This is a genomic window from Arthrobacter sp. Z5-13 (assembly GCF_056499105.1).
Window position 1 is genome coordinate 627167 of sequence record NZ_CP096460.1, and the last position, 114697, is coordinate 741863.

Here is a 114697-nt window from a genome sequence, read left to right on the forward strand (position 1 = left end):
TGTACCAGGCCTTGGCGAAGGCGAGCTGGAACTCATCCGGGTTCGCCAGGAAGCGCCGCCCGATCTCCTCATAGGCCGGATCGAATCGCAGCGACAGGTCTGTTGTCAGCATGGTGGGCCGGTGCTTCTTCTCCGGGTCATGTGCGTCCGGGATGATCTCCGGGGCATCCTTGGCAACCCACTGGTGCGCGCCCGCCGGGCTCTTGACAAGCTCCCACTCGTTTTCGAACAGGATCTCCAGGAAGCGGCTGCTCCACTGGGTGGGCCGGTCCGTCCAGGTGACTTCGAGGCCGGAGGTGATGGTATCCGGGCCCTTGCCGCTGCCGTGCGTGCTGATCCAGCCGAGGCCCTGCTCCTCCAGGTTCGCGGCCTCCGGCTCGGGGCCAACGTGCGCATCGGCGTCGGCGGCGCCGTGGGTCTTGCCGAAGGTGTGCCCGCCGGCGATCAGCGCGAACGTTTCTTCGTCGTTCATCGCCATGCGCTTGAACGTCTCGCGGATGAATGCTGCCGCGAGTTTGGGATCCGGATTGCCCATCGGCCCCTCCGGGTTGACGTAGATCAGGCCCATCTCCGTGGCACCCACGTCCTCCGCCATCTGGCCTTCACCGATGTAGCGCTCATCGCCGAGCCATGCGTCCTCCGGCCCCCAGAAAATCTCCTCGGGCTCCCACACGTCCTCGCGGCCGAAAGCGAAGCCGAAGGTCTTGAAGCCCATGGACTCGAGTGCCACGTTTCCGGCGAGGACCAGCAGGTCGGCCCAGGAAAGCTTCTGGCCGTACTTCTGCTTCACCGGCCACAGCAGCCGCCGGGCCTTGTCCAGGTTCGCATTGTCCGGCCAGCTGTTGAGCGGCGCGAACCGCTGGCTGCCGTCCCCGGCCCCGCCGCGGCCGTCATGGACACGGTAGGTGCCGGCCGCATGCCAGCTCAGACGGATCATGAGGCCGCCGTAGTGGCCGAAGTCCGCGGGCCACCAGTCCTGGGAGGTGGTCAGGACCTCGGTGATGTCCTGCTTGAGCGCCTCGACGTCGAGCTTCGGGAACTCCTCGCGGTAGCTGTACGTGGAGCCGAGCGGGTTGCCCTTGGGATGGTGGGCGTGAAGCACGGAGAGGTCCAGCTGGTTCGGCCACCAGTCCGCGACGGTCCGCGGCCGGTGCCCCTTGGGCTGCGGCGAGTCGATCGCCGGGTTCTCACTCTCACTGCCGTGCGAGGTCACGCTGCCATGGTCCACCGGGCATCCACCCCCAACCTTGCTGTCGAGGCCTTGGGCGCTTCCGGGAGTGGGGACCGGGGGATGTTCCTGGTGATCGGTCATAGCTTCCTTCCATTCGACCGAGGCCGTGGAGCGGACTCGGCAGCCGGTTCAACCTTCCCATTGGACCATAGACAAGCGAGTGCAGGGGAGCCGGTTCCACGCTGCTCGGCGGCCACGGCCCATCTCCGTCGATTACCGAACGAAGCAGGTCCACATGCTCATGCACGTTCGGCCGAAACCTGTTGACACCCTCAAGAGCCAGTAGCATACTTGAGTCATCATAACTAATATATCAAGAGGATATCAGGCAATAGCTTGGGGGAAATAATGATGGTCGATGTTCTGAGCCGCTCGCTCGCAGAGACCGATCCCGCGATCCACGCCGCGGTTGTCCTTTGGCGCAACCTGGACCGGAAGAAGTCGTAAGGACGGTGTGGTCCGCTTCCGTCAAAGCCATAAACGCCGCCCGCCTTGCCCTGCACGGCGACGGAAGCCACAAGGTATCCCTCGACAAAAGACCGGCCTGTCCTATCGAAGCAAGGAATGACCCTGAAACGACTCCCGTGACGACCACGTGGCCGTCACGGGCTGCAGCCGCAGAAGATCGATCACCATCTCAATGAGGAGAAGCACACCATGCAGGAGCTCGCGAACCGGCTCGAACGCCTGGGCACTGAAACTGCCTTTAGCGTCGCCCAAGCCGCCGCCGCCTGGAAGGCGAAGGGGAACCTCGTGTACCCCTTCCATCTCGGCGACATCAACATCCCGACGGCCCCCCACATTATTGAAGCGATGAACCGGGCCATCGGTGACGGCTACACGGGTTATTGCCCCGGCCCAGGCATCCCGCAGTTGCGCGAGGCCCTGGCCGAAGATATCGGGGCCCGCCGGGGCATCGAGTTCTCCCCTGACAACGTGGTGGTGATGACGGGCGGCAAACCCGTTATCACGAAGTTCCTGCAGGCGGTCATGAACCCCGGCCAGGAAGTGCTCTACCCGAACCCCGGCTTCCCGATCTACGAATCGCAGATCGAGTACCTTGGCGGCACGGCCGTGCCTTACCGTTACCTGCCCACGAGCCAGGGCTTCGCCATCGACCTCGAGCAGATCCGCTCTTCGATCACGCCCAACACGGTCGCAATCATCTACAACGACCTGCAGAACCCCATCTCGGCCGAGTCGACGGCGGCCGAGCGTGAGGCCGTCGCACAGCTCGCAATAGAGCACGACCTCTGGGTGCTCTCCGACGAGGCCTACTTCGAGACGCGCTATGAGGGGGTTTCGAGCTCGATCGCATCGATTCCCGGCATGCTGGAGCGCACCGTCATCCTCTACACATTCAGCAAGAAGTTCGCCATGACCGGCTCCCGCCTGGGCTGCGCCGTCGCCCCTCTCGAGATCGCCAAGGTTCTCAGTACGCTCAACACCAACGATGAGTCGTGCACCACGCACTACGTGCAGTGGGCCGGCATCGAAGCGCTCCGCGGCACACAGGAACCCGTGCAGCAGATGCTGGACGTACTCCAGAAGCGTCGGGATGCTGCATGCGAAATCGTGAACGACATCCCCGGCATGCACGTCGCCGTGCCGAAGTCGACGTTCTACCTTTTCCCCGACGTCACCGAGGTCATGAAACGCATGGGCTACACGGCAGTCGGCGACTTCGCCACTGACGCCCTGTACAAAACCGGCGTCTCCTTCTGCACACGCGAGCACTTCGGCCGACGCCTGCCCGGCGAGGAGCGGCAGTACATCCGGCTCGCCTATTCGGGCATCGAAGTGCCAGATATCCGCGACGGCCTCGGACGCCTGCGCGAGTGGATCGAGACGGCATGAGCCGGGTCGTCGTCACGGGACGTATCCCCGAAACCGCACTCGAGAAGCTGCGCGCCGAACACGAGGTTGATGCCTGGCAAGGGCCGGAGTCGATTGGCCGCGAGGAGCTCCTGCGCAGGGTAGCCGGCGCCGATGCCGTGGTGAGCCTACTCACCGAACGCATCGACGCGGAACTGCTCGACGCCGCGGGCCCGCAGCTCAAAGTGGTGGCGAACGTCGCCGTCGGCTATGACAACATCGACGTGCCGGCGTGCACTCAACGGGGCATCGTGGCCGCCAATACCCCCGGCGTGCTCACGGCGGCCACAGCCGACATCGCATTTGGCCTCATCCTCATGGCAACCCGCCGGCTGGGCGAGGGGGAACGGCTCATCCGCTCCGGCCAGGCCTGGAAGTGGGGCATGTTCTTCCTGCTCGGCAGCAGCCTGCAAGGCAAGACCCTCGGCGTCGTGGGCATGGGGGGCATCGGGCAGGCGACCGCACGCCGGGCCAAGGCCTTCGGGATGGAAATCGTCTACCAGTCACGCAGCGAGATCGACGCCGGGATCGCAGCCGAGCTGGGCGCCCGCCGGGTTGAGCTCGATGAGTTGCTTGCCATCTCCGACGTCGTCTCCTTGCACTGCCCCTACGGGCCGGCCACGCATCATCTGATCGGCGCCGAACAACTCGCGGCCATGAAGGCTTCGGCGTACCTCGTCAACACTGCGCGCGGACCGATCGTCGACGAAGCAGCGCTCGCCTCAGCCCTTCGCGACGGGCAGATCGCAGGCGCAGGGCTCGACGTTTTTGAAAACGAGCCCAGCGTGCACCCGGGGTTGCTCGAGCTCGACAATGTGGTGCCCGTGCCGCACCTCGGCTCCGCCACTGTGGAGACGCGAACCGCAATGGCGATGCTTGCCGCCGACAACGCCCTCGCCGTGCTCAGCGACGAACGACCGCCCGCACCGATCAATTAGAGGCGACTGGCGCCACGAACGGGACGACAATCCGGCGGAATACCAGCCCCGTCCTAAAGGGATGCGACCCGGGACTACTCAGCGTCCGACGTCGTCCGTCTCCGTGTCCCGGCGGCAGCATTGACCGGGCATCACATCTTAGAGAGAAGAAAATAGTGACACGTATTGGCATTGTGGCCGAGTTGGGCAGTGAGACTAGGGTGGCGGCGACGCCTGTCACCGTCAAGCAGTTGCTGGGGTTGGGCTACGAGGTTGTGGTCGAGAAGGGTGCGGGGGAGTCCGCGTCGTTCCGTGATGAGGCTTATGCCGAAGCGGGTGCCCTGATTGTGGGCGCCGATGAGGCGTGGGGCAGCGAGGTGGTGCTGCGGATCAATCCGCCTACTGAGGATGAGATTGCCCGTCTTACCGAGGGTGCCACGTTGATCGGATCGTTGAGCCCTGGTTTGCGGCCTGAGTTGGTGGAGGCTCTGGCTTCGCGTCCCATCACGGCGCTGGCGTTGGATGCGGTGCCGCGGATCTCGCGGGCCCAGTCGATGGATGTGCTCAGTTCGATGGCGAACATTGCCGGGTACCGTGCCGTCATTGAGGCGGCCCACGAGTTCGGTCGGTTTTTCACGGGCCAGGTTACCGCGGCGGGCAAGGTACCGCCCGCGAAGGTCCTGGTCGCAGGCGCCGGCGTCGCCGGGTTGGCGGCAATCGGCGCTGCGAGCAGCCTGGGCGCGATAGTCCGGGCGACTGATCCGCGGCCGGAAGTCGGCGACCAGGTGAAATCCATCGGCGGAACCTACCTCAAGGTCGAGGTCGCCGAAGAGATGAAGTCTTCCGACGGATACGCGAAGGCGACGTCCGAGGCGTACAACGCCCGGGCCGCGGAAATCTACTCCGAGCAGGCAGCGGATGTGGACATCATCATCACCACAGCCCTGATCCCGGGGCGTCCGGCGCCGAAGCTACTCACCGCCGAAGACGTGTCCAGCATGAAGGCTGGCAGCGTGATCGTGGACATGGCAGCGGGCCAGGGCGGGAACGTCGAAGGCTCCGTCGCCGGCGAACGCATCGTGACGGACAACGGGGTGGTGATCCTGGGCTACACGGATCTTCCGGCCCGGCTCCCGGCCCAGGCGTCCCAGCTGTACGGGACGAACATGGTGAACCTGCTCAAGCTCCTGACCCCGGACAAAGACGGTCAGCTTCGGATCGATTTCGACGACGTCGTGCAGCGCTCCGTCACGGTGGTACGCGACGGTGAGAAGACCTGGCCGCCGCCACCGGTCCAGGTCTCGGCCGCCCCGGTTCAGAGCGAAACCAAACGCGCCGATGAGCGGGCTGCGGACAAGGCGGCGAAAAAGACCGGGTTGGGCCCTGCCGGTAAGGCCGGGCTCTTTGCCGCAGGGATCGCGGTGCTGTTCGGAATCAACGCGGTGGCCCCGGCGCCGCTGCCCCAGCACTTTACGGTCCTGATGCTCTCCATCGTGGTCGGCTTCTACGTCATCGGGAAAGTCCACCACGCCCTGCACACCCCGCTGATGTCCGTCACGAACGCGATCTCGGGGATCATCGTCGTCGGTGCCCTCCTGCAGGTCACCTCGGACAACATCGTCATGCAGATCCTCGCCGCCGTCGCGGTCCTGCTGGCCAGCATTAACATTTTTGGCGGCTTCGCCGTCACCCGTCGCATGCTCGCCATGTTCTCGGCCGGGAAGGCACGTTCATGAGCGCGGCCCCCGAAGCAGCAGGAATTCTATCGAGGAGCCTTACCGTGTCTGACACCGTCTCCGGTCCGTTGACCGCCGACTCCATCGCGGGGGCGGCCTACGTCGTCGCTGCCCTGCTGTTCATCCTCAGCCTCGCCGGGCTGAGCAAGCACGAGAAAGCCCGTGCCGGAGTCATCTACGGCATCACCGGGATGATCATCGCACTGGCCGCGACCATCTGGCTGACCCTGCAGAACGCCTGGGGCGCCGGCGCCGGCCTCACGGGCGTGGGCCTGCTCGTCGCCGCGGTGACAGTCGGCGGCGCCATCGGGCTCTGGCGCGCCCGCGTAGTCGAAATGACCGGCATGCCTGAACTGATCGCCCTGCTGCACAGCTTCGTTGGTCTCGCCGCGGTACTGGTCGGCTGGAACGGGCACCTCGAAGCCCCGGAGCTATCCCCGGACCTGACAGCCATCCACCACGCCGAGGTGTTCATCGGCGTGTTCATCGGCGCAGTGACCTTCACTGGCTCGATCGTGGCGTTCCTGAAACTCTCCGCCCGGATGAAATCCTCACCCCTGATGCTGCCGGGTAAGAACGCGATCAACCTCGGTGCCCTCGCCGCCTTCATCGCCCTGACCATCTGGTACGTCAACGACTCCCAGCTCTGGCTCCTCATCGTCGTCACTGTGTTGGCCTTGGGCCTGGGCTGGCACCTGGTGGCCTCCATCGGAGGCGGCGACATGCCCGTGGTCGTGTCCATGCTCAACAGCTACTCCGGCTGGGCCGCCGCTGCGGCAGGCTTCCTGCTGAACAATGACCTGCTCATCATCACCGGTGCCTTGGTGGGATCCTCGGGCGCCTACCTGTCCTACATCATGTGCAAGGCCATGAACCGATCCTTCATCTCAGTGATCGCCGGCGGCTTCGGCATCGCAGCCCCCGCCGCGGCGGACGCAGAGTACGGCGAGCACCGCGAAATCACCGCCCAGGCCACCGCTGAAATGCTGACCAACGCCTCCAGCGTCGTCATCACCCCCGGCTATGGCATGGCCGTGGCCCAGGCCCAATACCCCGTCGCGGAACTCGCACACCAGCTCCGAGAGAGGGGTGTGAATGTCAGGTTCGGCATCCACCCGGTGGCCGGGCGCCTGCCAGGGCACATGAACGTGCTCCTCGCCGAAGCCAAAGTCCCCTACGACATCGTCCTGGAAATGGACGAAATCAACGAAGACCTCGGCGAGACCTCCGTGGTCCTCGTCATCGGCGCTAACGACACTGTCAACCCCTCCGCCGCCGAAGACCCGGGCAGCCCCATCGCCGGGATGCCAGTACTGCGGGTCTGGGAAGCCGAAAACGTCATTGTATTCAAGCGCTCCATGGCCGCAGGCTATGCCGGCGTCCAAAACCCACTGTTCTTCCGCGACAACTCCCAAATGCTCTTCGGCGACGCCAAAACCCGCGTCGAAGACATCCTCAAAGCGTTCTGACACCCGTGCTGCCGGAGGGTTGTCGATGGCCCGTACAGCGCTGAGAGGTCCAGGGCGTGAACGCTTTCGGCAGGCGAGGTGGTTTTGCGGCTGGCTGTTGGACGGGTGGCTAAACGCGGCCCACGGGCAGGCGATCCCTGCTCCCAGGCGTTGTTGTGTGGTTGTCCGGCGAGGGCCCGGACCCCCGGAACTTGTTCGGGAGGACGCTGAGCCCGTCCCGCGACGCGTCGTCGTTGGGCGTGTAGACCTCAAGGCGATGATCGGGCGACTCCGGCTGCAGCCAGACCTGATAGTCGACGTCGAGTGCCCCGACCGTGGGGTGGGACAGGACCATGTTGCCCACGGTGCCATCGGCGACATCGCCCTCGGCCCATAGACTCGCGAACTTGCTGCTCTTCATGGCCAGTTCCCCAATCAGTTCGGCAAGTCTGGCATCCGAGGGGTAACGGCCGGACGTCAACCGGAGGTAGGCAACATGCGTGCCGGCAAGTTCTTCCCAGTTGCTGTAAAGGTCCTGTGTGAGCGGATCAAGAAAGCATGACCTGGGCACTGAGGGGCGCCGATGGATATCCATTGGCGTCTCGAACGGTACATGCTCGAAGAGTAATTCATGGCCGGTGTGATTCCAGGCCAGGATGTCGCCCCGACGTCCCAGGATGACGGCCGGGAGAGTCTCATGCAAAGACTCGAACAGGGCGACACTTCGGCCAGTTTTAACTTCAACGACTTCGTGGCGCCCTTCGGCAAGTCCCTTTTGAGGGCGCGCGTCGTTGCCATGCCGGGAAAAGACGGCGGTGCCGCTCCCATTCAAAAGATCGGCTGGTTCCCTGGCACTAGAAATTGCGTATTTATATCCTACCTTCGATAGGATTATCTTCAATTAGACGATTTTGACCCACGTAATTGCGAGCTTAGCCTGCGCCTCTGCGCTGCCTATCTGCCGGAATTGGTTACTTAGTGAAACGACCTCCATGCGTGCAACGCTCGAATTGAACTTCTTAATCGTGTTTTCTTCAACCTTTATCTTGCTTCCATAGGCCATAACGTATACGCGCGGGTTCTCGAACAGGTTGAGAAATTCCTCTTGGGAAAGCTTAGTTCGATTCCAAGCCACAAGCCGCGCATGATGACTTCTGAGCTTTGCCCTGGTTCCGATGCGTAGGTCATTCTCGATGATCTGCGCGGAGTTGATAACCTGCGAGCGCACATCCCGAACCTTCACATCGAAGTTTCGCTTGACATGCACGAGATACGTCGTCTTGCCGTCCGAGATCAGACCGTCAAAGAGCTCAATGTTGTCGGTGAGTACTCTGTCCCCGTTGATGTAGCCCTTGAACGTTTCCTCGTTGTAGGATCCCTCCGAGCTTGCATGCGGCCAATCTTTCAAGCCCACTGCCGAAGCGTCTAGATCCAGTGATGTCAAAGTGGCGAGAAAGTCCTTTGTGATTTGGTCGATATAAGTAGCATCCACCTCGTACCACTTGCCAGCGAGAAGGAAGTAGGTTTTTCCTTCGTGACGTATTTCTCCATGCAGATGGTTGAGTAATGGCCCGCTAGTCCAGACACCTTTGAAGTAGTCGGAATTTTCCGTTTGTATAACAACTGAAAAAAAGTTGCCGAGTAGATTGGCGGAATCTATCGTCATGCTGTTCACTATGTCGGATAAGTCGGGCGGTGAATCTGCTTCGTAGAGACTGTCATTGCCCTGCGACACGCTGTACAAGGTCGCGTTGTCATAAAGAGAGGCATCAACATGGGCGACGGAGATATTCGTCCAGTTCTTATTTACGAAAATTCGATCTGCGAGGTTCTTTTTGAGCTTTTCAATTAGGTCTTTTCTTTTTCTCGGGTTCAATACCTGGATTGCGTCTAGCCCCGCCCATCCGTCGTCCTCGGGGAGTTTGTCCTCCGCTTTGGCTGCCATCCATCGGATCAGCTTGATGAGCTTCTGAGGCGATTCGATGCGAGGCCCCAACTTGATAGCACTCGTAACTTCCAAACGCATCTTGGACTTTTTCCCGAATATTTCTCTTATCGCCTTTTCGCCGAGTAGCGACTCCTGGATCTGTCCACTAAGGGCTGTCCAAACGTTCTCTAGGGACTCCACGTGAGTGATACGCCGTGGATCGCGGAAGTGAACTTCACTAGCGGGAGTCGTGCCTGTGATTTGACTCGATTTAGCGCCCTTCAGCTCCGCCTTTGCAACCCTGCGCCCAACTTCGATGGGAAAGGAAATATCAACAAAGCGTTCAAAAGAAACAGATGATTGTCCTGCCGTGTAGGCGTAGAGTTCGTCGTCCACCACTACGAAGCAGACCAAGTGCTGCATTTGGTTCTGGATGTCTTCGAGCATGATGCCTGCGCCTTTGAAGAAATTGACCCAGCTACTGGTGTTGGGACGTGTTTTCACGTTTCGATACAATAGAAGGCTGCAGCCATCGATATTAGCGGCGCCCTCCTTTGCATAGATCTCTTCGGCTTTTTGATTGTTGTATAACCCAATGATCTTGGCCGGCAGGTCTTGCACGTCGGAAGTGGGCCCCACGACGTCAATTGCCGCATCTGCATCGATCTTGTAGATCGGTGGAGTTATGCCTGCTTTTGAGCCCATGCCATCGTCCTTTCACATGGCAGTAAGCCATATCGCCAGAGTAGGTGATTTTCCAAGTATGAAGCAATAATTATTCGCTCCAAACCGTAGGTCGACTTCGCTCTCCATTAGTCGCGGAACGTAGCTTCCTGAGATTCGAGGGAAGCAGACTATGACTCTCTACGCTGTGTGGTCAGGCACTACTTATCCGCCTTTTCCATCCAATGGTTGTCTAACAATGCCGCAGTTTTCGGAACATTCGTGCATAAAGCCGGCCGGGGACTTTGTGCTTGCTAGTTTGCTGGTGGCCGTAGTCCGACTCTGGATCAGGCGGGTGTGGCGCTGGCACCTTGGAGTAGAGTTCCGGTTTGCGATTGCCCCCTGGTGGGTCGATATCGCCTCGTTTGAACGTGTCGAGTAGTATTCGTAGGCTTGGCCTTTTGCCCGGATTCCGTCCAACTCAGCGTCCTGGCCCTTGCCCGAACAGTCTCTACCCGAAGCAGGTCAGCAGCCCGCCAAAGCGCCCCCGCTAATGAACGAACGCAGAGTCCGGTCAGCTCACATTGAGGTTTCCAGATCCTGAAACTGGCGCCGAGTCAGAGGACGTCAGCTATCCACAGACGGGGGTTCGACTTCCGGAAGCTCTGCAGGGCCGGAGTACACTTCAAACCCAAGACTACGAACGCGCCCTACAAGCCTTCTACGCTCATTTGCTATTTCCGGGTCACCGTTGAGTGACTCAAAATCCTGAAGGTACTTAATTGCATCATCGTAGGCGGCGAAATCCCCGGCTCTCTCTATCAGAGCCAAACCAATCTCACCAAGCGTCCTGTAGCTGTACAGGTCTTGCTCAAAGTCTCGTATGCAGCGTCGGATGATTCCTTCCGCATCCAGCAGCATTGCCGTTCTGTCGCTATCCGTGATGCCAGGCGTGAGTTCGGCTTTTCGAAGAGTAAGCAAAGCCTTATGGCGGGAAATGACAGGATCCTTGCCCAAAGCGCGTTCCGCCTGAACTATTTCATTCTCGGCGTCTGAAAGCATTTCGTTCCTGAGGAACAAGCGAACTAACCGACGTCTGGGAGTGTGATGCGCAGGGATAGTCTCAATAAGAGATCTATAAAGCCTGACTTGGCTGGCTAAGTTAGTAACCCTGTTTATTCCAGCATCGTTGGAAGCTATTGCGATCGCATTCTCCATCTCTATGCGAATCGACGGATTCAATCCGTCGATAAGAGAAGCGAGGAGTATCTGTAAGTCATTTTGATCCGCAAACTTCCAGCGGGCAATAGTTTCCGCGATAACATCGTGCCGGGTACACCAACCATATACCCCGTTGCGATGATCAATGGTGTATTCCGAAACTATGCCATCCAGCTGGTTAAGCAAATTGCTTAGTCCAGTAGCGCCTATCCCCGTAATGCGCATGATCAGTTGCCGGTGAACAAAACCACCCATCGCCTGAATTGCAGCCACGTACCTATAGATCTCTTGGGCTTCATGTGACAGCTCGGCATACTCCTGTAGCAGGATGTTATCGAGGTTATCATTGGCAAAAATGTTCTTCAGGCAAACAAACATGTCCGAGCTACACTTCTCGCGCAGCCGCCTAACCTTATCCACTCGACTCAATTCAAGAAAGTGCGATTCCACGAGAGCGCGAATTTCTGATTTCTGATCCAGTAGGTTTATCAAGTTGTCGATGTCAGCGCGTTCCAGGACGGATATTCGAATTAGCTCACCCTTGGAGAAGAATCCGCGGGATTTTGGTGAAACTTTCCACTTAGCTGCCTCAGCAGTCACAATGATTCGGAGATGTGACCGTTCCAAGGAGTTGAGATGATCTACAAGCTTGTTGACCGCTCGAAGGTGACGCGTGCAGTCATCAATAAATAGTAGTCCGTCCTTATTTTCCTTACGTAACTTGAGCTCAACGGCAGCCCAGGCCTGCACGTCGAGAGCGTGGTCGGACAAATGCTCCCATGCGGGCATTCCGTTCTGCATGCGCTTCAGCACAAACGTTCTTGCCATGGTTGTCTTGCCGACGCCCCGAGAGCCTGCGATAACTAGGAAAAAACCTCGTGCCCCCGCCTTTGCGTTTTCAATCCGACTTAGGGCCGCCCGGGGAATGGTATGGCCACTAGCGATGTCAGCGTATGTGGCAGGTGTCCCATTGAACAATCGAACGGGATTGCCCGCCAGCTGGGCTGCGTGTTGGACATTGTGGGATGTCAGCAACAGGTCAGGTGTCAAGAAACTGTCCACTTGTGTGGATGTAGAGTGAGCCAAGTTTCCGGATGATTCAGTGACCGCCAGGAGAGCACGGAGCAGATCTTCAAGATCGCCGTGGACTACTTCGACTCCCAGACGTGTGAACAAAGACGCTTTGTCTTCATCAAATGTATGAACCATCAAAAATATTCGTGCTTGAACGCCTTCGTGTTTTAGGCTGCAAACTCTCTTAACAAGCTCTTTTAGATGGCGATCATTCAGGGATTGACCAATAATAATCGTGTCTGCAGTGAACATATCCTGCTGCAGTGTGTTGAACAAAGTCTGACGATATTTATCGTAGTCATCGTAATCGCTCTCGGTAATGAGCATCTTATTCTTGTGACCCGTGTCCGAATCTTGAGTCACGCAGCCGTGAATTTTGTATAGAGTTGTATCCGAACCGCGGGGCTTTGTTACGTCATAGTTCGATCGGCATACTTGCAGATCGCGCCGTGCCTGACTATATGATTGCTCGATGAGGGTGTCGTAGTTTGTCGTGTAAATCGACATCCAGTCGAAAGCGGGAAGTGTAAGCAAGCCAGCAGCGGGTGTCAGGTCTTTAAGTCCTGCTCTTACTACCTTTGTTAGTTCCGGGCGGCCAAATCGGTTTTCAAAGATTTGGGCAACCTCTGAGAGCTCTTCACCGGGGGATCGCCCCAATTTGACAGCAAGGGTTGCTCCCAAGGCAGGACCTGTGGGAGCACCTGAGGGGATTGATGTCCCAGCTCCGAAGAGAAGGGTGGTTCGGGACGGCTGGATAGTAGCCGCAAGGTCCTTTGTCTTCATTTTTCCCCTTGTACGCACGCACGATTCTCATGAGGGTATCCCGGATTGACGTTTGCCTGCCGATCGTCACAGATGAGTGGCCTTGAGCTATGCAGGCCGGGCTTAGTTTTCTCTAATGGGAACCAGCAACGGTTGCTTACTCGCAGGTCTCGGGCCACTCGTGGGCGGGTTTCCGCCAGGAGTCCATCCCTGGGCATTCCCGCGTCCAGGTTCTGGGCTCGATGGGACCGGGCACTAAGCTCCCCAGCCTCGGACACACCAGCTATTACTACCCGTAGCCCGGTTGAGCAACGACATTTGCTTCGTCCGCCGAATCCTTCCTTACAGGCGAAGCTCCATGAACACGCTGTTCGGATCCAGGACGTAGTCCGCAAAGGGCAGGCACTCCGTGAAGCCGTGGCGGGCATACAGGCGTCGCGCCGGAGCGAAGTACTCCTCGCTTCCGGTCTCCAGGAGGACGCGCTCGAGGTTTCGGGTCCGGGCGTCGTCGAGGATGTGCCGGAGCATGCGGGTGGCCACGCCCCGTCCCCGGGCGTTCGCCGTGGTGCGCATGGACTTGATCTCGCCGTGGCTGGCTGACCCAAGTGGGGAATCCAGGAGCTTTAGTGCGCCGCACCCCAGAAGATCGCCGTCCTCGCGGGCTGCCCAGAAAGTAATCTCCCGCCCGGACAACGCGGAGTGGTCCAGGGCGTGAACGCTTTCGGCAGGGGAGGTGGCGAACATGTCGGCCAAGTGCTCGCTCAGGAGCTGGTGGACATCGGCGCGTGCGGGATCGTCCCGGTCAATCTGAATCATCACCTCAAATTTACCGCGCCTCCGCGCTCCCGCGCCGGCCACTCCCCGCGCCCCGACCGCCCAGGCACCCACCCCCCCGTCGTAGTACACAGAAATACGAAGCAACATTTCCGGCCGCACCCGTAATCTGTTTAGATGCCTCGTTTTGCGCTTGATATTGAGTCCGTGCCCCGCCCTGCCCGTTCGCAGGAGCTCCTGGATGCCGTGAACCACCGGGTCGTCATCGCCGACGGCGCCATGGGCACCATGCTGCAGGGCCGGGACCTCTCGCTCGAGGAAGACTTCCTGGGGCTCGAAGGCTGCAACGAGATCCTCAACCACACCCGGCCGGACGTCCTCGCGGACATCCACGACGCCTACTTCGCCACAGGCATCGACGCCGTGGAAACCAACACCTTCGGCGCCAACTGGTCCAACCTCTCCGACTACGGCATCGACGACCGCATCGAAGAGCTCGCCCGTAAAGGCGCGGAAATCGCCCGCGAAAGAGCGGAAGCGGCAGAAAAAACAGACGGCCGCATGCGCTGGGTCCTGGGCTCCATGGGACCGGGCACCAAGCTCCCCAGCCTCGGCCACACCAGCTACGACTACCTCAAACAAACCTTCGCTCTCCAGGCCGAGGGCCTCATCGACGGCGGAGCGGACGCCTTCCTCATCGAAACCAGCCAGGACCTCCTGCAGACCAAAGCCGCCGTCAATGGCTGCAAGCAGGCCATCGTCACCCGCGGCATCAGGCTCCCCATCTTCGTCGAGGTAACCGTCGAAACCACCGGAACCATGCTCATGGGATCCGAGATCGGCGCCGCACTCACCGCCCTCGAACCGCTCGGCGTCGACGCCATCGGCCTGAACTGTGCCACCGGGCCGGACGAGATGAGCGAGCACCTGCGTCACCTCTCCAAGCAGTCCACCGTTGCCATCGCCTGCATGCCCAACGCCGGCCTGCCGGTACTTGGCCCCAACGGCGCGCACTACCCCTTGTCACCCAGCGAACTCGCCACCGCGCACGAGCAGTTCGTCCGGGAATTCGGCATCGGCCTGGTGGGCGGATGCTGCGGTACGACGCCGGAGCACATGGCCGCCGTCGTCGAACGTCTTGCTCCCTTCCGCAACGGCGCCTCGGTCGCCAGCGGTGGACGGGCCGCCGACGGCGCCCGCGTTCCCACCGAGCGGGAAGCCGGCGTCGCGTCCCTCTACCACCACGTGAACTTCGACCAGGAACTGTCCTACCTCGCCATCGGCGAGCGCACCAACGCAAACGGTTCCAGGGCGTTCCGCCAGGCGATGCTCGAAGAGCGCTGGGACGACTGCGTCGATATTGCCCGCGAGCAGGTCCGTGTTGGCGCGCACCTGCTGGACGTGTGCATCGACTATGTGGGGCGCGACGGCGTGGCCGACATGAAGGAGATCGTCTCGCGTTTCGCGTCGGCCTCCACACTCCCGCTGGTCATGGACTCCACCGAACCGGCCGTACTCCAGGCCGGGCTCGAACACATCGGCGGCCGCCCGGTGGTCAACTCCGTCAACTACGAGGACGGCGACGGACCCACCAGCCGCTTCGCGCGCATCATGCCGCTCGTGAAGGAACACGGTACCGCCGTGATCGCCCTGACCATTGACGAGCAGGGCCAGGCACGCACCACCGAGGGCAAGGTGGCGATCGCTTCCCGCCTCGTCGACGCCCTGGTGGGAGAATGGGGGATGCGCGTCGAAGACATCATCGTCGACGCCCTGACCTTCCCCGTTGCCACCGGCCAGGAAGAAACCCGCCGGGACGGAATCGAAACCATCGAGGCCATCCGCCAGATCAGCACGAAGTACCCCGGCATCAACACCACACTCGGCGTCTCCAACGTGTCCTTCGGCCTGAACCCGGCAGCGCGCATGGTCCTGAACTCGGTGTTCCTGCACGAGGCAGTGCAGGCCGGCCTGACCAGCGGCATCATCGACGCCGCCAAGATTGTGCCGCTCGCTTCACTGCCGGAAGAGCAGCGCAAGGTGGCACTGGACCTTGTCTACGACCGCCGCGAATACGACGCCGACGGCAACACCACCTACGACCCCCTGGCCATCATGCTGGACATGTTCGCCGGCGTCGACACCGCAGCACTCAAGGACCAGCGCGCCGCGGAACTTGCGGCGCTGCCCACCGGTGCACGCCTTGAGCGGCGGATCATCGACGGCGAGGGCAAGGGCCTTGAAGCTGACCTCGACCTGGCACGCTCCGAGGGACTGACCCCGCTGGGCATCATCAACGACTACCTGCTCGAGGGTATGAAGGTGGTGGGCGAGCGCTTCGGCGCCGGCGAGATGCAGCTGCCGTTCGTGCTGCAGTCCGCCGAGGTGATGAAGAACGCCGTGGCCCTGCTTGAGCCGCACATGGAGAAGTCGGATTCGTCCGGCAAGGGCACCATGGTGATCGCCACCGTGCGCGGCGACGTGCACGACATCGGCAAGAACCTGGTGGACATCATCCTCACCAACAACGGCTATAAGGTCATCAACATCGGCATCAAGCAGGGGATCGCCGAGATTATGGCCGCCGCGGAGGAGCACAACGCCGACGTGATCGGCATGTCCGGCCTGCTGGTGAAGTCCACGGTGGTGATGAAGGAGAACCTCGCGGAGCTGCAGTCCCGTGGCCTCGCGAAGAAGTGGCCCATCATCCTCGGCGGCGCTGCCCTGACCCGCGCCTACGTGGAGCAGGACCTGGCCGAGCAGTTTGATGGCGTGGTGCGCTACGCCAAGGACGCCTTCGAGGGCCTCTCACTCATGGAACCGCTGGTCCGCGTTGCCCGCGGCGAGTCGCCGGACGACGTCGGCCTTCCCCCGCTGAAGAAGCGGATCCACAAGGGAGGCGCGAAGTTTACGGTGACCGAACCGGAGGCGATGCCCGGCCGGTCCGACGTCGTCGCCGATAACCACGTGCCTTCGCCGCCGTTCTGGGGCACGCGCATCGTCCGCGGCGTGGCGCTGCACGACTACGCCGCTTTGCTCGATGAGCGCGCCACGTTCATGGGGCAGTGGGGGCTCAAGCCCGGCCGCGGCGATGACGGCGCCTCCTACGAGGAACTGGTGGAACTCGAGGGCCGGCCCCGCCTGCGGTACTGGCTGGACCGCATCCTCGCCGAGGGCATGCTCGATGCGTCCGTCGCGTACGGCTATTTCCCGGTGGTTTCCGAAGGGGAACAGGTGGTGGTGCTGCACCACGGAGAGGACCACGACGGCGTCCTCGGCACCGCGGGACTGCTCGCCCCCGATGGCGGTTCTGGCGGTCCGATCGGCACCGAGCGTCTGCGGTTCGACTTCCCGCGCCAGCGCCGGGACCGGCACCTGTGCCTTGCCGACTTCGTCCGGTCACGCGAATCGGGCCAGATTGACGTGCTTCCGGTCCAGCTGGTCACCGCCGGCTCAGCGATTGAGGAGTTCACGTCCAAGATGTTCGCCGCGAACCAGTACCGCGACTACTACGAGCTCAACGGCCTGGTCATGCAGCTCACCGAGGCCCTCGCGGAGTTCTGGCATGCCCGTATCCGCACCGAGCTGGGTTTCGCAGCCGAGGAGCCCAAGGACAAGGCAGGGTACTTCAAGCTCGACTACCGCGGCGCCCGCTTCTCGCTCGGATACCCCGCGTGCCCTGACATGGAGGACCGCCGCAAGGTGACGGAGTTGCTGAAACCCGAGCGGATGGGCGTGATCCTCAGCGACGAGCTGATGCTGCACCCCGAACAGTCCACCGACGCGTTCGTGTTCCACCACCCGGAGGCGAAGTACTTCAAGGTGTGAGTTGAAGCCCGTGCGCAGTTTCAGCAGGGAGAAGGCCTAAGCTTCCCTTATGGGAATTATCATCACACTGCTTATCATTTGGCTCGTCCTTTCGGTCCTCGGCTTCCTCCTGGAGGGCCTGCTGTGGCTGGCATTCATCGGCCTGATCCTGTTCGTGGCCACCGCGGTCTGGGGCTGGTTCAAACGGAGAGCCAACGTCTGACGCTTACCTAAAAGGAAGCGGACGACGGCGGGACTTGCTTCACGGTGTGAGCTGAAGCGGGTCCTTGCCCTGAGTGGATTCAGCCTGGGCGGATTGAGCCTTCGCGGCTTGCCCGCTCCCGCTGGAGACCGGCTTTACCCGCCTGAAGGCGGCGAGAATTGCCCGGCCCACCACGGCGATTCCAACGATGGTGGTGATGGCACGCAGGGTGTCCCAGCCCGCCGTCGACGTCACCAGCGAGTAGAGCAGAAAGCTGCTGAGGTTGGTGGCGAGCGGCGCGCCCGGCAGGTAAGAGATGCCGGTTCCCGCGCCCACCGCGAAGGGCCAGAACCACAGATTGGTCAGCAGGCCGAACAGGTAGGACGCCACGATGCCGTAGCCGCACAGCATCCACAGTTCGGCTTTGCCCCGCACCCGGCGGGGGAGCAGGCCGGCCCCGGCACCCACCCACGCACAGGCGAAGATTTGGAACGGCGTCCAAGGCCCGATCCCACTCCACAAGACACTTGAGACGGCGATGGTGGCCGCACCAAGGAGCAGGCCGAAACGGGGACCGAAAGCCCTGCCGGCCAGGATCAGCAGGATAAAGACTGCCTCCACACCCCCGACGCCGGTACTCGCCACGCGGATTGCCGAGCCGACAGCAGCCAGGACACCGAGCAACGCGACCGTGTGCGCTGAGCGGACCGAGCCGTCGAGGGACACCATGATGGCAACCACGGCGATGGGCGCAATAGCCAGCGCCGCGTAGGGGAGGGCCGCAGCGGCATCCTCCGGCAGGGCCGCAGCGAGCAGCGGCCAACAGAATGCTGCGAGAGCGAGAACGTTTGCAGCTGCGAGAACCGCAAATTCGACGCCCCGCGGCAGCCGGATGTGGCGCCGTCTTTGCGCGCCGCCCTGAGAGTCTGTTGGTTCGTCCGTGAACCGTGGTGCTGCGATGCGCTGGACTGCGGACGCATTGGCCGGGACCGCTTCGGTCACAGAGGACTGCGCCGCCAGGCTGTCAGAAGACGGCGCGCTGTCAGCAGGCGCAATACCGTCACTCATCGGGAGGATCCGGGCGCCGAGGCCGTAGGCAAAGTCGTGGTCGTGTGTGGCGATCAGGACTGCTGTACCCGCATCCGCTGCCGTCCGCAACGCCGCCGACACTGCTGCGCGTGCCGCGGGATCGAGCCCACGGGTTGGCTCATCGATCAGGAGTACCTGGGGATCGTCCATGGTCTGCAGCGCGATGGCGAGGATCCTGCGCTCGCCTGCGGAGAGGTCCCGGGGGTGCTCGTGGCCGATGGGAATGCTGACGTTCCCCCGCAACCGGGCAAGGCGCGACGCAGCCGGCATTGGGGCAAGCCGGTCAGTGCCTGAATGATGCCCGTCCGGGGCATGCCGGTCTGAGCGACCTCGGCCCAGTAGCCGCCCTGCTTGTCGCCCTGCCTTATGCCGGGCACCATGAGCAGCCTTACGTTCAGCCCGCGCCTGGCGCCGGTCGGCCGCGCGAAGCTCGCCTGCGACAGTATCCCTGGTGAAGAGGTCGTCCGAGGCGTCAGGCACGAGGGCGACCCGGCCGCCGTCGAGCGTCCCGCCGTCGACAGTCCCTTCACTGCCCTTGCCTTTACTACCAGTGCCTTCACCCAGCGCGAGTGCCACCAGGAGGGACGACTTCCCGGCACCGTTCGGCCCCACCAGGGCAACTACTTCGCCGCGGTTCAGGGTCAGCGACGCGCTGCGCACCAGCGGGTTGCCCTTGCGGTGCACCGCAAGGTTTGTCGCAGTCAGTACGGGCACGAGCTCGGCCGGCTGTCCCGGCGTCGGGCGCGCATCAAGAGAGTGCGAGGGCGCAACTTCCGGCGCGGCACCCGGTACCAGGGCGCCGTCGTCGATGGTCCACCACGAATCGGCAACGGGTACCAGCGGCTCCGCCCGGTGCTCCGCAACGATGACGCAGACACCGGCATCGCGGGCGAGGGCGTGGAGGACGGCGATGACGTGGCGGCGTGCGGAGGTGTCCAGGTCAGCCAAGGGCTCATCCACCAGGAGCAGGGCCGGCTGGTCCACCACTGCTGCGGCGATGGCAACAAGCGTTGCCTCACCGGCCGAGAGGGTGCTGACATTCCGGTCCAGGAGCGCCGACACCCCGATACTCTCGGCGACCTCCAGCACCCGGGCCTTGACGCTACCGGATCCCATGCCGCGCAGTTCGAGTGCGAGGGCGATTTCGTCCCGGACCCGGGTGCTGGCGAAGGCGGCCCGGGGATTCTGCAGGACGACGCCGATGAGGCGGGCGGTATCGCGCGGCGGCGTGGTGGCACGGTCCGCTCCGGCGACGCTCACGGTGCCAGCGATTTCTCCGCCGTCAACGTGGGAGAGGAGGCCTGCAAGACCCCGCAGAATGGTGGACTTCCCGGAGCCGGTCGGCCCGGTAATGACCGTGATTGACCCGCTCGACGGCGTGAATTCCGCCACCTGTACCTGCGCGTCACCAATGCGGAATTGCGCGTCCCGGACGAGGACCGGCGCTTCGATGCCACGGGTGGGTTGGTGTGTTGCCCGGCTACCGAAGCCGCGCAACTCGAGAGCCGCGGCTACCCGGCTGGCGTGCTCAAGGGTGCGTTCGAGCACTGGAATAAGGGCACGGGCTCCGAAGCGTTCACTCCGCAGCCGAAAGGCCAGGCGCACGGAGGTGACGGCGTCGGCAAGTGCAGGGAGCGCGGCCCACGCAACCACAAGCGTGCGGGCAATGCCCTGCATGGGGCCGCCGCGGGCCAAGCGCACGAAGCCGCGGGCCACGTCCACCCAGGCGTTGAGGATGCCGAAAGAGAGGATCAGCCCGGCAATCGGCAGTGCGGACAGGATTGCCGCCCACAGCCCAGGCGCCGTTACCGGACCAAGGAGGACCACATGCGCGTACGGGGCAGGCAGCGGCACCGGGGCCAGGTTGAGCAGAACCGGCTCGCCGGTGTCCGCTCCGTTGAAAAGGATGCGGTAGATGACCCGCGCCGCGATGAAGACGACGGCGAGAACCGCCGCTGCCCGTAACGGCGCGGGTCGAAAGGTCATGCCGAGGGGGTGGCCGGTGCGCCGTCGACCGTGAACAGCAGTTCCAGGCTCTCGCCGGGGCTCACCTTCAGGGCGCTGAGGCCTTCCTGGGCGTAGGCCCAGTCACCGGTGGCCGGCTTAACCCAGAGAGCCCAGTAAGCAAACATCGGGGGCATCTTGCTGCATTCTTCCTTGTACGTTCCACCCTTGTGGACGATGTCGAAGTCTGCTGCAGGCACACCGTTTACACGGCACGCCAGTTCCTTGGGATATTCGGGGGTGCCCTCGGTTTTCACCTTTGCCTCTGCGAGCACCTCGGAAGCGAGGGTGGGTGCGTCCACGGGGACACAGACGGAGGTATCGGCGGCGGCCTGCTTCAGGGAGCCGGAGTCGACGATGACCTTCACACCGGTGCAGGGCCCGGCGGCGGCGCTGGTTGCAGCTGCCGGGGAAGCCGGTGCGGAGGTAGTTGACTGGGAGGCGGCCGGTGCTGAACAGGCGGCGAGAGCAAGCAGGAGACCTGCGGCGGCGAGGGAGCTCGCGGCGGCGGTACGGATTTTAGTGAAAGACACGTGTTAAGGGTAGGGCTTTGCCTGTCAGGATCCGGATGCGGTCGCGTTGTGTGACGTATTCTAGGCGGGTCGCGGGATGTTTAACGGGGGAAATATGAGCTTGGATACAAACGAAGAATCACAACAACGGCCTGCCTGGGGCATCAGAATTGTTGCCATTGCGGTGATAGCAGCGTTGTGCATCGCCTTGGGTGTTTGGTTTTTCGGTTCGCGAATGGCTGGAACGGAACGGCAGGATTTGGTCCAGCTCGACAATCAGCGTGCCATCGTGGACAACTCGATGAACCTGTACGAGCCCTTGGTGAACAGATTTGCTGCCCGATATACGAATGCCTTTTCAATAGAAGCATCTGACCAGGACAAGCAACGGGTATTCGACCAAGAGACCGGGCGACTGCAACGTGAAGCCAGCATCAACCGTGACCGCCTGCAGCGAATGGAGCAGTCACCTGCGCTGAGTAAGCAGGAAGTCGCGAACGCGTTCAAGGTATTCCAGCAGGAGTACGGCGCCGTGGTGGCCTACAACGAGCAGCGTGTCACGGACCAGGCAGCTATTGCACGGTCAATTGGCGGGGCCTGTGCGTCCATTCATTCAAAGTTCAACGTCAACACCGACAAATATGCCGAGGAGTATGTAAAGGCCGCCGACGGTTGCCTGGCCGCACTCGCATCGGGCAAAGAGGGTAGCGGGCAGGAAACAACCAAGCTCCTATCCGACGTTGAGGCCGTGATCAGCAAACAGCGGGGGAATGCGCAGAAGGTTGTCGAGAGCACAGACCGGTTTGACCGTAGTATCGCCAAGATTGAGTCAGGGCTGGCATTGCTGGACATCAACAAACCGCTCAAGGAAGCGCAGACAAAATACGAAGCTGATGTAAATGCGAAATATTTGGAACTCATTGACAAGGCAAACAAGTCCAATGAGGAGTTCGAACGGATCTTGAAAGAAAGCATTGAGTCGGCCGGCCAAGAAACGAAGAGTGGGGAATAGGCCATGACCACCAATCTGATCCGCAGAAAGAGCAACAAGAGATTTCTGGTAGTGGCCGGCGTTATTGTCCTGCTTCTTTTGACCGCCTCAGCTTTTGTCGCCGTGACGCACGTGGCCAGGCAGCAGGACAGGGACAGCCTCGTGCAGCTCAAGAACGAGCAACTGGTGACCGTCCGTGACGCCCAGAGCAAGCTGCAACCAGCCGTGAACACGTACCTGGCAGCGTACAAAAAAGCACACCTTGCGGCTGGATCACTAGAGAAGGCAGAGCAGGATTCGAAGAAGGAGCTCGACGCCTTCAAGGAAGCAGAAGCTTCCGCTCGGGAAGCGATGGGAACATTGAAGGCTGCCCGCGGCGCTGAGGAGGGTGAGCTCAGGGACGCCATTGCCCAGTTCGAGGACTCATACCTGGGTTTTGTCGACTACATGGCAGGGCTTGTGGACTCATATCCGCAGTTTCAGGCGTTGTTCGGCGAAGAAAACGAGGGTTGCAAGGGCATCTTCATAGGCAGCCGGGGAGCCAATCTCACTGAGCGGGCAACTCTACTCACTGAGGCTGCCGGTGTATGTCGCAGCGCAACTGAGAAGCTGGGGCAGTCAAAGAACCCTACCTACGTTGACTATGCCCGGCGAGTACAGAACCGGGTAAGTCAGCTGGAGGTTGATGGGGCTGCTACAGCCAAAGCGGAACAGAGCCTCGGACCTCTCACCGCGTCAGCGGACCAGTTCAAGAAGAAGGCGGACGACGCCTTCGCGAGAAATGCTTCGGCGCAGGAGCTGCAGGATCTTGCTGATGAACTCAAGGGCATGAATGATCAGATTAAGGCAAACAAATCCGAGTTCGATTTTGCGGCCAAGCGGTATAAGAAGACCGTGGAAGAAATGCCCTCATTGCTCGAGGACGTATTTTCGAAGCACGTTCCGGATGAGATGAAGTACTTCGAGTCCGTGATTCCAATCCGGTTGGCGGTGCTGGAGTCGGTTATTGACAATGCGCTGGTGGAATAGACGTCTTCAATGTTCAGGTAGCAGGGGAGGCCCCGCCGTCGTCCCTGCTGGTAGGGACGCTTCATACGGCCGTCCAGGCTCGCGGTTTAAGATGAGGGCTTCCGCGAGGGGAAGAATACGCAGTAAAGTCCCCAGATAGCCAGTGAAACGGACGTCCACCTTCACCTGAGAGCGAGTCCCCCATGAACCGGCCAGAAACCTGCCATGCCTACCGCAGCACGGCACAAACGCACCAACCTGGGGCGTGACGGAATGAGCAGCATCTCCTCACACGACGCATCGGCACCTGTAAAACGTGAGACGTTCTCCTCGCGCCGACTCTTCATCCTTTCCGCTATCGGCTCGGCCGTTGGCCTGGGCAACATCTGGCGCTTCCCGTACATCGCCTATGACAACGGAGGCGGGGCGTTCCTGATTCCGTACCTTGTGGCGTTGCTGACGGCGGGTATCCCGCTGCTGTTCCTGGACTACGCCGTGGGCCACAAATTCCGTGGCTCAGCGCCGCTCGCCTACCGGCGTCTCCACCGGGGCGCGGAACCACTGGGGTGGTGGCAGGTACTTGTCTGTTTCGTCATCGCTGCCTATTACGCGGTGATCATTGCGTGGTCCCTGATGTACACCATCTTCTCCTTCACCGAGGCTTGGGGCGACGACGCCGAGGGCTACTTCTTCGGCAACTTCCTCCAAGTTGCCGAAGCCCCGGGTATCGGATTCACCTACGTCCCGTCCGTCTTCTTCCCGCTGCTGCTGATCTGGGTGGCGGTCATCATCATCATGGTCGCCGGAATCCGCAAGGGCATCTCGCGCGCGAACTCTATCCTGCTGCCGCTGCTGATCGTGATGTTCCTCCTCCTGGTACTCCAGTCGCTGTTCCTTCCCGGTGCGGCAGAAGGGCTCAACGCCTTTTTTACCCCTGACTGGGCCGCGCTGGCTGACCCCGGCGTCTGGGCTGCGGCCTACGGGCACATCTTCTTTTCGCTATCGGTGGGCTATGGCATCATGGTCACTTATTCCTCGTACCTGAAGCGCAGGACGGATCTCACAGGTTCCGGTATGGTGGTTGCCTTTGCCAATTCCGGGTTTGAGATCCTGGCCGGAATCGGTGTTTTCGCCGCTCTTGGCTTTATGGCATCGGCTGCGGGTGCGGGTGTGAATGACGTGGTGACGCAGGGGATCGGTCTGGCTTTCGTCGCCTTCCCCACCATCGTGTCGCAGGCTCCGTTCGGGGCATTCATGGGCGTACTGTTCTTCGGATCCCTGGTGTTCGCAGGTGTAACATCCCTGATCTCTGTACTGGAAGTCATTGTTGCCGCAGTGCAGGACAAGCTCGGCTGGGGCCGGATCAAGGCCTCGGTAACGGTCAGCGGCCTGGTGGCTGTTGTATCTTTGGCACTCTTCCCGACCGCAACAGGCCTGTACCTGCTGGATACCTCCGATGCGTTCGTTAACAGCTTCGGCATTACACTCGGGGCGCTGGTGACCGTAGTAGTCATCGCGTGGTTCCTGCGAAAGCTTCCCCTGCTGTCCTCCCATCTGAACCGGATTTCCACCATCAAGATGCGCCGGTCCTGGATGGTGCTGGTGGCAGGCATCGTGCCGCTGGCACTGATCTACATGGTGTCCAGTGAATTCATCAGCAAGATCTCCACCACCTATGAGGGCTATCCCGCCTGGTTCGTGGGCCTTTTTGGCTGGGGTATGGCAGCGGCCTTAGTGGTCCTTGCGCTCGCGTTGACATTCATCCCCTGGAGCCCCAGATCCAAGGCTCACCATGATCCGGAATACGACTCCGTGGTGGAAGAAGAAGCAAAGGAGACGGCACAATGACAGCCATCGCGATCACCATGATGATTGTGGCCATACTTACGGTCTGGGGCGGCCTGGCGTTGGCGTTGCTCAACCTTAGGCGGCACCCGGAGGATGAGGGCGCGCTGCCCGAAGAGCCCGCACGGGAGCTCTGACCGTTCGAAGTTCTCCAGACCGACGGCAGATACCGAACCTGCGCAGCCTCGTCTTCTGAGCACACCTTGTCGCACTGATATGGCAAGCACACTTAGCACATGTACGACTAGCGGCAAGGTGAGGATCTGGCCATCGGATGCCCACGGGGCATTCGCGCCGTTTCGACGGTTCCCTGCCCATTAGATGTTCGCGAACGTCGTTTATGCAGGGAACCGTCGAAACGGGCGAACGTTATCCGCCGCTGTGCCGGAAGCTAGACCCCCACCCCAGCAGGCACCACGCTGCAATCCGCCGTGGAGCCGGCGAGCTGTGGTGCCCAGCCGTCCGTGCCCTGCAGATAGGTCCTGACCGTGTAGGCACCCTCCTCAACTGCGGGCAGCTGCGGCCGGTCGGCGGTCACCTGCGCTCCTGGGCCGCGGTTGTTGTACTCGTGGAAGCGTGCATCCCGCCACGAGAAGCCGCTCATGTCCGTCCAGGGCATGCCGGAAATGTGGGCGCCGAGCCAGGAATCCCTCACCAGCACCTGCGCCACTGCTTTCGGGTCACCGCCCGCGTGCCACGGCCTGCCCAGGTGGACGCTGTTGGCGGCAGCGTCCGAAACAAGCCGGCACCGGTCAAAAAGGTAGCCGTACTTGATGGACAGATCCAGGCTCCCTGCCGTCACGTAGCCGTTGTTCGTCGCAGAGCCCCGGTCCAGGGATTTGATCTCGCAGCCGCTGAAAACAGCAGTCCCCCGGCCGAAGATGAAGTCGACGTCGCCCTCTACATAGCAGGAGTCGAAGTAGAAACGGGCCGGGACGCCTGCCCCCGGTGAGTTGACCAGCAGGGTGTCCTGGTTGCCCAGGCACCTTACGTTGGACAGCACCGAACGGTCACCTGTGATGTGCAGCGCGACGGCCTGCCGGTCCTTGATCCCCATATTGGCGGCTTCGTCGAAATCGTTGCTGAACGTCAGGTTCCGGGCCACGAAGTCCGGCCCGTCAATCCGGACTGATGCGCTGCCGGAGGTGCCGAAGTTCCCGGTGCCGTCCGGCTTGGGTGTTCCGGAAGCGTTGTTGTAGACGAGCACCACGTCTTCCGGCCTGTTGCCCTGACCGATGAACGAGATCCTGGGCTTGTTGCTCGGCACCCGCACGGCCTCACGGTAGGTGCCGGGCTGGATCCTGATCACCGTCCGCTGGAGGCTGTTCGAGGGAACGGAGTCGACGGCGGACTGTACCGTGGCGAACGTCCGGCCGGGTCCGACGTCGAGCGTTACCGGGAGATCAATGGGGCGCTCAGCGGGCCAGTACATGCCAAATAGTGGGTCCGTGCCGGCGTCGACCTTCAGGATGTCAATATTCAGGAAGTAGCCCGGCGGCACGATCTCCTTGGATCGCAGCTCGCGTGCCACCAAGCCAGCTACGGCGAGGGCGCCGGCGGCCTGGAAATGCGTGTTGTCCTCGGAGCCCTGCGGATACTGCGGGTGCTCGCCGGGAGCCAGGAAGAGGAAGTGCTGCTTGGTTCCTTCCGGCCCCAGCTGCTGCCACAAGTCCTTTGAGGAAGCGGTCAGGTCCACCAGCGGAGTCCCGGATGCAGCAGCGAGTTCCCGTACAGCCTGCGGATACGCGCCGTGGGAATCCCGGGCATTTCCGAAGGAATCAAAGCGGCGGCGCTCCACCGGAGTGACGAGGACGGGCTTGCCTCCGCGCGCTTTCGCCCCGTCGACGTACCGGCTCAGGTACTCCTTGAACGTGGAATCGGGGAGCGTTCCGCGGGCAGGATCGGCAACTTTCGCGTCGTTGTGGCCGAAGGAGATCAGCAGGTAGTCGCCCGGCAGCATCAGCGCCAGTACCCGGTCCAGTAGCCCGGCGTCGGCAAAACTCTTGGAGGAGGCGCCGGACCAGGCGTAGTCGAACACCGTTGCCTGCGGCCCCAGCAGGAGCGGCAGCGCCTGCCCCCAGCCCGCGCGGGGGCGCTCGGACTGTTGGTACGCGGACGACGTCGAGTCCCCGACCACGAAGATCACCGGTTTCGTCCGGGGTTTCGTGGGATCCGCGGCCCTTTGTGTGATTGCGTTAGCGATGCCCGTTCCCGAGAGAGCCACGGTTCCGGCAGTGAGCGCCAGGGACGCCAGCACGCTGCGACGGTTCGGCAGAAAGGCGCCCATCAGCCCTTCCCCCCGGTGGTGAAAATAGGGCCGGTGGAGTTCTGGAGGAGTGCCGGAACAGCCTGGGCCGGATGGACCTGGGTGCGGAGGGTGGGCGTCCAGGAGTCGTCCGCTGCCAACTGGTCAGCTGGTGCGGCGGCGGCGTTGTACTCGGCGCGAACGTCCGTGATTTTCCCATTGACGGCATTACCGATGGTGGTGATGGCCGTTCCCTTGAAGCGCCCGATGATGGTGGCGGCGTCGATGCCGGCCGGAAGCGTGAAGGCGTTTGCCTCGGCATAAAGGTGCGACTCGAATCCGGCGCCCAGGGTGTAGCCGTACGGAACGGTGCTGTCCTCGGTCACCTTGAAGTGGTTGTTGTACACGTCCACCTGGCCGAAACGGACGCGCGGGGCGCGCTGGCCGACGTTTTCGAAGACGTTGTGGTGGATGGTGACTCGCAGCTTCCCGGGGTCCCCGCGGGTGGGGGAATCCGTGGACCCGATCAGGAGCAGCTTGTCATGGTCCGAGAAGCGGTTGAAGGACATGGTCACCAGGTCCGAGCCGTTAGTGACGTCGACGGCGCCGTCGTGCACCTGGTACTGGCGGCCGAAGTAGACGGGCTGGGAGCTGTCCAGATTGGGGGCGTCGGTGAACTCGGAATGGTCGATCCAGACGTTCGTGGCTTTGTTGATGACCTGAAGCAGGTCGTACTCGCTGTTCCAGTTGCCCTCGGCGCCGTCGGTGGGGTCCCAGGAGGGGAAGCAGTCGGCGGCATCCCGCACGGTCAGGTTGCGGACGATCACATTGGCAGCGCCGTTGATCCGCAGTGCTGCACCGGTAATGCTGCTCTCCGGCGTCGCGCCGATGATGGTGGTGTTGCTGGGGATGTCCCAACGGATGGACTTCGCCTGCTTCGCGGCTGCGAGGCGCCGTGCGTCCTCCTGCGGGCCGGCGGGCTTCTGGGTACGGCCGTAGCTTGCGGGGTCGAAGTCGTGAAGGTACTGCTCCAGGCTGTAGCCGGTGCCTTCGGCATAGTTTTCGCAGGTAACCGGCGAACCGTCCGGTGCTGTATTCGCATCGATGGTTCCATGGACCCGGACGATCTTGGCCTGCGTGCCTGCTGCTGCGAAGGCTGCCAGCAGTTCGGCCTTGGTGGAGACGTCGTAGATATTGCCGTCCGCCGCCGCTGCGCCTCCCGTGGTTCCTGTTCCTGCCGACGCCCAGCCGTTCCCGGGGGAGAGAACCTGGCGCTCCAGCGGGGTTCGGGTGGTCTGGGCTGCGGGATCGGCCAGCGGGTTGGCGGATGCCCCTGCGGGCGCCGGAATGATCAGTGCTCCTGCCACGGCAATGGCTGCGGACATGGGTAAGTACCTACTGCGTTTTCGCATGTTCTCTCTTCCGTCATTGGAATGAACTGCGCTCCGGTCCGGCGGCGACTATGACGACGGTCACGGCGGAGCGCTGAGAAGGACACTACTCAGAAAACGGTTTCTCGGCAATAGCGGGTTTAGGTTCATAGCCACGCGGGGCTTAACCGGACGACTCAGGAGGCCCGCCTTCTGCGCCATTTCGAGGGTTCCCCGCGCGCTAGACGTTCGCGAACGTCGATTCCGCAGGGAACCGTCGAAATGGGCCCCGGGTGACCGTTCAGCACCCAAACACAGCGGACCGCGACGGCGGGAGGCACCGTCGTCGTCGTCCGCTATTGCTTCCGTGCTGCTGCTGCGCTTTGCCTCCACTGACGGACGGTGAGGGCGTGCGGAAGGATCTTCCGGGTTGGCTGCGTGGACATGTCGAACTGGTTTGTGCGCAGCCAACGCCACATGGTGGTGAGATCAGTTCCGACGAAACGCTCAAAAAGCCAGGCCGGCATGGGAAAGCCCCGCGGCCTGCGCCCGGTCCCTTCCAACCAGAGGGCACGGCATTGGTCTATCGACTGCACGTCGGATGCCAGGCTGAGCACCCTTCCTCCCCATTTTTCGGGCTCGGCGAACACCCGCGCCGCTATGGCGCCCAGATCGTCCAGGCACAGCCATCCAACGGGCCGCGACGGGCCCATCAATTTCGGCATCAGATGCCATGTGGAGAGCTGCGGGTAATAGCCCTTATCTGTCATCAGCTCCATGAAGGCCATCGGCCGAAGTACGGTAAGTGGCAGGCCCAGTTCGCGGAAGCGCTCCGCAACCACAAGCTTCGAGTCCCACGAGCCCACCCCGGTTTTATAATCGCCGACACCGGCCGCACCATAAACGACGTGTTTCACGGCGGCGTCCGCCGCGGCCGACGCCACATTGCGCCCCTGCCGCACCTCGGCCTCGGCGCTGCTAGTCATGGGGTTCTGCACATTGAACACGCCGTAGGACCCGCGGAAGACGGGTGCCAGGGAGGTAACATCCTCGGTGTCGACGCGATGAACCTCCGCGCCCATTCGACCGAGAGCCACTGAAGCCTTGCTGGACGGATTCCTGGTAAGGGCGCGTACTCGCCAGCCATCCAGAAGCAGGTGCCGAACCACGGCCGATCCCTGCCGCCCAGTCGCACCCACCACTGACACCACGCCCGGAGTTCCCTCGCCAGAGGAAGAGTCCATGGCTAAGTATTGCACCGGCATCAGCAGTTTGATCAGGGGGGACGGCGGCGCATATCCCGTCACCTTAGCTGTCGATACCGACAGGACGAGTAGGGCGGACGACGGCGGGAGGCGTCGTCGTCGTCGGGCGTTCTAACGTCCGCCATTCAGCGTGAACAAGTTCAGCGCTAATCTGTTCCTAGGCACTGTATGCAGCAGGCTTACGGTGTGGTCGGGGTTTCACGATTGATATGGCCGGGGGGCCAAATGGGTGGGGACGTTTTTCGGGGCGGTTCAGGACCAGTCCAGGAACAGGTGGTTGGACCGCGTCCAGTCGCGGCTGGCGCGAGGGGTCACGGATCCGCAGACGAGTCCGCGCACGCCATGACAGTGCTGGTGGTGGATGACGATGCCGGTTCACTGCTGGTGGCGAAGGCCGCCGTCGAGAAATCCGGCCATGACTGCATCGCCGCCTCGGATGGTGACATGGCGTGGGAGCTTTACCAGGAGCACCGTCCTCAGGTGGTTGTCACCGACCTTTCGATGCCCGGGCTCGACGGGTATGACCTGTGCCGGGCGATCCGCGCTGCCGAGACGGATTCCTATACGTACGTGATGCTGCTGACCTCTCATGGGGCCCAGGCGGACGTCCTTGAAGGGATGAAGGCCGGAGCGGACGACTACGTGACCAAGCCGCTGGACCCGTTCGTTCTGCACACCCGGCTTCTGGCGGCACGGCGGGTCACGACGTTGCACGGCGCCCTGGCCGATGCCCTCGCTGAAACCAGGGGAAGCAATGAACGGCTGGCGGAATTCACCGGGCGTGTCAGCCACGACCTTCGAAATCCGTTGGCCTCCATCCTTGGATATGTGGAGCTCGGCTCGATGGAAGCTGAGACGGATCCGGCTGGCGCTGCCGAGTATCTGGAGATCGCCGGGCACAGTGCGCGCAGGATGCTGTCTATGGTGGAGGAGCTGCTCACCTTCGCGTCCATCGGGGGTTCGCTAGTCAGGACTCCCTTGTCGCTTGCGCGCCTCGTCAATGACGTCACGGCTGATTTGAGCCTGGGCCTGAAGGAAGCCGGGGCAGCCGTTGAGGTTGAGGACTTTGAATTCGAGGCTGACGCCAGCCAGATGCGGGTGGCACTGCAGAACCTGATCCAGAATGCTGTGGCCTACAGCAGGCCGGGAGTTCCGCCCGTGATCCGGGTCCGCGGGCAGCGCTCCGGTTCCGGCGTTGTGGTGCAGGTTGCAGATAACGGCAAGGGAATCAACACTGAAGACCGACGGCGGGTGGTTGAGCCGCTGGTCCGGCTGCACCGGGATGGGGATCCTCCGGGTTCGGGGCTGGGCCTTGCTACCTGTGCCAGGATTGCCGCAGCGCACGACGGTCGCCTGGAGATTTCGCCGAGTCCAGGCGGCGGTACGACGGTCAGCCTGTACCTCGCTGGTCCCTGATCTCACAGTGGCTGCTTTGCAGACGGCCCTGATCTCACAGTGCGTCTGACCTCCCAGCCCCCGCCGATTGGCGCGATGCGCCCGTATGCGGAAGATTTGCCTCATGTTTGCCGCCAAGATCGCCACGGTCACGCTGAAGACCCACAGGCCCAACGAGGTAGCCCGGTTCTGGCGTGAACTCCTCGGCTACCGGGTTGCTCCGAACCACAGCAACTCGGTAATGCTCATGGGAGACGGTCCAACCCTCCTTATCCAGCCGGCAGATCAGCCCATGGATCAGGGCGCAATCCACCTGGACCTCCGCCCCGAGGATCAGTCAGCCTGCGTTCAGCGCGCCCTTGAGCTCGGAGCCACGCTTGCAGATATCGGGCAGGCGGGCGACGAGGGATGGGTGGTCATGGCGGACCCGGGCGGCAACCTGTTCTGCATTCTCCAGTCTGAGGTGGACTACCAAACCTCCCTGGCTAACGACCACGGAACCCCAACGCCCATCGATTGAATCGGCTCTGCTGCCGGCTGCACTCTCTCGCTCGCCACAGGAAGTCGTTCGGCTGTTTGAGGTCCTCAACGGCGGACGAATCCAGGTGACTGTTCCTGCCCTTTGCTCTGGCCGGTGAGAGGCCGATCCTCCTAGCATTTAACATGCAAAAGTGTGGGCCGGAAACGGCGGAGAACAACCTGGATTAGTGCGCTGGCCGTGTTGGGCGCATGGCTCCTCCGAGTCATACCGGTGATTCAGGTGGCCCGCACTTTTGCACGGCTTTAGCGCAGCCGTTATGGCCGGGCGTGGCTGCGGGGGGAGCGGCTGGCTTGCTAGGACGACGACGGCGGGAGGTGCCGCCGTCGTCAGTTCCTCCACTAAGCCCCTGGAACTGGCGCTGCTGAATGCAGCGCTTGGTAGCTACGCCGGTTGCAGGAGGAACCATTCCGGGAACGGGTCCACGGGCATGGGGAGGTCAAGGTCAAGGTCCACGGGCACTCCCAGGTCCAGATACTGGTTCATGGGCGTAGCTGGACCCTCATCCTGAGCCAGTTCTTGATCCAGGTCCGGATCCAGGTCCGGGTCCTGTTCCTGGTTGGGGGCGGGTATGCCGATGTGATCGGGCCAGGTGGGTGGTTGCCAGTCTTGTTGTTCGCTGGGGTAGTGCCGGCCTGAGGGCGTTGTCCAGCCGGGTGTTTGGTTTGCCGTGGCTTGGGATGGTGCCCAGGTGGTGTTGTGTTTGAGGTGGTGGTGTTTCCGGCAGGGTTGGCCAAGGTTGCTGATGCCGGTGGTGCCGCCGTCGGCCCAGGCCAGGAGGTGGTCGGCTTCGTTGTCGAGGGAGTGGTTGTGGCAGCCGGGGAAAGGGCACTTGCCATCGCGCAGTCGCAGCCATTGGCGCATGTATTTGGGGATCCGGTAGCTGGTGCGGCCGATTTCCAGAGGTGCTCCGTCGCGGGGATCGATCAGGACGCGGTGGAAGGAATCGGCCCCGTTGGCGACGAGTTCCCGGGCCATGGATGCAGGTATGGGTCCGTACCCGTCCAGCATCGCGGGTTCGTCGGTGGCGCCAAGGAGGGAGAGGACGGGGACTGTGACCAGCACCTGGGCCCGGGGAGATGGAACACCTTCAGGGCCACCGCCAACACCCAGGCCGACACCCATGCCGGCACCTGTGCTTTCAAGGCCCGCATCCGTCGTGCCGCTGTCCGTGGTGCTCAGGAGCCAGGTGGCGGTGATGTCGGCGCGGATCTGGGTGAGGGTGCGGGGCTCTGCGGGGCCTTGGAGGGCCCTGGCTGCGGTGGTGGTCCGGTCCCAGATCCCGGCGGCTGTCGCGGCGGGCAGGTAGGCCGAGAGCCACGCCATGCCGTCCTGGTCCGGAGTGTATTCGAGCCGCCGGTCCAGGACACTTTTGCGGTGGCGGAGTTCGATGCTGTCGGGGTGATGGCGTTCCCGCCAGGTCCGGGCTTTGGCCCGGAACCTTGACGGGACCAGCTCACCCACCTGGCATCCCCGCGCAGGGTCAGGGGAATCCGGATCAAGGAAGTGTGTCTCCAGCGCTGCGGCCCCGGTGGCGTCCAGGTTGCTGGTTTCATCACAGATGACGCGGGCGTGCTGCCACGAAATCGACCCGTTCTGCAGTGCCGTGAGGGTCAGCGGGAGTTGGCTGGTCAGGTGGCGGGACTGGTCCAGGAGCGCGGCGGCGGTACGCTCGCTCACGGTCAGGACGCAGGCGAGCTCAGCGATGGTGGACATTTCCTGTGCGGTCGCGTCCTGGGCGGTGAGGGCGGGGGAGGCGATTGCCTCCGCCGCTTCGACGTACTTGGCTGTTAGCTGTACTTTCAGTGCCGCGGCTTTGGCTTCGAACCGGGCAACCTCGGCCAACGCGTCCAGGCAGACATCGAGCTGGCGCCGCAGGGGATCGGAGCCCTGACCGTCAGCATCAGGGCCATCAGCTGGGCCACGGAAAGCCGGCCCGATCATGCGCTTAAGAACGGCAACGGACGCAGCCACCGAAGCCAGGGCCTCGGCGGCCTCGAGCCCGCCGGGGGACTCTAAAGCCTCCCCGGTCCTGGCTGTTAGCGCCCCCGTGCCTTCCATAGGAAAAGCATCCCAGGAGGGTGTGACATTATTGCCGCCGCGAGGTGAGAACCTCACGGCAACAGCAGGACCCCCAAACGTAAGACGACGACGGCTGTACCTCCCGCCGCCGTGGGGTGGAACCGGTACCCCTCCCGCCGACGTCGGGCAGACCCCCTCCCGCCGTCGTCGGGCAGAGTCAGGCGCGCAGAATCAGGAAGGCCGCAACAGGCGGGCAGCAGCAATAAAGCGAAGTCTGGGTCAATTGTCGAAGTGGGTGAAGATGTTGGGATCCTTGGACACGGACGCGACGATGGATGTTGCAACTTCCCGGAGTTTGACGTTGCGGGTGCTGGACGCGATTTTCAGGATCCTGAACGCGGATTCCTGGCTGCAGCGATTCTGAGCCATGATGGCTCCGATGGCCATGTCAATGGCGGTCCTGGATTCCATCGCCGACGTCAGGTTCTTCTTGTCATCGGTCAACTTCGCCACCCGGACAGCAAGGCGGAGGGCCTTGGATGCCTGGCTGGCAAAGGTTTCCGCTGCTTCAATGTCGGCGCCGCTGAAGGCATGGGTCCGAGTCGAGTAGATGTTCAATGCCGCATTCGCTTCCCCTTCGAGGGGGAGGGGCACGGACAGGATGGAGCCGATTCCCTGTGCCCACGCTGCGGCGCTGTAATCGGGCCAGCGGGTCTCGTCATGGAGGCTGGGCACATGAATGGTGGCCGATTCCCTGATTGCTGTCATGCAGGGCCCGTCGCCGAAGCCGTACTGCATTTCGTCCAAGGGAAGGACGCGATCGTCGCTGATGGCCACCGTAGTTGCTTTCCTGTGCCGCAACAGCGTCACACCGCACAAAACCTCGGCACGGGTGGACAGGCGGGCTGCGGAGAATGCGGCGAGTTCGTTGAGGAGCTCCTGCACGTCGTCGCACTGAAGCACCATGTCCTGAAGGTGTTCGGCGATTTGGGCCGTGTGCAGAGGTTTCGCTTGCTGAGCCATGGTGGCCTCGTTCCTGGGTGCCGCAAGTCCCTGAGTGGCACGGTTTAGGATTGTGCGCCGTTTACTCGACGGACACTAAGTCTACGCCCGTGAAGTCCACCGCACCTCACCTACTCCAGCTCTCAGGACACGCAAACGGCAGGAGGACACCCGAATACCCTGTGTGTCCTCCTGCCGTTTCTGTGTGCTCAGCGATGCCGCAGCAACTCCGAGGGCGCATGGCCAAACCGTTGACGGAATGCCCGGCTGAAATGCGCTGAGTCTGAGAATCCCCACGCAAGGGACAGGTCCGTCAGCGTGCCTTCATATTTTCCGCTCAGCAAGGCCTCGCGTATCCGGTCCAGGCGTTGCTGCCACACCCATCCCATTACCGTCTCGCCGTCGGCGGCGAAGGCACGGTGGATGCTGCTCGGAGACAAGTGGAGCTGATCTGCGATGGACTTGATGCTCAACGACTCGTAGCGCAGGTTTTCGAGGATATGGTTTTGGACCAGCTTGCGTCGGGAAAACCGGTCGGCGTCCGGGATACTCCCGGCAAGGCCGCCCAAGCCGGCGACAATCAGGTGCTCCACGCCCTGAGCCACAGACAAAGCAACATCCGGGGCCAAGGCATCAATTTCGCTCGCCAGAAAAGTCACTGTATTGACCAGCAGGCGCGCAGCACCCGGATCCGGGTTGACCACAAGGGCCGTGAGTCTCTCGGCTTCTGGTAAGTGCCGTTCCAGGGCAGTTCTCGGAAGGCGGATCACGAGTTGCTCGAAGTTATCGGTCAGCAGGAGCGTATACGGCCTGGTGGTGTCATAGAGGGCAAACGCGCCGTTCTCGATTGCAGCCGAACGACCGCCCTGAGTCACCAGGCATGAGCCCTTGGTCTGGACGCCCACCAGATAGTAGTTGTCCGAGGAACCCGCGATGCCTGCCGGTGTGCGGTGGACGGATTGGGCGGAGGCGCGCACCCGGGCTAAGTCCAGCGACGCCAGAGACTGCACGGCAAGTTCGCCGTCGATCGATTCGTGGCCGCCGCTGGACCTGCATTCGAGGTCCACGAAGGTATCAGAAACGGTTTCAGTCCAAAACGAAACACGATTCCGGGCAGACACCCCCGCTGTGCTAACAACCTTGGCCATGCCTAATGATACCGGCGCAGTTGCGCCAGCTGGAGGGCATCATTTCAATGAAAACGCAGACGCCGGAAAGGTGACACTCACAGTCAATCGTCCTGCGATTTCTGATCAAGACTCCCGGGAAGTACGGCCCTAGTGTGGAGCACACATCCACATTTGTGATCCCGATCACGCACGATAGGAAAAGGCCATGAATCACCCCCAGTTCAAAGCAGCAGCCGTTCAGGCAGCACCTGTATTCCTGGATCTGGACAAGACCATCGACAAGTCAATCGCCCTGATTGAGGAGGCCGCCCGGAATGGTGCAGAGCTGATCGCCTTCCCCGAGACCTGGCTCCCGGGCTACCCGTGGTACGCCTGGCTCGACGCCCCTGCCATGTGGCTGCCGCAGTTCACCCAGCGCTACTTCGATAACTCCCTCGAGTACGGCACGGCCCAAGCCGAGCGGATCTCGAAGGCCGCCAAGGACAACAACATCATGATCAGCATGGGCCTCAGCGAACGAAGCGGCGGCAGCCTCTACATCGCCCAATGGTTTATCGACAGTGACGGGCAGACCATCTCACAGCGCCGTAAGCTCAAGCCCACCCACGTCGAACGCACCATCTTCGGCGAAGGCGACGGCAGCGATCTTGCCGTGTGGGACACCAGGCTCGGGCGTATCGGCGGACTCTGCTGCTGGGAGCACCTGCAGCCGCTATCCAAGTACTCTTTGTATGCCCAGAACGAGCAGGTCCACGTTGCCGCCTGGCCGAGCTTTTCCCTCTACGAAGGTGGCGCGTACGCCCTCGGGCCCGAGGTCAACACCTCGGCCTCGCGGATCTACGCCGTGGAAGGTTCTTGTTTCGTTGTTGCTCCGTGCGCCACCGTATCCCAGGAAATGGTGGACGAAATGTGCACCACGGACCTGCAGAAGGCGCTCCTCAAGACCGGTGGCGGGTATGCCCGCATCTTCGGGCCCGACGGCCAGCAGCTCCATGAGTCCCTCCCGACAGGTGAAGAAGGCCTTGTCTACGCTGAGATCGATCTGGGCCTGATTTCAGTGGCAAAGGCGGTTGCCGATCCAGCCGGCCACTACTCACGACCCGATGTGACACAGCTGGTGCTCAACAGGTCTCCCCGACGCGCCGTCGTCGACACGGCCCCGCAAGCGGAGGCCCCGCAAGCGGAGGCCCCGCAAGCGGAGGCCCCGCAAGCGGAGGCCCCGCAAGCGGAGGCCCCGCAAGCGGAGGCCCCGCAAGCGGAGGCCCCGCAAGCGGAGCCCGCGAAACCGGAGGCCCCGCAACAGGCGGCCCCGAAAGAGCCGGCGCCCGTTCCAGAGCCCCGCGACGTCGTCGAACCAGCCCTCCCGGCAATGGCGGAACTCTAAATGCCCGTCGAGGGGGATGCGAAGGAACCGGCGATGGAGTCTTCGATCCCGTTACATCTCACCGTCGAACGGACGCGGGGCAAAGGGGTGGGCGATGAGTTCACGCCGCCTTACCCGTCGTACTCGGTGCGGTTCGCGGAAGGCGTCAGCAGCCTTGTCTGCGCCTTCTTCGGAGTCCAAAGCAAGCAGCCACTGTCCGCGGAGGCACGCGAAGCTTCCGCGGAAATGTGGGAGCTGTGCGGGCAGGAAGACGGGCCGATATCCCGCGAGTACGCAGTTCACACGGACGAGCGAGGTTTCGATAACAAGGTCATCATCGCCTATTGGGACGACGCCGATACCTATGGGCGTTGGTTCAGCAAGCGCCGCGATGAACTGATAGGCGCCGGGTTGGAGATGAAGCACTATGGCCGTTGGATCGAAGCAGTCACTCCGGAAACGAGCGGTTTTGAGACCTTGTACTCGTCCAACACGTTCCCGGAAGGGGCAGCGCGGGTGGCCACCGGCGGGTACAGCGGGGAAATACAGGAACATGGGTACTGGGGGAGCATGCGTGACCGGCTCCCGATTTCCCAGACTGAGGCCCTCGATCCAATCGGCACCCCGTTCGTCCCCATCGAAGCCCTTTCAGAGAACACAGAGAACACAGCCCCAGAGCCCTCCAGCATCATCCGGGTTGAACCCCACGAAAACCTGGCCATCATCCGCTCCGGCCAAGACTGGAGCCTCTGCGAAACTGCAGAGCGGGCTTCCTATTTCGGCGAGGTGGAGCCCCAGTTGAAGGCAGGAATGGACTTCCTGACGTCCGAGGGCGCTTCGATTGGCTGCTACGCGAACAGGTACATGACCAGCAGCGACGGCGACGGCAGACTCCTCGAGCAGAGCTTCGGCTTGAGCTTCTGGCACAGCCTGGCGGACATGGAAAAGTGGGCGGAATCGCACCCCACCCACGTGGCAATCTTCAGGGCGGCTATGAAATTCCTCCAGACAAACGCCGGTGCCAAACTCCGCCTCAGCCATGAAGTTGCTGTTGTCCCACGGAACCGGCAGTACTACGAATACAACAATTGCCACTCGACAACAGGCATGCTCGGTGCCGGCAGGACGGTAGCGATCAACACGGCGTGACCGGACAGTCAGACCGGACAGTCAGCCAACCACATAGGCGAGATAGACGACGGCGGAACCTCCCGCCGTCGTCTACGTCGCCGCCGTCCTCTACCTCGCCGCGCCCTCTACCTCATGCGGGCAATCACCGCTCGTCGCCCCCGGGCCACATCGCCGGACGCAGCTCGATTGTCTCCCCGGGGCCGGAGAAGCGGGCGGCGACCTCCTCGGCCCGCTCGCGGCTGGCGACGTCGATCATGAAGAATCCGGCGAACTGCTCCTTGGACTCCGCGTATGGTCCGTCGGTAGCAACTGCCTTGCCGGAATGCCACCGGTACAGCTTGGACGCGGCCGGGTCTGCCAAGGCCTCGCCGCCAAGGAGTTCCCCCTTGGCTTCCATCTCAGCAAGCAGCGCGTCGAAGTCGCTGTTCATCTGCTCGCGCTGTTCCTTCGGCAGAGCCAGGTTTTCGGCAACAAAGTCCCCGGTCGGGTGCCCCCAAGGCTGGGGGTTGGAGTGGATGAGAATGACGAACTTCATGAGTCTGACCCTTTCTGCGACGTGGCCGTGTGGCCCTGACACATGGAGGTCGAGGCCGCGGTGGTGAGATCGACATTCCCGAGACTACTTTGTTGTTCCCGAGCCGGCTTGGTGAATATAAGCTCTCAGCTGCTGGACTCTGCAGCTTCCGAAACACCTGCTTCCGCCACCCCGGAGACCGCATCGGAAACCGCCCAGCTGGCAAGGAGTTTGATGCTCTCTTCGTGGCTGGTTCCGGGCTCCGCCGTGTAGACGCTGAGCGTATGGACTGACCGGGGGAAAATCGGGAGGGTCAGGGACTGGTAGGTCAGTTCAAGTTCCCCCACCACGGGGTGCCGCAGCCGTTTGATTCCTTCATGGCGGAAGCGGATGTCATGGGAGGCCCACAGCGTGCGGAACTCCGGGCTCAGTGTGGACAGTTCGCCCACGAGCGCACGCAGGGTCGGGTCATTTGGGGCGCGTCCGGCTTCAGCCCGCAGCAGTGCGGCTGTGGCGGCGGCGCCGGCCTCCCAGTCAACATAAAAATCCCGGGAAGCTGGTTCCAGGAAGTGGAAGCGTGCGAAGCTGGCGTGCCCGTGCTCACTGGTGGTGTGGCTGGCGAACATCGGGGCGTGCAGTGCCCGGGCCAAGGGGTTGCTGGCCACGACGTCGAGGCAACCGTTGACGACGAACGCGGCGGACATGGTGATGGAATCGAGCAGCCAATGGACGGGAGCCGCCACTCCTGCCTCCTTGCGGCGGGAGGGTGCGCGGCGAACGGGCCGGGCGGCCCGTGCCAGTTCAAAGAGATACTGGCACTCCTCATCGCTAAGTTGCAGGGCCTGGGAAACAGCCAGGAGGACGTCGTCGGACACGCCGCTGATGTTGCCTTTCTCCAGGCGTGAATACCACTCGGGGCTCACTCCGGCGAGAACGGCTACCTCTTCACGGCGCAGCCCGGGTACGCGCCGTCTGTTGCCGGCTGGCAGGCCAACTTGTTCTGGCAGAAGCTTGGCCCGCCGGCTCGCCAGGAAGTCCCGGATGTCGGCGCGGTTGTCCGGCTGATTGTTCATGAATCCAAGATAGCCCGGGTTTATGTCTGTTATAGGGGGAGAGTTTGTACCCCCTATAAACGCGGCCTTCTTCGTCCGTCCGTGCCGGGGTGAGATTGATGAAGACATTAAGCAAGCCGTCCTAGAAGGAGCACTATGCCTACCGCTATTGCCTACGCAGCACCGTCTGCTACCGGAGACCTGGCCACCACCACCATCGAACGCCGCGACGTCGGTCCTCATGACGTGTTGATCGAGATCAAATACGCGGGCATCTGCCATTCCGACATCCACACGGTGCGGGGTGACTGGGGACCGCAGCAGTACCCGCTGGTCCCCGGCCATGAGATTGCCGGGATCGTCACCGAGGTGGGCGCCGAGGTCACCAAACACGCCATCGGCGACCGCGTCGGCGTCGGCTGCATGGTCAACTCCTGCCGGGAGTGCGCCAACTGTGTGAAGGGCGAGGAGCAGTACTGCCTCAAGGGGATGATCGGCACCTACGGCGCCATCGACCGTGACGGCACGGTCACGCAGGGTGGCTACTCCAGCCACGTCGTGGTGGCCGAAAATTTCGTCGTCACCGTTCCCGAGGGCCTGGAGCTCGACGTCGCCGCTCCCTTGCTGTGCGCGGGCATCACCACCTACTCGCCGCTCCGTCACTGGGGCGCCGGTCCCGGCAAGAAGGTCGCTGTCGTCGGCCTCGGTGGACTCGGGCACATGGCCGTCAAGCTCGCCCACGCCATGGGTGCCGAGGTCACCGTGCTCTCCCAGTCGCTGAAAAAGCAGGAAGATGGACTCCGTCTGGGCGCCGACCAGTACTTCGCTACCAGCGACGAAAACACCTTCAAGGATCTGGCCGGCACCTTCGACCTGATCATCAACACCGTCAGCGCATCGATCGACATCAGCGCCTACCTGCAGCTGCTAGCCCTCGACGGTACCCTGGTGAACGTTGGCGCCCCGGCGGAGCCGCTGCCCGTCAACGTCTTTTCATTGATCATGGGCCGCCGGTCCTTCGCCGGATCGGCCATTGGCGGCATCCGTGAAACCCAGGAAATGCTCAACTTCTGCGCTGAGCACGGACTCGGCTCGGAGATCGAAGTCATCCCGGCAAGCAAAATCAATGAGGCCTACGAGCGCGTCCTGGCGTCCGATGTGCGGTACCGCTTCGTCATCGATACAGCGACCCTGAGCTAGAGCGTACAAAGCCAAACGGCAAACCAAAGCGGACGACGGCGGGAGCTCCCGACGTCGTCCGCTTTCGTTTTGTTCCAGGTCGTCTGTTCTAGTGCGTGACACCCTCGAAGGTGGCGCCGTGCGGAACCTTACGGCTCAGGCTCACCGTGAAAGTGTTGGGCCCGCTGCGGGTCACAGCGATGCCGCATTTTGCAGCAGTGGCACGGGGTGAAAGGTCTTTTACGACCGATTCGAGGGTGTGGTCAATGGCTGACCGGTCCCAGATCTTCAGCGTCACGGAGTCGGTGGTATCGAACGTCATTATTCAGTACTTCCATTCATACAGCTGACGGCCCCAAGTCGTCATTGCAGAGGCCGCATCCTCGTCGGTGAGGAATGCTGGTTTGGGTGTTTCGGGAACGGATCCCTCATTTATGGTTCATGCTGGCCGTCGACGGTTGCAAATTATTCGTCACGAATGTGAGCCATTACACGCTCACGGGCGCCACTATGTCGCTGCCGGCCGGCTCTCCCAGACGCTCGACCCCGTACCGTTCAGCTAGCCCTTCTGAGGAGCCAGCGCGTAGAACGGCGTGAACCGGCCTCTCGTTTCCGGGGAGATGTCCGAGCGGACAACTGCAGCGGTCTCGAGGGCTGACAGGTGATAACGGACGCAGTCGCGTGAGCAGGCGATGGCGTTGCTGATATCCGACACCTTGCTTGCGCCGTGCATTGCCAGGTAGTCGATGATCTGCGCTTTGATTGGCCGCGTTCGCTTATCTCTGGTGCGGGCGGAGCTGCGGCTGCCGCGTACAGCAGCGGTGGGGAGGAGGAGTTCGGTAGTGCGGAATTCAACATCAACAGTCATTTCCATGGCCTTTCATAGGTGCTGGAACGGTCCTCGTCGTTGAGGATCGCTTTCTGTCTCCGGACGGAATTGGGCGCGTCCGTGTAACCCCTGCCCCCCCAAGGTGGGCATGGGTGGTGGATGTTAGGTGGATATTGATGGGCCCACGTCGGCGAGGGCCCCAGCCTGAGCTTGCGAGGGCTGGGAGCCGACGGGGATTACTTGCTGAGGTTTGCCAGGCGTTGCGGGCTGAGCAGTTCTTCGAGCTGCGCTTCAGTGAGCAACCCGTGTTCAAGGACCAGTTCCGCTACACCCTTGCCGGTGGCGAGGGCTTCCTGGGCTATTGCAGTGGCCGTGGCGTAACCCAGGTGGGGGTTGAGCGCTGTGACCAGGCCGATTGACTGTTCCACAGTCAATCGGAGGTGTTCGATGTTGGCGGTGATACCGCGCACGCAGCGTGCCGTGAGGGTGCGGCAGGCTGCTTCGAGGTGCGAGATGCTCTTGTGGAGGCTGTGGACAATGATGGGTTCGAAGGCGTTGAGCTGGAGCTGGCCGGCTTCGGCGGCCATGGTGATGGTGACGTCGTTGCCGATCACTTCGTAGGCAACCTGGCTGACCACTTCCGGGATCACCGGGTTGATCTTGCCGGGCATGATGGAAGATCCGGACTGCACTGCCGGGAGGTTGATTTCACCCAGGCCGGCACGGGGGCCGGAGGACAGCAGGCGGAGGTCGTTGCAGGTTTTGGAAAGCTTCACGGCCACGCGCTTGAGGACGCCGGAGAGGTGCACGAATGCGCCCACGTCCTGGGTCGCCTCGATCAGGTCCGGGGCGGTAATCAGCGGCAACCCGGTGATTTCGGCCAGGTGCCGGCAAGCGGCTGCAGCGTAGCCGGGAGGTGCATTCAGGCCAGTGCCGATTGCCGTCGCACCGAGGTTGATTTCGTGGATGAGCAGGTCGGCTTCGGCCAGCCGGAGCCGGTCCTCGCCGATGGTCACGGCGTAGGTGCCGAATTCCTGGCCCAGGGTCATAGGCACGGCGTCCTGGAGCTGGGTGCGGCCCATTTTGACGACGGTGCGGAATTCAAGGGCCTTCTCGGCGAATGCGCCTTCGAGTTCTTCCAAGGCAGCGAGGAGTTCCTTCACTGCCAGAATGGTGCCCAGTTTCACCGCGGTGGGGTAGACGTCGTTGGTGGACTGGGAGAGGTTCACGTGATCGTTGGGGTGCAGGTGCCGGTACTCGCCCTTGGGGTGGCCGAGGATTTCCAATGCCCTGTTGGCGATGACCTCGTTGGCGTTCATGTTTGAGGAGGTCCCGGCGCCGCCCTGGATGACGTCCACTACGAACTCTTCGGCGAGCATCCCGTTCATGATGTCGGTGCAGGCCTGTTCGATCGCAGCAGCGCGATCAGGGTCCAGGAGCCCGAGTTCGAGGTTAGTGCGGGCCGCGGCAAGCTTGACGGCGGCCAGGCCCCGGACCAGGTACATGTTCGAGGAAAGCGGTTGGCCCGTGATGGGGAAGTTCTCCACAGCACGCAGGGTGTGGACACCCCAATACGCGTTCGCCGGAACATCCCGGTCCCCGAGCAGGTCGTGCTCGGAACGGACATCAGGATTGTTTTCGATAATGCTCACGGGGGTCCTCACAGGGCTTCGTTGACGGGTTTGGACAAAAGTTCAAGACAGAATTTCAAGACAAAAGTTCAAGTGCGGGCTGGATTCCAGCCTGCGGGCGGAGTCAGGTCATTTGGCTGGTCCGGGAGTTTTCGCTCCCCGGGATGATAGTGCCCAAGGCGCATTCGACTCCGTGCAAATGCATTCTCATAGCCTGCGAGGCTTCCTCAGCTGACCCGCGCTCGATCGCATCGAAAATGCGCGCGTGCTCGTCACCTGACTCCTTGCGGCGGTCAGCCACCAGATTGAGCGTGTTGGACTGGTTTGCCATCGCGTCACAGATGTCTGAGAGGAATGATTCAAAGACGCCGTTTCCGCTGCAGCGGGCGATGGTTACGTGGAACTCGGTATTCAGGAGGACCCACTGATGGAGATCGTCCGCCTCGGACATTTCCCGGAGGATTTCCCGGAGGGCTTCAAGGTCTTCAGCGCTGCGGCGCTGGGCAGCGAGCCCTGCGGCAGGAACTTCCACGTGGGGGCGGGCCTCTACCAAGGCGCTGGCCGAGTACTTACCGAGTTTGAGATCGGTGGCAACCTTGTCCGCGATGACAAACGTTCCCTTGCCCGTGTGCGTGGCAGTCAATCCCAAGGCAGTGCAGGAGCGCAATGCTTCCCTGACCATGGTGCGGCTCACCCCGTACTGCTTGGCAAGTGAAGCTTCCGAGTCCAGGCGGGTTCCTACAGGAATCTTCCCGCCCTCAATGGCGCCCCGGAGAGATGCAAAAACCGCTTCGGCCGCACCAACGCGGACCACGCGATCTTGTCCAGCTGTCCAGCTGTCCAACAGGTTCTCCATGTCTCGACTATGGCATCCTCACAGCGTCCTGTCAAAGGGGTGCCTATATAAGGAAGTGGCTTACGTCACAAACTGATGGGAGCCCAGAATATTCCTCTAACAGTCGCCGCGGGCTGCGTCCACGTTTGGGTAACCTTGAGCAAATGGACCTATATTCCTCCCGTATTCCTTGATTCCGACCCCTAATTCTTGGACTTGTCAGCTGGGGACACCCAGACCCAAGGGTTGGAGCATTCAATGAAGAAGAAGTCAGTCATTTTCGCGGCAGCATCAGCGGCATTTGCCGCGTCGCTTGCCCTCGCGTCACCGGCGGCGGCAGCCGTTACCTTTGATTCCGCCACCGGAACCGGCTTTGTAGGCAAGGGCGACGTGCAGCTCGCATTCAACTGGAACAACGCGAGCCTGCAGAAGAACGCCAGCGGAGTATCCTTCAACTACTCCTCCACGGACAGCTACGAGGCCGTGTGTACGTTCACCACCGGTGAAGGTACCAGGGGCGAGAAGACCCATAACATCGAGCACAAGAAATCGACCGGCGTCAGCAGCACCATTACGTACGACGCCCGGGTCCGCAACCAGATCACCGGGTTCAACCTCACAGGTCTCGGGACCACAACCACCACCGGTGGGGAAGTGCCCGTAGTGGACGCACCCTGCCCCGGTAATGCGGGACACGATGGTACCTGGAGCTCAGTTACGCTCACAGGCTCAACCGGTGGTCTCTTCGTCGTATACAGCGGGACCTCTGTCCAGCTGTTCTACTAAAGGACCAACGGGTCTTCGGAAGGCCGGATCCAACTGTTCCGGCCTTCCGGACGAACCGGCAGGTTGGCTAGCGCGTAGACCGCAACGCCGTATGGGTCAGGCTTTTCAACGTGAGGTTTCCTCCGCCGGTCAGCAGCTTGATGTCCTGCTCCTCCGACTTGGGGAAGACCAGTGAGGTGAGCGTCTGTTCCCCGCCGTTGACGAACACTTCAATCGAGGAGTGGTCAACGAATACGGTCAGGTCCACGCTGCCGTTCCTGACCGGAGCGGAGGCGGTGCGTCTTTGCGTAAACAGCGGACCAAGGTCTCCAGCTGCCGGCTGCTCCCGCGTGACGAACGCGGCGCTGTCCTGGAAGTTGTAGCCAACCGTGGCGAAAATTGCGTCGTCGCTTACGAACTGAAGGAGAGCCTCTGACCCGACTCCGCCGCCGTCGCCCGCTCCAGTCCCGCGCTCAATGGTCAGATCCAACCGGTAAGCGCCTCCCTGCGCGGACGGAAGTCCGGCGGTTCCCTCCGGGGTGATGGTCTCCGGACCCGACGACGACGATTGCCCTTCGAGGCGGGCGAGGGTTTTCGACGGGGTTGAGACCAGGGCGGGCTTGCCTTCCACCGTCTTCAGCCTGATGTCACGCACGATGGAATCCATGCCACCCTGCCAGTCCTCGGTGGGAAGTTTCCGGGCGTAGTCCCAGTTGTTCAGCCAGCCCAAGGCCTGCCGGGACTCCATCCGCTGGCCCTCCGTGAGCCTCGGGTCATCCCAGGTAACAGCTGCGTAAAAGTCGGAGCCGGAATCCAGCCACTGATGCTTCTCATCGGAGGGAGTGAACGTTGTTCCGTCCCATTTTCCGGTCCAGTACGCGACGCCGGTGGTTCGGCCTTCTTCGGATCCGTTGGCGCTCGCTGCCAGGACCCACGTGCGTTTGGAGGGGTCGCCGTCGACGTCCATTTGGAAAAGATCGGGGCATTCAAGGGTGCCCAGACCGGACCGCTCGAAGCCGGAGGCGTAACGCCAGCTCTTGAGATCCTTCGAGGTGTACATGCCCAGCTTGTGGCCCTCGGCGAGGACCATCAGCCACTGTTCGTTTGCTTCATCGCGGACAATCTTGGGGTCGCGCCAGTGTTCAGCGCCGGGGTTTTCCATCACCGGGTTACCTTCGTAGGAGGAAAACGTGAACCCGCCGTCGGTTGAAAAGAAAAGTGACTGCCGCTGGACGCCCTTGTCCTGCTGTGTCAGCACCGAGATCACGGCGTCTTTTCCAAAGCTTGCGGTGTTCTGGTGGTCCACTACGGCGCTGCCTGTTTCGATGTCACCCAGTCCGTTTTTGTACTTCTGAATGGCAACGCCCTCGTCCTTCCACGTCACCAGGTCTGTGCTGGTGAGGTGGTACCACTCCGTGCCGTTGCCCTCCGGATGGTCAGCGTTGTAGAGGTAGTAGTAGTGCCAGAGCCCGTTGAGGAAAAAGGGGCGCTGGGGATCGTTCATCCAGTCCCTCTCCGGAGTGATGTGGTAGCTCGGGCGGTATTGGGAGGATCCGGCAGGCCGCTCGGGTTTTGTACCAGGGGCTGGTGAGCGGTCGATTTTGCCGAGGTCGGTGAGCATCGCACCGACGGCTTCAGGCGTAATACAGTCCGGCCGCCGCACCTCCCCGGTTCCTGCGGTTTTGGTTGCGTCGTCAAGGCTGGACCGAAGGAAGATATCCTGGCCGATCCGGGCCGCTGCTACCCAGCCGTCCGCGCAGTTGATACTGCGGAGGTCCTCCACTCCGGCAGTCTGGAGTGGTTGGCCTGCGTCCAGGGTGCGGTCACCGCCTGACAACCAGTACGAGCCAAACGTGCCCTTGGAGGTTTTGAAATCTGCCTGCGCTGTGGCAACAGAGTCCAGGGCGGTCTCTGCCCGGCTCTCGGCGCTGTCAGGTGTCCGGACGCTGGCGATGAAGGCCACCACGGCAACCACCAGGACAGTGGCAGCCGCGGCAACTGCAATCCAGAGGTTCCGTTTGCCTGAGAGCGAGGTGAGTGTGGGTTTTTCGGACATCATGGCCGTTCAGCTTGGACCGGATACCGGCAGGGGAGGCAGGGGGGAATCAAAAGGGAGCGGGGCCGCCGTTTCCGGCGCCCCCGCTCCTTACTTTGCCAGCGGGTTGCGTCAATCAGAGGCTACCCGGCTGTTGTGGCTTACTTGTAGTGGCCTTCTCCGCCAACCCTGACGTTGGTGGGCAGGTAACCGTACGGGCCGAGGCCATTCTGGCCGAAGGAGCGGTCAACTTCCGAGATTCCGTTACGGAAGTTGATCTTTACCGTCGGAGAGAGTGAGCCGCCTCGCACACCGTTCACGTTATCGATGAACGACTGCACCAAACCACCCGGCTGCACGTAGTGCGAGTAGGCCTGGAACTGGCGGCCATTCTGCTGCGGAGTCGGATTTTCCGGTGATTCTGACGGAAGGTTCAGGTCAGTCGGTGAGCCCAGTGCCAGGCCGCTGTTGTTCAGCGGCTGGTAGTCGGACCGGATGCCGTCGCCCACAAAGCCGTAGACGCCGTCGGGCCCGCGCATGCCGGCCGCATAGGTGAACTGGTGGCTGATGGTGAAGAGGTAGTACTTGTTCTTGCCACCTTCGTTCTGGATGAAGATCTGCGGACGCTCAGTCTGGTCATTGACGCAGTTGGCAGACAGGATGGGCGGCAGGAACGACCACTTGGTGAGGTCCTTGTTGTCAGCTACAGCCAGACCAACATTCGCCGTCTGGTAGTAGGCGCCGGAGCTGTTGACCTCATTTACGTTCTCAGCATGCGGATCGCCGGGCTTGTAGCCCAGGTCCTCTTCCTTGCACTCGTATTCGCCGCGGGTGCCACCGGTGTTGCCTTCGAACACCATATAGGTCTTACCGGGGTGAGCCGGGTCCTCGAAGGTGTAGGGATCACGGAAGGCAAAGCCCGGGTTCTGGGCCTTGTTCTGGTACATCTTGCCGTCCGGTTCCAGCAGCTTGGTGTGCTGGAAGCCGTCAAAAGTAACGCCGTTCTTGTCGGCGTGGATGTTGCCCAGCGCCTTCGCGATGGCTGCATCCGGAGCAATTCCGCCGCCTCCGGCGTTGCGCTCTGCCACGTCATAGAACGTGGTGGCCGTGTAGAAGACGTTGACGTGGTTGCCCTGCATCAGGCGGGTGGAACCGGACCATTCGGTGTTGCCGATGGAAGCGCCGTCAGCAAAAATGTGTCCGCCGTAGTTCCACTTGTCCTTGGCCGGATCGGCGTTGGTCTTGCGGAAGAAGTAGCCGATGCGGGCGTTCCAGTGGCGCTGGTCAAAGCCGTAGCCGGCGTGCCGGTCTGCCACGAGCGAGAAGATGACATCCCAACCCTTGTAGCTGATCTGGTTGGCGTTCTCGTCCGTCAGGGACCAGGTGTCCCATACCCAGACGTCCTCGTTCATGGTGGGGAAATCTTCAGGGATCTCCGGCATGGTGACGGCAGGGCTCATGGAGTTTTCGCCAGGAGCCACGTTCCGATCGCTTTGGGCCATGATCTGCTTGGCATCCGCACGGGTCCACTTCGAGGTGAAGTCCGACGCCGGATCATGCGCCTGCTGGGTGTGCTCGGACGGGAGCGGGAAACCAGGAGTGGGAGCCGGCGGCTGCTGGGCGACGGGCGGATCCGCTGGCTCATTGGCCTGTGCCGACGGCACAGCCAGGAAAGTGGTGGCAGCTACAGCTGTGGCCAATGCCAGAGCGGCAGGGCGCCACAAATTCATGCTTGGCGGTTGGGGATGCTTATTCATGATTTCTCTTCTCGCGGAGTTGAGACAGTTCGTCGGAAGATGGGCGGATGCCCGTTGCAAAACTCCAGTGCCCCAGTGACTAAAGAGCTGCCGCAGGGACGCCTTTGTTTTGGGAGAGAAGGGTCTTTCGGCCCTTGCCATAGGCCGCTTGGGGTTACCTGTGCTGCGCCTGTCCATACCCTAAGCACGCTTTCCATTGGCTTTCAAACCTCTTTACATTCAGCTTTCCTGCTAATGGGACAAGAAGTGTAAGCGCTTACGCCTGCTGTTCTTTTACGCGCGTAACACAAATTCGGAAGTGGAGTCAAATGTTTCTTAATGAGGCCCAGAATTAATCTTTTAGTAACCGGAATGGATCCTGCTGGCCACCAAAAGACCGCTTGCCGTACATGAGGGAAGCATTGTTGCTTTTGTTCCTGAATTTCCTTGTTTCAGCCGGGCATTTCGCTTTGTATTTTGCCCGACTGAACTTCCTGATGTACGCCTTGCCTTCCGTCGTTACCTTGTTTCAGCCCCCGTGTTCCAAGACGCGCCGCATGGCCAGCGTGTCGTGGCAATGTTGCCGCCAAACAGGGTCAGGAGGGCCGGCCCCGGGGTGATCGTGGGATGCCACCGAGAGCCAGGCCCACCCGTAAAGGAACGCCGCCGTTGACAAATGCAAAACGTTTTGTGTAGCGTGGCTCACACCAAATACAAAACGTTTTGCAAAGGAAGTCAATGACGACGAAGGTGGGAATCCGTGAGGTGGCGAAAGCTGCCGGGGTCTCAGTGACCACTGTGTCTCATGCCCTTAATGACGCCACCAGCTTCCGAGTCAAGGCGGCAACGCAGCAACACATCCGGGAAGTGGCCAAAGACCTTGGTTACGCCCCGAACAGGCTGGCCAGTGGATTGCGGAATCAACGCTCCCAAATCCTTGGCCTGGTGAGCGACGAAATCACCACGACCCCTTTTGCGGGAGCACTGATCCGAGGGGCACAGGACGCCGCCTACGAACGTGGCTACGTAGTGATGGTGGTCAACTCCGGTATGGACAGTGAGCTGGAAAACCGGGAAATCACCATGCTTCAGCAGCATCAGGTGGATGGCGTGCTGTACGCCAGGATGTACCACCAGAGTGCCCAGGTCCCGGCGCAACTAACGGGACTTCCCATCGTGCTCTTAGACGCTGTAACCGAGGATAAATCCATCTCCTCGGTTGTCCCGAATGAGGTGGGAGCTGCCGAGACGGCTGTTGAAGCACTGATCCGGGCCGGTCACACCCGGATCGGGATGATCAACAACAGTGACGACATTCCCGCCACGCGTGGCCGGCAGGAGGGCTTCCTTAACGCTTTACGGCGGCACGGGCTGGAGCACGATCCCAACACTTACGTCATCGGAACAGCACACACCCAGGGAGGCCGTGACGCTGCTTTGGAGCTTCTCAGGCAGAAGAACCGTCCCACAGCACTGTTCTGCTTCAACGACAGGGTTGCCATGGGCGCGTACCAGGCCGCCACGCTACTGGGGCTTCGCATACCGGAGGATATTTCCATTATTGGGATCGACAACCTCGAAATCATTGCTGACGCCCTGTGGCCCGGGCTCACAACAGTCGCCCTTCCCCATTACGAAATGGGCCGATGGGCGGTGAACCGGATCCTGGACGACATTGAGAGCCCCGGGAACCTCGCGGTCCAGTCGCAGATGGACTGCCCGCTTATTGAGCGGGGCTCGCTTGGCCCGCCGCCAGGTTAGCCGTTAGCCGCTACTAACACCCTCAACACAACCCAGCATCAAACAGCTTCACCACCCGGGGAGGCAGAAAGGGACGCAGCCGTTGCACCGGCCACGTCCCCCACAGACCCGGGGTAATCCTCCACGCACAAAATCAGCAGAAAGATTGACCATGATGAACAAGCGATTCACCCGGATCCTGGCCACCAGTGTAGCTGCGGCAGCCCTCGTCGGTACCCTTGGCGCCTGCGGCAAAGGCAGCGCGTCAGCAACCTCCGAAGGCTCCAACGAGATCACCATGTGGACTCACAACGCCGGCAACCCGGAGGAGCTCGCAGCCGTCCAGGGCGTTGTGGATTCCTACAACAAGAGCGCTGACGCCAAGGCGAAGATCAAGGTCCAGGCGTTCCCGCAGGATTCCTACAATGACTCCGTAGTCTCGGCTGCAGCGTCTGGCAACCTTCCCTGCATTGTGGACATCGACGGTCCGAACGTACCCAACTGGGCCTGGGCCAAGTACCTGTCACCTTTGAAGCTTGATGCCGACCTTTCCAAGAACCTGCCGAGCACGGTGGCGAAGTGGGACGGGGAGACCTACGCGGTGGGAACCTACGACGTCTCCCTGGCGATGCTCGCCCGCAAGTCTGACCTCGCCGCGGCAGGTGTCCGCATCGCCACAGTGGAGAAGCCGTGGACCAAGGAGGAGTTCCAGGAAGCGCTGACCAAGCTCAAGGCTCTCGGCAAGTGGGAGCACCCGCTGGACATGGGTACGGCCGGCACCGGTGAATGGCTGCCCTACGCCTACTCGCCGCTCCTGCAGTCCTTCGGCGGCGACCTGGTCAACCGCGAGGGATTCGAGACCGCGGACGGTGCCCTCAACGGTGAAGAGGCCGTCGAATGGGCCAAGTGGTTCCATGGTCTGGCTGAGCAGGGCTACATGGCCAAAAAGAGCGGCAAGGACTCGGTTCAGGACTTCCTGAACAACAAGAGCGCCATTGTCTACACCGGTTCTTGGGCCGCTGACACGGCAATGACTGCGGTGAAAGATGACCTGGTGATCATGCCCACTGTGGACCTCGGGAACGGGCCCAAGGTGGGCGGCGGCTCCTGGCAGTGGGGCGTCACCAGCAAATGCGCCAATTCCGAAGCAGCGATGGATTACCTCTCCTACGCCCTGAAACCGGAAAACATCGCTGCGGTGTCCAAGGCTACCGGCACCATTCCGGCCACCGACGAAGCAGCCGCGCTGTTGCCCGAATATGCCGAAGGTGGCGCCAGCCGGATCTACATGGACTTCTCCCGCGAATACGCCGTGATGCGTCCTGAAACCCCGGCTTACCCCTTCATTGCCACCGAATACGGCAAGGCAGTCCAGGACATCCTGGCCGGCGCTGACGCGAAGACGGCGCTGGACAAGGCCGTGAAGGCAATCGACGCCAACATCAAGTCCAACGGCGGCTACAAGAACTAGCCAGCTGCCAAACGGTACGACGACGGCGGTACGCAACCGCCGTCGTCGTACCCCCCAGGCCCTGCGCCCCCCAACATCACTGTCAACGGAGAATCCCATGACAACCACCCGGCTTCCCGCCGCCCCTCAAAGCCCAGCCCCTCCCAGCCTGGATGTCCCGGCCCCCGCGGCCCCGGGCAAACCGCGACGCCGCCGCCACCTGCGCGAGCAGCTCAGCGGCTGGGCGATGATCGCCCCGGCAGCGGTCCTCCTGCTCGCCTTCGTCTTCCTTCCGGCGATCATGGGCTTCGGCCTGGCCTTCACCAATGCCCGGCTCGTTTCCCCGCGGCCCGTTGAGTTCGTCGGCACGGACAACTTCGCCAGGCTCTTCACGGACCCCACGTTCTGGCGCTCGCTGCTGAACGTCGCCTACTTCGCCGTTGTGGTGGTGCCGGTGCAGTCCGCGCTGGCCCTGGCCATGGCGCTTCTGATCAACAAGAAATTCCGCGGCGTGAACTTCTTCCGCACGGTCTACTTCCTGCCCGTGGTGACCTCCATGGTGGTGGTTTCACTGCTGTGGATGTTCATGTACCGCAAGGACGGGCTGATCAACGAGATCCTCTCCGCGATCAGCTTCGGCCTCATTGACGGTCCGGACTGGCTCAACGATCCCGCTACTGCCATGCCTGCCATCATTGCCTTGTCCATCTGGCAGGCCGCCGGCTTCCACATGGTCATCTGGCTCGCGGGCCTTCAAAGCATCTCCGGGGAACTCTACGAGGCAGCCCAGCTCGACGGCGCCAGCCCCTGGCACCAGTTCCGCTACGTTACGTGGCCTGGCCTCAAGCACACCCGCACCCTGATCCTGGTGACCATCACCATTCAGGCGCTTGGGCTGTTCGACCAGATCAGCGTCATGACCCAGGGCGGTCCCCTCGACTCCACCACCACCATCATTTACGAGGCGGTGCGCTCCGGCTTCAAGCAGCAGGAGACCTCCTACGCCTCGGCAATCTCCCTCGTATTCTTCGTCCTTGTGCTGCTGATCTCCGCGGTGCAGCGCTACCTGACCCGAGAGAAGGACTGACGTGAAAAGCACTCTCAACTCCAGGGCCGTCACCAGTGCCGGCACCATGGCGGTCCGGATCCTGTTTGCTGTCGTGGCATCCTTTCCCATCGTTTTCATGCTGGTGTCCTCGCTCAAGCCGGACCAGCAGATCTTCGGCGACATGTCCTCGGTGGCGGCGTTCCTGCCCATCGGCAATATCTCGTTCGACAACTACGGAGCTGTGTTTGACCGGGTCCCGGCAGCGCGTTTCCTGGTCAACTCCATCGGCATCTCCGCCATCACGGTGGTGCTGGGCATCTTCATCAACAGCCTTTGCGCCTTCGCACTGTCCCGCATGGAGGTCCGCGGCAAGCGCATTGTGTTCACTGCGATCCTGGCCACCCTGATCGTTCCCTTCCAGACCCTCGCGCTGCCGCTGGTGTGGTGGGTCAACCAGTTGCCCTACTTTGAACTCAACGGCTTCAGCCTCGAGTTCTCCAAAGGCTGGCTGGACACGTATCAGGTCCAGATCATCCCGTTCATCGCCAACGCGTTCTCCATCTATCTCTACCACCAGTACTTCGAGTCCATCCCGAAGGAACTGGATGAGGCAGCAAGGATCGACGGCGCCGGCTGGTTTAAGATCTACCGCCAGGTGGTGATGCCCCTCGCCGGGCCCGCCACCGCAACGGTTGCCATCCTGACCTTCCTGCCCGCCTGGAACTCCTACCTGTGGCCGCTCATGGTGGTCCAGTCCGAGGAGCTCCGCCCGGTCATGATCGGCATCCAGTACTTCTTCCAGCTGAACGTCTCCTGGGGCGAAGTCATGGCATACGCCTCCCTCATCACCGTCCCCGTGGTAATCCTGTTCATCGCTTTCCAGCGTTCCTTCATCAACAGCATCGCCTCGAGCGGTGTCAAGGGCTAACTCTTCATGAAAACAACCACCGGTCTCGAGTCCCAGTACCGGCCCAAATGGCACTATTCAGCAGAGCGTAACTGGCTCAATGACCCGAACGGATTAATCTACTCGAACGGCACCTATCACCTCTTTTACCAGCACAATCCGTACGGTGATGACTGGGGCAATATGTCCTGGGGTCACGCCACCTCCGCGGACCTGAACCACTGGACCGAGCACCCTGTGGCCATCCCCTGTGATGACCAGGAGGGCATCTTCTCCGGCTCGGCCGTGGTGGACTTCCGCAACACCAGCGGCTTCGGCGTCGGGGGAGTCCCTCCGCTGGTGGCCATCTACACCAGCGCCTATGTGGGGACCTCCCCGCTTGCCGGCCGGCAGGCCCAGTCCCTCGCCTACAGCATTGACGACGGCGCCACCTGGACCAAGTATGCCGGGAACCCGGTGCTTGACCGGGCGTCCTCGGACTTCCGTGACCCCAAGGTGTTTTGGTACGAGGGCGATGCGGGCAGCTATTGGGTGATGGTGGCCGTCGAGGCACTCAACCGCGAAGTGCTGCTCTACAAGTCAGCGGACCTGAAATCCTGGGAGTACCTGAGCACCTTCGGCCCGGCCAATGCCACCGAAGGAATTTGGGAGTGCCCGGACCTGTTTGAACTGCCCGTTGACGGCGACGTCTCAGACACCCGGTGGGTTCTTGTGGTGAACCTCAGCCCTGGCGGCATCGCCGGTGGCTCCGGCGGGCAGTTTTTCATTGGAACGTTCGACGGCGTGACGTTCAGTTCCGAAACCACGGTCACCGAAGGCCTGCAGCCCGGCACGAGCAGGATGGCTGATTACGGCTGGCTCGACTGGGGCCGGGACTACTACGCGGCCGTGTCCTTCAGCAATGTACCGGACGGACGCCGGCTCATGATCGGCTGGATGAACAACTGGCAGTATGCCGCTTCCACCCCCACTGAGGGCTGGCGGAGCGCGATGTCGCTGGCCCGTGAGGTCAGGCTTGTCTCCCGCGGCGGCCGGCCTGTGTTGGTTCAGGAGGCGTTGGATCCGTTCCGGGACCAGGGGGACGGCCAGAACTGGGACCTGTTCGCCTTGGACCGGCAGCCGCTGACGCCCGGGGTGACCTGGCTTCCTGCTGAGGCTCACGGCGATGTACTGCGGATTGATGCGGAGTTCGAACCCGGCCCAGCCGGGAAAGTGGGTCTTGTGCTCCGTGCCGGTACCGGAGAGAACCCGGCGGAGCGCACTGTCCTGGCCTACGACTCCGCGACCGGGGAGCTCAGCCTCGACCGGACGCAATCGGGGAACGTGGGCTTGGATGCAACGTTCCCGTCCGTGGAGCGGGTCAGCCTGCCCCTGGAGAACGGACGGTTGAAACTTCGGGTGTTCGTAGACCGCTGCTCAGTGGAGGTCTTCGCGCAGGACGGGCTGGCCACCATCACGGATCTCGTGTTTCCGGCCAGCTCAAGCAACGCCGTCGGCCTGTTCGCAGAAGGCGACGGCGGAACCCTGGTGAGTCTCGCCGTCGTGCGTTGACCGCCTAAGAAGTCCCGCTCAGGGACAAACCAACAAGTAGGAGTCAATGGTGACTGAAGTACGGCGACGTTATTGGGGGGCCGCTGGCGGGGAAACCGGCCGGAGGCGAACGGGCCGAAGCTTTTCGCGGAGGTTGGCGGTGCTGGGGGTGACGGTAGGGCTGGCGGCGGCAGGGGTGTGGATCGTCGGCTCTTCCACACCCCCGGCCGTTGCGGCTCCGTTGGCTCCTACGGTTGAGGCTCCCGCTGTGGAGGGGGCGGGCGGACCGAGCTACCGGGACACGTACCACTTCACTGTTCCGGACAACTGGAAGAACGATCCGCAGCGCCCGCTCTATATCGACGGCAAGTTCAACTACTACTACCTGTACAACGCGGACTATGACACCGAGATCGGTACAGCGTGGCGCTTGGCGACGACGACGGACAATGTCGCGTTCCAGGACCAGGGCGTCGCGGCGCAGAAGAAAACGAACGCCAACCACGATCTTTGGTCAGGCTCAGCCGTGGTGGACACAGCGAACACAGCCGGGTTCGGGGCCGGCGCCGTCATTATGCTGGCCACCCAGATGGACCACCCCACCCCGCAGCAGATCGCGAACTCCACCGGACCGCAGGCGCAGTTCCTCTGGTACTCCCAGGACGGCGGGCGCAACTTCCACGCCTACGGGGAGACTCCGGTCATTCCCAACGGAGGCCGCACCGACTTCCGCGACCCCAAGGTCATCTGGGATCCTGACGCCTCGCGCTGGGTTGCACTCATCGCTGAGGGGAACAAGATCAGCTTCTACACCTCACCCAACCTGAAGGACTGGACGCGCGTCTCGGAGTTCGTGGAGCCGGGCCTCGGGATGCTCGAATGCCCGGACCTCTTCAAGATGCGCGCTGACGACGGAACCGAAAAGTGGGTGCTGGGCCTCAGCGCCAACGGGTACCTGACTGGAGCCCCGAACACCTATGCCTACTGGACCGGGAGCTTCAACGGCACGTCCTTCACCCCGGAAACGTCAACCCCGCAGTGGCTGGACCACGGCTTCGACTGGTACGGCGCTGTGACGTGGGAGGATCCCGCCAACCCTATGGAGCAGCGGTTTGCTATGGGATGGATGAACAACTGGCACTACGCCCACACCACTCCCACCTGGGCGGCCGACGGCTTCAACGGCACAGATTCGATCGTGCGCCAGATCAAGCTCAAGAAGTACGGAACCGGCTACAGTCTGGTGTCCCAGCCCACTCCGGCGCTCGCTGACCATGCCACCAAGGTGACCAACTTCGGAAACTTCACTGTCAACGGGAGCCAAGCCGTTCCCTACCACGGAGAGTCGTACCAGCTTGAAGCGGACGTGTCCTGGAACGAGGCGCAGAACATCGGCCTGCAGTTGCGGGCGTCAGCCGACGGAACAAGACATGCCGACGTCGGAATATACGACAACTTCAGCTACCTCAACCGCGGTCCCACCGGTAACCCGGACAGCTCCGGGACCAAGCTGGAAAGCCGCGCACCGTTTGATCCCAACACCAATAAGGTGCACTTGAGGATCCTTGTGGACCGCACCACCATAGAGGTCTTCGTGGATGACGGCCGGTTCGTTCACTCAAGCCAGGTGTTCGCAAATCCAGGCGACGACGGCATCAACCTTTACTCCAGCGGTGGGGCCGCCAGCTTCACAAATGTCAGGGTCACTGAGTTCAAAAACCTGGCGCAGCGGGCGGCCCGGCTGATCGCTGACTTCGAAGGAGGGCAGTGGGGAGACGGGTGGACGGGCATCGGTGACTTCGCAGCAGCGGGTCCGTCCACGACGTCGGCATCAGGACGTGTGGGGGCGAAGGTTGCCGACACGTTCGTGGGACCCGGCGATCCCGCTACCGGCAGCATCACCTCGCCGGAGTTCGTGATTGACCGGAACTTCCTGCACTTCCAGCTTGGCGGCGGCAACCATCCCCTCGGCGTGGAGCCGGCGACCTCGGTGCAGCTGCTGGTGAACGGCCGGCCCGTGCGGACTGCCACGGGGGAGAACTCCGGTTCACTGCGCCATGTCTCGTGGGAGGTTCAAGAACTCACCGGCCAAAAGGCCCGGTTCCAGATTCTCGACGACGCCACCGGGGAATGGGGGCACCTTATGGTGGACCACGTCATGCTGAGCGACTGAAAAACGCTTCTCTGTTATGGGCTGACCCAGGAACGGCGTGAGTAAAAGGACCCCATTGACACCGGCCAGCCGCAGGCATATCCTACAACCAAATGGTTGTAGATCAGATCAGTGAAGCCGAAGTCGACCGCCTGTTCCAGGCGCTCGCAGATGGCACCCGGCGGGACATCGTCCGCCGGGTGACGGTGGGGGAGTACTCAGTCTCCGGTCTTGCTGCCCTCTACGCCATGAGTTTCGCCGCCGTCCAGAAGCATGTGGCGGTTTTGGAGCGCGCTTCCCTGGTTACCAAGGAGAAGCGCGGAAGGGAGCAGATCGTGCGCGGCAATCATGAAGGCCTGCAGAAAGCCCGGCGGCTGCTCGATGAGTATGAGGCGATTTGGCGGCAGCGTGCCGACAGGATCGCAGACATTCTGGCTGAAGGATAGGAAAGGGTTCCGCAATGACCGTTATCAGTTCCACCAAGAACCTTGAGGGGTTGAACTTCACCCTGGTTGCAGAGTTCGACGCCGGCGTGGACCGCGTCTGGAAGATCTGGGAAGACCCGCGGCAGCTTGAGCGCTGGTGGGGTCCGCCCACCTGGCCCGCCACGTTCGAACAGTTCGACTTCCAGCCCGGCGGAAAGGCCGCCTACTTCATGAGCGGCCCGGATGGGGAGAAAGCCCGTGGCTGGTGGAAGTTCACCTCCATCCAGGCCCCCAAGCGTCTCGCATTTGACGATGGATTCGCCGACGACGACGGCGCCCCTGTGGACGCGATGGGAACCACCCACGCCACCGTCAACCTGGAGGACATTGGCGGGCGCACCAGGATGACCATCTCTTCCGCCTTCGAGTCCGAAGAGCAGATGGAACAGATGGTTCAGATGGGCATGGAGGAAGGCATGAAGGAGGCGGTCACGCAGATCGACGCCATCCTCTCCGAGCACGCCCGCACCTGACCAGGCACTTACTAACCCTCATAACAGCAATAGGAAGAGGACGACGGCGGGAGCTCCCGCCGTCGTCCTCTTCTCTATGCCGCCAGCTGGCGTGCTTGGCCGCGCTGGCTAGAGTTGCTGCATGGTGAACTCAGTGGTTAACAGCGAGCTGCTGGCCGCAATACGTCTGGGGCTGGCGGAGCGTTGCGACCCTGTCCGCGCCGCCGGTGCACAGGCCTACATGAAATCATCCATCCCGTCCCTCGGCGTCCCCGTTCCCGAGGTGCGGCGGTTGACGACGGCCACGGCTGCTGCTCATCCGTTCGAATCGCTGGAACAGCTGAGGAACACCGTGCTGGAACTCTGGCGCAACGCAACATTCCGGGAGGAGCGTTACGCCGCGATAGATCTCACCGGTCTTCGATTGGCTGCGCGCGAGCCGCTGATGCTGCCGGTGTACGAGGAGATTATTCGGAGTGGGGCCTGGTGGGACTTCGTAGACGGCGTGTCCGAGCGGATCGGCGGGCTGCTGCAGGCGGACCGCCCCACGATGACGGCGCTGCTGCGGAACTGGAGCCGTGACACCGATTTCTGGATCAGACGCGCCTCGATCACCGCCCAGCTGAAGGCAAAAACCCACACAGACACCGGGCTGCTGAGCGAAGTCCTTGAAGCCAACCTGGCGGACCGGGAGTTCTTTATCCGGAAGGCCATTGGCTGGGCACTGCGTGAGTACGCCAAGACGGATCCGGACTGGGTGCGGGCCTTCGTGGCAGAGCACAGCAAGGACCTCAGCCCCTTGTCCCGCCGGGAAGCACTGAAGAATCTCTGAGCTAGGCTGTCCGGGACTCGAATCTTTCCCGGGTAAGGAACACCAGCTGTGCTTCCTTTTCGGCGAGCTGCACCTTGGCTCCGGGCTCAAAACCGCTCCCCTGCAGCCGCTGGATGACCTTGCCGTTCCTGGCATCAGGTTCCGCCACCACTCTGTCCTTGGTTGGATCCGAGAACAGGAAACGGATCAGTCCCCCGATGAGGGTGGGTGTGAAGTTTGGTACCGGGCGCTCGGCAGGAGCCAGCAGGAGGTGCAGGCCGGTATCGGCGGGACGGGCCTCGTATGCCTCGCTGACCGGATCCTCAAGCGGCTCGTAGGTCTGGAAGATTCCCACCGGCTGATCCTCCACTGAAATCAGGTAGGCATGGTGGGTTTGCAGCCCGTCTAGAAACAGATAGATGTCCCTGACCTCGTCCCGGCTCAGATCCCGCATGCCCCAGAAACGGGCGCGTTCTTCCTTTACCCAGCTGTAGACCAGATCGGCATCAGCTTCGGGGACCAGCGGGAGGAGCCGCAGTTGGCCCAGGCCAGGCAAGGTCTCCTCGTAGACCGAGGCCCTGGCAGAAAGGGGGAGGGCTGTGTCAGCGCGGGTCATAGGTCTCCTTGGTCAGCTGGTCCCAGTCGGTGACGATCGGGATGAGGTCCCCAGCGGCCCAAAGAGGCAGCTGGCTCGAGAAATGGGGCTCGTCGGGGCAGCCGGAGGCACCAAACGGCACGATCCAGCGGCTATTGGAACGATCCTGTAGGTCCCAGACATAGCGGGCCACCGGCCCGCGGAACGAGCTGTCCGTGACGCCAGGCAGGCTTTCCGTGGACAGGACACAGCCGGTATCGCCGGACAACTCTGTGAGGGAGACCGCCGGCGCCGAAGCGGTGGCGGAGCCATGGTCTGCCAAAGCATGGAGAGGCAGGACTGTATGGCTGGAACCCCACGTTTCCGAGGGAGCCGCTGCGGCAACTTCTTCCAGAGCCTGCCGGGCCGCGAGGCTGACGTCGACGCCGTATCCCGGCCCCTTGGCAACGAGGGTTTCCAGGGCGAAACCGATGCGGGCCTCCGGATGCAGCCATGGAGCGAACAGCGGAGAGTGGCTGTTTGGACCGGCGAGCGGACGCAACTCCGGGGTACTCCCCAGCGCGCGGACCAGGGCCGACCGCCAAGCTGCGAAGGCTGCGGCCTGCGTACTGTCCGCATCCATGCGTCCGTCCCATTCCACCAGGCTCTCGCGGAATGAGTGGCCGGTGTCTGAGAGCGGAGTGAGCTTCAGCAGCAGGGCCCGGAAGGCAGGCCAGGATCCGAGTTGAGTGTCCATGTGGATCCGTTGCATGGCCTCGGTGGTTAAACCTCCGCCGCCCGGTTTTGTCCCGTGATCCACCAGCAACTGCCGGATGCGCCGCGCACGGTGGGCCGGGGCAAATTCCAGCCCGAGCCGGTCACCGCCGCCAGCGTCCCGGTCGTTGGCATGCACAGCCAGCGCGGCCACCGAGGAGCGGGGAAGCCTCTCCCACGCTCCGGCCCACTGGTGATCGGGTGATGACGCAGGAACCGGCCGGACGCGGTTGTCCCGGTTCCGCGCCGGGACTTTGCCTGCCACAAGCTGGAGCACTGCGCCGGTGGAATCAGCGGCGAGCACACAGTTCACGGGTTCCACCCAGCTCTCCAGGGCTGCCTCCACATCGTCCACGGACTTGCTCAGCAGGAGGGGGAGGAGCGCCTCGAAGCCTAGTGTTTCCGCGACACGGGAGGGCATACGAAGACTCAGCGCCGCGCCGTCGGGCCCACCGGAGATCACCGGTCCCCGGTCGGTTTCAATCACGTCCACGGTTTCCGCCGCGGAACCCCGGACATTGATCACTTCCTCATGATGCGCGTGGACAGCTCTCCAACCGTCGGGCCCGAGGGCCAGCAGTTGGCCGCCGCCGTGCTTCAACTGCTCGCTGTACAGGTCCTGGTAGTCGGCCATGGCATTCGTGACTGCCCAGGCGACGCTTCCGGTGTGCCCGAAGTGCGGCAGGCCGGGAACGCCCGGGAAGGCCAGCCCGACGACGTCGAACTCCGGGCACGCCAAGCGCACCTGCTGGTACACACCGGGGAGTTCCATGAGGCGGTGCGGGTCACCGGCAATGAGGGGTGACCCGGATTCGGTCAGGCCGCCGGCCGCAGCCCAGGCGTTGCTGCCGGCCCACACCGGTGCCTCGATGCTGAAAATATCCACGGCGTCGGGACCGAGCGTTTCCGCGACGTGGGCGCGCCAGAGCTTGTTGGGGAACGTGCCAAAAAGGATGTGGTGAACCAGGAAGACTCCAAGCGGCGTCCACGGTTCCCAGGAAGCAGGCGCGGTGTCCGTGGCGGCAAACTCTGCCGCGTCACGACGGCCGGACTCCAAGGCAGCGTTCACACCGCTGACATAGGCCGTGCACCAGCGCTGCGTGTCAGCATCCAGGTTTTCAAAGCAGCGGCGCGCGGTGTCGTCGAGCCGTACGCGCCTGGCAAACCGGTCCCAATGAAGCCCATCCGCTCCAAGGTGCTCGGCAGTCCTGCCCTCCGAGCGCCAACGCTCCATCTCGATCTGCCAAGAGCGGTCTGTGGCCGCATTGAACCCCTGCAGGAAGGCCAGCTCGTCCGGATTGTCCGCGCGAAGATGGGGAATTCCCCACGGATCCCTGTACGTCTCAGGCGACATCGGCAGGGCAAGAGGGCAGCTGGCAGTCAGGGGCAGCGGGCACGTGATTCTCCGGACATTATTAGGTAAGGCTTAGTTAACAACAGAATAGGGTGCTGATCCGTCGTCCCAAAATTGTGCGGTAACAAAGCCCGAGGGTAGAAGCCCGGACAACAGGAAGCGGGGACACCAGGATCTCTCCGGATGCCCCCGCTTTTGGCCGTTGCCTGTTTATAGCCAGCCTGCGTGAGGGCTTAGCCCGCCTTGGTCAGCAGCTCCACTTCTGCAATGTTGGTGTTGCCGCCGTGCTCGTCGAGGACCCGGACCTGGGCGTAGTCAGCCCGCTGGGCCAGCGGGAATGTGTACCAATCGGCAACGGACATGCCCGTGATGGTCAGGAACGTTGTCCACGTGGCCCCGCCGTCGTTGGAGCCTTGGATCACGGTTCCGTTGCCGCGGCTGATGTGGCTCGCACGGGGATAAACCCGGACGATGTCGGTGGCGATGCGTGTGCCTTCAGTAGGCTTCACAGTGACCCAGCCGTTGGCCTGCGTGGTGTCGGTGAAGGTGGCGGTATTCCTGTCAAACATGCGCCAGCCGTTTGCCTGGGTGGTGCCCGTCCCCGGCCAGGCAGGCGTAGAGGCGTTCACCCATCCCTGTACCACCGGAACGCGCTGGATCGCAGTATTCCAGAGGGCCAATCGGCTGCCGTCGGTTGTGGCGGTGAGCGTGGTGCCCACCTTGCCGGAGACCGTCCGGTAATCCAGGCTGAACTGCACATCGCGGCCGTATTCGACGCCGGCAGGCAGCACCGCAGCGGCCTTCCAGTTGATCCCGTCAGCGGACGTGGCCGTCGCGGACACTCCCTCGACGACGACGTTCAGCTGGGACAGTGGCTCGGAGGCCACGGCGGTCAGCGTCACCGTGTCACCGTTCGTGGCCAGGCCCTTGTCAGCGTTGGAGGAAGAGACGGACAGCGCGGAAATTGCCGTCGCCATCTCGTGGCGCTCGCCGTGAATCCTGAACTCACCGAAAGATGAGATGCCGGGGTAGGCGGGGTCAGTTGGCACACCGGGGTGGTCCACCTGGACCTTCAAGTAGCGGAACGTCTGCCCCGCCACCTCGGCGCGCACCGGGATGGTCTCCATCGCGAAGTCGATCGCCGTCGTGTTGGTGGTTTCCCGCTCCGTCAGCAGTGTCCACGTCCGCCCGTCACGGGAGCCGTACACGTTGGCGCCCTGGGACCGGTTCGCGAAGTTGTACCTGGCCTGGAGGCCAAAGGCATCGGCGGAAACCTGGAATCCCTGGCCGAAGTCCACTGTGAACGGCGCCCGCAGGTCGCCGGTGGTGGAGTGGAAGCTTCCGTCCACGAGGTTCCTTGGCTGGACGCCCGTCGGGTTGGTGGTGACGAGCCCGCGGTAGTCGATCGATGTGTCGTCTGCCAGCCTGGGGGTCAGGAGCCTGAGCTCTTTCACCGCTTTTTGGAGACGAACCAGCTGCTCAAGGTAAGCGGCGTCGTCGGCCGTTCCCATTGCCGTCTGGACCTCGTTCCTCACAGTCCCGAAGGATGCGAAGGACGGCGACTCATAGACCGCGTTTGGATCGAATCCGGTGAGCGCGGTGTCGAAGGCTGCCTGCCGGTTGGACGCGATGATCACTGTGGCGGACCGCGTGGCGACGGAAGTGCCGTCGTCGGCCGTTACTTTGAAGGTGTGTTGGCCCACTGCGTCAGCAGCCGGAGTCCAGAGAAGCTGACCGGTTGCGGCGTCGATCCGGGCGCCGGCGGGCAGTCCCATGGTGGAGTACTGCAGGGGTTCTCCTCCCGCATCGGTTGCCGCGAGTGAACGGGAAAGCGCTGCGTCCGACACCCCGATAACGGGCGTTGCAGTGTCTGCGGGGAACTGCGGAACGGTCAGTTGCGTCTTGGCTTCGAGGTTGACGTAATCGAAGTCCACCTCTGTGCCGTCCGCTCCAATTACGGAGAAGTAGGCCAGGTTTTCGCCGCCCGGACTGATACCGCCCAGCTTCTCCGCGTCCACGTCATACGTCACATAGCGCCACTGCCCCTGGGTATCGGGAAGAGGTATTTCCAGCCACTTAGCCGGGTCCTTTCCAATTGCGAGGTTTGCAGGACCGTTGCTCCTGAACTGGACAGCCACCGGGCTGTAGCCGGTGCGGCTGACGTACATGAGAGTCCGCGCGGCGATAGTGCGGCCCTTGTCTGCTGCACCGACGTGCACAAACGTGCGTCCGTCCTCGGTCCTGACCTTGAGCTTCTTCCCGTCCGTTGCTGAGCTGCGGGTTTCGAACTGGATCTTCGCGTCAGTAGCGACGGGGCGGGTCTGCCCCGCTACCTGAGCCGGGAGTGAGAGCCAGTACTCCGGGCTGTAGTCAGGGTTGCTTTCCCATGAGTTGTGGAGGCCGGTGCCCCAGTAGAACTTTGGTCCATCCGCTTTGGCATGGAGTTCGGCTACGTAGGGCGCTTCCTTTTCGACGTCCACTCCCAGGTCGTATTTGTAGACGTGATAGAGCTCATCGATCGGGTTGAACATGCGCCCGCGGTAGGCCTCAGAGAGACTGCCCGGTCCACCTGTGGTGTCGATCCACGGCGTCTCATATCCAAGCATGTAGCCAGTGAAGGCGTTCGCGGCTTTGAGGAGGCGGTCGCCGAGGAACTTGTACGGGGAGACGGCGTTGGAGGCAGTGGAAACCGTGCCCGCCGAGGGGTCGATCTTTGTGCCCTGGACCGTGAGGAAACGTGCCAGTGCTCCCTGGATGTTAATGCCGTCCCAGGCGTGGGCCTGGTCGCGGCCCATTTCCTGGTGCTGGACAAAGGAGTAGCCGTAGGGGTTGAGGGGATCGTCCTTGGAGATCAGCGGGAAGAGAGCTGCGAGCGAGCCGTTCTGCTCGGGACGGGAGGTGTTCGCGTTGACGGTGTACCACTCAACAGCCTCGGTATACCGCTCACGGTTCTCCGTGAAGATGTACCCGGCGATGGCCCCGGTGAGCGGGTAGCCGTGCTGGTTCAGGTAGCGCCAGTTGGTGTGAAGGAAGGTTTCCGTCATGGGCCCGATGAGGTTGGTGCTGAGCTTGGCGGTGTCCTGCTCGTTCCAGTTCAGGTCATAGGCCGTGTAGCCAGCGGGGACGCTGGTGGAACGGAAGATCTCAGCCGCGGCAACCATGCGGTAGAGCGGCACGCCGGAGTGGATGTGGGCGTCGGGGTAGTACGCGTACTTTGCAGGGTCCATGTTGCTCCACGTGCGGATGAGCCGCATTCCGTTTTCGCGGTACACGGAGTCGCCGGTGATGACGTAGAGGGTGGCCTGGGTGTAGGCGCCGAAGGCGTCCCGGATGAGCTTGCTCTGGACTCCCTGCGAGTTGAAAGCGGTGGTGCCCGGTTGGTCGATGACTGCGCTGCCGTTGGAGGATCGGAAATCCTTTGCCGCGAACGGAGTCTCGGCCATGGCATCGTAGTAGGTCTTCCACGGTTCGGTCCCTGCCTTGACCATGCTCCGGGCATTGCGCAGGCTGTCAGCACTTACGCCGATGCCCGGATGGACGAACCCGTTCGCGCCTACTGTTTCAGTGATGGTTACGTCCTGACCGGTGTCCGCGGTGGCGGGAGCGGTGCCGCCCGGTGCGGGGAGTCCGGCTGTCGGCGCCACGAGGGAAAGTGCTGCGGCAAGCCCGAGCATGCGGGTCCATCGCCTCATCGTTGAAGGATGTTTCATCGGTCCTCCTGGATCGATTGCTGGTGCCAGTTAAGTTGGGTTGGCAGTGAAGCTGCGCTAAAGGGGATAAGGATGGGCAAGCGCTATCCGGAAGCTTAGCTGTGAGGGCCCTTGCAGGCAATCGTTATCCTGAAATCCCTGATGTTGCAGGGAAAGCAAACGTTTGTTTTGGGTTTTAACGCCAGTCGAGGACGGCGGGAGCTTCCGCTGTCAGGTCCGGCGCAGGCCGCTGAGGTCTACCAGATCCGTCAATGGCGGGCGGGTTCCCCTGCGATGCACCATTCCCTCGGGTAGTCCCGTGACGTCCACGCGGGAACCGGAGACATCGAGCGTAACCCGGGCCTCTCCGATCGGCAGGTTGGTTGTGCGCAGGCTTCCCCAAGCCTCCGGGAGGGCCGGATCCAGCCAGAGCTCACCCCGGGAGACGTGTGGTTCATAGCGCAGGAGACTCCGGACGAGCATCACCGGCGTGGCTGATGCCCAGGCCTGGGGGGAGCAGGCCGTGGGGTAGGGCAGAGGTTCCGGGTAGTCGGCCCTACTGAACCCGCAAAACAGCTCGGGAAGCCGGTTCTCGGTGAATTCTGCGGCCTCCATGAGCGCTGCAGAGAGCCTTTGCGCTTCCTTGACCAGGCCGTACCTCATCATGCCGGCCACAATGAGGGCATTGTCATGCGGCCAGACCGAGCCGTTGTGGTAGCTGACGGGGTTGTAGGCTCCCATGTCCGTGGCGAGCGTACGTACGCCCCAGCCGCTGAACATTTCCGGGGACATGAGCCGCCGGGCCACCAGTGGCGCCTTGTCCTCGTCCACGATGCCGGACCAGAGGCAGTGGCCCATGTTTGACGCGCAGGCATCGACGGGCCGTTTGTCCCGGTCGAGCGCGATGGCGTAGTACCCCCGGTCCGGCAGCCAGAACTGCTCGTTGAATTGTGCCTTCAGCCGTTCGGCACGTTCTCTAAGGTCAATGGCGAGATCGTCGTCGCCGGCTTCGTAGGCCATCCAGGCCCGGGCGATGTAGGCGCTGTAGACGTAGCCCTGCACCTCGCACAAAGCTATTGGGGCCTCTGCGATCCGGCCGTCAGCGAAGTTAATGCCGTCCCAGGAGTCCTTCCAGCCCTGGTTGATGAGTCCTTGGTCGCTGAGCCTTTCGTACTCAACGAAGCCGTCGCCGTCGCGGTCGCCGTAGTCCCTGATCCACTCCAGTGCACGGTCGGCATTGGGCAGCAGCGCGCTAATGTCCTCGGCGGGAAGTCCCCAGCGGCTCGCTTCCCCGAGGAGCGTGACGAACAGGGGAGTGGCGTCAGCCGTGCCGTAATAGACGGACCTGCCGCCCAGGGCAAGGCCCGTTCCGACGTCGAGCCTCACCTCGTGCAGGATCCGGCCCGGTTGTTCTTCGGTCAGCGGATCCACTTTCGAGCCCTGCCGGTCAGCCAGGGTCTGCAGCGTCCCCAGGGCCAGCGTCGCATCCACGGGCAGGACCATGCACGAGGACAGCAGCGCATCGCGGCCGAACAAGGCCATAAACCACGGTGCCCCGGCGGCCACCACCATCCGGTCCGGATGCAGGGGGTCCACGATGCGGAGGGCCCCGATATCGTCATGGCTGCGGATGAGGCTGCGTTCGATGGACGGATTTCCTGAGCGGGGAAGCGGAACGCGTTCCTCCCAGGCCCGCTGTCGCCGTTCCTGTGCTGAGATGAGATCCGCTGAAAGAGCGACCGTGGGTACACCGGCGTCGACATCTGTTTCCGCTGACAGCGGCAGCACGGTGGCCCGTACTGTCCACTTTCCGTGTGCCGGAACCACCATGTTGACGACCAGACCGTCGCCGGCCACCTCGGCATCCCGTACCCGCACCACGATCCCGTTGTGTGACCCCTGCCAAGTGGCCTCGATGGTCACTGATCCGGCCCGGGCGCGCCGGGTCTGCTCCCAGCGGCGAAGGAACCGGCCGTCCTTGACCTCAAAGAGATCCGAGAAATCCGCATCCACGGACAATGCGACTTCACAGGGAGCCGGCTCCACCGAGTAGTTGTGGACGGTGATGTCTTCCACAAAACCGGCGCCCAGTTCACGTCTCCGCTCTACGGTCAGGGGACTGTCGGCGCGGCCGTCTGAACGGGTTGCCCTCCCGACGTACATGCCCTGGAACGGAGAAGGCGTCCACGCCCCGAGCGGCTCAAGGGGTTGTCCGTTCACGGTAAGTGCCCATCGGGACAGGATCCTGGTGTCCTGGTAGAAGACGCCGTGGGGGTGATGGGGAAAGATATCCCCGTTGGGGAGCGATATGCAGAACGAGGATCCTGCCACGAGCGTGACGGCTCCCTGCCCGGTGCTCCCGGCAGCGTTGTCGGCATTCCATCCGGCCATCTCAGGCTCCTTATGAACAAGGCCACACCATGAACTGAGCCGAATCTACGCCGTTCGCAGGGCGCTTGCTAGACGCGACCTACCGGCCGTCCTACATCCAGCGGGGGGCCGGCTGCTCGGGTTGTTTCCGGGAGGCAACTCCCCGGGCGCCCCTGCCCGTTGCCCAGGCTGCTACTTCGGCCAGGGTCCCGCCGGGGAGGGGAGTTTCCTCGCCCCGTTTTTCCCAGCTGCCGGTGATGTCCTGGATGAGCCGTTCGAGGACGTCCTCGGGGATCTGGTCAAACGTGGCGCCGTTAACCAGATCAACCGCGTGAACCCAGACCTCGCGGGTGGGCATCCACACCGTTTCTTTGAATACCTGGCTGCCTCAGCTCATGGTCATTGCCAAGTATTCGCTCGCCTCGTCCCTCACCTTCCTTCTGACGGGTCAACATCGGCGCTGTGGTTGGTGTGCTGGCGTCCTCCCGGTTTGCGGACCGCTTCGGGCCCCGACCCGTCACGGCCACCGCGTTCGCCAGCTCCGGAATCGCGCTGATGCTCATGGGTCGGGAGCTTCCGCCGTCGTCCGCCTTTCCTTGAGCACATGGGATAACGTTTTCCTTGAAGTTGCCTGCCAGCTTAACGGAGGACAAAGAGTGTTGTCGTATCGATTGACCTTACCGGAGCGGCCGCCCACCGCCGTCGTTATTGCAATCCACGGCCTCGTGGAGTCTGCGGCAAGCCTGGAGGCCGCCTTTCCGGACTGGGTTTCCTCCGGCTGGGCTGTCCTGGCCTTGGACCTGCGAGGCCACGGGAACTCGCCCCGCTGGTCACATGAACATTTCCAAAGGCACCCTGGGGACGTCATGGTGCAGGACGTTCTCGAAACCTTCGGCGCCCCTGAGCTTCAGGTGCTGGAGAGCCTCCCGGCGCTGTACTACGGGCATTCTGCCGGCGGCGGGGTGGCAGCAGCCGTCGCAACGGCGGCCTTGCAGTCTGGCAGGGGAATGTTCGTTCCCGCGGGTGTACTGCTTGAAGACCCCTTCTGGCGGCTGCCCGTCACGCCCTTCCAGGAGCGCCATGTGGCCGAAAGCGCCCACGCCCATCTCATTGACGTGCAGTCACGAACAGCACCGGAGCTCAGGGGCATCAGGAGGCGCGAGTGGCCCAAGTGGAGCGCAGCCGAGATTCTGCGGAGCTGCCAGGCCCAGGAGGATTGCGATCCCCGTATAGTCCTGAACGGCAACGTCATTCCCACTACGCCATGGCCTGACCTGGTTGCTACCCTGGCGGACTTCCGCGTCCCGGTCCTTATTGTCACGGGAACGGTTCGAACGGGGATCACCGCTGAACACCAGCGGATTGCCCTGGCCGCCGGCGCCAGCATCGAGGTCGTCGAGGGCGCATCCCATTTCATCCGCCGGGACATGGAGGACAGGTTTATGCGCACCGCAGGATCCTTCTTTACCGCCAGCCTGGCAGCGACTGTTCCGGCTGCCAGCTCACAATGTCTGTGACTGTCGTAACCGCCCTCGCAGTTCCAGGCTGCTGCGACTAAGCCGCGAGCGTGATTGTCACGCCGCCGGAACGCTGGTGGCCGCGCCCACGACTATCGGCGCGATGGTCACGGAGGATAACTTCTGAAATCGCCATAGGCGTCATCCGCGGTCTGGCCGATGAGGGACTCCGCACACCAGAGGATGTCAGCGTGGTGGGCTTCGACAACCATCGGCTCTCCGGACTCTGGGCCCCCCTCACCACAGCCCATCAGGACTTTTGCGGGCTGGGCCAGCGCGGGCTCGAGCTGCTTATGGCGCGCGTGTCCGAGGAGCCCGGAGCCCGCGGGTTCTCCTCAGAACGGCCTGCCTTAGTGATCAGGGAAAGTGCCGCAGCACCCAGCGCGCACCGCGGCTGAAGCGACCTGACTGCGGAGGGCGGCCAGGCTATTCGCCGGTGAGTCCGTCTATTGATTCCCGGAGGAAATCGGCGTGTCCGTTGTGCCGGGAGTACTCCTCGATCATGTGGACCAGGATCCACCTCAGGCTGGGTCTTGTCCCGTCCCCCATCGGGCGGCGGGCCAACCGGTCCAGCCCGCCGTCGGCCAGTGCCTCGAAGGTCAGCGCCCGGGAGCGGTCAACAGCTTCCTGCCACAGAGCGCGGAGCTGCTCAGGCGAGTCCTCGGCGGCCGAATGCCATTCCCAGTCCCGGTCCGCCGTCCAGTCCACGGCGTCCCAGGGCGGATGCGGCTCCCGGCCGAACAACGACTCAGAAAACCAACTGTCCTCAACATAAGCCAGGTGCTTCAAAAGACCGCCGAGCGTCAGTGAGGATGGCGCCACAGTAGCGTTAAGGCCGGCGGAGTCCAGCCCTGAGCACTTCCAAGCCAGGGTGGCGCGGTGGAAATCGAGGAATCCCAGGAGGGTGCCGGCCTCGTCAGCTGCCAAAGGAGGTTCGGGGCGGCCTTGTTCGTCAATGTCAGTCATGGTTGGTGAGCCTATCTGCAATCAGCGTGCCAGCCGCCCCCCCATCCCGACCTTCTTTGCCTCAAAACATGGCCACGACACGGCGAGTTTCCCCCCGCGGAGACCAGTTCGGCTTCAAAGAAGGTCAGGACGGCGTTTTGGATCTAGGCTTTCTGTCCCGGACCCGCCGCCGGGGTAGGCATGACTCCGTCTTCGGCAAGGCTGCGCCCGGCCGCCACCACCTGATTGACGTATTCGGACAATCGATCTGCCTCCGCCCTGTAGTCGTCGGGATTGTCGATCCTGCCTGATACCTGAACGAACAGGGCACCCACTTTGCCAGCGACCCGGAGAACGTACTGCGGCGGAACGCCCGGGGCGCTAATTCCGGCGATAACGGCGTATGTTGCGCCTGCGTCGGTGAATGCTGAGGCCTGTTGATACGTTGCCGTTGCCGTGTCACCCTTATTGTTCAGCTCGACCGGCGAACAGTTCTCGAGTTCGGCTATGTCGTCGAACGTCATTTCCAGCATGTCGTCGCGGTCTCCGCTCACTGCCACAAAGGCAGGATGTTCCGGCGTTCCTCCCATCGATCCGGCGGAAGGAATACCATCCGACGTGAGAGTTGCCCAAGCAAGTTGTGCGTAGCATTCCTTCGGGCTCACTGAACCCTCCTCAGTCACGCCAAAGTGCACTCGATAGTTAGCCTCCCAGAAATCCGCCTCGGACAGGAGGGCGACGGGTGTGCCGTCCGGGTTGGTGGCCGCACTCGCCAGTGCCTCCACCTCAGACTGGGAGTAGAGGTGGGTGAAGACGTTGGGCTCCTGCACCTTTGGTGACGTGGAGGGTGTAATCTCAGGACTTGCTGCCTGGCTGACCTCTGATTCAGGGTGAGGCTTCCGCAGAAAGCCGGGAACGCAGGCAGTCAGCAGACAAACCACAATGACGGCTGCGACAAAACGGACAACAATATTCCGCAGCGATCCTGCCCTACTCATTGGCCGCGCTTTATCCGATGACCTATCCAACGACATAGCGCAGCCGTCCCCCATCCGTTTCTTGAATCTGGAGCATACTACGCAACAGTCGCCAGACCGCTAAGCGGTCAGTTCATGACGGCTGCTGCCTGACCTTCTCATGCCAACTGCTCCACGGGATCCACTGCACCCAATCAAGCGCTGCGAGATCCCCGGCCACGGAATCCCGTCGTCGTTGTGCTTCCAGGGGCAGCCCCACCCGGGATGCCTTCGAGAGCGGAAGGACTTGGAGGGTGACCTCGGACGCGGGCGTGATCCCGGCGTCGTTGATTTCCAGGACCCAGGGCGAGCCGTCCCAGTACCTGTCCGCCGCGAGGACACCGTCGACCAGCAACTGCGCCACGTCCCCGGCCCAGGCGATCTCCAGTTCGGTATCCCCTCCATTCGCAAACACCTCGGCGGGCACCTCAACCTTGTAGGCCAGGGACAGGGCAGCGATGGTTTCCTGGGACGGGGCCGAGGCCCGTCCTGCCAATGAGCCGTATGTGTCCGGTACCGGTTGGGAAGGACGCAGGAGTTCGACGGCGGGGCGCAGCGCCGGGGGAGCGGAACGGGAACCTTCCACCGGGACGGCTTCAAAAGAGGCCGACGCCGGGTTGTAGCGCCGGATGTCCGGAACACTAGAGGCCCGGCCGGCGAGATGTCCGTTGGCCGCGACCCACACAGGGTCCGCCGAGAGGAGCAGTTCCCTCCCTGCCTCGGTATCCAGAATCCAAGCCTGAGTGGCGGACTCGGGGGATAACACCAGGATGTTGACTGCAGCATCCGACCACCTGGCTACGAGCAGAACCGATCCGCTCGCGAGGACATCGGCGTCTACTACAAAGGTATTGCTACCCGTTCCTTCGACAGGGCCGTTGAGTGACGTCCCCTCCGGAAAGCGCAATTCCACCGGGATACCTGCTTCGGCGGCCAGTACCAGGGTGGGCGAGGTGCCCGGGTTGAGGATTGAAAGCGGCGAGGCCGTGGCCCATTCGAGGGTCACCCCGCCGACTTCCAGGTTCAGAGGCCAATGCGCAACGGTGCCGGGTGGAATGGTGACAGCCTGGCCCGGGAAGATCATCGGACCGGTTTCAAAGGCAACCTCGAACTGTGTGCAGGCATAAGGCAAAAGAGGGATGTGGGGCTGGTGCCAGGTAATGAACACGAAGCCGGAGAGGCCGTCGCTGCGCAGGGCCCAGCGCAGCGTGGACGTGTCCTCGATCCCGTCCGGCAAGGTATCAGGCAGGCTGGAAGGCATCCGGGCCAGGCGGTCGCCGAAGGCTGCCAGAAAAGCATGCTGCTTACGGAGCTCGGCAAAGCTTCCGGTGAGCCTGCCGGAGGCGGCGATCGGGGCATGGAAGTCGTAGTCGAAGCGGGGCAGGTCGTTGGGATACCCGGTGGCGTGGGACTCCTGGAGGTTGTCAGCCGGGTTGGTCCCGCCCGCGAACATGTAGTAACCCTGCCAGGCCGAGCCGTTCCCGATCTTGTTGTGGGCCACGGCGGCAACGTCCAGCGCCTGTGGCCAGGGGCGTCGTTGGTATGCCGTGGCCATCCCTCCGGCAAGTTCGCACGTGGCCGCCGGGTACAAGGGAGAGGGAGTCCGGGGTGTGGCTGAGTCGCCACCCAGGCCACCGGAGCCAAGGTGTTCGCGCAGGTCCGCACCGATCCCGGGATCGTCCCAGACGTGGCTGAAGAAGAAGTGCTCACGGAACGTTGGGTCCCAGGGGGCATCCGCTTCCACCCAGAAACCGTCGCCGTATCCGCCGAACAGCGGCAGGACGTCGTCGTGGGGAAGGACAGCTCCGCCCCACGCTGTCGCCGTCCAGACCGGCGCTGTCAGCCCTGCCTTCCGTGCCAGCTTCTTGAGCTCGACGATGTGCTGGGGTTCGGAATACAGTTCGTTCTCAATCTGGATACCAATGACGCTGCTCGCTGGCCCCGTGACGCCATGGAGATGGGTGCCCAGGTGGCTGAACCAGCGCTCCACAAGCTCAAGGTACGCAGGATCGTTGGTGCGGTGCCTGACGTTGGCGGCCTGCACCCAGTCCGGGAATCCGCCGTTCCGGACTTCGCCGTGGCACCACGGGCCAATGCGCAGGACGACGTCCAGTCCGATCGATTCACACAACCCGACGAAGGCAGCAACATCCAGGTTTCCGTCGAAGCGCACCTGGCCCTCGTACTGCTCGTGATGGATCCAAAAGACATAACATGCGACGACGGTGACTCCGCCGGCCTTCATGAGTCTGAGACGCTCCTCCCACCGTGACCGGGGAAGCCTGCTGAAGTGGATTTCACCGGAGACCGGGATGCAAGGCCGCTGCTGAACTTCAACGAAGCGGTTGGTCAGCCTGTACCGCTCATGCCGGTCCACAGTGTTGCTCATTGCCGGTGAGATGAGGGGCGAATCCCAGGGTTTGTGCGAGACATGAAGCGGCCCGTGCCGGGTGGGCGGCGGCGAGTCTTCCCTGGGCGGCTTTGATGCGGCCATAGATCAATTTCCTTCGAGCGGAGTGGGCAACTGCAGGACTTTACCGCCTTCCAGCTGGCGGCGTCCATTACTTTCCTTCTGAGCGACGACCGGGGGCCGGCCTTAGCCGTGCAGACGCCGGTAGCTTGCAGCAGCAGCAGGATGAAGCGGCAACCCAGCGGTATTTATCAGTGTTTCCGTGCTGAGGAACTGCACGCCAAGACTGGACCGGGGAATGAGTTCCTGCCCATGACCAACCAGCAGCTCCACGGTTTTCGTCACCGTCCGGTCCTCCAGATCGCGCCGGCAGAGGAGCAGGTTTGCAACCCCCACAGTCCCGACCTCAGGGGTTGCCTCATAACTGTTCTCCGGGATGATGACACGATCGTAAAAGGCGCCGTACTGGTTGCGCATTGCCGGGATGAGATCTGAGAGGTCAAGGAACCGGAGGCCGAGGTCCCCGTTTGCCGCAGTAATGGCTGCTGTGGGTACGCCACCTGACCACAGCATGGCGTCCACGGAACCGTCCCGGAGAGCTGACAGCCCGGCGTTGAGACCCAACGTCAGCTCCTTCACGGGCTCATGGGATGGAAGGGGGGTTGAGGAAGGACTGCCTGATGAGCCTCCCAGACCCGCTGCCTGGATGATCCGGTGGGCGGTGAAGGATGTTCCGGATCCCTTCGCGCCGACGGCTGCCGTCCTGCCGGCAAGATCCGTCAGGCTCAAGATGCCACTGTCCCGCCGCACCACGCAGTGCACATAGTTCTCGTAGACCTTCCCTAAGGCCACTATCCTCCCCCCTTCAGCGCCTCCCTCTTCTGCGGACGCCTTTTCCACTGTCGCGTCTGCAAGCGCGACGGCGAACGTTGCCTCCCCGGCCAGGAGCCGGTCGATGTTTTCGAGGCTGCCTCCAGTGGTCATCGGGACGGCATTGCGTGCGACGCCGTGGCGTCGCAGCGATTCCGCAAGCAAGGTGGCAAATTCAAGGTAGAAACCGCCAGGCTCCCCGCCAGCCACTATCAGATTTTCCGGGCTCTCCGCGGGACTGCACGCTCCGATGGCGGGAAGGATCAGTCCTGCCAGTCCTACGGCCGCCCCCGCCCGGAGGACGGTCCGCCGAGGCAACTGTGGATTGACCTGCTGGGCACCGCTGTCCGCATTGCTTCTCATGCGTTGGCCCCGCCAGTGTGTGCCGGCAAGGGAGACTCAAGCTGCAAGGGGAATTCAAGGCGGGCTACCAGGCCGTGCGGATCGCCTTCCGCCAGTCTCAGGCTCCCGCCGTTGGCACCGGCAAGGCGGGACACAATTGTCATGCCCAGGCCGTTGCCGCGCAGGTGACGGTGTTGGGGAGAGCGCCAGAACCGGCCCAGGGACGCCGTCCTTTCATCCTCCGTCAGGCCAGGGCCGTCATCGGCTATTTCGATGACCAGCATTCGGGGGAGGAGGCGAATGCCCGCTGTGATTGTTGCTCCAGGGGCATATTTGATGGCGTTGTTGAGAAGCTCGCCCACCATTTCGGCCAATTCCGTGGCGTTGCACTCGAGCTCCATGGAGGTCTCCGGCATCTCCAGAACAAGCCGGCATCCGGACCGTCGAGCCGCAGGCCCTGCCCTTTCGACTTCCTCCTGCAGCACCACGCCGGGATCAAGAAGGGTTTCGAAGTGCGGCGCAGATTGACCGATGGTACTTCTGGCTGCCCCTTCCGAGGCCCGGTGTTCGGCCGTTGCGAGTTTCAGGACGCCGTCGAGGATTTCTTCCACGCGTTCCAGCTCGTCCACCACTCCGGTCACGGCTGCCTTTTCTGCGCTGTTCCGCAGTTCAACCTCCAGCAGATCGATCCTCAGCCTCAGGGCTCCCACCGGATTGCGCAGCTGGTGAGAGGTGTCGGCAATAAGCTGGCGCTGGGATTCGATGCTTTCCGTGACCGTTTCAGCCATGGTGGTGAAGGAGTGGCTCAAGGCCCGCAGCTCAGGCGGGCCGTCTTCCGGAAGCTGACTGGTTCTCCCTGTGGCTGCGAGTTCCCTTACTGCCGTGTTCAGGCGATGAATGGGGCGCAGTACCCAACCGGTTACCCTGCTGGCCAACAGGAGAAGGACTGCCTCCAAAGCTGCTGCTCCGATTCCGACGCCTAGCCAGCGCTCGCGGAGTTTTTGCCTCGCGGCGTCCTGATTTACTTCGAGGACAGCTTCGCCCAGGACCTGATTGGCGCTGCCGAACGATCTTGAGATCACGTCGGAGCCACTTTCAAAGGGCAGCAGGGGTGGCAGCGTTGTGTCAGTCAGGTTCAGGCTCGCGCTGGACAGGGCGTTGCGGACATCGGGGCGGTCCCCATCCAGGTCCCCGGACCGCAGCGTCCTTTCCTGGAGCCGGATCATGATGCCTTCATCGTAGAGTTCGGAGTAGCGGTCCATCTCCCGCTGGAGTCTGGTGAAGTCGCCGTCGAGCGCTGTGTCGGAGGCAAGCTGGGCGAACCGGTTGAGCGACGAGACCCTGTTGATCTGGAGTTCCTGGGTGAGCTCCCTGCTGGCCGATGTCACCAGGGCGTAGGACACGCCGATCACTATGAGCAAGGACAACAGGCTCAGGACACCGAGCACCCGCAACCTCACGCCGGTTCCGCTTCGATCCGGTACCCCACGCCGCGAACATTGATGATGAAACCCGGCAGGTCCAGCTTCGCCCGCAAGCCAGTCAGGTGGACGTCAAGGGAACGCGACGAGGCCATGAAAGCATCGCCCCAGAGGACATCGAGGATTTGCTCCCGCGTGACCACGGACCCCGCGTGCTGTGCCAGCAAGGCAAGGAGATCAAACTCGGTGGCCGTCAGAGCCAGGACGCGGGGTCCGACGGAGGCCACGCGACGGTCGAGGTCGACGTCGAGCTCTCCAACCACCAGGGTCTGGTTCCGGGTGCCGTTGGTCCACGCTACCCGCCGGGTGACAGCTTCGATTCTGGCCAGCAGCTCCACGAGTTTCACGGGTTTCACCAGGTAGTCGTCGGCCCCGAGCCGAAGGCCCAGCACCACGCTTCGCTCATCGTCCCGCGCTGTGAGGATCAGAATAGGGCAGTGGGTCACCTGGCGGAGCTTCCGCAGGACGTCGAGTCCGTCAAGGTCCGGCAGTCCCAGGTCCAGGAGGATGACGTCGAATTTTCGGTGGACCAGCAAAGCGTCTGTTCCACGGGAAACCCTGGTTGCCTTGTGCCCGGCTGAGACCACCGCTGCTTCGAGCGCAGACGCCATGGCGTCGTCATCCTCGACGATGAGCAATTCCATGGCTTGGATCCCTTTTGGCTGAATGAGCACCTGCAACACGACATCGTATGACGTGCTCGCATCTAAACCTAAGGAAGTGTTAGGAAAACCTGGAATGCCTTGGATGTGTTGCCGGTCACGCATAGTTTGGCTGAAGTCCCCTGATTCAGGGCCCTGTCAACGTCGAGGAGGAACCATGAGCAACGACGCCATGGACAGCACCAACCAATCGGGCAAACCGCTGATTACTGCCGACCAGCACGTTCCGGCTGGCAAGGTCAGCCACGCTGACCGCATAGACGACGACGGCGGCCGTCCCGCCAAATGGCGCATCGTTGGTCCCGGCCTGGTTGTTGCCGCCACCGGCGTGGGTGCGGCCGACATGGTCGCCACGTTGGTGGCCGGTTCCCGCTTTGGATACGGGCTCTTCTGGGCGGTCATCGTTGGCGTGGTTCTGAAGATCATCCTCGTCGAAGGAGCAGGCCGCTACACGCTGGCAACCGGAAAAACGATCTTTGAGGGATGGCGGACCCTCGGCAAATGGACCACCTGGTACTTTGGGCCCTACATCATGATCTGGGGCTTCGTGTACGGGGCCACGGCGATGTCCTCGGCTGCCTTGCCCCTGGCAGCCGTGTTCCCGATCCTCCCGCTGTGGGCGTGGGCCATCCTGATGGGTCTCGCTGGTTTCGCCATGGTGTGGTGGGGCAAATACGCCACCTTCGAGAAAATCACCGCCGCTTTGGTGGGCCTGATGTTCATCACCGTGGTGGGCCTCGCCATCATCGCTGCGCCCAACATTCCTGAGATGCTTACCGGCCTCATTCCGATGATCCCCGAGGCAAAGGACGGCATCTTCTACACACTGGCACTGGCCGGTGGCGTTGGCGGAACCATCACCCTTGCGGCCTATGGTTACTGGCTGCGCGAAAAGGGCTGGTACACGCCGAAGTGGATGAAAGTCATGCGGATAGACAACTCCATGGCTTACGTGATGACCGGCATTTTCGTGATCGCCATGCTGATTGTGGGGGCAGAGGTTGTACGCTCCGCTGGTGTTTCCCTGAGTGCAAGCGACGAGGGGCTGCTTGATCTGTATGACGTCCTCAAGGCCGAATATGGCGATACCGTCGGCGCAGGGTTCCTGATTGGTTTCTGGGCTGCTTCATTCTCCTCTATCCTCGGCGTCTGGAATGGTGTTTCCCTGATGTTTGCTGATTTTTGGGGCAACATGCGGGGGAAGGAATCGGGTCACCCCGATACCCGAGTGGGCGGAAAATACTTCAAGTTCTACATCCTGTGGCTGACCTTCCCGCCGATGATCCTCTTCGCGCTGGGCCAACCGATTGGTTTGATCCTTGCCTACGGGGCTCTTGGCGCCCTGTTCATGCCGTTCCTGGCGCTGACCCTGCTGGGGTTGCTTAATGGCAAACGCATCCCCAAGGTCTGGGCTAACAAACTCCACACGAATATTGCGCTCGGAATATGCGCACTGCTGTTCGTTGTGCTGGGAGTCCGGCAGTTCTGGACGGCGCTGTCGCCGCTCTTCGGTGGTTAGCGCGGGTTAGCTGTTCACCGGAAACGCATCAGTACGACGGCGGGAGGTTCCCGCCGTCGTACTGATGCGTTCCCCATGGGTTGAGGCGGATGCCTACTGATGGCCCACTTTTGTGGTGCCAAACATGAGAGTCTGGCGACGGATGTCGTAGAAGACAGTGTGGGCGGTGGACAGGAGATCCTGGAGGTTGTCGGCGTCGTCGGCTTCGATCGTCAGGACTTCCTCCCAGGCCCCGGCGTCCAGCACCAGCTGGAGAGTCCACGTGCCGCGTTTTCCGGCGTCTCCGGCGACCCACGTGAACTGGTAATGGCTGACCTGGCGCACCTGGATGCTGTCATCGGTCACGGGCTGTTTTGGAGTGGGGCTCATGGTTATTCCTTACCGGCTGCACCCCAGTCGCACAGCCTCTTCGCTGGTCTCTTGCAGGTCCCGATCACCGCCGGCAGCCTCGATTCTGCCCTGCGGCCGGAGCATTAATGTAGCTCCGCTCAGTGGGTGATGTAAATGCCTCGCGGATGCTAACGCCCATAAGTTCTTTCATACTCCCTATGCGGCTGCGGGTCGTTTGTAGCGGGCGCGTTTCTGTGTTTTGGCGCGGTGGAGGAGTTCGCGTCGTTGGTGGTTGACCGGGCGGTGGGCAGCATTGTGAGGCGAGCCGGGTTGGAGCGGGCTGTGCGGAGGCGGGCCGGGGAGTGCTCCGACTGGGACGGGCGGGGATCCCGATAGCGGCATGTTCGGGGGTGGTGTGCCGGGGGCCTGGCATGGTGTGGGTGGTCCAGCCGGGGGTTTCTTTGGTGTGGTTGCAGGCTTCGCAGAGGCCTTGGCCGTTGGTTGTGGTGGTGGTGCCGTTTTGGTGCCAGGGGGTGATGTGGTCCAGGTGGCGGATGGGCGCGTCGCAGTAGGGCGTGCGGCAGGTGTGGTCCCGGGCGTGGATAAAGCGGCGCAGCGCGGGTGGGAAGTGCCGGGCGCGGGAGTCCATCGCGATCAGGTCCCCGGTGCCGGGGGCGGTGTAGAGCCGGCGCACCTGATCAATCAGACCGGCACCATCAGCGCAGGGACGGACAGCCGCGAGGGCCGACAGCACGTGCCCCACAGACACATCACCCACCGGCCCGCGGCCGCGCGCCAAAGCGAGTGCCGCCGTCGACCCCTGCAATTCCCATAGAAAGAGTCTTCCAGCCACCACCGACATTAAACCGAACCTCAACGCTTAGGATCCCGGCACTTCAACACCAGGTACCTCAACACCAGCGGCAAGCTCGGAGGACGGTGTCAGTCTCCAACGACCACTGGCAGCTTCATGGCTGATGACCGTGGAAGGGCCGCCGTTGCCCGCTGCATCCATGGCCTTGAGCAAAGCATCGACCATCTGGCGTGCGTGCTCCATTCGTTCGGCCATGGTTCCCTCAAGGTCGCTGTCGTCAATGAGGGGGTGGGCCTTGCCACCCGCGACTACCTTCACTGAATATCCCATTTCCTCGTGGAGGGACCCACGGGAACAACCAATTTCAGTGACCGCATCTGCCCGAACCAGGCCGTTGCTGATGGTGCGGAGCCACACATCACCCATTGCTCATCCTTTGGTCTAGCTACCAAACGGAACTCATCCCCAAGCACACCGTAGCCCCGAAGGTCCTGTCGCCGCATCCCCGGCTGACAAAGCGTGCCTTCTCACCCGCAAGGCAAAGTCGGGACAACAAAACCAGAATAACGACGGCGGAACTTTCCAGCAGCGTCATCTTGCGTATAAATTGCGGAAGTTGAGCTCAATTAGTTTGGTAGAAGATGATCTCATTTTGACAGTTTGCTTCCTGAGATTTGAGTTTTGGTTGCAAGAATCAGGCGAAATGTATGGCCAAAAAGACCTATAGGGATGAATTCATGCGTGTTGGGGCAAATTGTCATGTTGAATTATGCGTGAAGGACGCGATCCCGGCGTTTGATGCTTAGGGGCGGACGCTATCGGCCAGCGGGTAATTCGATTATTACTGTACTGGTTCCGGCACACAATGAGGCTGCGGGAATCGGGGAGACGATCAAATCCCTGACAGGCCAGACCTGCGTCCCTCACCGGGTAATTGTAATAGCAGACAACTGCACTGACGACACAGAGGCGATCGCCTTGGCTCATGGAGCCGAAGTGATCAGGACTGTGGGGAACACAGATAAGAAAGCCGGAGCCCTCAACTTCGCGCTTGCGGGCGTCCTCCCGCATTTGGCCCCGGACGATCTTATCCTGGTGCAGGACGCTGACTCACAGCTTGCCCCTGACTTCATCGAAAAGGCTGTCGGGCATCTGTTCGCCGATCCTTTCCTCGGCGCTGTGGGTGGGGTGTTCAGCGGAGCAACCGGCGGCGGATTTGTGGGTCATCTGCAGCGCAACGAGTATGCCAGGTACGCACGGGATGTCAGGCGGCTCAACGGGAAGTGCCTCGTCGTCACTGGTACTGCCGCGCTGTTCCGGGTGCTGACCCTTGAGCACGTCGTGGAGGCCAGGCTGGACGGAATCCTCCCCCCTGGCAATGGCCGGGGCGGGGTGTATGACACCACTGTGCTCACCGAGGACAATGAGCTTTCCTTCGCGCTGCTGACGCTTGGTTACCGGATCAAGTCGCCCGCCGACTGCACCCTGGTCACGGAGATCATGCCTTCCTGGCGGGAATTGTGGGGGCAGCGGCTTCGGTGGAAGCGCGGAGCAGTGGAGAACTGCGTCCAGTACGGCTGGACCAGGGTCACGCGGCCGTACTGGGGACGGCAACTCCTGGCCATGACGGGTGTCCTGGTGACCCTTATTTACTTTGCCACGATCGCGCTTGCACTGGGCACGGGATCCGGGTTGCACCTGCACCCCTTCTGGCTCGCCGTGACCGGTGTCTTCGTGATCGAACGTGTAGTAACAGTGCGGCTCCGGGGATGGAAATACATGCTCGCCGCCGCCACGATGTACGAACTCGTGATCGACCTGTTTCTGCAGGTGGTCCACTCGAAGGCCTATTTAGATGCAGCCCTGAACAACAAGAAAGCTTGGTAGAGATATGTATAACAACGTAGCGGCCCCCGCAGCAGCAGGAGTAGGCGCCGGAACACTGGCATTGACCGGCGCCGGGGATATCCTCTGGCTCGGTCTGGCAGCATTTGCCCTGGTTGCCCTGGGTGCGGCAATCAAGCGCATTGTTCCTGTGAAAGCCAAGTCGGACGCTGTTTAGTCAGTAATTCCCTGCGGGAGAGCCCGGGGCGGCCGCAAAGCGGTACCGCCCCGGGCTTTTCCGTTAAGTCTGGATTTTCACGATATTGGAGCATCCAGCCGTATCGCAGACTTGGTAAGTAGTGGTGACGCTGCCCTTGAATTTGTTGTTGTAGCTGCCGGTGTTCGGCACGGTATTCCTAACACCGTTCACCAGGAGTGTGACGCTGGTTCCTGTGGCCCCTGTCCACCGCACGGTGGTGTTGTTGACGCCTTTGACCTTGGCGTTCGTGGCAGTAAGCGCGATGGCCGTCACTGGATCCGGTGTCACGGCTGCAGGTGTGAAGGAGAAGTCCCGAACGACCACCGACTCAGGCTTGACGTGGGCAGGATCGCCACCACCACCGCCCGTCACCCATAGGTTGAAGTGGATCTGTTCCTTGGCAGGCTTGGGGACCGTGGTTCCTTCGAGGATGGTCCGTTTCAACAACGGGCCGGTATATCCCTCACCGGCATAGGTTTCAAAGGTCAGCTTGCCAGGCTCCCAGACCAATTTGTGAGTGAGGACGGGGTCACTGGTGACATCAAAAACCACCGTGTTGTTGCCTTCGCCCGGAGGCTTGCTCGCGTCGAACCAGTAGCCATGGCCTTGGGTTACCGGCCAGGATTCGCCGTAGCCTGCTCCGCCTCCCCAGGCAGAGGCCTCACAGAGATCAATCTCGTTGTATCCCGGTGTGGCCAGGGGATCGTAGGTGAACAGGCACCCCCACACGACTTCCTTTTGGAGAAGGCTCACATTCTTTTCCACTGTGGTGCTGTAAGTGCCGTAGCCAAAGCCCTGGCGTGTGGACTGGAATTCTGCGCCCACCGGCTCGGCGCCCGTTGGATTCGTGAGGCTCAAGGTGACGTGGCCGTTGGCGTCGGGATTGCTGACGTTATTGGCACTGAACAGCTTGTTGTACTGCGGGGCCCCACCCCAGAACCTCTTCTCCCAGTTGAACCCCTTCCAGGCAAAGCTTCCTGCTGGTCCTGGGTCTGAAGACATTGGGGTGGTATCTGCGGCTTGGGAAGAACTCACGACGGTAAGCATAGTAAGGCCAGAGACAAGAACCACGGCCAACGGTCTGACCACCCGCGAAGACCTGAGACCGGACAAACGGGACCTAAGAAAAAACGACATGCACGCCCCCTATTGCGTTGGTGCTCCCCCTCAAGCAGCCTCGTGCCCCCAGCGAGCACAAGATGATCATCAATCAATTAACTCGAAAAGCGCAATAGCAAACACATATCTTGAGACGCGGCAATTTAGCTCAAAAGTTGCACAAGATTTGGTAACAACTCAAGAACTACTCAAGATTGGATTGGATCGGACAAGAAAGCCGTTATCATGTGTAGGCTCATTTCTGCACCCCAGCGATCCCGATAATCGAATGCCAGTCCCGTAGCGATCTTTTCAGCGACAAAGGATGAAGCGCCCGACCGCGCCGCACGGTGCAGTACAGTACGCAGGCTTACTAATCTGGATCGTAATTCGGTGCACTTAATGTACCCGGAACTCTGAGACCAGAATTTATTCATAATTTGGAATCAAAGAAGGCTGGGAGCAAGAGTGGTGAATCGCGGCGTTGCTGTGGTTGTGGAGGATGACGACGACATCCGGGAGTCACTGGGGGATGTCCTCCGGCAATCCGGATTTACCGTCCATGCAACCTCATCCGGGACGGAAGGCGTGGAAGCTGTCCGGAAGCACAATCCGGTTCTTATCACCATGGACCTGAACCTTCCCGACTTTGACGGGATCGAGGCATCACGGCGGATCCGGACGTTCAGCTATGCCTACCTCATCATGGTGACAGGACGGGTGGACGAAGCCGACGCACTTATGGGATTTGGGGCCGGCGCTGACGACTACCTCACCAAACCCTTCCGACCCCGGGAGCTCCGGGCGCGGATCGCGGCGATGCTCCGGCGGCCACGGTGGTCCATCATGGAACCGGCCATCATGGAACCGGCCATCATGGAACCAGCCGTCATGGAAGCCGCTTCGATGACGCGCCATGCAGGGGAACCGGCCATGCCTGAACCTGCCCGGCTGCAACCCGCTGTGGCCCGCGCTGTGGTGCAGCCTGAACTGGGGCAGCCCGCCGCCAGGCCTCCTTTTGGGGCGGGGGAGGCGGATGAGTTCCGCGACCTGGAGCACCGCGGGTTGACTCTTAACGAGGGCACGAGGGCGGCAACGATTGATGGCAAGAAGGTGGAGCTGACGCGCACACAGTTCAATCTGCTTCTTGTACTTATGGAAAATGGGCGCCGTGTCCAGAGTAAGGAGGAGCTGGTCCGCAGGCTCCGCAACGATCCCTACGGCTCGGGTTCGTTCGTCAGCGCGGCCGAGGAGCGCGTAGTTGAGGTGCACATGGGGAATCTCAGGAACCGCCTCGGCGACGATCCCAAGGCGCCCAAATGGGTGGAAACAGTCCGTGGAGTCGGCTACCGGCTGGCTCCCTAGTGCTGGAGGTTCAGGCCCGGTGACAGGAAGGTGCTGATCCGGTCCAGCACGGTGCGTTCACGCAGCGGCCGGTTGTGCCCTAGCCCGTGCGTTACGACGAGGATGGTGGATGCGGGGTGGGCCGCCAGTAGGGCGCGGGCCTGGTCCAGCCCGATCAAAGTATCGGCGTCGTCGTGGATCACCAGCCATGGAACTTCGACAGGCAGCGGGGCCGTGGCCGAGAGTGTGGCCCAAATATCGGCCCGTCCCCGGAAGAGCCGGCGCTCCGTCCGGCGGCGCACAGCTAGCACACTTGTGCTACCAAGCCCGAGCTTTTGAGCGAAGCTCTGCAGAAGATACTCGAAGTCAGCGGCGCCGTTCACAGTAACAAGGCGCCCCACCCGCACCCCACCCCGGATGGCAAGGGCTGCACCAGGCGTCCCGAACGAATGCGCCACGATCGCCTCGAACCCGCCGTGCTGGCGGCCGAGCTCGGAAATGATGGCAGCATAATCGCGTACATCGGTCCGCAGGCCGCCGGATTCGCCGTGGGCCGGGGCATCAAAGGCCACGATGGTGCGTCCCGCCGCACGCAGTTCACGCACGAGGTGAGCAAATGCAGACGCACGACTTTGCCAGCCATGGACAAGGAGTACAGCACGAGGCCCGTTTCCCCAGCGATAGACAGCCACACGCCGCCCCTGCACCCGGATGGTGGACCGCCTGGCGTGCTCCATGACATACCGCTCCGATTCATGGACGGGTTTGCGCTTTCCGGGCCGGACCCAAAGGCTGTAGGCAGTCTCTGCTGCGAGCGGCGGGGCGACCGACTCAAGCAGGCGAAGGGCATGAACCGTCCGCGGGATAGTAGGCGTTTGTGTTGTCATAGTGCTAATATACACACACGACCGTTCGTACTGTCTAGGGGATTCTAAATGCAAACCACGCCTGCACCACTCGACGGACGCCGCCAGCGCGGCGACGAGTCCCGCCGCGCCGTTCTGCGCCTCGCGGTTGACCAGGCGTCGCTGAGCGGACTCGACGGGCTCACAATCGGGGGACTGGCAAATGAGCTCGGCGTCAGCAAGAGCAACGTCGCAACCTTGTTCGGTTCAAAGCTGGACCTGCAGCTGGCCACCATCGAAGCAGCGCGCGCTGTCTTCATCGAGAAGGTCATCACCCCGGCGCTGGCCCGCCCTCGCGGACTCCGCAGACTCATCGGCCTTGTTGAGCTGTGGCTGGATTATTCCGAGGGGCGGGTATTCGCGGGCGGATGCTTTTTCCGTGCCGTCGGGGCGGACGCCTCGGCAAAGGACGACGCCGCCCGTGAGCTTCTGGCGCGGATCGACGAGGAATGGCTGGCGTTCCTGACCCGGGCAGTGCACGAAGCTGAGCCGGAATTGCCCGGCCTGGCAGGCCGGACCAACGCCGCGGAGGTGCTCGCATTCGAGATCGGCGCCATGCTGGATGCCGCGAACATGACCTCCCTGCTGCACCGCACATCGCGTGGATACTCACTGGCGCGCAGCGGGATCAGGGATCGGCTCATCGCACTGGGTGCCCCGACGGATATCGGGCTGTCGGCGGATCCAGCTGCCACCTAACTACCGAACCCCTGGCTAGCGAACCCCTGACTACTGGACCGCGGTGCCGGATACGTCCGGTGCTGTGTAGCCAGTGAAGGTATCCGCGGATCGCACGAGCTTGATCCAGTACATGGGGGCGATTCCCGCCGTCGACGTGTAAAAAAGGGAATTAGCTGATGGCGTAGGCGAGGTTCACCGTGGCGCCTTTGCATGCGTCCTGGTTGGTGGCCTTGTTATTGAAGGTGATGGTGGCTCCGGTCCAAGCGCCCTTGGCAGTGCCGGCGGGGATCTCAGCGCCCACTGTCATGGCGGCATTGGCGATGATGTAGTCGGAGGCGTCGCAGCCAACGGCAACCACGCCGTTGACGGTGACGCTGGAGATGCTGGCCGTGACGCTCGAAACATACACCGGGCTGGTGTTGCCGTTAGTGAAATTACCGCTCAACGCCTGTGCGGCACCGCCGGGCTGCAAGCCGGAAACGACACTGGTCTGCACAGCGGTAATAGGCACATTGGTGGCGGTGGTGGCGGTTCCCGTTCCCGAGCCTCCCGCGGACCAGAAGGCATAGGCCACGCCGGCTCCGGAAAGGAGGACGACGGCGGTGGCTGCTGCGGCGGCAGTCTTTTTCGAGTTTTTGCGCATGACGGAACTCCAAGGGCGATGAGAAGTGAATGGTTTGGAAGACTCGCGAGAATTACAGCTCCCGAAGAACCGGATGACTGAAAGATCGTGAGTGAGGCCTGGCGGGTGATGTGTTCAACCGCCTCGACAGAAGACACGCTAACAGCGGAAAAATCCGAAACTTGAGAATCTGCGAAGCCGCGGAAGATCTTGAGGAAAGATTGCCTGAGCTTGCCTTAGGCCGTGGAAATCCTGCGCAAACCCTCACGTTCACGATCCCGCAGGACCCTGAGCGGAAGTCAGTCCGAGGTGATTGGATCGTTGGGTTTCTTGAGGGATCTTGAGCGCTCCGATTCGCCGCTTTTGGAATGGGACTGGAGCCGGGACAAGAAGAGGGCTGCCAAAAGCGCTGCTGCCACATGGCTATCCACCATCAGTTCACCGGAATGTGGGGATGCAGCTTCGGGGGAGAGCTCAGGCAGCTTCCAGTCCACGCCACCATCATGTCCGTGGCGAGGCGAGACGCCGCCAGGCACGGAGCCGAAAAAGTCGAAAGCAAGGTGCAGTAGCTGTTGGATCAGCCCGCAAAACACCAGCAATGACCATCCGGAAGCCAAGAGCCCGCCCAGCAAGGTTGCGGCCAAGCTGATCAAGGCCGTCAGTGCCAGGAGAATCAACGGTCCAAGGTTCTGGCCCCCGGAGATCACGTGCGCAATTGCCCCCAGGGAGACGGTCGCGGGCCCGGCCAGCCATCCGTACCGCGGGCTCTGACGATTGAAGTCCTCTGCCACGGGAATCCCTCCTGCGCTGGGTGCAGTCATCTGCGCCTGAATCTACTGGGTGCCCCTACGATTGTCAGCATGATCAGCCGCGCAGACGTCAACGAAGCCTCCGCAAGAATCGCCGATAAGGTCCGACGCACGCCCCTGATCCAACTTGACCCGGGAACTTTCGCGGGCGACGTGTGGCTCAAATGTGAGTTCATGCAGCACACCGGCACGTTCAAGGCCAGAGGTGCTTTCAATCGCATTCTTGCCTCCAACGAACGTGGGGAGTTGAATCCCGACGTAGGTATCGTCGTCGCTTCCGGCGGGAACGCGGGACTTGCCAATGCGTATGCTGCAGGCCAGCTTGGAGTCGCTGCGTCTGTTTATGTCCCGGAGAACGCCCCGCCCGTAAAAGTCAGCAAGCTCGTGACAACAGGAGCAACCGTGGTCCAGGGCGGAGCAGAATATGCGGAAGCCTATGAGGCCGCCATCAAGTATGCCGCTGAGACCGGGGCTGTCTATTGCCATGCCTACGACCAGCCGGAGATCGCCGCGGGGGCCGGCACTGTTGGTTCTGAACTGCTGGAACAACTCAAGGACGTGGACACTGTTGTGGTGGCCGTGGGCGGCGGAGGACTGATGGCGGGAGTGGCCGCAGCGGTGGAAGGCCAGGCCAAGGTTGTGGCCGTGGAGCCTTATACAGCCCCCACTCTTTCTGCTGCGCTCCAGGCGGGGGAGCCCGTTGATGTTGCTGTCTCGGGGATAGCGGCTGACGCCCTGGGAGCACGCCGGATAGGAGAGATCGCCTTTGCCGTGGCGTCCCGTACCGGGGTAGCAAGCCTCTTGGTTTCCGACGACGACATCGTCACCGCCCGTACCTGGTTATGGGAGCACTACCGCATCATCGTGGAGCATGGCGCCGCTGCCGCATTCGCCGCGCTCCACTGTGGTGCGTACGTCCCTTCCGAAGGTGAGCGGGTCGTCGTCGTACTCTGTGGCTCCAATACAGATCCCGCCACCGTTTAGCACGTCTATTTAACGTGTCGAAAAGTTTTGTTACTGAAACGTGACATCTGGTAGGAGCAGAAGCTACTCTCTTGTGGTGCCCACGGCTCCAGCCGGGGCATTCCCGCGTCAGTATGCCGAACCCTGCCGCTGACGGGGATTCGTCCGCATTTTTTCAGCGGCAGGGACGGGGGAACCACGATTCCACTCGGACCTCTTGTCAGGTCCTAGGGGTTAAGCCGCTTTGCCCCGCCCTTTGGCGGTGTGGACCGGCCGGGTGAACTCCCATCCGAACCCGACAGCTCACCCCGCAGGCATGGGAGAGGCAAAAACACCATGTCACAAAAGTCCATTTTGGCGCGCCATCGTGCCACCCCTGCCCGCTCAACCGTCATGAGCGGGTTGTCCACTTCGGCTAAATCCCACGCTCTATCGCTGGGCAGGCCGGCACTCATCATCGCCGCCGCATCAGGCCTTCTTTTCGGAGTCGGCGCTCCTGCCCATGCTGGAGCACACGCACCGGATGGTTCTACCGGCGCCACTGTCGGTGCCGCTGCCCAGGCCCCGGCCCCGGCACCGGTACAGGCAGCAGCAGTCGCTCCCGCCCCAGCGGTTGCCCCGGCCGCTGTTCCGGCTGCAGGACGGGTCCACACAGTGGTTTCCGGCGACACGCTCGGCGCAATTTCGGCACGTTACGGCGTAAGCCTGAATTCTGTCCTGGCCGCCAACAACCTGGCCATGACGTCCATCATCTACCCCGGCAACCAGATCCGGATCCCGGCAGGGGGACAGGCAGCTGCACCCACCGTGGCGCTGGCATCGACCTCCATCAGGCCGGTTACGGCTCCGGCTCCGGCACCGGCACCCGCCCCCGCTCCGGCACCCGTTGCGGCAAGCGGCACTGGTGCAGCATTGCTCGCTTCCGCCTATGCCCAGATCGGCGCAACCCAGGATTGCACCATTCTGGTGGAGCGTGCCCTGCGGTCCATCGGCAAGAGCGTGGGAGACCTCGCACCGACCCAGTTCTTCCAGTACGGAACGGTGGTTGGAACTCCGGCACCCGGTGATCTGGTCATCACCTCCGGGCACATCGGGATCTACGCAGGCAACGGACAAGTTGTCAGCAGCGGCATGAACTATGTCAATGCCACGCTGGTCCATCCGTTGTCATGGCTCTCGGGCTATTCCTTTGTGCGGGTCGCCTAGTCCGGCCTCTACCGAAGCGCAGACAAAGGGAAGCGGCAGGTGCCGGGAGATCCGGTACCTGCCGCCCTCTGACTCCAAGAGTGTCAGCTGCGTTTCACACTTTCAGCGGCAACTCGTGAACTTCGTCTGCGCGGTGGCCTGTCCGTTCGTGGATCCGCTGTACAGCTTCGGCTGATGGGGCCTCGGACAGGCAATAAATAACGCCGGCTTCGGGGTCGGCCCAGGCGTTCTTGAAATTGACGTTTTCCTCGGCCTGGATGGCCAGATCAGCTGCATGGGCTGCCTGGAGGTCCTCCCGGCTTAGGCCCTTCATGTTGTGGTGAACATCCATAAATTCCGGCATAGCTCTCTCCTTAGGTAGGGCCTGCATGGGTTGCAGTATGGAGTTAAGGGAGACGGTAGGCCTCTGGCGTTACACGGTCAATAGCGCTCTCGTGGGGAATAATGAGCCCATGCAACCGCAGTGGAGTACCCGCATCGCCTGGCCCGATTTGCCGGGACACGTGAGGGCCGGCATCGAAGAGATCCTGGGATCTCCGGTAGAGGAATGGAGCCGCCAGCAGGGTGGGTTCTCCCCTGGCACTGCCGACAGGTTGCGAACCGCTTCGGGGCAACGGGTCTTTGTCAAAGCTGTTGGCACAGTCCTGAACGAGCATTCCCCCGCCATCCATCGGAAAGAGGCGGCCAATACCCCCGGCCTACCTCCCGAGGTACCGTCACCCGCGTTGATTGGAACGTTCGACGACGGCGAATGGGTTGCCCTCATACTGGCTGATGTTGAAGGACGTGCTCCGGATCTCCCTTGGTCCTTGGCCGAACTGACCATTGTGCTGGATGCTTTGCTGGATCTGGCCGGCACCCCGGTTCCTCAATCCCTGGCGCATCTGCCATTCCTTGAACACGAGCTTCGTGAGGCGTACGGCGGCTGGGCACGTGTGAGGGAGGATCGTCCCGAAAGCTGCGACCCCTGGATCCTCGAGAACCTGGATGCCCTCGAAACATTGGCTGCGCAAGGCCTGAAGGACCTCGGCGGCAGCAGCCTGGTGCACACAGATATCCGGGCTGACAACATCCTGATCACCGGCGACAACAAGGCTGTCCTGGTCGATTGGCCCTGGGCTTGTATCGGTGCCGGCTGGATAGACGGGTTGTCGCTGCTGATCAATGCGCGGCTGTTTGATGCGGACTTTGATGTTGAGTCGGTGCTGTCTTCCCATCCGGTCTTTTCGGAGGTTCTGCCAAGCAGTGTGGACGGGGTCCTGTCCGGACTCGGAGCTTATTTTATTGATGCCGCCCGCCAACCGCCGCCCCCTGGGCTTCCCACCCTCCGCGCCTTCCAGCAGCAGCAAGGCGACGCTGTCATCGCGTGGCTCCAACAGCGCGCCTGCGTGGGGTAATCCTGTGCTGGACGGGGCAGGGCCCGGGAAATCTGCGTTGAATTTCCCAATGCTGCTGCTGGTGGACCTGGACAACACGCTGGTGGACAGGGCATTTGCCTTCAACCAGTGGGCGGCTGAGTTCGTGCGGGACGTCGGCGGGTCGGCGGCGGACGTTGCATGGCTCATTGAGTCAGACGGTGATGGGTATCAACCCCGTGAATCGCTTGCCACCGCCGTCAAGGCCCGATTCAAGACAAGTTATGGGATCCCGGCCCTGATTGAGCTGCTCCTGTACGAGCATGTTGGCGCCATGGTCCTTGACTCCGCCACGGCTGCTGCCTTGGACAACGCCCGAAATCATGGATGGAAGATAGGCGTCCTCACCAATGGAACCGTGAGCCAGCAAATGCTCAAGGTCAAGACCATCGGACTGGAGAAGTACGTAGACGCCGTGGTGATTTCCGAAGCTGAAGGTGTGAAGAAGCCGGATCCGCGTATCTTCCACCTTGCTGCGGAACGTGTGGGCGTGGGGCTCGCCGGGAGTTGGATGGTGGGCGACCACCCCACGGCTGACATCTCCGGTGGCCGCGGCGTGGGTCTGGCAACCGGCTGGGTATCCCGCGGGCGGGACTGGCCTCCCGGTCTGGAACCGCCTTCCCTGTCAGGCAGAACGGCCGCTGCGGTCATGGACGCCATTGTCACGCCTACTCAAACACGCTGAGACAGATCTCGCGCGTCAACTGTTGGATGACATCGATTCTGCCTTGCTTGCCGAACGGGTTCTCGGTGAAGATCGCCAGTGAATAGGCGGTACCGCCTGAGGCGAGGATACCGACGTCGTGCATGAACTGGTCCACGATGCCGTACTTGTGGTGGACGGTTATGCCGGCCGGAACAGCGGCAGGGATCAGTTCTTCGTTGTTGGTTTGCTGCATGTAGCCCAGAAGCTGCGCAGTGTGCTCCGGATTGATCAGCTCCCCTGAATACAGCCTCATCAACAAGATGGCCATTTCCATGGGCGTCAGGAGATTTTGGGTGGGGTCGTAGCTGATCCCGATGGAGGCCGCATACCCGATGAGCCGGGGGAAGCCGATCGCGTCCATGAGAAGCAGCCATGAATCGTCGCTGCTGGAGTTGATCATGGCCTCCAGTTGGAAGGCGGCGGTGTAGTTGCCAAGCGGTTCATCCAGCCTGAGATTCCCGGTTTCCACGAGCCGGTAGTAGGCAACGGCCGTGAGGACCTTGGCAGTGCTGGCTGCCAAATACGCGGACACATCGCCATACAGGCGCACTTCCCCCCTCTGCACGTCTGCCAGGGCGACGCCGATCCTGAAATCCCCGTTTGCAGCGATGATCTGCTGAATCGCGTCATCCAGTTCCTCTGTCATGCCTGGCGGCTGTTGCCCTTGCGGTGAGGTTTCCGGCGGCAACGGGTTACCGGCGTCAAAGTCACGGGCGCCGGCTTGGTTTGGCAAGGGGAGGGGGCCCGGACCGTCGGGAGACGAACGAATAGCGGCCAAAACAAGGGTAATCAGGATAATGACCGTCGTGATTGTCCAGATCACCACCAGGCGCGTCATTGCTCTGCGGGGCGCCGTCCCCGGCCGCCTGCCGCTTGTATTTGAGGGGGCTGATGAAGTCATCCCGGTCCCTCCACCCCAACCGACAGGGACCGCCGGCTGCATCAGCGGATTCAACGTGGACGTCGATGGGAGGCGTCTATTCCATCGAATGTAGCCCCGGCACCAGCCGTTGTCCATGAACGTTCATGCCCTGCTCCGCACTGGCGGCCTTGCCCCGCTTGAGCTGCCCTGCCCCGGGCCGCTCAAGCGGGGCAAGGCCGCTTTTATGAGAAATGGGAGTGCCGCACGCATCCCCCCAATACATCGGATGCGGGCGGCACTCCTGCTGACGGAGCCTTTGACTCCTGCCTTTTGCTGAGACCCTGCTTATGGTGAAATCTTGCTGAAGCGCCTAGTTGTTGAAGCGCTCCGGGCGGAATGTGGCCAGCATCGGGTGTTTTTTGCCCGACACGATCTCGTCGGCCATCAATTCACCGGCGATCAGGCCAAGGGTTGCTCCGGAGTGGGTGAAGGCCACGAAGCAGCCGGGGGCCTTCTCGAGTTCACCGAACACCGGCTCGCCGTCGCCCGGAATCGGTTTACGGCCGATCTTCCAGGAGGCAGGCTTCAGCTCAGGGTTTCCGGCCACCAGCTTGGAGGCTTCATCGGCCAGTTCCTGCACCACTTCTTCCGGAATGGTGAAGCTGCCGTCCTCGAATTCGGTGATGTGTTCCTCGTACCAGTCGTGATCCAAGGCGAGGGTTCCGCCCGGGTTGGGACGGACTGCCGCGCGCGGGGTATTCAGCACCGCGGAAAGGGAGTGCTCTACGGGCTTGGTCACAACCAGCATGGCGATCGGGGAAGCGTTCGGGATCTCGACGCCGAGAGGCGCCACAACTGCGGGCGTCGCCGCTCCGCACGCAACCAGAACGGCGTCCGCTCCATAGGTTTCGCCGTCGGCCGTGGTCACACCGCTGGCCACGCCGTCGGTGAGAACCACTGACGCTTTTCCGGCGTTAGTGACCAGTTTGCCACCGCGTTCCTGGAATTCGTCCATGAGGAAGTCCACCAGATCGGGCAGGCTGACCCAGCCCTCACCTGGATTGAAGATGGCATTTTCCGGAACGGCGGAAGCATCGACACCAGGTGTAAAGGATGCGATCACAGCCGGTTCGAGGAGCTTGGAGTCGTAGCCGATCGACTTTTCGTAGGCATGCCTGGCCTCGGTGGACGCGGACTTGCCTTCGGCGTTCCACATGATCCCGCCGCCGAACTGCAGCCATTCCCGGTGGGGGTCGGCGGCAAAAAGGGTGCGGTAGCGGTCCACGCCGGCCAGCCGCAGCTCATGGTACGGACGCGACCGTTCCCCGGCGGAATTCAGCCAGGAGAGGGACCTCCCGGTCGCCTCGCTGCACAACTGGCTTTCGGTGATGAGGGTGACGGCCGCACCGGCACGCAGCAGATGGACTGCGGAGGAAACGCCGAGGATTCCGCCGCCAATAACGGCAACGTGCTTGGCGGAAACAGCGGATGACATAACGGGCTCTCTTTCTTGAGACTGGGAAATAAACAGGGGGCAGCTGCCCGGCCAGGGGGCCAGGGAAGCAATCGGGTGTGTGGGGCTAGCTCTGGGAGTGGATTTTCTCGATGATCCGGAGTGCTTGCACTGATTCGGCGGGGTCCACGGGCAAGGGTCCGTGCCCCCTAAGCGCATCGCCCAGGATCCGGTAGAACTCCGGATACGCGCCGCGTTCGGGCCGCACCTGCTCCTCTGAGCCGTCAACACCAAGCCGGCCCCAAGTGCTTTCGGGTTCCACGCCGTAATGCGGATCGGTGGGACGGACGCCGGCATCCAAGGCTGGTTCCTGTCCGTCCAGGCCCCACTTGGTGTAGCCGGCTTTGGTCCCAAGGAGATGGAATCGGGCTCCAACCTGGGCGGCCGCGCCGTTCATCCACAGGCGGGATCGGACGCCGGACCTGTGCAGCAAAGAGACGAAGGCCTCCTGGTCCGCGCCCTTACCCGGCTCGCGGGATCCGTGCGACGAGGTTTCTCCGTAGCTCTCCTCCACGGGGCCAAAAAGCTGGATGGCCTGGTCGATCAGGTGGGCGCCGAGATCATGCAGGATGCCGCCGCCGTCGCTAACGGGGGTGGTGTCCCGCCAGTTCCCGAATCCTTCGGGCCGCCACCATTCAAAGCGGGATTCGAAGGTCCGCACATCACCCAGCGACCCTTCCTCCAGGAGTTTGCGTACCGTGAGGAAGTCGGCGTCCCAGCGCCTGTTCTGGAAGACGGTGAGCGTGACACCAGCCTCCGCCGCCCGCGAGATGAGCTCCTCGCCTTGTGCTGAGTTGGGCACAAAGGGCTTGTCCACAACAACGTCCAGTCCACGGTTGATGGCCTCAACCGCCAGATCGAAGTGCGTCACCGGCGGCGTCGCCAGCACAACAAGATCCAGATCGCCGGCCCGGTTGAACAGCTCCTCAACCGTTGTGACGACGTCGGCAGCGGGATAGCTGCTTTTCGCCTGCCGGGAGCGTTCGGGATCGGCCGTGACAATAAAGTCCAGCGAGTACCGGGGATCGGCTGCGATAAGCGGGGCGTGGAAGACGCGTCCCGAAATCCCAAACCCAACGACGGCGGTGCGCACGGGATCGCCGTGCCGGTCATTTTTTGCGCTTGGAAAGGTCACTACAGCACCTCGGAGAGGAAGCGCTGAAGGCGTTCGCTCTTGGGGTGGTCGAAGAGGTCCGCCGGGGTGCCGGCCTCAACCACTTCGCCCTCGTCCATGAACACCACCTGGTCAGCCACCTTGCGGGCGAAGCCCATCTCGTGGGTCACCACCAGCATGGTCATGCCGCGGCGGCCGAGTCCAGCCATGAGGTTCAGAACGCCCTTCACCAGTTCAGGGTCCAGTGCGCTGGTGACTTCGTCGAAGAGCATGACCTCAGGTTCCATGGCCAATGCCCGTGCGATGGCGACGCGCTGTTGCTGTCCGCCGGAGAGATCCCGGGGCCGGTGATCAGCACGCTCCGCCAGGCCCACCTCGGCAAGGCTGCGGTGCGCCCGTTCCCTGGCCTCCGCCTTGGACAGACCCCTGACGCTCCAGAGCGCCAGGGCGACGTTTTCGAGCGCAGTGTGGTCCGGAAAGAGGTTGAAGTGCTGGAACACCATGCCGATACGCCGGCGAAGGGTGTCCGGTTGCACGGCCAGGGCGCTCTTGCCCGCCAGCAGGACATCTCCGCTCTTGGGCTCATGCAGCCTGTTGACCCCGCGCAGCAGCGTGGACTTGCCGGAACCGGAGGGACCAATGATGCAGGTGGTGGTACCGGGAGCCACGGACAAGCTGACGTTACGGAGGACTTCGATGTCGCCGTAAGCCATGCTGAGGTTCTTCAGTTCCAGGCTGGAACCGTGGAACGTGTGGATCTCCGGCGCGGGGATATTGGTGCTGGTGCTCATGTGTTGCTCCCGGTGATGAGGGGCGATGCCGAGTCGAGTTCTTTGACTTCCTTCAGTCCGCTGCTTGGTGCAGCAGGCCGACGGCGTCCGGCGCGGAAACGGTTGTCGAAGTAGTTCACGAGGTGCGTCAGGGGCACCGTGATGATGAGGTAGAAGATTCCGGCCATAACCAGGGGGGAGAGGTTGCCGGACAGGACAGCGGCGTCCTGGCCGACGCGGAACAGCTCGCGCTCGCTGACCAACAGGCCAAGGAAGTACACCAGGGAGGAGTCCTTCACGATGGCGATGAATTGGTTGACAAGAGCGGGCAGCACGCGGCGGATGCCTTGGGGGACCACCACGAGGGCCATCGACTTGGCGTAGCTCATGCCCAGGGCCCGGCATGCTTCGCCTTGGCCCTTGTCCACGCTCTGGATGCCGGCGCGGAAGATCTCACCGATGTAGGCGCTGGCGATCAGGCTCAAGGCGATGATGCCCAGCGGGTAGGGGGAGGGGCCAAAGATCGATTGGCTGAGCCGGGCGAAGCCCTGGCCGATCAGCAGGATGGTGAGGATGGCCGGAAGTCCGCGGAACAGGTCCGTGTAGATCCGGGCGGGGATGCGCAGCCATTTCGACGGCGATATCCCCATGACTGCCACGATCATTCCCAGTACCAGGCCGATGGCCGTAGCTGCAATGGAGATGATCAGGGTGTTCATGAGTCCCACCCCGAGGAGTTGGGGGAGGACCTCGGCCATCGCGCCGAAATCGAAGAAGGTGCGAATGATGGTGTTGAGCCAGTCCATGGGTTGCTCTCAGTGGTAGTAGCGGGGGATGGGGAACCGGGCGGGCCAGGCGGCCCGCCCGGGTTGCTTACTTAGTGGCGGTAGGCGTCGGGCTGGAGGTCTGCTCGGCCTTGGGAAGGTACTGTTCCGGCATCGGGGAACCCGGGAACCACTTCTGGTAGAGCTTCTTCCAAGTGCCGTCCTCCATTGCCTCGGCAAGGCCCTTGTCCAGGGCTTCCTTGAATTCGGTCTTGCCCTTGGCGATGGCAAAGCCTGCCGGTGCGTCGAACGAGGGGATATCGGCGGCGCTGACCAGTCCGAACTGCTCCTGGTAGGCCTTGGCGGCTTCGTAGTCCAGGAAGTGGGCGTCAACGGCCCCGCTGTTCACAGCCGAGATGGCGGTGTTATTGTCCGGGAAGCGCACCAGGTTGGCTGACGCGAAGTTCTTGACTGCGTAGGCCTCCTGAAGGGTGCCTTGGACAACCCCGAGGCGCTTGCCGCCAAGTGCCTTTTCGTCGGTAATGCCGGAGTTCTTGGTGGTGATGACGGTCAGGTAACCGGCAAGGTAGCCGTTGCTGAAGTCCACGGTTTCCTTGCGCTTGTCAGTGATGCCGATAGCGGCCACGCCGACGTCGAACTGGCCGTTGGCGACGGCGGCGAGCAGGCCGGAGAAGTCCTGACCGGTGAACACCACGTTGTCCACACCGGCACGGTTCGCCACGTCCTTGAAGAGTTCGACGTCGAACCCGGTGAACTGACCCTGGGCGTCGGTGAAGGTGTAGGGCTTGGAGTCTCCCAGGCTGGCCACGCGGATGGTGCCGGGTTCGATCAGGCCGTAAGGGTTGTCAGCTGGAGCCGCAGCGGGAGTACCCGAGCCGCCACAGGCGGACAGGGCAAGCACAGCGGCGAGGGCCGAAGCTACGATTCCGCCTTTGCGGCGGCTGTTTCCTTTGAACACGTTGATTTTTCCTATCGGGGTGTGGGTGGGGGGAGCCCGCAGATTTTGCGGTATTCAGATTTTTCCCTGCGGAATCCCTTGTGGAGTCCGGTCTCAGTGCTTACGATTGAGACCGGACTCACATCGGGTTGTTTTCGACTGTAAGTCATCTCACAAACCGTCGTCAAGAGGTTTCGGAAAGGTAGTAATGAAAAATTCTTCCTCCCGGCAGCGTGACACCACAGTGGCGGATGTCGCGAAGGCTGCGCAGGTTTCCAAGGCCCAGGCTGCACGGGCTTTGGGTAATTACGGGGCAGTCAGTGATGACGTCCGCGAGCGCGTTCTCGCAGCAGCGGAGGAGTTGAACTACCGACCCAATGAGCTCGCCCGGACCATGAACACGGGCAAATCGAACACCATCGGTGTTGTGGTGGGCGACATTGAGAACCCCCATTTCGGCTTGGCCATGCGGGGGATCTCGGACACCGCAAAGGCCGCCGGGTTCGACGTCATCCTCATCAACACCGGCGAAGATCACATGGCTGAAGTGGATGCCGTGCGGGTCCTGCTGGAAAAACGTGTGGACGGGCTGATCGTCGCGCCGGCTTCCTCGGCGGAGTACGAACACCTGCGCCGCGTGCACGACGCCGGAAGGCCGCTGGTTCTCTTTGATCGGAAGGCGCCTGGCTTGGACGTGCCGGTGGTTGCGGCGGATATGACGTCGGTTGCGCGTGAGTCCACGGCCTACCTCATCGAGTCGGGACACCGCCGGATCGCCTTCATCTCCACGTTGGAAATTGAGGGACCGTACCGGCATGCCTTGAAGCTTGCGTCCTCGCAGATCGCTGAGCGGATCGAAGGCATGAACCAGGCGCTGCAGGCGGCGGGATTGGATCCCTGCGAGGAACTGGTGAGGTTGAATGCCGGGGATGCCGAGTCCATCAAGGCGGTTGCACGCGAGTTGCTGCTCCTGCCGGAACCGGCGACGGCGGTGATCGCCTCCGATGGCCTGGTGGCGTTGAGTGTTGTGGAGGCCATCCAGGAGTTGGGCCTGCGCATCCCGCAGGATGTCTCGTTTCTGATGTACGACGATTTCCCTTGGACCAAGCTCACCACGCCGCCGCTGACTGTGGTCTCGCAGCCCGTCTATGACATTGGTGCTTCCGCAGCAGAGGCTTTGATCCGCCTGATCAGGCAGCCCGGGAAAGTCCTTGAGTTGCCCGTTTTTCAGGCGACGCTCAAGCACCGGGGATCCGTTGGCGCCCCGGTGTCTGAGCGGAAGCGGAAGCGCGAGTCGGCAGCTGCCGCATCCTGATGCGGGTGGCGCTGCTTCTTACAGTGCCTCTGCGATCCGCTTGATTGCAGCAAGGCGGCGGTCCCACTCGTTGCCGATGCTGTCGAGGCGCCGCGCAGTCTCACTGAGCTGGGAGCCGAGCACCCGATAGCGGAGCTCGCGGCCGACGCGTACGGATTCGACCAGTCCGGCCTCCTGCAGGACAGCAAGATGCTTGGCGATTGCCTGGCGGGTGACCGGCAGGCTCCCGGCGAGGGCCGACGCCGAGGCCTCGCCTTCGCCGAGGGCCGCCAGGATGCTCCACCGGGTTTCGTCTCCGAGCGCGGCGAACACCGGAACAAGAGTGCTGGTGGTCACGAGCCGCCCTCGAGGTAGGCGACCAACTCGTCCAGCTCGGCGTCCCAGCCTCCGCGGTGATCCTCCATGGCTGAGGTGGGGTCGGTGTGGGTTTCAAAACCCGATTCGACCACTGTCAGCTGCGTGCCGCCGTCGTGCGTTTCGAGAGTAAAGCGGAACAGCGTGGAGCGGCTGGGGTCGATCGGTGCGTTGGGATCAGCCTGCTCATTGCTCCAGCGGTAGGCGACCATCCTTGGCGCGTCCAGCTCTTCGATCCGGACAGGGACGTCGCCGTGCCCCTCGAAGGAGAAGATTCCGCTGGCGCCCACGGCCAAGTCATCCAGCACTGCAGACTGCCCGAACCAATTGGCAATGTGCGTTGGTTCAGTAATGGCAGCCCAGACTTTCTCGATGGGTGCTGCGATGGAAATAGTGCGCCTGACGGTGAGTTGGCCGGCGTCGACGACGGAGGGCTGGTTTGTGGTTGTGGTCATGATTCCTGTTTCCTTTCGATGGCGTGTTGCAACCACATGGTTGCACCAATCCATCCTTAAAGCAACCCTTCGGTTGCAGTTCGAGAATCAGCGTACGTAGTTACTCCCGGGAAGCGGCCCGGGCTACCCGGCCAATGATGGCGCTGTAGGTGGGGTAGGCGAACTTCACGCGAGCCAGGGTTGCAAGGTCAGTGCCTGCCGCCATGGCTGATGCCACAGCCTGGACAACTTCGACGGCGTTCTCGCCAACGGCGTGCGCACCGAGGATGAGTTCCCCATGCCGGTCGGTCACCAGTTTCAGGAAGCCGGCCTCACGGTCATCAATGATCGGACGCTCCACGGCCGAATAGGGGACCGTGACCGAGCGGCATTCCGGGTCCCGTTTCCTGGCCTGCTCCTCGGTAAGGCCCACCCCCGCATAATCCGGGTCAGTGAATCCTCCCTCGGGCAAAAGATGGTGGGGAGTGGTCCGGTTGGCGCCCAAAACAGCGTTGCTCGCCGCCGTTTCACCTTCAAAGACGGCGGCCTGCACCAGCATGCTGGTGCCGTTCGCGTCCCCGGCCACAAGGATGTGCGGGACGTTGGTTCGCAAGTAGTCGTCCACCGGGATGAACGAGCGCTCGGTCTCCACCCCCGCGGCTTCCAAGCCCAATCCCGGGATGTTGGCCGGCCAGCCGGCGGCCATGATTACGGCGTCAACGTCCGCTGTGGAAGCTCCTCCGTCTTTCGTCCAGGTGATGCCGAGACTTCCCCCTGACGTCCTGGCGATCTCTCCGATTCCTTGGATTCCCGTCTCCACCCGGATCCCCTTCGAAACGAAGCTCTGCCCCACAAACGCAGCGACGTCGTGATCTTCGGTCAGCAGCAGGCGTGGAGCGACGTCCAGGAGCAGGACCTCGGACCCAAGGGCGTTGAAGATGGTGGTGAGTTGCGCGCCAGTATGGCCGCCCCCGATGATGGCCAGTCTTTCAGGCAGTTCAGTCAGAGCCAGTACTTCATCGGGGAGAACGGAGAGCTCGGCGCCCGTGACGGGAAGGCGTCTGGCGGCACCGCCCACGCACAGAATAAAGGAGCGTGCGCTGAGTTCCTGCCCGTCGACGTCGACTGTGTGCTCGCTGGTAAACGTCGCCTGTCCGGAGACCAGATCGATGCCGAGGCGTTCCATCATGGCGTCGTATTGCTTGGCCTCGAGCACGCGCTGCACTGTCTCCTGGACCCGGGTGACTGTTTTCTTCCAGTCCACTGCGGGCTCCTGCACCACGATTCCGTAGTCGAAGGCTGTTCTGACTTCGCGATACAACCGGGCAGTCTTGGCCAATACGCGCGTGGGTACGCAGCCGGAGTTGAGGCAGGTTCCGCCCAGCGCAGAACGCTCGACGACGGCCGTCCTGGCGCCCAGTTCCGCGGCCCGTTCAGCGGCGGCCATCCCGGCGGGCCCACCGCCGATTACGAGGACATCGTAGGTGTAGTCCATGAGCTTCTCCTTGCATCGGCTGGCCTCGGCTGGTTTACACGGTACCGGAGCGCTTGGAACCTGGCCCGTCACCCCTCGCCCTATGCCGGGAATGGCGGACGTTTGAGCCGTTGGCGGCTTCCGCCCTCTGGCCCGGGCAGCAGTTCCCCATCGGGGAGAAATCCCAGTGACGTGTATAGCCGGAGCGCAGGCAGCCCAGCCGTGTTGTCAGCGCCGAAGGTGTCAACGAGGATTTCCCGCTCCTGACCGAAGTGTGCAATTGCTGCGCCTACCAGGGCGGATCCCACTCCCTGTCGGCTAGCTGATCGGCGCACCGCCAGCCAGTTGATTTTGGCGGGTCCTGAGCCGCTGAGCAGCATCCCACCGGTCACTGTCCCCTGCATACCGCTGGCGACGTAGGCCGTCCCGCGGTGGATCCCGCGCTTGAGGTGTTCTGTAAAGTCCGGCATGGGGCCAAAAAGGGACTCGACCTCGGCCGTCAAAGTCAGCCACGACCCGATGTCGGCAAGGGCGGCGTGACGGACCGCTTTATAGTCCCGCATCAACTTTCCCCTCTCTTACCCTCCCGAGGATAAGCCTCTATAAGAGGCTCCAAATCATGCGGACAGTAGTTGTCCTCAACAGCACGAGTGGCAGCACCTTGAGGACCGAAACTGTCCTCAAGGCGCCATAGCCTCGGTATATGGAAAAGGGACGAGAGGAGATGGCCTCAATGAGCAGAAGGCTGGAGGAAGTGTTTTCTGTTATCGGCACGCGAAAGGGGAAGCGGATGCGGAAAGAGAAGCAACGGTTCAACGGCGAATTACTCGACCGGAACAGGGAAGATGTATTTACCGTGATGTTCGCGATGGGAATGAGCCGCTGAATCCCAGGCGGACAACGCCCGCCTACCTCGACGACGTGTATAGCTGGCGGACCAGATCTTCGATGTCAGGCTCGTGCAAGGACAGATCGGCTACCTCGGCAGTAGCTGAGACGGCCGCCAACAGGGCAGCCGCCGAGAGCTGACGCGGATCAAACGCGATGCGGTGCCTGATCCCCTCCGCCTCGGTTCCCAGATGCACGGCACCCGGGGGCAGGACGAGGCCGCCAACATCCGGTGGCTCAACAAAATCAACCACCATGGTCCGCCGGGCTTCCGCTACGTCCGAAAGCCCGGTGAGCGGGCCGTCAAAGGCGATAGCGCCGTCGTCCACTACAAGAATCCGCTGACAGAGACGCTGGACGTCACTCATGTCATGGGTGGTCAGCAGCAGGGTGGTGCCGTGTTCACGGCGCTCAAAATCCAGGAACCGCCGCAGGCTTTCCTTGCTGATCATGTCCAGGCCGATAGTGGGTTCGTCCAGGATCACCAGCTCGGGCCTGTGCAGCAGCGCGGCAGCAACCTCGCCACGCATCCGCTGCCCCAACGAAAGCTGACGCACGGGACTGGTGAGGAACGGTCCCAGCCCCATCTGTTCAGAGAGCTCATTGAAGCGCGGCCGCCATCGGCTCTCAGGCTGCCGGTGCATCGCGCCCAGGATGGGGAACGAATCCTGGAGAGGCAGGTCCCACCAAAGCTGCGAACGCTGGCCGAACACCACACCGATCTTGCGGGCCAGGGCCTGCCGCTGCGGCACGGGCTGCAGTCCGCAAACGGTGACCCTGCCCGATGACGACACCAGGATCCCGGTGAGCATTTTGATGGTGGTTGATTTACCCGCACCATTTGCGCCGATGTAGCCAACCGCTTCACCCCGCTCCACCGTGAAGCTCACGTCCCGGACGGCGTGGACGGTCCGGGAACGGCGCCTCAGCCGGTTCCAGCCCCTGCCCCCGCCTGCTTCCATCACCGTAAAGTTCCGGCTCAGTTGCTCTGCCTCGATAATCATTCAGCCTCCTGCTCCGGTGTACTTTTTGATGGCTGCCCGCCACAGCAGCAGCATGAGCCCACAAAGGACGACGGCGGCCGGCAGTCCCAGCCAGCCAGCCCAGCTTGGAATTCCTGCCGGGCCCTCCAGCTCCAGCAGGACCAGGCTCGGGGCGTACGCCACCAGCGTGGCCGGGACGACGAACGTAAAAAAGACCTGCATGGGAAGGAAGAGGGCGGCCCCCGGCATGGAGGCTACGTAGCGGCCACCGTAGGTGAAGGCGTTTCCCAGCTGGCGGCCGTCCACGAGCCAGAATTGCACAGCCCCGGCGCCCACAAAGAGTGCACCAAAAATCGCGGCACCGGCCAGCGGGGTGATCAGGAACAACAAAACCTTTCCCGGATCCCAATCAATGTCCGTCAGAAACAATGCGGCCACCATCGCGAGCAATGCAAAGGCCAGCCGGCCGACGCGCCGCAGCTGGAAGTCCGATGTCATAAGCTGCAGCAGCACCGGAAGCGGCCGGGTCAGGAGCACCTCCAGCTTCCCCATCCGGATGGCATCGCTCATGGAGTCGGTCTCGCCAAGGAGCATATCGCCTATAGAGAAGCCGATCGACGCGAAGGCGAAAACCAGCAAAGCCTGGGCGAACGTCAGGCCGCCAAAGGTTGGAATGTTGTGCAGGATCGCATACAGCTCAACGAACTCCGTCAGGGCCAGCACTACCTGGCCGGCAACATCAGCGGCAAAACTTCCCCGGTAGGCGGTCTGCGAGCGCAGCCGGGCTGAAATCAGCAGCCGAAGGAGTTTGGCGTGGGTGACCCTGGTGCTGTCCAGAGCTTCAATTTCAGCCACCCTGCACCACCAGCTTCCGGGAACCGAACCGGACCATCAGGTGTGTGCCCGCCAGCAGCACGGCCAGCCAGAGGAGCTGGATACCCACCAACGCAAGGCTTTGCCCGCCGTCGGTCCTGCCGGCAAGAATGTCCACCGGCGTCTGCAGCATCGACGGGAACGGAGTGGCCCGGGCAAAGTGGAGCATCCACTGTGGGAACCAGGTCACGGGAACCAGGAATCCGGACAGCAAGTTCATGAGGACGAGGTACAGCATCCAGTAACCACGGATCTCAACTACCCAGAACGCCAACAGGTTGATGATGAAGAAGCCAAGGAAGTTCAGGGTCATGGCGGCAAGGATCGAGATGAAGCCCAACACGTAGGGGCCCGCCGTTGTGGGCAGCGATAACCCCGTGACAATGGCACCAATAACGAGGGGAGGGAGTCCTCGGGGCAGGACATCGAACGCCGCCCTGCCCAGGTCCTGCGCCCAGTAGGACGCCGTCAGGTTGACCGAGCGGGTAAGGTCGACGGCGATGTCCCCGCTTTTGACCCTTGCAGCGACTTCGGCTGTACCAAAGAGGCCAAGGGGAGTCAGGAGTGCCTGGCCCAGCCACACGTAGGTTGCGGCCTCCACAGCCGAGTAGCCCCCGATTGAGCCTCCCGCCGTCGAAATGGCTGAAAGCAGCAGCGACGCACGGATCAGGCCGAAAACTGAATTGGTGAATGCGCCGGAGACGGCCGCCAGGCGGTAGGTGGAGTGGCGTCGGAAAGATGATTTGGTCAGCTCCCAATACGCGTTCACCGGTTGAGTCTACTTGGGCCGGTGCTTTCTTAGGCTGTGATCAGCTGCAACGGCCGGTCGCCAAGGCGGACCTTGATTTCCTGGCCCCAGGTAGCAGTGAGCCGGTCCTCCTCCATCCCGTCGCCGAACACCACCAGTTGGTCCGAGGCCACCGTGATATTCAGTGCTTCCCCGGCCTCCAACGAGCCCTCAGTAAGGGTGGTTCCCGTGATGGGTGAAGGCCAGGCCTCCCGGACAAACCATGCAAGCTTGCGGTCGACTGGCCGGGGGAGCGTCCGGCCACCGCGTTCAAGGGCAATGGATGCGCACCAGCCAGTGGCGCCGGCTCCCGTTGAGACGATGAGGCCCGATGAGGATTGCCGCTCGGTTCCGCCTCCGGGTGCCCGCAGCAAATAACGGGCGGACTGGTGGGAGGCGTGTCCGATGAAGATCTCGTTGAGGCCGGAGAGCTGCTGCCCGTCGTCCAGCTCGGCAGTGGCGGTGGGAAGCTGTTCGCACGTGGGGACCGGCAGGGTGCCCGTCTCCGTCTGCCCGAGCCGCTGGAGGATCCGGACGGCGTGGGCAACTGTGTGCCGGACAAGGATGCCCGGGTTCGCTCCTGGCTCGGGGTCGATTCCCAGGACCGGTTGGCCGGAGAGATACTTTGCGACGTTGGCCACCAGCCCGTCCTGGCCCACGACGGCGATGATGTCCTCCGGCGCCAGGAGGAACCTGCTCAGGTCCGCCCGTTCCACTTCAGCCCGCCGCCAATCGGAAGGAATGGACGCCCGGAACGTGGCCAGTGAATCCTGGAGAAGGTCGTGCCGTTCCTGCACGGACTCAATGGTGCGGCCGCGGGTGCGGAGGAAGAACTCAGCCTGCCCCCGGGTGGCGTGCCGGTCAAGCAGCTCCTGAAGCTCGGTGCGCCGGTGCACAATCACCACTCGGGGGTTAGCCATTTCAGACCCCTGCCTGGCTGGCTGTTGCGGTGCCCGGTATGGCGGCAGGTGCCCTGTGGCCATCCCCATCAGCTGGGAGGTTGCCGCCGAGCAGCCCGGCGAGTGCGCCGCTGAGGAGGTCGGGGGTGATTGTGAGATTCCCGATGTTAGGCAGGGATCCCGCCGCGTCCCGCAGGGCGAGGGCCAGGAGCGTGGCCTGGTCCATGCCTTGGTAGACCTCCATCGCGGCTGCTTCCTTGGCAGCGGATGCTTCGCCGACAATACGGATCTGGTTCGCTTCCGCAGCAGCGCCGATGCCCTTCCTTTCGGCCGCGGCGTGGGCTTCCACGAGTCCTGCAGTGGCTTTTTCCTCCGCCTGGCGCCGTGCGTTGGCGCCTTCCTGGGTGACCAGCTGCTCCCGGCGGATGGCCAATTCGATCTGGCTGGCCATCTCGTTTTCGGAGATGGCGCGTTCCCGCTCCACTGCAAGGGCGCGGCGTTCGTACACTGCCCGGTCTGCTTCAGCCTGGAGCTGTTCACGGACAGGGGTCTGGAGGGCGCGTTCGACGTCGGACTGGGGGCGGATAGCCAGGACCTGGACTCCCAGGATTTCGATGCCGGTGGATTCCAGGCGGGCATCTCCCCGGAGGGCGGCGATAAGGATGCCGCGCAGCTGGCTGATCCCGCGCTCCAGGGCTTCCGCCAATGTGGTGGTGGCCAGTTGGTCGATCGCGTGGCTTTGGCACAGCTGCCCGATGATGGTGGCCACTTGTTCGCGGCCACCGGCTGGACCTGCACCGACGGGTTGCAGCCCGAAATCCAGCCGACCTGAAACGGCGACGGGGTCGATGAAGCGGTATGTGACGTTTGCCTGGACGCTCACATCCTGGTGGTCCCGGGTGATGGCGTGGAACAGGATGGGCAGTTCCTGATCGTCCACGGGAACTTCGCTGAGGACGGAGGTGGACGGCCGGAACCAGAAGGCCTGCCCCACACCCTGGTGGCGGACGGTGCCTGACTGGAGGTGAACCACATAGCCTGTGGGGCTTCCCAGGAAGTGGCTTATCCACGGGTAGTGCTTGATGCTGGCCATGAGCTTCTCCTTAGCGTGAGGTTATCGTCATTTTGACGATAACCTCACATTATGTAGTGGGATCATTATTGTCAAGGTGACGATAAGTCGCCTACGATGGAGCCGTGCCCTCCGTTGATCACTCTCCTGCGCGCTTTCCGGTCGCTGTCGACGTCGTTGCCTTGACAGTGCGCGACGACGTCCTGCACGTCCTGCTTGTCACCCGCCTCATAGAACCGTACCGGGGCCGGCTCGCCCTGCCTGGCGGTTTTGTTCTTCCTGGCGAGGATCTGCAGGAGGCGGCTGTCCGCGAGCTGGCTGAGGAGACGGGGGTCGAAAGGGTAAGCGGGCATCTGGAGCAGTTGGGCAGTTATGGGCCCGGTGGCCGTGACCCGCGAGGGGACGTGCTTGCCGTAGCGTACCTTCTGCTGGCCCCCGACTTCCCGGTCCTGTCCGCCGGAAGCGATGCCGAAATGGTGGGCTGGTACCCGGTGGGCGCCGTCCTTGATGAACATGGGATCCGGCTTGCCTTCGACCATGAGAAGATCCTCAGCGATGGGCTGGAACGAGCCAGGTCCAAGCTGGAGTATTCCCCTTTGGCGGCTGCGTTCTGTGGGGAGGAGTTCACCATAGCCCAGCTGCGCGCTGTGTATGAGGCGGTGTGGGGGCTTCCCCTGGACGCCCGGAATTTCCACCGCAAAGCCACCGGCACCCCGGGCTTCCTCGAGGAGACCGGAAAGGTGACGGCAGGCGAGACCGGCAGGCCTGCAGCGCTCTACCGTCTGGTTGCGGACGCCCGTCCGGAACCTGGCCATCCCGCCCGAACCGTTCTGAATCCTCCGCTCATGCGGCCGGTGCCATCGCCGCTTGCGCCTTCAAAGCGACGCTCCTAGCTCTGTCTGATCCCTTCGTTTTCGATTCTGCTGCCAACGGCGAAACAGGTCGGCTACTGCCAGCCCTCCGATGATCGGGGTAATGGCGACGGCGGCATAGACGAACATCAGCCAGGCAAGAGTAGCGAGGGGCGGCTTAGGCGCGCTGAGGAAGGAGAGGTTCCCGAGCACTGCTGCCACCCAGAAGACCAGCACACCGCCCAGAACGGCAGTCCCCGGAACGAATTCCCTGCGCATCTCAGCGCCAATGCCTCAAGAGGGGCCAAAGACAGGGGCGGCAGCATTGGATTTTCGGCTGTTGCAGTTGACGGCAGCGGATGTACCCGCGGCGAGCCGATCCGGCGTCGTTCAGTTTGCAGGTCATGGCAATCCTCATGGAAAAGGGGGCGGCCACTGCTCAACCGAGACCATACTAGCCAGACTGCTTCAACGGCCCTCAACTGTCGGGCCTGACACGCCGGAAGTTGCTTCGGCAGCCTCGACCGGGCCTGAATCCCGGCCGTAAAATGGAGCCACGAGGTGCATGAAAATGTCTGTGGCAATGGCCGTGGTACTCATACTCCTCGGCTTGGTTTCCTTGGCTGCGGTGATCGGCACGGTGGTCCTGGTGATCCGCGATGGCCGAGGGCACACTCCTGTGGAGCCTTCAGTGCGGCCATGGACGGCGGGGAACCTCCCCAGCCGGCCGTATTCCACCATCCGTTTGTAATCCAGCGGGGCTAAAGGGCCGTCAGCTCAGGGCTTCGCAAAGAGCCTCGACAGTCCCCTCAGCACCGACGTCGAACCGCCCGTGGTACTCCTCCGAGATCAATTCCCCGGTACGTAGGTCAACTACCAGCCTCCACAGGCCGATAGCCTTCGTGTCACCCTTTATTTTGAGGTGGATGCCGGTTCCGAAGATGCTCACCGTTCCGTCTTCGTTTTCGACAAACCGGTCCAGCCCCACATCAGCAGTCGTGATTGAGGCGGTGGGACTCGTAAGGGTGGAACGGAAGCTGGGGTGGGCCGTGATGCGGGTGACAGCACCGTCCTTGTCAAAGAACACAGTCTCGAAGTAGTGGCCTGATACCCGAGCGGTAACCGTGAATCCACACGCCGCAGTCAGGAATCTATCCACCACCTCGACATCGGCGTCGAACACTTGTTTCTCAGTACGTTCCGGCGGTGCCGCAGAGGCTGGCAGGGACAAGGCCAGGGCGGTTGACATGGCGAGAATACTTGCCGCAACGATCTTGGGGATCATGGTTCTTACCTTTCACGGCTCTCCCCGCTCCAAAAATAGCTACAGCCTATTTTTGAGTCAAGCCCCGCCGGGACCGGGTGGTCCTGACGGGGCTTCCCCTAGTGCGGAGGGCCGCCTACTTTCTAGTGGCGAAGTAGCTGGTGCATTCTCCTTCACCCTTGAAACCAGGCTCCACGTTGGTGGCCCATCCCCCGTTCAGGCATTCCTGCTTGCCGGTCACAAAGGCCACCCGGTACTCCTTGAGCGTGCCGTTCGGTGCCGCCACAGTGACCGTGGCGACAGGATTCTGCGCTGTTGCCTGCGCCACTGAGACCTTTGCATTTGTATCCAAGGCATAGCCGGCAACGGTGGGTACCGCCGTCGACGCCGTCAGCACCTTGTAGTCAACTGTTCCGGAGTCGAAGCCCATCACGGACTTTTGGTCCACCAGCAGCCGGCCCAAATCAGCACTTCCCGCCTCAGCAAGCCTGGTTCCGGAAATCGCAACCTCGGCAACCTTGGTGTAGGAACCGGGGGTGGCCAGCGAGACGCGGATCCCGCGGGTAGCCACCGGGCTGAACACCACCTTCACAGGGGATGTGGTGGTCAGGCCGGTGATAACACCCGCTGAGGTTTCCTGCCAGGCTCCCTGGGCATCCTGGAACTGGACGCTCAGGCTTTGGGCTGCGTGCTCGGCAAGGGTCACGGTGACCGAATCCACCGTGTAATTGCGGGTGAAGGCGTAGCTCAGGCTGTCACCGTTCCGGCCCCAGCCCACCCAGTTGGACCACCGCGTGGTGGCGTTTCCGTCGCACGTGTTTTTCGGCGCATAGGAGGCTTCCGAGTAACTGGCGGTCGCCGTCGTCGAGGTGTCCTCCTTACAGATATGGGTGCTGGCCACGCGGTCCACCACCAGGATGGTCAGTACAGCATCCAGGGGTTTGGCGCCGTCGACGCCGGTTGCCGCCTTACCGGCGACGGTGACCGTCCCGGTAGATTCCAGTGCCGCGGAAGCCAACGTGCTCCAGTCCCAGGTCACTGCGAGGTTGTTCCTGGCCGTCCCGGTACCGATCTGCCCCGGAACATGGGTGGGAGCAGCTGCCCGGACCTCTGCGACGGTTGAGTTGACGCCCACCGTCAGCGAGACGGGATCGGTAGCGACGTACTTGCCAACGGTGACCACCAGTTGGGCGTCAGTAAATGTCTTGCCGTAGCGGTCGATGCCTGATCCATGCAGGGTCACGGTCCCGCGCTTGTTCCAGACTGCCGGATCCACTGCTTCCCACTGGACGGCGATGGGGCTTCCGGGGCCCTTTTCGTACAGCGGAACAACAGTGCCGGGCAAGGCCGGGGCCACGCCAACGGGAGTGCTGAGGTCAATGCGCCGGGTTCCCTGCAGCACAAGGTCCTCGAGGTCCTCGAAACCCCACGTCTGGTGCGCATTGCTGGTGGCCGTGGCCGTGGATCCGCTGGACGAGGCCAGGGCCACTGGAGAGCCGGCAGCGGTCTGGCTGCCGGAGACCTGGAGCGCGATGGCCGCCGCAGCGTTGACCAGCGTCCATTGCTTCCCGTTTTCGGTGGTCACAATCCACTGTGCCGTCGGCCGGGCCTTGGCCTCCTCCAGGCTCAGCGCAGCCAGACGGGCAGACCCCGACTGGCTGCCGTTCAGGATCCCGCCGTCGCCGGTCAGCACCTTGCCGACCTTGTTGGTCACAACAAACCGCCGGTCATAGGCGTATTCGTCGTCGGCCTTGACGGCGTTGAACGTCCAGAGCTGTGGCGCGATGTCCGTGGCATTGGCGCCGAGGTCCTGAATGGACACAGTGGAGTCCGCCTTTGCCGTAAGGTACTTGCCGCTGGCCTCGCCGCCCACCTGGTAGGTGTGGCCGTCTTTCACCGCAGGGGCGTCCTCTGCCACGCCACTGACGCCGTCCACCAGGAACGTCACCACTGACGCAGCCGGAATCTCCAGCGTCGCCTTCTTTCCTGCACGGTCCACGGAGACCGCAGCTCCCTTGACCAGGGCGTTGCGTTCAATATCCTCAATGGGCGACTTCGTGGTGATCACCGGGGTGACCGTGGCGCCCTCGGCAATGCTGCCGAACTTGGAGAAGTCAATGGTGACTGTCTCGGGCGCCGCGTTGTCATTGAAGTGCACCAGTGTGGCCCCGCTGCCATCTGCCCGCAGTGCGCTCGCGGTCTCCGCATTGTCGTTGGCGATGAGGAAATCCCCGGGACGGATGTAGTGCGTGAAGTTTCGCGTGGTGTTGTATTTCTGGTTTGTCAGGACACGGCACTTGGCGTCCTCGGCGGAGTCGCCGTCGTTCAGCCGGCGGTTGGAGGAGCCCACACGGCCTTCATAGTTGCAGTCGAAGTCCACGTAAATGGAGCCCCAGCCGCCGTTTCCGTGTTCCTGCTTGTAGGTGTCCTCCACCGGCTGCCAGAAGACCCAGGCCTCCGGCTCAAGCTCGCGGAGATCGTTGACCATGCGGCCTGCGATGCCCAGGCCGTTGTTGATGTTGGAGCGGTCCCAACCGCCGGTGGTGTCGCCCAGTGCGGGGTTGCCGCCCCAGGAACCGCCTACTTCACTCATCCAGAGGGGCTTCTGGGTGGACTTGGCGAGGTCCCTGACGCGGCGACGGTCATTGGTGCCATAGGTGTGGACGTTGAGCTGGGCGACGGCGTCCTTTGCCTCCTGGCTGTAGGCATTCCAGTTGTTCATGAACTTGGTGGGATCCGTCTCGTCCATCGCGGAAATGACGGCGTCAGTGGTGGTGCCGTCCTTGGCGAGCTCACCAGCCAGCAGCTTGGTGACGCGGTCCTGCGCGGGCGGGTAGATCAGGGCGCCTTCCTGCTTTTGGGTGTAGGAAGTGGGCGGCTTTCCGGTGGCGTTGTCGATGGTTGTTGACCAGTAGCCGGAGTTCGGCTCGTTGAAGGGGTCAATGGTGTCCACCTTGATGCCGCTGCCCTTTTCCAGCAGCTCGACGGACTTCTTCATGTATGCGGCGAACTTTTGCTCGGCCTGGGGCAGCAGGTTCTCGCCCTTGTTGGTGCTGACCTGGCCTGAGACGTACCCGCTTTTGGTCATGAACCAGGGCGGGGAGTTGCTGAAGGCTTCCCAGTGGGTGATCTGCTGTTCGGCGGCGAGGCGTTCCACCCACCACCGCTGCGTCTTGTCGGCGTCGGGGTTGTAGGAGGAGGGATCGTCCGGGTTCCACTGGTTCAGGAATGCGAGCTTGTTTGCCTGCGCCGGGTCTACAGAACCGTCAGGCCTGTAGAGATTCGAAAGCACGGGCTTCTCTGCACTGGCTTCCGTCACGGGGTTCCACCAGCCCTCCACAGCGCTGCCGTCGTTGAGGTAACTTGCGACGTCGGACGCGCTTCCGCCGCCCACGTTGTAGCGGGCGATGTTGAGGTTCAAACCGTTTTCGCCGAAGACCTTCTGATACAGCTCCTCACGGATCTCCTCCGGGTAACCGCCAGTAGCGTTGGCGAACCACACAAGGCTGGTGCCCCACCCCTGAAAGGCTTTGCCCTTACTGGCGGGATTGGGGGTGATGGTGACAGGTGTGCCCACCGTCTCGGCGGCCGTGGCTGGAGCTTCACTGCCGGAGAAAGCCACCAGTCCCGACGCTGCTGTTGCAGCCATGACGGCCATTGCGGCCGAGCGCCGGAACCGGCCTTCGGAAAACGTCATTGTTCAGCCCTTCATCGTTGGAGAGTGTCTTGATCGGATGGGGGTGTCCGTCAACGACGTCCAGCCGATCCGCTACCCGCCGACGCTATTACCGCCGTCGGCAGCCCACAAGGAATGCGAACATGAACGAACAAACTCGATCATCAACATGCATGGGGAGTTGGCTCATTGTTCGGCACTATTGTTCGGGACCACGAACCGGATCCATACTGGCAAAATGTTGATGGCGGTCCTCTTCGGTGCAGTGGCCTCCAGCGCACTGCTGGTTGGAGCCTTCATCGGAGTGCGGTTCGAGTTGCCTAAGCGGCTTCTGGCCATCCTCCTCTCCTTTGCCTCCGGGGCACTCATTACCGCCCTGACGTTTGAACTTTTCGAGGATGCCTACGAACGGGGCGGGATAGAGCGGGCCGCCATCGGCCTTTTTGCAGGGGCGGCAGTATTCACCGGCCTCAGTGCGCTGCTGGACCGCTGGGCTCAGCCAGGAGCCGGAGGCGCCGCTGCCGACGAGTTCCAGGGGAGTCCTAAACTTGATACCGACGCCGCTGCTTCCGACCGTCCGCCCACTCCTTCGTCTACGCGCGGCGCTGCAGGAATGGCTCTCCTTGCGGCCGTGACCCTGGACGGGGTTCCGGAGAATGTTGCATTGGGCATCTCGCTTGGGGAAGGGACCGGCGGACTGGCCTTGCTCGCCGCGATCTTTGTTTCCAACCTTCCCGAGGCTCTTGTGGGGGCATCATCTATGAAGGCGCAAGGAAAAGCTTCCGGGCTGGTCATCGGGCTGTGGACTGCCTGCGCCGTGCTTTTGGTGCTGGCTGTGGTCCTGGGCGCGGGTCCGCTTTCGGGAAGCGACCCCACAACCATTTCGGTGCCGCTGGCGTTCGCTGCCGGCGCCGTCATCGCTTCCCTAGCCGACACCTTGATGCCCGAGGCGTATGAGCACGGGGGCCCCGCAGTGGCCCTGAGCACTGCCGCTGGCTTTGTGCTTTCCTTTGTTTTGTCCCTCGCCTGAATGATCAAAGCGGCGTGCCTGAAACCCCTCTGCCCCGGCCGAAAGGGACTATTCTGGAGGCTACGGTTCAGCAGTGTGCGGGCCAATGCCTGCCCGAGCCCCGCTGGCGATTCCAGGCCTACCTGTTCAGGCAAGGTGGAGAGGGGTCTGTCCCATGACAAGTGACGCGAAGAAGGAAACAGCGGCGGAGATTGGAGTGCATCTCCAGGATCTGGTGTTGGACAGTTCAGACGTGGGAGAGTTTCTTAATGAGCTTGCGGCCTACTCCGCCGACAGCCTGTCCAAGCCTGGCCTCAGCGTCTACTGCGGCATCACCGTGATCCGGCGGAAACGGGCGCTGACAATTGCCAGCAGCAATGATTGTGCACGGGCCATGGACGAACTGCAGAACACCTTCGGTGAGGGGCCGTGCATGACGGCCATGAAGGAAATGACAACCGTTCATGTGCCCGATCTCCGGGATGAACGGCGTTGGCCGGACTATGTCCATGCTGTGGGAGGTCAGGGCATCCTGTCGATTCTGGGAGTTCCGCTTCCACTGGAAGGGGAAATGCGGGCTGCGCTCAATGTGTACTCGCCGGAAGCCCACGGATTCTCGGGGGAGGACATTGCTGACGCC

At 62.4% G+C, this 114697-nt stretch carries 99 protein-coding genes, 2 pseudogenes and 1 riboswitch (2 of these 102 cut by a window edge); of the genes and pseudogenes, 43 read left to right on the plus strand and 58 right to left on the minus strand.

The genetic code is table 11. The features are described 5' to 3' along the window. Positions 1–1312 carry the 5' portion of a catalase/peroxidase HPI gene (gene katG, locus M1E02_RS02970; protein WP_479376679.1) on the minus strand. It extends 983 nt beyond the left edge of the window, so only the first 1312 of its 2295 coding nucleotides appear in the window; it begins with the start codon at positions 1310–1312; the stop codon falls past the left edge of the window. 380 nt (positions 1313–1692) lie between these two features. On the opposite strand from katG, the pseudogene M1E02_RS02975 reads away from it, so the two are divergent. From M1E02_RS02975 to pntB, 5 genes and pseudogenes are all read left to right on the plus strand, one after another. Next, positions 1693–1875, plus strand: a pseudogene (locus tag M1E02_RS02975) (hypothetical protein); the annotation flags it as partial. A gap of 13 nt (positions 1876–1888) precedes the next feature. After that, positions 1889–3088: a pyridoxal phosphate-dependent aminotransferase gene (locus tag M1E02_RS02980; protein ID WP_479376680.1), complete on the plus strand. Its 1200-nt coding sequence runs from the start codon at positions 1889–1891 to the stop codon at positions 3086–3088. After that, complete coding sequence (locus tag M1E02_RS02985) at positions 3085–4044, plus strand: 2-hydroxyacid dehydrogenase (protein ID WP_479376681.1); 960 nt, start codon at positions 3085–3087, stop codon at positions 4042–4044. Before M1E02_RS02980 ends, M1E02_RS02985 begins: the two co-directional genes overlap by 4 nt. A 155-nt stretch (positions 4045–4199) precedes the next feature. Next, positions 4200–5759: a Re/Si-specific NAD(P)(+) transhydrogenase subunit alpha gene (locus tag M1E02_RS02990; RefSeq protein ID WP_479376682.1), complete on the plus strand. Its 1560-nt coding sequence runs from the start codon at positions 4200–4202 to the stop codon at positions 5757–5759. Next, complete coding sequence (gene pntB / locus M1E02_RS02995; protein WP_479376683.1) at positions 5756–7228, plus strand: Re/Si-specific NAD(P)(+) transhydrogenase subunit beta; 1473 nt, start codon at positions 5756–5758, stop codon at positions 7226–7228. The genes M1E02_RS02990 and pntB overlap by 4 nt, the downstream gene beginning before the upstream one ends. A 109-nt stretch (positions 7229–7337) precedes the next feature. Here pntB and M1E02_RS03000 read toward each other — a convergent pair whose 3' ends face one another. The 4 genes from M1E02_RS03000 to M1E02_RS03015 all read right to left on the minus strand — a co-directional run bounded on the left by M1E02_RS03000 (position 7338) and on the right by M1E02_RS03015 (position 13670). Further along, on the minus strand, positions 7338–7910 hold the full coding sequence (locus tag M1E02_RS03000; RefSeq protein ID WP_479376684.1) for an MmyB family transcriptional regulator: 573 nt from the start codon (positions 7908–7910) through the stop codon (positions 7338–7340). 198 nt (positions 7911–8108) lie between these two features. Next, positions 8109–9839: a DUF6119 family protein gene (locus M1E02_RS03005; RefSeq protein WP_479376685.1), complete on the minus strand. Its 1731-nt coding sequence runs from the start codon at positions 9837–9839 to the stop codon at positions 8109–8111. Positions 9840–10424: 585 nt separating this feature from the next. After that, positions 10425–12875, minus strand: coding sequence for an SIR2 family protein (locus M1E02_RS03010; protein ID WP_479376686.1), 2451 nt, complete (start codon positions 12873–12875; stop codon positions 10425–10427). A 321-nt stretch (positions 12876–13196) separates the two neighbouring features. Further along, positions 13197–13670, minus strand: coding sequence for a GNAT family N-acetyltransferase (locus M1E02_RS03015; RefSeq protein WP_479376687.1), 474 nt, complete (start codon positions 13668–13670; stop codon positions 13197–13199). Positions 13671–13805: 135 nt separating this feature from the next. Between M1E02_RS03015 and metH the strand changes: the two genes are divergently transcribed. Both metH and M1E02_RS03025 read left to right on the plus strand, forming a co-directional pair. Then, entirely contained in the window at positions 13806–17456 is a 3651-nt protein-coding gene (gene metH, locus M1E02_RS03020; protein ID WP_479376688.1) for a methionine synthase, read from the plus strand. Between the two features lie 49 nt (positions 17457–17505). After that, positions 17506–17658 carry an LPXTG cell wall anchor domain-containing protein gene (locus tag M1E02_RS03025; protein ID WP_479376689.1) on the plus strand — a complete coding sequence of 51 codons (153 nt, stop codon included), beginning with the start codon at positions 17506–17508 and terminating at the stop codon, positions 17656–17658. A 39-nt stretch (positions 17659–17697) separates the two neighbouring features. Here the strand turns inward: M1E02_RS03025 and M1E02_RS03030 are convergent, their stop codons facing one another. After that, positions 17698–20712: an ATP-binding cassette domain-containing protein gene (locus tag M1E02_RS03030; RefSeq protein ID WP_479376690.1), complete on the minus strand. Its 3015-nt coding sequence runs from the start codon at positions 20710–20712 to the stop codon at positions 17698–17700. Continuing rightward, complete coding sequence (locus tag M1E02_RS03035) at positions 20709–21263, minus strand: hypothetical protein (RefSeq protein ID WP_479376691.1); 555 nt, start codon at positions 21261–21263, stop codon at positions 20709–20711. Before M1E02_RS03035 ends, M1E02_RS03030 begins: the two co-directional genes overlap by 4 nt. A 76-nt stretch (positions 21264–21339) precedes the next feature. Between M1E02_RS03035 and M1E02_RS03040 the strand changes: the two genes are divergently transcribed. From M1E02_RS03040 to M1E02_RS03055, 4 genes are all read left to right on the plus strand, one after another. Continuing rightward, positions 21340–22254, plus strand: coding sequence for a hypothetical protein (locus M1E02_RS03040; RefSeq protein ID WP_479376692.1), 915 nt, complete (start codon positions 21340–21342; stop codon positions 22252–22254). A 3-nt stretch (positions 22255–22257) separates the two neighbouring features. After that, positions 22258–23262 (plus strand): hypothetical protein, encoded by a 1005-nt coding sequence (locus tag M1E02_RS03045; protein ID WP_479376693.1) that lies wholly within the window; start codon positions 22258–22260, stop codon positions 23260–23262. Between the two features lie 252 nt (positions 23263–23514). After that, positions 23515–25089, plus strand: coding sequence for a sodium-dependent transporter (locus M1E02_RS03050; RefSeq protein WP_479378044.1), 1575 nt, complete (start codon positions 23515–23517; stop codon positions 25087–25089). Further along, positions 25086–25223 (plus strand): methionine/alanine import family NSS transporter small subunit, encoded by a 138-nt coding sequence (locus tag M1E02_RS03055; protein WP_479376694.1) that lies wholly within the window; start codon positions 25086–25088, stop codon positions 25221–25223. Before M1E02_RS03050 ends, M1E02_RS03055 begins: the two co-directional genes overlap by 4 nt. Positions 25224–25477: 254 nt before the next feature. Here the strand turns inward: M1E02_RS03055 and M1E02_RS03060 are convergent, their stop codons facing one another. The 3 genes from M1E02_RS03060 to M1E02_RS03070 form a co-directional block, all read right to left on the minus strand. Continuing rightward, positions 25478–27373: a pectinesterase family protein gene (locus M1E02_RS03060; RefSeq protein ID WP_479376695.1), complete on the minus strand. Its 1896-nt coding sequence runs from the start codon at positions 27371–27373 to the stop codon at positions 25478–25480. Further along, positions 27373–28716: a pectate lyase family protein gene (locus tag M1E02_RS03065; RefSeq protein WP_479376696.1), complete on the minus strand. Its 1344-nt coding sequence runs from the start codon at positions 28714–28716 to the stop codon at positions 27373–27375. The genes M1E02_RS03060 and M1E02_RS03065 overlap by 1 nt, the downstream gene beginning before the upstream one ends. Before the next feature lie 341 nt (positions 28717–29057). Beyond that, the gene (locus tag M1E02_RS03070; RefSeq protein ID WP_479376697.1) at positions 29058–29945 is read right to left on the minus strand and encodes an NmrA/HSCARG family protein; all 888 of its coding nucleotides are present in this window, start codon (positions 29943–29945) and stop codon (positions 29058–29060) included. Between the two features lie 294 nt (positions 29946–30239). On the opposite strand from M1E02_RS03070, the gene M1E02_RS03075 reads away from it, so the two are divergent. Together M1E02_RS03075 and M1E02_RS03080 are read left to right on the plus strand one after the other, a co-directional pair. Then, a complete protein-coding gene (locus M1E02_RS03075) occupies positions 30240–31382 on the plus strand; it encodes a sensor histidine kinase (RefSeq protein WP_479376698.1) in 1143 nt (380 codons plus the stop codon). A gap of 103 nt (positions 31383–31485) precedes the next feature. Continuing rightward, a complete protein-coding gene (locus M1E02_RS03080; protein ID WP_479376699.1) occupies positions 31486–31881 on the plus strand; it encodes a VOC family protein in 396 nt (131 codons plus the stop codon). Between the two features lie 402 nt (positions 31882–32283). On the opposite strand, the gene M1E02_RS03085 is transcribed toward M1E02_RS03080, so the two are convergent. The 3 genes from M1E02_RS03085 to M1E02_RS03095 form a co-directional block, all read right to left on the minus strand. Continuing rightward, entirely contained in the window at positions 32284–33843 is a 1560-nt protein-coding gene (locus M1E02_RS03085) for an HNH endonuclease signature motif containing protein (protein ID WP_479378045.1), read from the minus strand. Between the two features lie 357 nt (positions 33844–34200). Continuing rightward, on the minus strand, positions 34201–34944 hold the full coding sequence (locus M1E02_RS03090) for an ANTAR domain-containing protein (protein WP_479376700.1): 744 nt from the start codon (positions 34942–34944) through the stop codon (positions 34201–34203). 188 nt (positions 34945–35132) lie between these two features. Continuing rightward, a complete protein-coding gene (locus M1E02_RS03095) occupies positions 35133–36071 on the minus strand; it encodes an AraC-like ligand-binding domain-containing protein (protein WP_479376701.1) in 939 nt (312 codons plus the stop codon). Between the two features lie 187 nt (positions 36072–36258). Here M1E02_RS03095 and M1E02_RS03100 point away from each other — a divergent pair, with 187 nt between their 5' ends. Together M1E02_RS03100 and M1E02_RS03105 are read left to right on the plus strand one after the other, a co-directional pair. Further along, positions 36259–37437, plus strand: coding sequence for a carbon-nitrogen hydrolase family protein (locus M1E02_RS03100; RefSeq protein WP_479376702.1), 1179 nt, complete (start codon positions 36259–36261; stop codon positions 37435–37437). Positions 37438–37470: 33 nt separating this feature from the next. Continuing rightward, positions 37471–38565 (plus strand): phenylacetaldoxime dehydratase family protein, encoded by a 1095-nt coding sequence (locus tag M1E02_RS03105; protein WP_479376703.1) that lies wholly within the window; start codon positions 37471–37473, stop codon positions 38563–38565. 124 nt (positions 38566–38689) lie between these two features. Here M1E02_RS03105 and M1E02_RS03110 read toward each other — a convergent pair whose 3' ends face one another. Then, positions 38690–39082 carry a YciI family protein gene (locus tag M1E02_RS03110; RefSeq protein ID WP_479376704.1) on the minus strand — a complete coding sequence of 131 codons (393 nt, stop codon included), beginning with the start codon at positions 39080–39082 and terminating at the stop codon, positions 38690–38692. 125 nt (positions 39083–39207) lie between these two features. Then, entirely contained in the window at positions 39208–40134 is a 927-nt protein-coding gene (locus tag M1E02_RS03115) for a helix-turn-helix domain-containing protein (RefSeq protein WP_479376705.1), read from the minus strand. A 135-nt stretch (positions 40135–40269) separates the two neighbouring features. On the opposite strand from M1E02_RS03115, the gene M1E02_RS03120 reads away from it, so the two are divergent. Beyond that, a complete protein-coding gene (locus tag M1E02_RS03120) occupies positions 40270–41313 on the plus strand; it encodes an NAD(P)-dependent alcohol dehydrogenase (RefSeq protein WP_479376706.1) in 1044 nt (347 codons plus the stop codon). An 88-nt stretch (positions 41314–41401) separates the two neighbouring features. Here the strand turns inward: M1E02_RS03120 and M1E02_RS03125 are convergent, their stop codons facing one another. The 4 genes from M1E02_RS03125 to M1E02_RS03140 form a co-directional block, all read right to left on the minus strand. Next, a complete protein-coding gene (locus M1E02_RS03125) occupies positions 41402–41614 on the minus strand; it encodes a hypothetical protein (protein ID WP_479376707.1) in 213 nt (70 codons plus the stop codon). Between the two features lie 237 nt (positions 41615–41851). Further along, the gene (locus tag M1E02_RS03130; protein ID WP_479376708.1) at positions 41852–42160 is read right to left on the minus strand and encodes a FaeA/PapI family transcriptional regulator; all 309 of its coding nucleotides are present in this window, start codon (positions 42158–42160) and stop codon (positions 41852–41854) included. Between the two features lie 197 nt (positions 42161–42357). Then, entirely contained in the window at positions 42358–43773 is a 1416-nt protein-coding gene (locus tag M1E02_RS03135) for an aspartate ammonia-lyase (protein ID WP_479376709.1), read from the minus strand. A 103-nt stretch (positions 43774–43876) separates the two neighbouring features. After that, the gene (locus tag M1E02_RS03140; protein WP_479376710.1) at positions 43877–44608 is read right to left on the minus strand and encodes a FadR/GntR family transcriptional regulator; all 732 of its coding nucleotides are present in this window, start codon (positions 44606–44608) and stop codon (positions 43877–43879) included. Positions 44609–44845: 237 nt separating this feature from the next. On the opposite strand from M1E02_RS03140, the gene M1E02_RS03145 reads away from it, so the two are divergent. Next, the gene (locus tag M1E02_RS03145) at positions 44846–45373 is read left to right on the plus strand and encodes a hypothetical protein (RefSeq protein ID WP_479376711.1); all 528 of its coding nucleotides are present in this window, start codon (positions 44846–44848) and stop codon (positions 45371–45373) included. Between the two features lie 67 nt (positions 45374–45440). On the opposite strand, the gene M1E02_RS03150 is transcribed toward M1E02_RS03145, so the two are convergent. Beyond that, positions 45441–47411, minus strand: coding sequence for a glycoside hydrolase family 32 protein (locus M1E02_RS03150; RefSeq protein ID WP_479376712.1), 1971 nt, complete (start codon positions 47409–47411; stop codon positions 45441–45443). Positions 47412–47548: 137 nt separating this feature from the next. Then, positions 47549–49144 (minus strand): glycoside hydrolase family 68 protein, encoded by a 1596-nt coding sequence (locus M1E02_RS03155; protein WP_479376713.1) that lies wholly within the window; start codon positions 49142–49144, stop codon positions 47549–47551. Between the two features lie 717 nt (positions 49145–49861). Between M1E02_RS03155 and M1E02_RS03160 the strand changes: the two genes are divergently transcribed. From M1E02_RS03160 to M1E02_RS03200, 9 genes are all read left to right on the plus strand, one after another. Next, complete coding sequence (locus M1E02_RS03160) at positions 49862–50884, plus strand: LacI family DNA-binding transcriptional regulator (RefSeq protein ID WP_479376714.1); 1023 nt, start codon at positions 49862–49864, stop codon at positions 50882–50884. 151 nt (positions 50885–51035) lie between these two features. Further along, positions 51036–52334, plus strand: coding sequence for a sugar ABC transporter substrate-binding protein (locus tag M1E02_RS03165; RefSeq protein WP_479376715.1), 1299 nt, complete (start codon positions 51036–51038; stop codon positions 52332–52334). Between the two features lie 97 nt (positions 52335–52431). Then, positions 52432–53400 (plus strand): carbohydrate ABC transporter permease, encoded by a 969-nt coding sequence (locus M1E02_RS03170; protein WP_479376716.1) that lies wholly within the window; start codon positions 52432–52434, stop codon positions 53398–53400. 46 nt (positions 53401–53446) lie between these two features. Next, positions 53447–54289 (plus strand): carbohydrate ABC transporter permease, encoded by an 843-nt coding sequence (locus M1E02_RS03175; RefSeq protein WP_479378046.1) that lies wholly within the window; start codon positions 53447–53449, stop codon positions 54287–54289. 6 nt (positions 54290–54295) lie between these two features. Next, a complete protein-coding gene (locus tag M1E02_RS03180) occupies positions 54296–55819 on the plus strand; it encodes a glycoside hydrolase family 32 protein (protein ID WP_479376717.1) in 1524 nt (507 codons plus the stop codon). A gap of 139 nt (positions 55820–55958) precedes the next feature. Then, complete coding sequence (locus M1E02_RS03185) at positions 55959–57971, plus strand: glycoside hydrolase family 32 protein (RefSeq protein ID WP_479376718.1); 2013 nt, start codon at positions 55959–55961, stop codon at positions 57969–57971. Between the two features lie 92 nt (positions 57972–58063). Next, positions 58064–58396, plus strand: a complete 333-nt coding sequence (locus M1E02_RS03190; RefSeq protein ID WP_479376719.1) for an ArsR/SmtB family transcription factor — start codon at positions 58064–58066, stop codon at positions 58394–58396. Positions 58397–58410: 14 nt separating this feature from the next. Next, complete coding sequence (locus M1E02_RS03195; RefSeq protein ID WP_479376720.1) at positions 58411–58908, plus strand: SRPBCC family protein; 498 nt, start codon at positions 58411–58413, stop codon at positions 58906–58908. Between the two features lie 121 nt (positions 58909–59029). Continuing rightward, positions 59030–59719: a DNA alkylation repair protein gene (locus tag M1E02_RS03200; RefSeq protein WP_479376721.1), complete on the plus strand. Its 690-nt coding sequence runs from the start codon at positions 59030–59032 to the stop codon at positions 59717–59719. Between the two features lies 1 nt (position 59720). Here the strand turns inward: M1E02_RS03200 and M1E02_RS03205 are convergent, their stop codons facing one another. From M1E02_RS03205 to M1E02_RS03225, 5 genes are all read right to left on the minus strand, one after another. Beyond that, on the minus strand, positions 59721–60314 hold the full coding sequence (locus M1E02_RS03205) for a GNAT family N-acetyltransferase (protein ID WP_479376722.1): 594 nt from the start codon (positions 60312–60314) through the stop codon (positions 59721–59723). Then, entirely contained in the window at positions 60301–62400 is a 2100-nt protein-coding gene (locus tag M1E02_RS03210) for a penicillin acylase family protein (protein ID WP_479376723.1), read from the minus strand. Before M1E02_RS03210 ends, M1E02_RS03205 begins: the two co-directional genes overlap by 14 nt. Before the next feature lie 233 nt (positions 62401–62633). Further along, complete coding sequence (locus tag M1E02_RS03215) at positions 62634–66092, minus strand: putative Ig domain-containing protein (RefSeq protein WP_479376724.1); 3459 nt, start codon at positions 66090–66092, stop codon at positions 62634–62636. A 228-nt stretch (positions 66093–66320) separates the two neighbouring features. Next, positions 66321–68480 carry an amylo-alpha-1,6-glucosidase gene (locus tag M1E02_RS03220; RefSeq protein ID WP_479376725.1) on the minus strand — a complete coding sequence of 720 codons (2160 nt, stop codon included), beginning with the start codon at positions 68478–68480 and terminating at the stop codon, positions 66321–66323. A 91-nt stretch (positions 68481–68571) separates the two neighbouring features. Then, a complete protein-coding gene (locus M1E02_RS03225) occupies positions 68572–68817 on the minus strand; it encodes a hypothetical protein (protein ID WP_479376726.1) in 246 nt (81 codons plus the stop codon). Between the two features lie 298 nt (positions 68818–69115). Between M1E02_RS03225 and M1E02_RS03230 the strand changes: the two genes are divergently transcribed. Both M1E02_RS03230 and M1E02_RS03235 read left to right on the plus strand, forming a co-directional pair. Next, positions 69116–69976 (plus strand): alpha/beta fold hydrolase, encoded by an 861-nt coding sequence (locus M1E02_RS03230; RefSeq protein ID WP_479376727.1) that lies wholly within the window; start codon positions 69116–69118, stop codon positions 69974–69976. 50 nt (positions 69977–70026) lie between these two features. Further along, a complete protein-coding gene (locus M1E02_RS03235; protein ID WP_479376728.1) occupies positions 70027–70374 on the plus strand; it encodes a substrate-binding domain-containing protein in 348 nt (115 codons plus the stop codon). Positions 70375–70402: 28 nt separating this feature from the next. Here the strand turns inward: M1E02_RS03235 and M1E02_RS03240 are convergent, their stop codons facing one another. From M1E02_RS03240 to M1E02_RS03265, 6 genes are all read right to left on the minus strand, one after another. After that, positions 70403–70942 (minus strand): DinB family protein, encoded by a 540-nt coding sequence (locus M1E02_RS03240; protein ID WP_479376729.1) that lies wholly within the window; start codon positions 70940–70942, stop codon positions 70403–70405. A gap of 143 nt (positions 70943–71085) precedes the next feature. Further along, positions 71086–71919: a hypothetical protein gene (locus M1E02_RS03245; protein WP_479376730.1), complete on the minus strand. Its 834-nt coding sequence runs from the start codon at positions 71917–71919 to the stop codon at positions 71086–71088. 112 nt (positions 71920–72031) lie between these two features. Further along, a complete protein-coding gene (locus M1E02_RS03250) occupies positions 72032–74431 on the minus strand; it encodes a beta-galactosidase (protein WP_479376731.1) in 2400 nt (799 codons plus the stop codon). A gap of 102 nt (positions 74432–74533) precedes the next feature. Beyond that, positions 74534–75580, minus strand: a complete 1047-nt coding sequence (locus tag M1E02_RS03255; protein WP_479376732.1) for a TAXI family TRAP transporter solute-binding subunit — start codon at positions 75578–75580, stop codon at positions 74534–74536. Further along, on the minus strand, positions 75577–77019 hold the full coding sequence (locus tag M1E02_RS03260) for a HAMP domain-containing sensor histidine kinase (protein WP_479376733.1): 1443 nt from the start codon (positions 77017–77019) through the stop codon (positions 75577–75579). Before M1E02_RS03260 ends, M1E02_RS03255 begins: the two co-directional genes overlap by 4 nt. Then, positions 77016–77684 carry a response regulator transcription factor gene (locus M1E02_RS03265; RefSeq protein WP_479376734.1) on the minus strand — a complete coding sequence of 223 codons (669 nt, stop codon included), beginning with the start codon at positions 77682–77684 and terminating at the stop codon, positions 77016–77018. The genes M1E02_RS03260 and M1E02_RS03265 overlap by 4 nt, the downstream gene beginning before the upstream one ends. Positions 77685–77859: 175 nt before the next feature. Between M1E02_RS03265 and M1E02_RS03270 the strand changes: the two genes are divergently transcribed. Beyond that, positions 77860–79221, plus strand: coding sequence for an Nramp family divalent metal transporter (locus M1E02_RS03270; protein ID WP_479376735.1), 1362 nt, complete (start codon positions 77860–77862; stop codon positions 79219–79221). A 93-nt stretch (positions 79222–79314) separates the two neighbouring features. Here M1E02_RS03270 and M1E02_RS03275 read toward each other — a convergent pair whose 3' ends face one another. The 3 genes and pseudogenes from M1E02_RS03275 to M1E02_RS03285 all read right to left on the minus strand — a co-directional run bounded on the left by M1E02_RS03275 (position 79315) and on the right by M1E02_RS03285 (position 80791). Continuing rightward, positions 79315–79590 carry a hypothetical protein gene (locus M1E02_RS03275; RefSeq protein ID WP_479376736.1) on the minus strand — a complete coding sequence of 92 codons (276 nt, stop codon included), beginning with the start codon at positions 79588–79590 and terminating at the stop codon, positions 79315–79317. A 64-nt stretch (positions 79591–79654) separates the two neighbouring features. Further along, positions 79655–80245: pseudogene (locus M1E02_RS03280) on the minus strand (HNH endonuclease); the annotation flags it as partial. A gap of 186 nt (positions 80246–80431) precedes the next feature. Beyond that, the gene (locus tag M1E02_RS03285) at positions 80432–80791 is read right to left on the minus strand and encodes a hypothetical protein (protein ID WP_479376737.1); all 360 of its coding nucleotides are present in this window, start codon (positions 80789–80791) and stop codon (positions 80432–80434) included. A 372-nt stretch (positions 80792–81163) separates the two neighbouring features. Here M1E02_RS03285 and M1E02_RS03290 point away from each other — a divergent pair, with 372 nt between their 5' ends. After that, complete coding sequence (locus M1E02_RS03290) at positions 81164–82252, plus strand: glycosyltransferase family 2 protein (protein WP_479376738.1); 1089 nt, start codon at positions 81164–81166, stop codon at positions 82250–82252. A gap of 4 nt (positions 82253–82256) precedes the next feature. Next, positions 82257–82427, plus strand: a complete 171-nt coding sequence (locus M1E02_RS03295) for a hypothetical protein (RefSeq protein ID WP_479376739.1) — start codon at positions 82257–82259, stop codon at positions 82425–82427. A gap of 63 nt (positions 82428–82490) precedes the next feature. Here M1E02_RS03295 and M1E02_RS03300 read toward each other — a convergent pair whose 3' ends face one another. Beyond that, entirely contained in the window at positions 82491–83483 is a 993-nt protein-coding gene (locus tag M1E02_RS03300; RefSeq protein ID WP_479376740.1) for a LamG domain-containing protein, read from the minus strand. A 531-nt stretch (positions 83484–84014) separates the two neighbouring features. On the opposite strand from M1E02_RS03300, the gene M1E02_RS03305 reads away from it, so the two are divergent. Continuing rightward, entirely contained in the window at positions 84015–84911 is an 897-nt protein-coding gene (locus M1E02_RS03305) for a response regulator transcription factor (RefSeq protein ID WP_479376741.1), read from the plus strand. Here M1E02_RS03305 and M1E02_RS03310 read toward each other — a convergent pair. Then, entirely contained in the window at positions 84908–85777 is an 870-nt protein-coding gene (locus M1E02_RS03310; RefSeq protein WP_479376742.1) for an alpha/beta fold hydrolase, read from the minus strand. The two genes, M1E02_RS03305 and M1E02_RS03310, sit on opposite strands and share 4 nt — an antisense overlap. 48 nt (positions 85778–85825) lie before the next feature. Between M1E02_RS03310 and M1E02_RS03315 the strand changes: the two genes are divergently transcribed. Then, a complete protein-coding gene (locus M1E02_RS03315; protein ID WP_479376743.1) occupies positions 85826–86494 on the plus strand; it encodes a TetR/AcrR family transcriptional regulator in 669 nt (222 codons plus the stop codon). Positions 86495–86645: 151 nt separating this feature from the next. On the opposite strand, the gene M1E02_RS03320 is transcribed toward M1E02_RS03315, so the two are convergent. Continuing rightward, on the minus strand, positions 86646–87119 hold the full coding sequence (locus M1E02_RS03320; RefSeq protein WP_479376744.1) for a hypothetical protein: 474 nt from the start codon (positions 87117–87119) through the stop codon (positions 86646–86648). Positions 87120–87397: 278 nt separating this feature from the next. Continuing rightward, positions 87398–87919 carry a hypothetical protein gene (locus tag M1E02_RS03325; protein WP_479376745.1) on the minus strand — a complete coding sequence of 174 codons (522 nt, stop codon included), beginning with the start codon at positions 87917–87919 and terminating at the stop codon, positions 87398–87400. A gap of 39 nt (positions 87920–87958) precedes the next feature. Between M1E02_RS03325 and M1E02_RS03330 the strand changes: the two genes are divergently transcribed. Both M1E02_RS03330 and M1E02_RS03335 read left to right on the plus strand, forming a co-directional pair. After that, on the plus strand, positions 87959–88891 hold the full coding sequence (locus M1E02_RS03330) for a threonine/serine dehydratase (RefSeq protein ID WP_479376746.1): 933 nt from the start codon (positions 87959–87961) through the stop codon (positions 88889–88891). A 132-nt stretch (positions 88892–89023) separates the two neighbouring features. After that, positions 89024–89202: riboswitch (cyclic di-AMP (ydaO/yuaA leader) on the plus strand. Positions 89203–89206: 4 nt separating this feature from the next. Then, positions 89207–90076, plus strand: a complete 870-nt coding sequence (locus tag M1E02_RS03335) for a LysM peptidoglycan-binding domain-containing protein (protein ID WP_479376747.1) — start codon at positions 89207–89209, stop codon at positions 90074–90076. 94 nt (positions 90077–90170) lie between these two features. Here M1E02_RS03335 and M1E02_RS03340 read toward each other — a convergent pair whose 3' ends face one another. Beyond that, on the minus strand, positions 90171–90419 hold the full coding sequence (locus M1E02_RS03340) for an SCO4226 family nickel-binding protein (protein ID WP_479376748.1): 249 nt from the start codon (positions 90417–90419) through the stop codon (positions 90171–90173). 109 nt (positions 90420–90528) lie between these two features. Here M1E02_RS03340 and M1E02_RS03345 point away from each other — a divergent pair, with 109 nt between their 5' ends. Then, complete coding sequence (locus tag M1E02_RS03345; protein WP_479376749.1) at positions 90529–91473, plus strand: phosphotransferase; 945 nt, start codon at positions 90529–90531, stop codon at positions 91471–91473. Between the two features lie 49 nt (positions 91474–91522). After that, a complete protein-coding gene (locus M1E02_RS03350) occupies positions 91523–92176 on the plus strand; it encodes an HAD family hydrolase (protein WP_479376750.1) in 654 nt (217 codons plus the stop codon). Here M1E02_RS03350 and M1E02_RS03355 read toward each other — a convergent pair. The 6 genes from M1E02_RS03355 to M1E02_RS03380 all read right to left on the minus strand — a co-directional run bounded on the left by M1E02_RS03355 (position 92160) and on the right by M1E02_RS03380 (position 98199). After that, on the minus strand, positions 92160–93098 hold the full coding sequence (locus M1E02_RS03355) for a serine hydrolase (RefSeq protein WP_479376751.1): 939 nt from the start codon (positions 93096–93098) through the stop codon (positions 92160–92162). The two genes, M1E02_RS03350 and M1E02_RS03355, sit on opposite strands and share 17 nt — an antisense overlap. Positions 93099–93429: 331 nt before the next feature. After that, positions 93430–94554 carry an NAD(P)/FAD-dependent oxidoreductase gene (locus tag M1E02_RS03360; RefSeq protein WP_479376752.1) on the minus strand — a complete coding sequence of 375 codons (1125 nt, stop codon included), beginning with the start codon at positions 94552–94554 and terminating at the stop codon, positions 93430–93432. Between the two features lie 85 nt (positions 94555–94639). Beyond that, a complete protein-coding gene (locus M1E02_RS03365) occupies positions 94640–95707 on the minus strand; it encodes a Gfo/Idh/MocA family protein (RefSeq protein WP_479376753.1) in 1068 nt (355 codons plus the stop codon). Further along, the gene (locus M1E02_RS03370) at positions 95707–96477 is read right to left on the minus strand and encodes an amino acid ABC transporter ATP-binding protein (protein WP_479376754.1); all 771 of its coding nucleotides are present in this window, start codon (positions 96475–96477) and stop codon (positions 95707–95709) included. Before M1E02_RS03370 ends, M1E02_RS03365 begins: the two co-directional genes overlap by 1 nt. Beyond that, positions 96474–97262 carry an amino acid ABC transporter permease gene (locus M1E02_RS03375; RefSeq protein ID WP_479376755.1) on the minus strand — a complete coding sequence of 263 codons (789 nt, stop codon included), beginning with the start codon at positions 97260–97262 and terminating at the stop codon, positions 96474–96476. Before M1E02_RS03375 ends, M1E02_RS03370 begins: the two co-directional genes overlap by 4 nt. 67 nt (positions 97263–97329) lie before the next feature. Beyond that, positions 97330–98199 carry an ABC transporter substrate-binding protein gene (locus M1E02_RS03380; RefSeq protein WP_479376756.1) on the minus strand — a complete coding sequence of 290 codons (870 nt, stop codon included), beginning with the start codon at positions 98197–98199 and terminating at the stop codon, positions 97330–97332. Positions 98200–98386: 187 nt separating this feature from the next. Between M1E02_RS03380 and M1E02_RS03385 the strand changes: the two genes are divergently transcribed. Further along, on the plus strand, positions 98387–99493 hold the full coding sequence (locus tag M1E02_RS03385; RefSeq protein WP_479376757.1) for a LacI family DNA-binding transcriptional regulator: 1107 nt from the start codon (positions 98387–98389) through the stop codon (positions 99491–99493). A gap of 18 nt (positions 99494–99511) precedes the next feature. On the opposite strand, the gene M1E02_RS03390 is transcribed toward M1E02_RS03385, so the two are convergent. The 4 genes from M1E02_RS03390 to M1E02_RS03405 all read right to left on the minus strand — a co-directional run bounded on the left by M1E02_RS03390 (position 99512) and on the right by M1E02_RS03405 (position 102318). Further along, positions 99512–99829, minus strand: coding sequence for an ArsR/SmtB family transcription factor (locus tag M1E02_RS03390; RefSeq protein WP_479376758.1), 318 nt, complete (start codon positions 99827–99829; stop codon positions 99512–99514). Beyond that, on the minus strand, positions 99826–100302 hold the full coding sequence (locus tag M1E02_RS03395) for an SRPBCC family protein (protein ID WP_479376759.1): 477 nt from the start codon (positions 100300–100302) through the stop codon (positions 99826–99828). The genes M1E02_RS03390 and M1E02_RS03395 overlap by 4 nt, the downstream gene beginning before the upstream one ends. Positions 100303–100402: 100 nt before the next feature. Then, entirely contained in the window at positions 100403–101776 is a 1374-nt protein-coding gene (locus M1E02_RS03400; protein ID WP_479376760.1) for a dihydrolipoyl dehydrogenase family protein, read from the minus strand. A gap of 80 nt (positions 101777–101856) precedes the next feature. Beyond that, on the minus strand, positions 101857–102318 hold the full coding sequence (locus M1E02_RS03405) for a GNAT family N-acetyltransferase (RefSeq protein ID WP_479376761.1): 462 nt from the start codon (positions 102316–102318) through the stop codon (positions 101857–101859). A gap of 170 nt (positions 102319–102488) precedes the next feature. Here M1E02_RS03405 and M1E02_RS03410 point away from each other — a divergent pair, with 170 nt between their 5' ends. Continuing rightward, positions 102489–102641, plus strand: a complete 153-nt coding sequence (locus tag M1E02_RS03410; protein ID WP_479376762.1) for a hypothetical protein — start codon at positions 102489–102491, stop codon at positions 102639–102641. A gap of 22 nt (positions 102642–102663) precedes the next feature. Here M1E02_RS03410 and M1E02_RS03415 read toward each other — a convergent pair whose 3' ends face one another. From M1E02_RS03415 to M1E02_RS03435, 5 genes are read right to left on the minus strand one after another with little or no spacing between them, the layout of a single operon-like run. Further along, complete coding sequence (locus tag M1E02_RS03415; protein WP_479376763.1) at positions 102664–103647, minus strand: ABC transporter ATP-binding protein; 984 nt, start codon at positions 103645–103647, stop codon at positions 102664–102666. Continuing rightward, complete coding sequence (locus M1E02_RS03420; RefSeq protein WP_479376764.1) at positions 103648–104481, minus strand: ABC transporter permease; 834 nt, start codon at positions 104479–104481, stop codon at positions 103648–103650. Continuing rightward, entirely contained in the window at positions 104474–105268 is a 795-nt protein-coding gene (locus tag M1E02_RS03425; RefSeq protein ID WP_479376765.1) for an ABC transporter permease, read from the minus strand. Before M1E02_RS03425 ends, M1E02_RS03420 begins: the two co-directional genes overlap by 8 nt. 29 nt (positions 105269–105297) lie before the next feature. Further along, positions 105298–106206, minus strand: coding sequence for a diacylglycerol kinase catalytic domain-containing protein (locus M1E02_RS03430; protein WP_479376766.1), 909 nt, complete (start codon positions 106204–106206; stop codon positions 105298–105300). Position 106207: 1 nt separating this feature from the next. Further along, positions 106208–107278, minus strand: coding sequence for an SPFH domain-containing protein (locus M1E02_RS03435; protein ID WP_479376767.1), 1071 nt, complete (start codon positions 107276–107278; stop codon positions 106208–106210). A gap of 104 nt (positions 107279–107382) precedes the next feature. On the opposite strand from M1E02_RS03435, the gene M1E02_RS03440 reads away from it, so the two are divergent. Further along, a complete protein-coding gene (locus M1E02_RS03440) occupies positions 107383–108150 on the plus strand; it encodes an NUDIX hydrolase (protein ID WP_479376768.1) in 768 nt (255 codons plus the stop codon). Here M1E02_RS03440 and M1E02_RS03445 read toward each other — a convergent pair. Continuing rightward, a complete protein-coding gene (locus tag M1E02_RS03445) occupies positions 108133–108387 on the minus strand; it encodes a hypothetical protein (protein WP_479376769.1) in 255 nt (84 codons plus the stop codon). The two genes, M1E02_RS03440 and M1E02_RS03445, sit on opposite strands and share 18 nt — an antisense overlap. Before the next feature lie 292 nt (positions 108388–108679). Between M1E02_RS03445 and M1E02_RS03450 the strand changes: the two genes are divergently transcribed. Continuing rightward, entirely contained in the window at positions 108680–108859 is a 180-nt protein-coding gene (locus M1E02_RS03450) for a hypothetical protein (protein WP_479376770.1), read from the plus strand. 21 nt (positions 108860–108880) lie between these two features. Here M1E02_RS03450 and M1E02_RS03455 read toward each other — a convergent pair whose 3' ends face one another. Both M1E02_RS03455 and M1E02_RS03460 read right to left on the minus strand, forming a co-directional pair. Further along, positions 108881–109393 carry a hypothetical protein gene (locus M1E02_RS03455; protein ID WP_479376771.1) on the minus strand — a complete coding sequence of 171 codons (513 nt, stop codon included), beginning with the start codon at positions 109391–109393 and terminating at the stop codon, positions 108881–108883. 115 nt (positions 109394–109508) lie between these two features. Beyond that, positions 109509–113069 carry a discoidin domain-containing protein gene (locus M1E02_RS03460; protein ID WP_479376772.1) on the minus strand — a complete coding sequence of 1187 codons (3561 nt, stop codon included), beginning with the start codon at positions 113067–113069 and terminating at the stop codon, positions 109509–109511. A gap of 217 nt (positions 113070–113286) precedes the next feature. Here M1E02_RS03460 and M1E02_RS03465 point away from each other — a divergent pair, with 217 nt between their 5' ends. Both M1E02_RS03465 and M1E02_RS03470 read left to right on the plus strand, forming a co-directional pair. Next, positions 113287–114078, plus strand: a complete 792-nt coding sequence (locus tag M1E02_RS03465) for a ZIP family metal transporter (RefSeq protein WP_479376773.1) — start codon at positions 113287–113289, stop codon at positions 114076–114078. Between the two features lie 154 nt (positions 114079–114232). After that, positions 114233–114697, plus strand: partial view of an ANTAR domain-containing protein gene (locus M1E02_RS03470; RefSeq protein WP_479376774.1) — the 5' portion only. 282 nt of this gene lie beyond the right edge of the window; only the first 465 of its 747 coding nucleotides appear in the window; it begins with the start codon at positions 114233–114235; the stop codon falls past the right edge of the window.

Excerpts from the sequence above, each read along its gene's own strand:
- M1E02_RS03225 (WP_479376726.1), bottom strand. The coding sequence starts at position 68,817 with ATGCCCACCCGCGAGGTCTGGGTTCACGCGGTTGATCTGGTTAACGGC.
- M1E02_RS03060 (WP_479376695.1), bottom strand. The coding sequence starts at position 27,373 with ATGGGCGCCTTTCTGCCGAACCGTCGCAGCGTGCTGGCGTCCCTGGCG.
- M1E02_RS03090 (WP_479376700.1), bottom strand. The coding sequence starts at position 34,944 with ATGGCTCAGCAAGCGAAACCTCTGCACACGGCCCAAATCGCCGAACAC.
- M1E02_RS03415 (WP_479376763.1), bottom strand. The coding sequence starts at position 103,647 with ATGATTATCGAGGCAGAGCAACTGAGCCGGAACTTTACGGTGATGGAA.
- M1E02_RS03140 (WP_479376710.1), bottom strand. The coding sequence starts at position 44,608 with ATGGAGAACCTGTTGGACAGCTGGACAGCTGGACAAGATCGCGTGGTC.
- M1E02_RS03340 (WP_479376748.1), bottom strand. The coding sequence starts at position 90,419 with ATGCCGGAATTTATGGATGTTCACCACAACATGAAGGGCCTAAGCCGG.
- M1E02_RS03015 (WP_479376687.1), bottom strand. The coding sequence starts at position 13,670 with ATGATTCAGATTGACCGGGACGATCCCGCACGCGCCGATGTCCACCAG.
- M1E02_RS03110 (WP_479376704.1), bottom strand. The coding sequence starts at position 39,082 with ATGAAGTTCGTCATTCTCATCCACTCCAACCCCCAGCCTTGGGGGCAC.
- M1E02_RS03070 (WP_479376697.1), bottom strand. The coding sequence starts at position 29,945 with ATGGACTCTTCCTCTGGCGAGGGAACTCCGGGCGTGGTGTCAGTGGTG.
- M1E02_RS03145 (WP_479376711.1), top strand. The coding sequence starts at position 44,846 with ATGAAGAAGAAGTCAGTCATTTTCGCGGCAGCATCAGCGGCATTTGCC.
- M1E02_RS03325 (WP_479376745.1), bottom strand. The coding sequence starts at position 87,919 with ATGACTGCACCCAGCGCAGGAGGGATTCCCGTGGCAGAGGACTTCAAT.
- pntB (WP_479376683.1), top strand. The coding sequence starts at position 5,756 with ATGAGCGCGGCCCCCGAAGCAGCAGGAATTCTATCGAGGAGCCTTACC.
- M1E02_RS03250 (WP_479376731.1), bottom strand. The coding sequence starts at position 74,431 with ATGGCCGCATCAAAGCCGCCCAGGGAAGACTCGCCGCCGCCCACCCGG.
- M1E02_RS03100 (WP_479376702.1), top strand. The coding sequence starts at position 36,259 with ATGAATCACCCCCAGTTCAAAGCAGCAGCCGTTCAGGCAGCACCTGTA.
- M1E02_RS03155 (WP_479376713.1), bottom strand. The coding sequence starts at position 49,144 with ATGAATAAGCATCCCCAACCGCCAAGCATGAATTTGTGGCGCCCTGCC.
- M1E02_RS03345 (WP_479376749.1), top strand. The coding sequence starts at position 90,529 with ATGCAACCGCAGTGGAGTACCCGCATCGCCTGGCCCGATTTGCCGGGA.
- M1E02_RS03400 (WP_479376760.1), bottom strand. The coding sequence starts at position 101,776 with ATGGACTACACCTACGATGTCCTCGTAATCGGCGGTGGGCCCGCCGGG.
- M1E02_RS03050 (WP_479378044.1), top strand. The coding sequence starts at position 23,515 with ATGAGCAGCATCTCCTCACACGACGCATCGGCACCTGTAAAACGTGAG.
- M1E02_RS03270 (WP_479376735.1), top strand. The coding sequence starts at position 77,860 with ATGAGCAACGACGCCATGGACAGCACCAACCAATCGGGCAAACCGCTG.
- M1E02_RS03385 (WP_479376757.1), top strand. The coding sequence starts at position 98,387 with ATGAAAAATTCTTCCTCCCGGCAGCGTGACACCACAGTGGCGGATGTC.
- M1E02_RS03085 (WP_479378045.1), bottom strand. The coding sequence starts at position 33,843 with ATGATCGGGCCGGCTTTCCGTGGCCCAGCTGATGGCCCTGATGCTGAC.
- M1E02_RS03120 (WP_479376706.1), top strand. The coding sequence starts at position 40,270 with ATGCCTACCGCTATTGCCTACGCAGCACCGTCTGCTACCGGAGACCTG.
- M1E02_RS03160 (WP_479376714.1), top strand. The coding sequence starts at position 49,862 with ATGACGACGAAGGTGGGAATCCGTGAGGTGGCGAAAGCTGCCGGGGTC.
- M1E02_RS03315 (WP_479376743.1), top strand. The coding sequence starts at position 85,826 with ATGCAAACCACGCCTGCACCACTCGACGGACGCCGCCAGCGCGGCGAC.
- M1E02_RS03375 (WP_479376755.1), bottom strand. The coding sequence starts at position 97,262 with ATGGACTGGCTCAACACCATCATTCGCACCTTCTTCGATTTCGGCGCG.
- M1E02_RS03395 (WP_479376759.1), bottom strand. The coding sequence starts at position 100,302 with ATGACCACAACCACAAACCAGCCCTCCGTCGTCGACGCCGGCCAACTC.
- M1E02_RS03245 (WP_479376730.1), bottom strand. The coding sequence starts at position 71,919 with ATGAGTAGGGCAGGATCGCTGCGGAATATTGTTGTCCGTTTTGTCGCA.
- M1E02_RS03430 (WP_479376766.1), bottom strand. The coding sequence starts at position 106,206 with ATGGCTAACCCCCGAGTGGTGATTGTGCACCGGCGCACCGAGCTTCAG.
- M1E02_RS03455 (WP_479376771.1), bottom strand. The coding sequence starts at position 109,393 with ATGATCCCCAAGATCGTTGCGGCAAGTATTCTCGCCATGTCAACCGCC.
- M1E02_RS03350 (WP_479376750.1), top strand. The coding sequence starts at position 91,523 with ATGCTGCTGCTGGTGGACCTGGACAACACGCTGGTGGACAGGGCATTT.
- M1E02_RS02980 (WP_479376680.1), top strand. The coding sequence starts at position 1,889 with ATGCAGGAGCTCGCGAACCGGCTCGAACGCCTGGGCACTGAAACTGCC.
- M1E02_RS03055 (WP_479376694.1), top strand. The coding sequence starts at position 25,086 with ATGACAGCCATCGCGATCACCATGATGATTGTGGCCATACTTACGGTC.
- M1E02_RS03410 (WP_479376762.1), top strand. The coding sequence starts at position 102,489 with ATGAGCAGAAGGCTGGAGGAAGTGTTTTCTGTTATCGGCACGCGAAAG.
- M1E02_RS03175 (WP_479378046.1), top strand. The coding sequence starts at position 53,447 with ATGGCGGTCCGGATCCTGTTTGCTGTCGTGGCATCCTTTCCCATCGTT.
- M1E02_RS03445 (WP_479376769.1), bottom strand. The coding sequence starts at position 108,387 with ATGCGCAGGGAATTCGTTCCGGGGACTGCCGTTCTGGGCGGTGTGCTG.
- M1E02_RS03320 (WP_479376744.1), bottom strand. The coding sequence starts at position 87,119 with ATGCGCAAAAACTCGAAAAAGACTGCCGCCGCAGCAGCCACCGCCGTC.
- M1E02_RS03095 (WP_479376701.1), bottom strand. The coding sequence starts at position 36,071 with ATGGCCAAGGTTGTTAGCACAGCGGGGGTGTCTGCCCGGAATCGTGTT.
- M1E02_RS03130 (WP_479376708.1), bottom strand. The coding sequence starts at position 42,160 with ATGACTGTTGATGTTGAATTCCGCACTACCGAACTCCTCCTCCCCACC.
- M1E02_RS03450 (WP_479376770.1), top strand. The coding sequence starts at position 108,680 with ATGTCTGTGGCAATGGCCGTGGTACTCATACTCCTCGGCTTGGTTTCC.
- M1E02_RS03240 (WP_479376729.1), bottom strand. The coding sequence starts at position 70,942 with ATGACTGACATTGACGAACAAGGCCGCCCCGAACCTCCTTTGGCAGCT.
- M1E02_RS03355 (WP_479376751.1), bottom strand. The coding sequence starts at position 93,098 with ATGACTTCATCAGCCCCCTCAAATACAAGCGGCAGGCGGCCGGGGACG.
- M1E02_RS03195 (WP_479376720.1), top strand. The coding sequence starts at position 58,411 with ATGACCGTTATCAGTTCCACCAAGAACCTTGAGGGGTTGAACTTCACC.
- M1E02_RS03460 (WP_479376772.1), bottom strand. The coding sequence starts at position 113,069 with ATGACGTTTTCCGAAGGCCGGTTCCGGCGCTCGGCCGCAATGGCCGTC.
- M1E02_RS03275 (WP_479376736.1), bottom strand. The coding sequence starts at position 79,590 with ATGAGCCCCACTCCAAAACAGCCCGTGACCGATGACAGCATCCAGGTG.
- M1E02_RS03010 (WP_479376686.1), bottom strand. The coding sequence starts at position 12,875 with ATGAAGACAAAGGACCTTGCGGCTACTATCCAGCCGTCCCGAACCACC.
- M1E02_RS03360 (WP_479376752.1), bottom strand. The coding sequence starts at position 94,554 with ATGTCATCCGCTGTTTCCGCCAAGCACGTTGCCGTTATTGGCGGCGGA.
- M1E02_RS03205 (WP_479376722.1), bottom strand. The coding sequence starts at position 60,314 with ATGACCCGCGCTGACACAGCCCTCCCCCTTTCTGCCAGGGCCTCGGTC.
- M1E02_RS03180 (WP_479376717.1), top strand. The coding sequence starts at position 54,296 with ATGAAAACAACCACCGGTCTCGAGTCCCAGTACCGGCCCAAATGGCAC.
- M1E02_RS03255 (WP_479376732.1), bottom strand. The coding sequence starts at position 75,580 with ATGAGAAGCAATGCGGACAGCGGTGCCCAGCAGGTCAATCCACAGTTG.
- M1E02_RS03200 (WP_479376721.1), top strand. The coding sequence starts at position 59,030 with ATGGTGAACTCAGTGGTTAACAGCGAGCTGCTGGCCGCAATACGTCTG.
- M1E02_RS03170 (WP_479376716.1), top strand. The coding sequence starts at position 52,432 with ATGACAACCACCCGGCTTCCCGCCGCCCCTCAAAGCCCAGCCCCTCCC.
- metH (WP_479376688.1), top strand. The coding sequence starts at position 13,806 with ATGCCTCGTTTTGCGCTTGATATTGAGTCCGTGCCCCGCCCTGCCCGT.
- M1E02_RS03265 (WP_479376734.1), bottom strand. The coding sequence starts at position 77,684 with ATGGAATTGCTCATCGTCGAGGATGACGACGCCATGGCGTCTGCGCTC.
- M1E02_RS03295 (WP_479376739.1), top strand. The coding sequence starts at position 82,257 with ATGTATAACAACGTAGCGGCCCCCGCAGCAGCAGGAGTAGGCGCCGGA.
- M1E02_RS03215 (WP_479376724.1), bottom strand. The coding sequence starts at position 66,092 with ATGAGGCGATGGACCCGCATGCTCGGGCTTGCCGCAGCACTTTCCCTC.
- M1E02_RS03190 (WP_479376719.1), top strand. The coding sequence starts at position 58,064 with ATGGTTGTAGATCAGATCAGTGAAGCCGAAGTCGACCGCCTGTTCCAG.
- M1E02_RS03040 (WP_479376692.1), top strand. The coding sequence starts at position 21,340 with ATGTTTAACGGGGGAAATATGAGCTTGGATACAAACGAAGAATCACAA.
- M1E02_RS03125 (WP_479376707.1), bottom strand. The coding sequence starts at position 41,614 with ATGACGTTCGATACCACCGACTCCGTGACGCTGAAGATCTGGGACCGG.
- M1E02_RS03435 (WP_479376767.1), bottom strand. The coding sequence starts at position 107,278 with ATGGCCAGCATCAAGCACTACCCGTGGATAAGCCACTTCCTGGGAAGC.
- M1E02_RS03290 (WP_479376738.1), top strand. The coding sequence starts at position 81,164 with ATGCTTAGGGGCGGACGCTATCGGCCAGCGGGTAATTCGATTATTACT.
- M1E02_RS03330 (WP_479376746.1), top strand. The coding sequence starts at position 87,959 with ATGATCAGCCGCGCAGACGTCAACGAAGCCTCCGCAAGAATCGCCGAT.
- M1E02_RS03065 (WP_479376696.1), bottom strand. The coding sequence starts at position 28,716 with ATGTCCGCAGCCATTGCCGTGGCAGGAGCACTGATCATTCCGGCGCCC.
- M1E02_RS03220 (WP_479376725.1), bottom strand. The coding sequence starts at position 68,480 with ATGGCCGGATGGAATGCCGACAACGCTGCCGGGAGCACCGGGCAGGGA.
- M1E02_RS03285 (WP_479376737.1), bottom strand. The coding sequence starts at position 80,791 with ATGGGTGATGTGTGGCTCCGCACCATCAGCAACGGCCTGGTTCGGGCA.
- M1E02_RS03045 (WP_479376693.1), top strand. The coding sequence starts at position 22,258 with ATGACCACCAATCTGATCCGCAGAAAGAGCAACAAGAGATTTCTGGTA.
- M1E02_RS03030 (WP_479376690.1), bottom strand. The coding sequence starts at position 20,712 with ATGACCTTTCGACCCGCGCCGTTACGGGCAGCGGCGGTTCTCGCCGTC.
- M1E02_RS03335 (WP_479376747.1), top strand. The coding sequence starts at position 89,207 with ATGTCACAAAAGTCCATTTTGGCGCGCCATCGTGCCACCCCTGCCCGC.
- M1E02_RS03025 (WP_479376689.1), top strand. The coding sequence starts at position 17,506 with ATGGGAATTATCATCACACTGCTTATCATTTGGCTCGTCCTTTCGGTC.
- M1E02_RS02985 (WP_479376681.1), top strand. The coding sequence starts at position 3,085 with ATGAGCCGGGTCGTCGTCACGGGACGTATCCCCGAAACCGCACTCGAG.
- M1E02_RS03210 (WP_479376723.1), bottom strand. The coding sequence starts at position 62,400 with ATGTCGCCTGAGACGTACAGGGATCCGTGGGGAATTCCCCATCTTCGC.
- M1E02_RS03465 (WP_479376773.1), top strand. The coding sequence starts at position 113,287 with ATGTTGATGGCGGTCCTCTTCGGTGCAGTGGCCTCCAGCGCACTGCTG.
- M1E02_RS03105 (WP_479376703.1), top strand. The coding sequence starts at position 37,471 with ATGGAGTCTTCGATCCCGTTACATCTCACCGTCGAACGGACGCGGGGC.
- M1E02_RS03370 (WP_479376754.1), bottom strand. The coding sequence starts at position 96,477 with ATGAGCACCAGCACCAATATCCCCGCGCCGGAGATCCACACGTTCCAC.
- M1E02_RS03080 (WP_479376699.1), top strand. The coding sequence starts at position 31,486 with ATGTTTGCCGCCAAGATCGCCACGGTCACGCTGAAGACCCACAGGCCC.
- M1E02_RS03150 (WP_479376712.1), bottom strand. The coding sequence starts at position 47,411 with ATGATGTCCGAAAAACCCACACTCACCTCGCTCTCAGGCAAACGGAAC.
- M1E02_RS03310 (WP_479376742.1), bottom strand. The coding sequence starts at position 85,777 with ATGACAACACAAACGCCTACTATCCCGCGGACGGTTCATGCCCTTCGC.
- M1E02_RS03165 (WP_479376715.1), top strand. The coding sequence starts at position 51,036 with ATGATGAACAAGCGATTCACCCGGATCCTGGCCACCAGTGTAGCTGCG.
- M1E02_RS03405 (WP_479376761.1), bottom strand. The coding sequence starts at position 102,318 with ATGCGGGACTATAAAGCGGTCCGTCACGCCGCCCTTGCCGACATCGGG.
- M1E02_RS03005 (WP_479376685.1), bottom strand. The coding sequence starts at position 9,839 with ATGGGCTCAAAAGCAGGCATAACTCCACCGATCTACAAGATCGATGCA.
- M1E02_RS03115 (WP_479376705.1), bottom strand. The coding sequence starts at position 40,134 with ATGAACAATCAGCCGGACAACCGCGCCGACATCCGGGACTTCCTGGCG.